General features: G+C 60.4%; 114 protein-coding genes, 1 tRNA gene and 2 pseudogenes (1 of these 117 only partly in view). 69 read left to right on the top strand and 48 right to left on the bottom strand.

Annotated elements, in window-relative coordinates; translation table 11 throughout:
* Positions 1–9: 9 nt before the first annotated feature.
* Positions 10–600 carry an NUDIX domain-containing protein gene (locus FHX06_RS26605; protein ID WP_112544690.1) on the bottom strand — a complete coding sequence of 197 codons (591 nt, stop codon included), beginning with the start codon at positions 598–600 and terminating at the stop codon, positions 10–12.
* Entirely contained in the window at positions 597–2,786 is a 2,190-nt protein-coding gene (locus tag FHX06_RS26600; RefSeq protein WP_183881404.1) for a molybdopterin oxidoreductase family protein, read from the bottom strand. The genes FHX06_RS26605 and FHX06_RS26600 overlap by 4 nt, the downstream gene beginning before the upstream one ends.
* A gap of 17 nt (positions 2,787–2,803) precedes the next feature.
* Between FHX06_RS26600 and FHX06_RS26595 the strand changes: the two genes are divergently transcribed.
* Complete coding sequence (locus FHX06_RS26595) at positions 2,804–3,673, top strand: 23S rRNA (adenine(2030)-N(6))-methyltransferase RlmJ (protein WP_112544692.1); 870 nt, start codon at positions 2,804–2,806, stop codon at positions 3,671–3,673.
* A 57-nt stretch (positions 3,674–3,730) separates the two neighbouring features.
* The gene (locus FHX06_RS26590) at positions 3,731–4,327 is read left to right on the top strand and encodes a glutathione S-transferase (RefSeq protein WP_112968009.1); all 597 of its coding nucleotides are present in this window, start codon (positions 3,731–3,733) and stop codon (positions 4,325–4,327) included.
* Between the two features lie 104 nt (positions 4,328–4,431).
* Here the strand turns inward: FHX06_RS26590 and FHX06_RS26585 are convergent, their stop codons facing one another.
* On the bottom strand, positions 4,432–5,064 hold the full coding sequence (locus FHX06_RS26585; protein ID WP_112968008.1) for an outer membrane protein: 633 nt from the start codon (positions 5,062–5,064) through the stop codon (positions 4,432–4,434).
* A 363-nt stretch (positions 5,065–5,427) separates the two neighbouring features.
* On the opposite strand from FHX06_RS26585, the gene FHX06_RS26580 reads away from it, so the two are divergent.
* The 5 genes from FHX06_RS26580 (at position 5,428) to FHX06_RS26560 (ending at position 9,681) form a co-directional block, all read left to right on the top strand.
* A complete protein-coding gene (locus FHX06_RS26580; protein WP_113146170.1) occupies positions 5,428–6,195 on the top strand; it encodes an SDR family oxidoreductase in 768 nt (255 codons plus the stop codon).
* Positions 6,192–8,234: an excinuclease ABC subunit UvrC gene (gene uvrC, locus FHX06_RS26575; protein ID WP_183881402.1), complete on the top strand. Its 2,043-nt coding sequence runs from the start codon at positions 6,192–6,194 to the stop codon at positions 8,232–8,234. The genes FHX06_RS26580 and uvrC overlap by 4 nt, the downstream gene beginning before the upstream one ends.
* Positions 8,235–8,344: 110 nt before the next feature.
* Positions 8,345–8,935: a CDP-diacylglycerol--glycerol-3-phosphate 3-phosphatidyltransferase gene (pgsA, locus tag FHX06_RS26570; RefSeq protein WP_112544696.1), complete on the top strand. Its 591-nt coding sequence runs from the start codon at positions 8,345–8,347 to the stop codon at positions 8,933–8,935.
* The gene (gene moaD / locus FHX06_RS26565; protein ID WP_113212457.1) at positions 8,932–9,186 is read left to right on the top strand and encodes a molybdopterin converting factor subunit 1; all 255 of its coding nucleotides are present in this window, start codon (positions 8,932–8,934) and stop codon (positions 9,184–9,186) included. The genes pgsA and moaD overlap by 4 nt, the downstream gene beginning before the upstream one ends.
* A 33-nt stretch (positions 9,187–9,219) precedes the next feature.
* Positions 9,220–9,681: a molybdenum cofactor biosynthesis protein MoaE gene (locus tag FHX06_RS26560; protein WP_112544698.1), complete on the top strand. Its 462-nt coding sequence runs from the start codon at positions 9,220–9,222 to the stop codon at positions 9,679–9,681.
* On the opposite strand, the gene FHX06_RS26555 is transcribed toward FHX06_RS26560, so the two are convergent.
* Positions 9,682–10,578, bottom strand: a complete 897-nt coding sequence (locus tag FHX06_RS26555) for a branched-chain amino acid ABC transporter permease (RefSeq protein WP_112544699.1) — start codon at positions 10,576–10,578, stop codon at positions 9,682–9,684. It abuts the gene before it with no gap.
* Between the two features lie 66 nt (positions 10,579–10,644).
* Between FHX06_RS26555 and FHX06_RS26550 the strand changes: the two genes are divergently transcribed.
* Together FHX06_RS26550 and FHX06_RS26545 are read left to right on the top strand one after the other, a co-directional pair.
* Entirely contained in the window at positions 10,645–11,193 is a 549-nt protein-coding gene (locus FHX06_RS26550; RefSeq protein WP_113013953.1) for a CGNR zinc finger domain-containing protein, read from the top strand.
* Positions 11,190–11,696 carry a hypothetical protein gene (locus tag FHX06_RS26545; RefSeq protein ID WP_183881400.1) on the top strand — a complete coding sequence of 169 codons (507 nt, stop codon included), beginning with the start codon at positions 11,190–11,192 and terminating at the stop codon, positions 11,694–11,696. Before FHX06_RS26550 ends, FHX06_RS26545 begins: the two co-directional genes overlap by 4 nt.
* Before the next feature lie 72 nt (positions 11,697–11,768).
* Here FHX06_RS26545 and ndk read toward each other — a convergent pair whose 3' ends face one another.
* Both ndk and FHX06_RS26535 read right to left on the bottom strand, forming a co-directional pair.
* A complete protein-coding gene (ndk, locus tag FHX06_RS26540; protein ID WP_018115524.1) occupies positions 11,769–12,191 on the bottom strand; it encodes a nucleoside-diphosphate kinase in 423 nt (140 codons plus the stop codon).
* 82 nt (positions 12,192–12,273) lie between these two features.
* Positions 12,274–12,963, bottom strand: coding sequence for a glutathione S-transferase family protein (locus FHX06_RS26535; protein ID WP_113013950.1), 690 nt, complete (start codon positions 12,961–12,963; stop codon positions 12,274–12,276).
* 264 nt (positions 12,964–13,227) lie between these two features.
* Here FHX06_RS26535 and FHX06_RS26530 point away from each other — a divergent pair, with 264 nt between their 5' ends.
* From FHX06_RS26530 to FHX06_RS26515, 4 genes are all read left to right on the top strand, one after another.
* Entirely contained in the window at positions 13,228–14,277 is a 1,050-nt protein-coding gene (locus FHX06_RS26530; protein ID WP_113212530.1) for a sensor domain-containing diguanylate cyclase, read from the top strand.
* Positions 14,278–14,370: 93 nt separating this feature from the next.
* Positions 14,371–16,257 (top strand): ABC-F family ATP-binding cassette domain-containing protein, encoded by a 1,887-nt coding sequence (locus tag FHX06_RS26525; protein ID WP_113212529.1) that lies wholly within the window; start codon positions 14,371–14,373, stop codon positions 16,255–16,257.
* Positions 16,258–16,579: 322 nt separating this feature from the next.
* Complete coding sequence (locus FHX06_RS26520) at positions 16,580–17,506, top strand: Gfo/Idh/MocA family protein (RefSeq protein WP_112544705.1); 927 nt, start codon at positions 16,580–16,582, stop codon at positions 17,504–17,506.
* 76 nt (positions 17,507–17,582) lie between these two features.
* On the top strand, positions 17,583–18,134 hold the full coding sequence (locus FHX06_RS26515; RefSeq protein ID WP_183881398.1) for a GrpB family protein: 552 nt from the start codon (positions 17,583–17,585) through the stop codon (positions 18,132–18,134).
* A gap of 9 nt (positions 18,135–18,143) precedes the next feature.
* Here the strand turns inward: FHX06_RS26515 and FHX06_RS26510 are convergent, their stop codons facing one another.
* Together FHX06_RS26510 and FHX06_RS26505 are read right to left on the bottom strand one after the other, a co-directional pair.
* Entirely contained in the window at positions 18,144–18,593 is a 450-nt protein-coding gene (locus FHX06_RS26510) for a DNA polymerase III subunit chi (RefSeq protein WP_113212453.1), read from the bottom strand.
* Complete coding sequence (locus tag FHX06_RS26505; protein ID WP_113212452.1) at positions 18,590–20,083, bottom strand: leucyl aminopeptidase; 1,494 nt, start codon at positions 20,081–20,083, stop codon at positions 18,590–18,592. Before FHX06_RS26505 ends, FHX06_RS26510 begins: the two co-directional genes overlap by 4 nt.
* A gap of 140 nt (positions 20,084–20,223) precedes the next feature.
* Here FHX06_RS26505 and FHX06_RS26500 point away from each other — a divergent pair, with 140 nt between their 5' ends.
* The 7 genes from FHX06_RS26500 (at position 20,224) to rsmA (ending at position 28,708) form a co-directional block, all read left to right on the top strand.
* Positions 20,224–20,997 (top strand): phosphatase PAP2 family protein, encoded by a 774-nt coding sequence (locus tag FHX06_RS26500; RefSeq protein ID WP_183851041.1) that lies wholly within the window; start codon positions 20,224–20,226, stop codon positions 20,995–20,997.
* A 99-nt stretch (positions 20,998–21,096) separates the two neighbouring features.
* Positions 21,097–22,278 carry an LptF/LptG family permease gene (locus FHX06_RS26495; protein WP_029616522.1) on the top strand — a complete coding sequence of 394 codons (1,182 nt, stop codon included), beginning with the start codon at positions 21,097–21,099 and terminating at the stop codon, positions 22,276–22,278.
* A complete protein-coding gene (gene lptG, locus FHX06_RS26490; RefSeq protein ID WP_029616523.1) occupies positions 22,275–23,363 on the top strand; it encodes an LPS export ABC transporter permease LptG in 1,089 nt (362 codons plus the stop codon). Before FHX06_RS26495 ends, lptG begins: the two co-directional genes overlap by 4 nt.
* Entirely contained in the window at positions 23,363–25,717 is a 2,355-nt protein-coding gene (locus tag FHX06_RS26485; RefSeq protein ID WP_113212451.1) for an LPS-assembly protein LptD, read from the top strand. Before lptG ends, FHX06_RS26485 begins: the two co-directional genes overlap by 1 nt.
* 187 nt (positions 25,718–25,904) lie before the next feature.
* Complete coding sequence (locus FHX06_RS26480; RefSeq protein WP_018115537.1) at positions 25,905–26,846, top strand: peptidylprolyl isomerase; 942 nt, start codon at positions 25,905–25,907, stop codon at positions 26,844–26,846.
* A 6-nt stretch (positions 26,847–26,852) separates the two neighbouring features.
* Entirely contained in the window at positions 26,853–27,881 is a 1,029-nt protein-coding gene (gene pdxA, locus FHX06_RS26475) for a 4-hydroxythreonine-4-phosphate dehydrogenase PdxA (protein WP_183881396.1), read from the top strand.
* The gene (gene rsmA, locus FHX06_RS26470; protein WP_183881394.1) at positions 27,881–28,708 is read left to right on the top strand and encodes a 16S rRNA (adenine(1518)-N(6)/adenine(1519)-N(6))-dimethyltransferase RsmA; all 828 of its coding nucleotides are present in this window, start codon (positions 27,881–27,883) and stop codon (positions 28,706–28,708) included. The genes pdxA and rsmA overlap by 1 nt, the downstream gene beginning before the upstream one ends.
* A 58-nt stretch (positions 28,709–28,766) precedes the next feature.
* Here rsmA and gmk read toward each other — a convergent pair whose 3' ends face one another.
* The 7 genes from gmk to fabD form a co-directional block, all read right to left on the bottom strand.
* On the bottom strand, positions 28,767–29,429 hold the full coding sequence (gene gmk, locus FHX06_RS26465) for a guanylate kinase (RefSeq protein WP_112544714.1): 663 nt from the start codon (positions 29,427–29,429) through the stop codon (positions 28,767–28,769).
* 3 nt (positions 29,430–29,432) lie between these two features.
* Entirely contained in the window at positions 29,433–30,320 is an 888-nt protein-coding gene (locus FHX06_RS26460; protein ID WP_113146163.1) for a YicC/YloC family endoribonuclease, read from the bottom strand.
* Positions 30,321–30,336: 16 nt separating this feature from the next.
* On the bottom strand, positions 30,337–31,557 hold the full coding sequence (gene mltG / locus FHX06_RS26455) for an endolytic transglycosylase MltG (RefSeq protein WP_018115542.1): 1,221 nt from the start codon (positions 31,555–31,557) through the stop codon (positions 30,337–30,339).
* Positions 31,558–31,673: 116 nt separating this feature from the next.
* Positions 31,674–32,936, bottom strand: a complete 1,263-nt coding sequence (gene fabF, locus FHX06_RS26450; RefSeq protein WP_112544716.1) for a beta-ketoacyl-ACP synthase II — start codon at positions 32,934–32,936, stop codon at positions 31,674–31,676.
* Between the two features lie 93 nt (positions 32,937–33,029).
* Positions 33,030–33,266, bottom strand: coding sequence for an acyl carrier protein (locus tag FHX06_RS26445; RefSeq protein ID WP_003547058.1), 237 nt, complete (start codon positions 33,264–33,266; stop codon positions 33,030–33,032).
* A 285-nt stretch (positions 33,267–33,551) separates the two neighbouring features.
* Positions 33,552–34,289: a 3-oxoacyl-[acyl-carrier-protein] reductase gene (gene fabG / locus FHX06_RS26440; RefSeq protein ID WP_018115544.1), complete on the bottom strand. Its 738-nt coding sequence runs from the start codon at positions 34,287–34,289 to the stop codon at positions 33,552–33,554.
* Positions 34,290–34,318: 29 nt separating this feature from the next.
* On the bottom strand, positions 34,319–35,263 hold the full coding sequence (gene fabD, locus FHX06_RS26435; protein ID WP_113013935.1) for an ACP S-malonyltransferase: 945 nt from the start codon (positions 35,261–35,263) through the stop codon (positions 34,319–34,321).
* A gap of 208 nt (positions 35,264–35,471) precedes the next feature.
* Here fabD and FHX06_RS26430 point away from each other — a divergent pair, with 208 nt between their 5' ends.
* From FHX06_RS26430 to FHX06_RS26405, 6 genes are all read left to right on the top strand, one after another.
* A complete protein-coding gene (locus FHX06_RS26430) occupies positions 35,472–36,515 on the top strand; it encodes an aldo/keto reductase (RefSeq protein ID WP_183881392.1) in 1,044 nt (347 codons plus the stop codon).
* Between the two features lie 351 nt (positions 36,516–36,866).
* Positions 36,867–37,325 carry a 30S ribosomal protein S6 gene (gene rpsF / locus FHX06_RS26425; protein WP_029616526.1) on the top strand — a complete coding sequence of 153 codons (459 nt, stop codon included), beginning with the start codon at positions 36,867–36,869 and terminating at the stop codon, positions 37,323–37,325.
* 12 nt (positions 37,326–37,337) lie between these two features.
* Positions 37,338–37,586: a 30S ribosomal protein S18 gene (gene rpsR / locus FHX06_RS26420; RefSeq protein WP_007531286.1), complete on the top strand. Its 249-nt coding sequence runs from the start codon at positions 37,338–37,340 to the stop codon at positions 37,584–37,586.
* A gap of 128 nt (positions 37,587–37,714) precedes the next feature.
* Positions 37,715–38,713, top strand: coding sequence for a DUF2232 domain-containing protein (locus FHX06_RS26415; RefSeq protein WP_210300642.1), 999 nt, complete (start codon positions 37,715–37,717; stop codon positions 38,711–38,713).
* A gap of 20 nt (positions 38,714–38,733) precedes the next feature.
* Positions 38,734–39,312, top strand: a complete 579-nt coding sequence (rplI, locus tag FHX06_RS26410; protein WP_018115549.1) for a 50S ribosomal protein L9 — start codon at positions 38,734–38,736, stop codon at positions 39,310–39,312.
* Between the two features lie 335 nt (positions 39,313–39,647).
* A complete protein-coding gene (locus FHX06_RS26405) occupies positions 39,648–41,144 on the top strand; it encodes a replicative DNA helicase (protein ID WP_007820234.1) in 1,497 nt (498 codons plus the stop codon).
* A 61-nt stretch (positions 41,145–41,205) separates the two neighbouring features.
* Here FHX06_RS26405 and FHX06_RS26400 read toward each other — a convergent pair whose 3' ends face one another.
* The 3 genes from FHX06_RS26400 to FHX06_RS26390 form a co-directional block, all read right to left on the bottom strand.
* The gene (locus FHX06_RS26400; RefSeq protein ID WP_183881390.1) at positions 41,206–41,508 is read right to left on the bottom strand and encodes an AzlD family protein; all 303 of its coding nucleotides are present in this window, start codon (positions 41,506–41,508) and stop codon (positions 41,206–41,208) included.
* Entirely contained in the window at positions 41,505–42,224 is a 720-nt protein-coding gene (locus FHX06_RS26395) for an AzlC family ABC transporter permease (RefSeq protein ID WP_112967987.1), read from the bottom strand. The genes FHX06_RS26400 and FHX06_RS26395 overlap by 4 nt, the downstream gene beginning before the upstream one ends.
* Positions 42,225–42,293: 69 nt before the next feature.
* Positions 42,294–43,115, bottom strand: coding sequence for an AraC family transcriptional regulator (locus FHX06_RS26390; RefSeq protein ID WP_183881387.1), 822 nt, complete (start codon positions 43,113–43,115; stop codon positions 42,294–42,296).
* 188 nt (positions 43,116–43,303) lie between these two features.
* Here FHX06_RS26390 and alr point away from each other — a divergent pair, with 188 nt between their 5' ends.
* Entirely contained in the window at positions 43,304–44,470 is a 1,167-nt protein-coding gene (alr, locus tag FHX06_RS26385; protein WP_113114938.1) for an alanine racemase, read from the top strand.
* 3 nt (positions 44,471–44,473) lie between these two features.
* Here alr and FHX06_RS26380 read toward each other — a convergent pair whose 3' ends face one another.
* Complete coding sequence (locus tag FHX06_RS26380; protein ID WP_183881385.1) at positions 44,474–45,109, bottom strand: LysE family translocator; 636 nt, start codon at positions 45,107–45,109, stop codon at positions 44,474–44,476.
* Between the two features lie 141 nt (positions 45,110–45,250).
* Between FHX06_RS26380 and radA the strand changes: the two genes are divergently transcribed.
* From radA to FHX06_RS26360, 4 genes are all read left to right on the top strand, one after another.
* A complete protein-coding gene (gene radA / locus FHX06_RS26375) occupies positions 45,251–46,651 on the top strand; it encodes a DNA repair protein RadA (RefSeq protein WP_018115556.1) in 1,401 nt (466 codons plus the stop codon).
* Positions 46,652–46,740: 89 nt separating this feature from the next.
* Positions 46,741–47,361, top strand: coding sequence for a CvpA family protein (locus tag FHX06_RS26370; protein ID WP_112544723.1), 621 nt, complete (start codon positions 46,741–46,743; stop codon positions 47,359–47,361).
* 230 nt (positions 47,362–47,591) lie between these two features.
* Entirely contained in the window at positions 47,592–49,082 is a 1,491-nt protein-coding gene (gene purF, locus FHX06_RS26365; protein ID WP_029616529.1) for an amidophosphoribosyltransferase, read from the top strand.
* 79 nt (positions 49,083–49,161) lie between these two features.
* Positions 49,162–49,902 (top strand): SDR family NAD(P)-dependent oxidoreductase, encoded by a 741-nt coding sequence (locus FHX06_RS26360; protein WP_018115560.1) that lies wholly within the window; start codon positions 49,162–49,164, stop codon positions 49,900–49,902.
* Between the two features lie 23 nt (positions 49,903–49,925).
* Here the strand turns inward: FHX06_RS26360 and FHX06_RS26355 are convergent, their stop codons facing one another.
* A complete protein-coding gene (locus FHX06_RS26355) occupies positions 49,926–50,507 on the bottom strand; it encodes a hypothetical protein (protein WP_183881383.1) in 582 nt (193 codons plus the stop codon).
* A gap of 306 nt (positions 50,508–50,813) precedes the next feature.
* On the opposite strand from FHX06_RS26355, the gene cysS reads away from it, so the two are divergent.
* The 6 genes from cysS to cimA are packed head-to-tail and all read left to right on the top strand — an operon-like array spanning position 50,814 to position 56,223.
* Positions 50,814–52,190, top strand: a complete 1,377-nt coding sequence (cysS, locus tag FHX06_RS26350; RefSeq protein ID WP_113114939.1) for a cysteine--tRNA ligase — start codon at positions 50,814–50,816, stop codon at positions 52,188–52,190.
* Entirely contained in the window at positions 52,187–52,663 is a 477-nt protein-coding gene (locus FHX06_RS26345; protein ID WP_183881381.1) for a GFA family protein, read from the top strand. Before cysS ends, FHX06_RS26345 begins: the two co-directional genes overlap by 4 nt.
* Positions 52,660–53,148 (top strand): GFA family protein, encoded by a 489-nt coding sequence (locus tag FHX06_RS26340; RefSeq protein WP_113114940.1) that lies wholly within the window; start codon positions 52,660–52,662, stop codon positions 53,146–53,148. Before FHX06_RS26345 ends, FHX06_RS26340 begins: the two co-directional genes overlap by 4 nt.
* The gene (locus FHX06_RS26335; protein WP_018115565.1) at positions 53,145–53,621 is read left to right on the top strand and encodes a GFA family protein; all 477 of its coding nucleotides are present in this window, start codon (positions 53,145–53,147) and stop codon (positions 53,619–53,621) included. The genes FHX06_RS26340 and FHX06_RS26335 overlap by 4 nt, the downstream gene beginning before the upstream one ends.
* Positions 53,618–54,577 carry a prolyl aminopeptidase gene (pip, locus tag FHX06_RS26330; protein WP_183881379.1) on the top strand — a complete coding sequence of 320 codons (960 nt, stop codon included), beginning with the start codon at positions 53,618–53,620 and terminating at the stop codon, positions 54,575–54,577. The genes FHX06_RS26335 and pip overlap by 4 nt, the downstream gene beginning before the upstream one ends.
* Before the next feature lie 29 nt (positions 54,578–54,606).
* Positions 54,607–56,223 carry a citramalate synthase gene (gene cimA, locus FHX06_RS26325; RefSeq protein WP_183881376.1) on the top strand — a complete coding sequence of 539 codons (1,617 nt, stop codon included), beginning with the start codon at positions 54,607–54,609 and terminating at the stop codon, positions 56,221–56,223.
* Between the two features lie 99 nt (positions 56,224–56,322).
* Here the strand turns inward: cimA and FHX06_RS26320 are convergent, their stop codons facing one another.
* Positions 56,323–57,183, bottom strand: a complete 861-nt coding sequence (locus FHX06_RS26320; protein WP_183881374.1) for a protein-L-isoaspartate O-methyltransferase family protein — start codon at positions 57,181–57,183, stop codon at positions 56,323–56,325.
* 114 nt (positions 57,184–57,297) lie between these two features.
* On the opposite strand from FHX06_RS26320, the gene rarD reads away from it, so the two are divergent.
* The gene (gene rarD / locus FHX06_RS26315) at positions 57,298–58,212 is read left to right on the top strand and encodes an EamA family transporter RarD (protein ID WP_112967978.1); all 915 of its coding nucleotides are present in this window, start codon (positions 57,298–57,300) and stop codon (positions 58,210–58,212) included.
* A 72-nt stretch (positions 58,213–58,284) separates the two neighbouring features.
* Here the strand turns inward: rarD and FHX06_RS26310 are convergent, their stop codons facing one another.
* Positions 58,285–58,908 (bottom strand): TIGR00730 family Rossman fold protein, encoded by a 624-nt coding sequence (locus FHX06_RS26310; RefSeq protein ID WP_029616531.1) that lies wholly within the window; start codon positions 58,906–58,908, stop codon positions 58,285–58,287.
* 156 nt (positions 58,909–59,064) lie between these two features.
* Between FHX06_RS26310 and FHX06_RS26305 the strand changes: the two genes are divergently transcribed.
* The 5 genes and pseudogenes from FHX06_RS26305 to FHX06_RS36085 all read left to right on the top strand — a co-directional run bounded on the left by FHX06_RS26305 (position 59,065) and on the right by FHX06_RS36085 (position 65,175).
* A complete protein-coding gene (locus FHX06_RS26305) occupies positions 59,065–61,137 on the top strand; it encodes a LysM peptidoglycan-binding domain-containing protein (protein WP_113212439.1) in 2,073 nt (690 codons plus the stop codon).
* A 162-nt stretch (positions 61,138–61,299) separates the two neighbouring features.
* Entirely contained in the window at positions 61,300–63,177 is a 1,878-nt protein-coding gene (locus tag FHX06_RS26300) for an ABCB family ABC transporter ATP-binding protein/permease (RefSeq protein WP_018115571.1), read from the top strand.
* 131 nt (positions 63,178–63,308) lie between these two features.
* Positions 63,309–64,010, top strand: a pseudogene (locus FHX06_RS26295) (phosphatidylserine decarboxylase); the annotation flags it as partial.
* Positions 64,011–64,028: 18 nt separating this feature from the next.
* Positions 64,029–64,874, top strand: a complete 846-nt coding sequence (pssA, locus tag FHX06_RS26290; RefSeq protein ID WP_018115573.1) for a CDP-diacylglycerol--serine O-phosphatidyltransferase — start codon at positions 64,029–64,031, stop codon at positions 64,872–64,874.
* Positions 64,875–65,040: 166 nt separating this feature from the next.
* Positions 65,041–65,175: a hypothetical protein gene (locus FHX06_RS36085; protein WP_018115574.1), complete on the top strand. Its 135-nt coding sequence runs from the start codon at positions 65,041–65,043 to the stop codon at positions 65,173–65,175.
* Positions 65,176–65,358: 183 nt separating this feature from the next.
* Here FHX06_RS36085 and FHX06_RS26285 read toward each other — a convergent pair whose 3' ends face one another.
* Positions 65,359–66,123, bottom strand: a complete 765-nt coding sequence (locus tag FHX06_RS26285) for an SOS response-associated peptidase (protein WP_112968104.1) — start codon at positions 66,121–66,123, stop codon at positions 65,359–65,361.
* A 95-nt stretch (positions 66,124–66,218) separates the two neighbouring features.
* Positions 66,219–66,539 carry a YnfA family protein gene (locus FHX06_RS26280; RefSeq protein ID WP_113208482.1) on the bottom strand — a complete coding sequence of 107 codons (321 nt, stop codon included), beginning with the start codon at positions 66,537–66,539 and terminating at the stop codon, positions 66,219–66,221.
* Between the two features lie 106 nt (positions 66,540–66,645).
* Here FHX06_RS26280 and FHX06_RS26275 point away from each other — a divergent pair, with 106 nt between their 5' ends.
* From FHX06_RS26275 to FHX06_RS26240, 8 genes are all read left to right on the top strand, one after another.
* Positions 66,646–67,062 (top strand): NUDIX hydrolase, encoded by a 417-nt coding sequence (locus FHX06_RS26275; protein WP_007820182.1) that lies wholly within the window; start codon positions 66,646–66,648, stop codon positions 67,060–67,062.
* Positions 67,063–67,139: 77 nt separating this feature from the next.
* Positions 67,140–67,598, top strand: a complete 459-nt coding sequence (locus FHX06_RS26270) for a TIGR02301 family protein (RefSeq protein ID WP_113212438.1) — start codon at positions 67,140–67,142, stop codon at positions 67,596–67,598.
* 103 nt (positions 67,599–67,701) lie between these two features.
* Positions 67,702–67,959 (top strand): hypothetical protein, encoded by a 258-nt coding sequence (locus FHX06_RS26265; protein WP_018115578.1) that lies wholly within the window; start codon positions 67,702–67,704, stop codon positions 67,957–67,959.
* A 19-nt stretch (positions 67,960–67,978) separates the two neighbouring features.
* Positions 67,979–68,731 carry a hypothetical protein gene (locus FHX06_RS26260; RefSeq protein WP_018115579.1) on the top strand — a complete coding sequence of 251 codons (753 nt, stop codon included), beginning with the start codon at positions 67,979–67,981 and terminating at the stop codon, positions 68,729–68,731.
* A gap of 161 nt (positions 68,732–68,892) precedes the next feature.
* Positions 68,893–69,732 carry a YgfZ/GcvT domain-containing protein gene (locus FHX06_RS26255; protein ID WP_049800926.1) on the top strand — a complete coding sequence of 280 codons (840 nt, stop codon included), beginning with the start codon at positions 68,893–68,895 and terminating at the stop codon, positions 69,730–69,732.
* On the top strand, positions 69,729–70,337 hold the full coding sequence (locus tag FHX06_RS26250; RefSeq protein WP_018115581.1) for a YfbR-like 5'-deoxynucleotidase: 609 nt from the start codon (positions 69,729–69,731) through the stop codon (positions 70,335–70,337). The genes FHX06_RS26255 and FHX06_RS26250 overlap by 4 nt, the downstream gene beginning before the upstream one ends.
* Complete coding sequence (locus FHX06_RS26245) at positions 70,334–70,864, top strand: tyrosine phosphatase family protein (protein WP_018115582.1); 531 nt, start codon at positions 70,334–70,336, stop codon at positions 70,862–70,864. The genes FHX06_RS26250 and FHX06_RS26245 overlap by 4 nt, the downstream gene beginning before the upstream one ends.
* A gap of 54 nt (positions 70,865–70,918) precedes the next feature.
* On the top strand, positions 70,919–71,839 hold the full coding sequence (locus FHX06_RS26240) for a mechanosensitive ion channel family protein (RefSeq protein WP_018115583.1): 921 nt from the start codon (positions 70,919–70,921) through the stop codon (positions 71,837–71,839).
* Position 71,840: 1 nt separating this feature from the next.
* On the opposite strand, the gene FHX06_RS26235 is transcribed toward FHX06_RS26240, so the two are convergent.
* The gene (locus FHX06_RS26235) at positions 71,841–72,356 is read right to left on the bottom strand and encodes a superoxide dismutase family protein (protein WP_018115584.1); all 516 of its coding nucleotides are present in this window, start codon (positions 72,354–72,356) and stop codon (positions 71,841–71,843) included.
* A 125-nt stretch (positions 72,357–72,481) separates the two neighbouring features.
* Entirely contained in the window at positions 72,482–72,811 is a 330-nt protein-coding gene (locus FHX06_RS26230) for a hypothetical protein (RefSeq protein WP_018115585.1), read from the bottom strand.
* Between the two features lie 469 nt (positions 72,812–73,280).
* Between FHX06_RS26230 and FHX06_RS26225 the strand changes: the two genes are divergently transcribed.
* The 3 genes from FHX06_RS26225 (at position 73,281) to FHX06_RS26215 (ending at position 76,770) form a co-directional block, all read left to right on the top strand.
* A complete protein-coding gene (locus FHX06_RS26225) occupies positions 73,281–75,185 on the top strand; it encodes a putative bifunctional diguanylate cyclase/phosphodiesterase (protein WP_183881372.1) in 1,905 nt (634 codons plus the stop codon).
* A gap of 73 nt (positions 75,186–75,258) precedes the next feature.
* The gene (locus FHX06_RS26220) at positions 75,259–75,903 is read left to right on the top strand and encodes an HD domain-containing protein (RefSeq protein WP_183881370.1); all 645 of its coding nucleotides are present in this window, start codon (positions 75,259–75,261) and stop codon (positions 75,901–75,903) included.
* A 9-nt stretch (positions 75,904–75,912) separates the two neighbouring features.
* A complete protein-coding gene (locus tag FHX06_RS26215; protein ID WP_183881473.1) occupies positions 75,913–76,770 on the top strand; it encodes an MOSC domain-containing protein in 858 nt (285 codons plus the stop codon).
* 108 nt (positions 76,771–76,878) lie between these two features.
* Here FHX06_RS26215 and FHX06_RS26210 read toward each other — a convergent pair whose 3' ends face one another.
* From FHX06_RS26210 to rpoZ, 12 genes and pseudogenes are all read right to left on the bottom strand, one after another.
* A complete protein-coding gene (locus FHX06_RS26210) occupies positions 76,879–77,874 on the bottom strand; it encodes an aldo/keto reductase (RefSeq protein WP_113208476.1) in 996 nt (331 codons plus the stop codon).
* 112 nt (positions 77,875–77,986) lie between these two features.
* Positions 77,987–78,757: a DNA repair protein RecO gene (recO, locus tag FHX06_RS26205; protein ID WP_183881368.1), complete on the bottom strand. Its 771-nt coding sequence runs from the start codon at positions 78,755–78,757 to the stop codon at positions 77,987–77,989.
* Positions 78,758–78,811: 54 nt separating this feature from the next.
* Positions 78,812–79,303, bottom strand: a pseudogene (locus FHX06_RS26200) (chemotaxis protein CheY).
* A gap of 221 nt (positions 79,304–79,524) precedes the next feature.
* A complete protein-coding gene (locus tag FHX06_RS26195; protein ID WP_018115593.1) occupies positions 79,525–80,277 on the bottom strand; it encodes a Crp/Fnr family transcriptional regulator in 753 nt (250 codons plus the stop codon).
* Between the two features lie 215 nt (positions 80,278–80,492).
* Positions 80,493–81,431: a GTPase Era gene (gene era / locus FHX06_RS26190; RefSeq protein ID WP_112544749.1), complete on the bottom strand. Its 939-nt coding sequence runs from the start codon at positions 81,429–81,431 to the stop codon at positions 80,493–80,495.
* A gap of 8 nt (positions 81,432–81,439) precedes the next feature.
* Positions 81,440–82,156, bottom strand: coding sequence for a ribonuclease III (rnc, locus tag FHX06_RS26185; RefSeq protein ID WP_018115595.1), 717 nt, complete (start codon positions 82,154–82,156; stop codon positions 81,440–81,442).
* Positions 82,153–82,896, bottom strand: a complete 744-nt coding sequence (gene lepB / locus FHX06_RS26180) for a signal peptidase I (protein ID WP_018115596.1) — start codon at positions 82,894–82,896, stop codon at positions 82,153–82,155. The genes rnc and lepB overlap by 4 nt, the downstream gene beginning before the upstream one ends.
* Before the next feature lie 114 nt (positions 82,897–83,010).
* Positions 83,011–83,415 carry a holo-ACP synthase gene (acpS, locus tag FHX06_RS26175; RefSeq protein ID WP_113013905.1) on the bottom strand — a complete coding sequence of 135 codons (405 nt, stop codon included), beginning with the start codon at positions 83,413–83,415 and terminating at the stop codon, positions 83,011–83,013.
* A 34-nt stretch (positions 83,416–83,449) separates the two neighbouring features.
* Positions 83,450–84,040: a DUF2062 domain-containing protein gene (locus FHX06_RS26170; protein ID WP_113146138.1), complete on the bottom strand. Its 591-nt coding sequence runs from the start codon at positions 84,038–84,040 to the stop codon at positions 83,450–83,452.
* 145 nt (positions 84,041–84,185) lie between these two features.
* Positions 84,186–84,335, bottom strand: coding sequence for a DUF3563 family protein (locus tag FHX06_RS26165; protein ID WP_018115599.1), 150 nt, complete (start codon positions 84,333–84,335; stop codon positions 84,186–84,188).
* Positions 84,336–84,530: 195 nt separating this feature from the next.
* Entirely contained in the window at positions 84,531–86,765 is a 2,235-nt protein-coding gene (locus FHX06_RS26160; RefSeq protein ID WP_113208474.1) for a RelA/SpoT family protein, read from the bottom strand.
* A gap of 159 nt (positions 86,766–86,924) precedes the next feature.
* On the bottom strand, positions 86,925–87,329 hold the full coding sequence (rpoZ, locus tag FHX06_RS26155; RefSeq protein ID WP_018115601.1) for a DNA-directed RNA polymerase subunit omega: 405 nt from the start codon (positions 87,327–87,329) through the stop codon (positions 86,925–86,927).
* A gap of 297 nt (positions 87,330–87,626) precedes the next feature.
* Here rpoZ and FHX06_RS26150 point away from each other — a divergent pair, with 297 nt between their 5' ends.
* Positions 87,627–88,208 (top strand): NYN domain-containing protein, encoded by a 582-nt coding sequence (locus tag FHX06_RS26150; protein WP_007820126.1) that lies wholly within the window; start codon positions 87,627–87,629, stop codon positions 88,206–88,208.
* Between the two features lie 139 nt (positions 88,209–88,347).
* Here the strand turns inward: FHX06_RS26150 and smpB are convergent, their stop codons facing one another.
* Positions 88,348–88,827 (bottom strand): SsrA-binding protein SmpB, encoded by a 480-nt coding sequence (gene smpB / locus FHX06_RS26145; RefSeq protein ID WP_018115602.1) that lies wholly within the window; start codon positions 88,825–88,827, stop codon positions 88,348–88,350.
* A gap of 101 nt (positions 88,828–88,928) precedes the next feature.
* Positions 88,929–89,813, bottom strand: a complete 885-nt coding sequence (gene dapA / locus FHX06_RS26140) for a 4-hydroxy-tetrahydrodipicolinate synthase (protein WP_183881366.1) — start codon at positions 89,811–89,813, stop codon at positions 88,929–88,931.
* Positions 89,814–90,029: 216 nt separating this feature from the next.
* On the opposite strand from dapA, the gene FHX06_RS26135 reads away from it, so the two are divergent.
* Both FHX06_RS26135 and FHX06_RS26130 read left to right on the top strand, forming a co-directional pair.
* On the top strand, positions 90,030–92,108 hold the full coding sequence (locus FHX06_RS26135) for a lytic transglycosylase domain-containing protein (protein ID WP_183881364.1): 2,079 nt from the start codon (positions 90,030–90,032) through the stop codon (positions 92,106–92,108).
* Positions 92,109–92,171: 63 nt separating this feature from the next.
* Positions 92,172–93,065 carry an alpha/beta fold hydrolase gene (locus FHX06_RS26130; RefSeq protein ID WP_183881362.1) on the top strand — a complete coding sequence of 298 codons (894 nt, stop codon included), beginning with the start codon at positions 92,172–92,174 and terminating at the stop codon, positions 93,063–93,065.
* 129 nt (positions 93,066–93,194) lie between these two features.
* Here the strand turns inward: FHX06_RS26130 and FHX06_RS26125 are convergent, their stop codons facing one another.
* The 4 genes from FHX06_RS26125 to FHX06_RS26110 all read right to left on the bottom strand — a co-directional run bounded on the left by FHX06_RS26125 (position 93,195) and on the right by FHX06_RS26110 (position 98,090).
* On the bottom strand, positions 93,195–94,238 hold the full coding sequence (locus FHX06_RS26125; protein WP_112967967.1) for a porin: 1,044 nt from the start codon (positions 94,236–94,238) through the stop codon (positions 93,195–93,197).
* Between the two features lie 1,202 nt (positions 94,239–95,440).
* Positions 95,441–95,530 (bottom strand) — tRNA-Ser (locus tag FHX06_RS26120).
* Positions 95,531–95,671: 141 nt separating this feature from the next.
* Positions 95,672–96,889: an NAD(P)/FAD-dependent oxidoreductase gene (locus tag FHX06_RS26115; RefSeq protein ID WP_112967942.1), complete on the bottom strand. Its 1,218-nt coding sequence runs from the start codon at positions 96,887–96,889 to the stop codon at positions 95,672–95,674.
* A gap of 85 nt (positions 96,890–96,974) precedes the next feature.
* On the bottom strand, positions 96,975–98,090 hold the full coding sequence (locus tag FHX06_RS26110; RefSeq protein ID WP_183881360.1) for a Gfo/Idh/MocA family protein: 1,116 nt from the start codon (positions 98,088–98,090) through the stop codon (positions 96,975–96,977).
* A gap of 208 nt (positions 98,091–98,298) precedes the next feature.
* On the opposite strand from FHX06_RS26110, the gene FHX06_RS26105 reads away from it, so the two are divergent.
* From FHX06_RS26105 to FHX06_RS26070, 8 genes are all read left to right on the top strand, one after another.
* Positions 98,299–99,171 carry a MurR/RpiR family transcriptional regulator gene (locus tag FHX06_RS26105; protein WP_112967940.1) on the top strand — a complete coding sequence of 291 codons (873 nt, stop codon included), beginning with the start codon at positions 98,299–98,301 and terminating at the stop codon, positions 99,169–99,171.
* A 93-nt stretch (positions 99,172–99,264) separates the two neighbouring features.
* Positions 99,265–101,199, top strand: a complete 1,935-nt coding sequence (gene iolC / locus FHX06_RS26100) for a bifunctional 5-dehydro-2-deoxygluconokinase/5-dehydro-2-deoxyphosphogluconate aldolase (RefSeq protein ID WP_183881358.1) — start codon at positions 99,265–99,267, stop codon at positions 101,197–101,199.
* Positions 101,200–101,224: 25 nt separating this feature from the next.
* Complete coding sequence (iolD, locus tag FHX06_RS26095; RefSeq protein WP_183881356.1) at positions 101,225–103,075, top strand: 3D-(3,5/4)-trihydroxycyclohexane-1,2-dione acylhydrolase (decyclizing); 1,851 nt, start codon at positions 101,225–101,227, stop codon at positions 103,073–103,075.
* Between the two features lie 66 nt (positions 103,076–103,141).
* A complete protein-coding gene (gene iolE, locus FHX06_RS26090) occupies positions 103,142–104,059 on the top strand; it encodes a myo-inosose-2 dehydratase (protein ID WP_183881353.1) in 918 nt (305 codons plus the stop codon).
* A gap of 170 nt (positions 104,060–104,229) precedes the next feature.
* The gene (gene iolB / locus FHX06_RS26085) at positions 104,230–105,027 is read left to right on the top strand and encodes a 5-deoxy-glucuronate isomerase (protein WP_112544761.1); all 798 of its coding nucleotides are present in this window, start codon (positions 104,230–104,232) and stop codon (positions 105,025–105,027) included.
* Positions 105,028–105,118: 91 nt separating this feature from the next.
* Positions 105,119–105,364 (top strand): DUF1127 domain-containing protein, encoded by a 246-nt coding sequence (locus FHX06_RS26080; RefSeq protein WP_183881351.1) that lies wholly within the window; start codon positions 105,119–105,121, stop codon positions 105,362–105,364.
* Positions 105,365–105,414: 50 nt separating this feature from the next.
* On the top strand, positions 105,415–106,248 hold the full coding sequence (locus tag FHX06_RS26075; protein ID WP_183881348.1) for a helix-turn-helix transcriptional regulator: 834 nt from the start codon (positions 105,415–105,417) through the stop codon (positions 106,246–106,248).
* Positions 106,249–106,333: 85 nt separating this feature from the next.
* Positions 106,334–106,498, top strand: coding sequence for a hypothetical protein (locus FHX06_RS26070; RefSeq protein WP_183881346.1), 165 nt, complete (start codon positions 106,334–106,336; stop codon positions 106,496–106,498).
* Between the two features lie 54 nt (positions 106,499–106,552).
* Here the strand turns inward: FHX06_RS26070 and FHX06_RS26065 are convergent, their stop codons facing one another.
* Positions 106,553–107,920: an MATE family efflux transporter gene (locus tag FHX06_RS26065; RefSeq protein WP_183881344.1), complete on the bottom strand. Its 1,368-nt coding sequence runs from the start codon at positions 107,918–107,920 to the stop codon at positions 106,553–106,555.
* Between the two features lie 37 nt (positions 107,921–107,957).
* Positions 107,958–108,398: a glyoxalase superfamily protein gene (locus FHX06_RS26060; RefSeq protein WP_112967931.1), complete on the bottom strand. Its 441-nt coding sequence runs from the start codon at positions 108,396–108,398 to the stop codon at positions 107,958–107,960.
* A 369-nt stretch (positions 108,399–108,767) separates the two neighbouring features.
* Here FHX06_RS26060 and FHX06_RS26055 point away from each other — a divergent pair, with 369 nt between their 5' ends.
* The gene (locus FHX06_RS26055) at positions 108,768–109,106 is read left to right on the top strand and encodes a hypothetical protein (protein ID WP_112544807.1); all 339 of its coding nucleotides are present in this window, start codon (positions 108,768–108,770) and stop codon (positions 109,104–109,106) included.
* Between the two features lie 70 nt (positions 109,107–109,176).
* On the opposite strand, the gene FHX06_RS26050 is transcribed toward FHX06_RS26055, so the two are convergent.
* Entirely contained in the window at positions 109,177–109,623 is a 447-nt protein-coding gene (locus tag FHX06_RS26050) for a host attachment protein (RefSeq protein ID WP_112544766.1), read from the bottom strand.
* Positions 109,624–109,778: 155 nt separating this feature from the next.
* Here FHX06_RS26050 and FHX06_RS26045 point away from each other — a divergent pair, with 155 nt between their 5' ends.
* The 3 genes from FHX06_RS26045 (at position 109,779) to FHX06_RS26035 (ending at position 111,968) form a co-directional block, all read left to right on the top strand.
* On the top strand, positions 109,779–110,180 hold the full coding sequence (locus tag FHX06_RS26045) for a DUF2177 family protein (protein WP_183881342.1): 402 nt from the start codon (positions 109,779–109,781) through the stop codon (positions 110,178–110,180).
* 182 nt (positions 110,181–110,362) lie between these two features.
* Entirely contained in the window at positions 110,363–110,761 is a 399-nt protein-coding gene (locus FHX06_RS26040) for a PilZ domain-containing protein (RefSeq protein ID WP_112544768.1), read from the top strand.
* 94 nt (positions 110,762–110,855) lie between these two features.
* Positions 110,856–111,968, top strand: a complete 1,113-nt coding sequence (locus FHX06_RS26035) for a pyridoxal phosphate-dependent aminotransferase (protein WP_183881340.1) — start codon at positions 110,856–110,858, stop codon at positions 111,966–111,968.
* Positions 111,969–112,148: 180 nt separating this feature from the next.
* Here the strand turns inward: FHX06_RS26035 and FHX06_RS26030 are convergent, their stop codons facing one another.
* Positions 112,149–112,315: the 3' portion of a sel1 repeat family protein gene (locus FHX06_RS26030; RefSeq protein ID WP_112544770.1), read on the bottom strand. It continues 103 nt past the right edge of the window; 167 of the gene's 270 nt are visible here — the last part of the coding sequence; the start codon falls outside the window, past its right edge; it ends in the stop codon at positions 112,149–112,151.

Below are 112,315 nucleotides of genomic sequence, written 5' to 3'. Positions count from 1 at the left end.
GCTTGCCCGCTACCGAACTTCGCCCTTGTTCAACAATACCCATTGCAGCAGCGTGATCGTCTTGAGATCGATGATCTCTCCCCTTTCGACCATCGCAAGAGCTTCCGGCAGCGGAATTTCCAGTACCTCGATGTCCTCGTGCTCTTCCTCGAGACCACCGCCGTCGGATGTGCGATCGTCGATATCGATCGTCGCGGCAAAGAAATGCACGACTTCGGTAATGGAGCCTGGCGCCGGATAGGACTTGAAGAGGAAGCGGACATCGCGGACCGTATATCCCGTTTCCTCCATCGCTTCGCGGCGGATCGCGGCCTCGGGTTCATCGCCGTCCAGCAGGCCGGCAGGCACTTCGATCATCCAGGCGGGATCGCCGTTTACATAGGCCGGCAGGCGGAACTGCTTCACCAGCACGACGACATCGCGCTTCGGGTCGTAAAGCAGGATACAGGCGGCAGGCGTGCGGTGATAGACCTCGCGCGGCAGGCGATGGGTCACGCCATTTCGATCGGTATAATCGATCCGATAACCGGTCAGCTTCGTCCAGCCGTCGGACAGGATTTCCTTGCCGACGATTTCCACTTTTGCCTTAGATTGCGTCATATGACGTCCTTGCGAAGCCAGACCTTGTTGTCATGGACGGCAGCGCCGCCATAGGGCGCCACGGGATCGGCGCCGGTGAGAACGTTGATGCCTTCGCCATCGACATGCGCCTTGTTGGGCCAGAGGCCCTCGGCGATCAAAACGCCCGGCTTGACCTCGGTCGTTACGCGGGCGTGAATGCGCAGGTCACCGCGCATATTGCCAATGCGGACGAGGTCACCATTGCCGACATCGTTCGCTTCGGCATCGACAGGGTTGATCATCACTTCCGGGCGGCCTTCCTTCTGGCGCGAGGTCTTGGTTTCCGAGAAGCTCGAATTCAGGAAATTGCGCGCCGGCGATGTCGCCAGGCGGAAGGGATGTTCGGCGTCAGCAAGCTCGATGACGTCGACCTGATCCGGGAACGGCGGCAGTTCGGCATAGGGGCCGAGCGTGCCGACGGAAGCGGGCGGCTTGTTCGGTGAGGCGCCGTTCACCCAGTCCGGGCGGAAGTGGAACTTGCCGTCGGCATGGGCGAAACCATTGAGATAGTGTGCGTCCTCGAAAGCCGGCTGGCGGTCGAACCATTTGTGCTCGAGGAAATGGTCGTAGTCCGGCAGGTTGCTGGCGGCCAGAACGCGATCGACCATTTCGCGGGCGGTGAAGCCGAAGCCGGGGCGATCGGCGACGCCAAGGCGTTTTGCCAGTTCCTCGATGACGAAGAGATTGGTGCGCACTGTCGGTGGCGGCTCGACGAGCTTGGGCCCAAGCAGAATGTGGTTCTGGCCGCCGGCGCGATAGATATCGTCGTGCTCGACGAACATGGTGGCAGGAATGACGATATCGGCCATTTCGGCCGTCTCGGTCATGAACTGCTCATGCACGGCAACGAAGAGATCGTCGCGCGCAAAGCCTTGTTTCACCAGCCGCTGTTCCGGGGCGATATTCACCGGATTGGTGTTCTGGATCAGCATGGCCGTAACAGGGCCGCGATCGCGCAACGCCACGGCATCGCCGGTCAGCGCCCGGCCGATCTGTGACTGGTCGATCATGCGGATGTCGGCATCCTTCATCGACTTGCCGGTCAGTTCCGTATTGTTCATGCGAAAGATATCGCTGTTGGAATGGAAGGCGCCGCCGCCCTCATATTGCCAGGAGCCGAGCACGGTGGCGATCGAGGCTGCCGCGTGCATGGCGACCGCACCATTACGCTGGCGCGTGAAGCCATAGCCGAGGCGGAAGAAGGTCTTCCTCGTGGTGCCGACGAGCTTGGCGAAGGCTTCGATCTCATCGACCGAAAGACCGGTTATTGCGGCCGCCCATCCCGGCGTCTTTGTCTTCAGATGCGCTTCGAGACCCGAGGGATCGTCGGCATATCCAGCCATGTAGTCGCGGTCGGCATAACCGTCGCGGAAGGCGATGTGCATGACGGCGCAGGCAAGGGCCGCATCGGTGCCCGGCTTGACGATGAGCGCCATATCAGCCTGCTTCATCGTCGGATTGTCGTAGATGTCGATGACGACGATCTTCGCGCCGCGCTCCTTGCGCGACTTGATCGCGTGGGTCATCACATTGACCTGGGTGGCAACGGCATTGGTGCCCCAGATGACGACGCAATCGGTGCGCGCCATCTCGCGCGGATCGGGGCCGCGCAGCATGCCGGTCGCCATGGTAAAGCCGGTCCAGGCGGGATTGGTGCAGATCGAGGAGAAGAAGCCGGAATAACGCTTGGCATGGCGCAGACGCTCGATCGAGTCGCGCTGCACCCAACCCATGGTGCCGGCGTAGAAATAAGGCCAGATGGCCTCACTGCCATCCTTGACCTCGGCCTTCACGAAGGCTTCGGCAATCTCGTCCAGCGCATCGTCCCAGGAAATCTGCTGCCACTGCCCTGCCCCCTTGGCGCCGGTGCGGCGCAGCGGGTGCATGAGACGGTCCGGATGATAGAGCCGCTCGGCATAACGGGCGACTTTGGCGCAGATGACGCCCGACGTGTAGGAATGATCGTTCGCGCCCCGGACACGACCGATACGGCCGTCTTCCGTCAGATCCACTTCCAGTGCGCAGGTGGAGGGACAGTCATGCGGACAGGCCGTATGGCCGATCCGGGATTTGGCATGGATGGGGGTCGCAATGTTCATGCGATTTCTATATGCCAAGGCTCGACCGCCCAAAAGGCACAAAAACTCCCAATGATCCGAATTCATAACAGGCATCAGCGAAAATGAACTATCGCCACATCTATCATGCAGGCAATTTCGCCGATGTCCTGAAGCATGCGGTGCTGGCTCGGCTCGTCCGCTACATGCAGAAGAAGGATGCGGGTTTCCGCGTACTCGACACGCATGCCGGCATCGGCCTCTACGATCTTTCCTCCGAGGAAGCGCAGAAGACCGGGGAATGGCAAGATGGTATCGGCAAACTGCTCGAGACCGATCTCGGACCACAGGTCTCCGAATTGCTGGAGCCCTATCTCACCGCCATCCGCGAGCTGAACCCGCAGGGCGGCCTGCGCTTCTATCCCGGCTCGCCCAAACTGGCCCGCATGCTCTTCCGCCCGCAGGACCGGCTTTCGGCAATGGAACTGCACCCTGAGGATTTTGTTCGCCTGCATCGCGTCTTCGAAGGCGACCATCATGCGCGCATCACCGAGCTCGACGGCTGGCTGGCGCTCGGCGCGCATCTGCCGCCCAAGGAAAAGCGCGGCATCGTGCTCGTCGATCCGCCCTTCGAGGAAGACGGCGAATATGAGCGCCTGGTGGATGGTCTTGCCAAGGCCTACCGGCGTTTTCCGGGTGGCACCTATTGCCTCTGGTATCCGCTGAAGAAGGGCGCACCGATCAAGGAATTTCACGAAGCGCTGCAGGCGACCGAAATCCCGAAAATGCTCTGCGCCGAGCTTGCAGTGCGCAGCGACCGCGAGACGACGGGGCTGACGGGCTCCGGCCTCGTCATCGTCAATCCGCCCTTCACGCTGAAGGACGAGCTGCACCAATTGCTACCGGCGCTGAAGGACCATCTGGCGCAGGACCGTTTCGCCTCGCAAAGAGCTTTCTGGCTCCGCGGCGAGACCAAGCTCGCCAAGGCCGATTGACCGACTCTCGTCGCTCGGGAATAGTCCGGCGCCATCAGCATATCCAAAAGGTGCCTCATGAAGCTTCTCTGCTCCCCGACCTCCCCTTTCTCCAGCAAGGTGCGCATGGCTTCGCGCCATCTCGGCCTGGAGACTACGGAAATCCGGGTCGATACGAATGCGGGACCGGCGATCCTCGTGGACAACAACCCGCTCGGCAAGATCCCGACGCTGCTGACGGATGACGGCGTTTCCATCTTCGACAGCATCGCCATCATGCATTATTTCGACCGGCTCAAGAAGGGGGCGCTCTATCCTTCCAAAAAGGGCAAGCGCACGGATGCCGAAGTGCTGGAAGCGCTCTGCGACGGCGTCTGTGACTGCCTGCTGGCGATCGTCTACGAACGCCGCTTCCGCGACGAAGAAAAGATGCATCAGCCCTGGATCGACCGGCAGTGGAAGAAGGTCGAGACCGCGCTGAACTATCTGGCCGCCAATACGCCGAAGCTCGGCAAGAAGATGCATGGCGGGCATTTCGCGCTCGCCGCTACGATCGGCTACCTCGACCTGCGCTTCAAGGGCCAGTGGGAAGAAGACCATGCCGAGCTGATCGGCTGGCTGCGGGAATTCGAAAAGAAATTCGACGGCTACGAGCAATTGAAGCCGCAGACCTGAGATTTGTAAGGCCTATGGGGTGAGGCACTAGAATCCGAGGTTGACGCAGACAACAAAAAAGCCGGGCACGAAGCCCGGCTTTTTCATATTCGATGCAATCGGGATCAGAACTTGACGCCGATACCGACCTTGACGCTGTTTTCGTCGAAGCCGCGCGAAACGCTGCCGGAGTCGAGATTGTAGTCCTTGTCCTGGTAGTCAGTGTAGCGGTATTCGAGACGCGTCGTGATGTTGTTGGTCACGAAGGCTTCGACACCGGCACCGACCGTATAGCCGTAGGCGGTCTTGCTGTCGGAAGACGTACCGTCTGAAACCTTGGTGTTGGCAAGCGCCAGACCTGCCGTACCATAAAGCAGGAAGGGGTTCAGGTCGTAACCGACGCGGCCGCGGACGGAGCCATTCCAGCCGGTCTTGTTCTTGATGCCGTCCTGAGTGACGTCCGCATCGCCGTAACCGAGATCGGCTTCAGCACCGTAAACGATCTGGCCCTGCTGGAAGTTGTAACCGGTGAAGAGCTGGCCGCCCCAATCGTAGGTGTCACGGTCGTGACCGAAGCTGCCCATGTTGTAGGTCGCTGCGCCACCGAGGTAGAAGCCCTGCCAATTGTTGACCGGAGCCGGGGTCTCCTCAGCAACCGGGGCCTGCGGAACCTGATCCACGGCATCAGCTGCGTGGGCTACCGAGAAACCGCCAACGGCGAGAGCGGAAGCCATGAGGCCAGCAAAGAGTATACGCATACTTGTCTCCTTTCAGTCCCGCGCGCCCGTCAACTCAAATTCGGCGAAGCATTCACGGGGGATTACTAAATGTCCCTTCCGGTTCGAGAGTGAAATTGGAGTGCAAATGCGGATTTGAAAGAGCCAAATTGTGATATCATTGTGGCCTCGCGGCGGCAGAAATTCGATGTTGCTTGGCTGCAACATACCGTTTATTAAGGATAATAATCGGTTAAACTTACAATACTCATTTTAATAAATCGATCCCGCAAATAATACATAGAATATCCGGCCGGCAGAGGCAATGCTTTCGGCCTATTTATATAACCTAGGCCTGCCCTTATATAGTCAGCAAACGGACTCGCAGGATCAGAAGGCAGCATCTTGACCCAGAAAAGACTTCGCGCGGCGCTTGTGACGGGTGCCGCCAAAAGAATAGGCCGGGCGATTGCCGAAGACCTTGTTGCTGATGGATTTTCGGTCGCAATCCATGCCAACGGCTCGCTCGCCGAAGCCGAGAACTTTGCGGCGGAATTGCGGCAGAAGGGCCATCAGGCGGTTGCGATCAAGGCAGATCTTGCCAATATTGACGAGACTGGGGAGCTTGTCGGAAAGGCGTGCGAGGCGCTCGGGCCGCTCGATCTTCTCGTTAATAATGCATCGATTTTCCTCGAGGATTCGCTCCGCAAATTCGACGCACGAGTATGGGACGAGCATTTTGCCGTCCATGTTCGCGCGCCTTCGATACTGGCCGCTAAATTCGCCGAACAGCTGCCGGAAACGGCCGAGGGGCTGATCGTCAACATTATCGACCAGCGCGTCTGGGCACTGCGGCCGAGCTTCTACTCCTATACTCTGTCGAAATCGGCACTGTGGACGGCGACCCAGACGATGGCGCAGGCGCTGGCGCCACGCATCCGCGTCAACGCAATCGGTCCCGGTCCATCGATGCCGAGCGAGCGGCAATTGCAGGAAGACTTCCAAGCACAGGTTTCAGCCCTTATCTTGAAGCGGGGACCTGAGCTCAAGGAATTCGGCCGAACGATTCGTTTTCTGTTCGAGACCCCTTCGATCACGGGTCAGATGATTGCACTCGACGGCGGCCAGCATCTCGCATGGCAAACGCCTGATGTGCTGGAGATCAAGGAATGAATGCCAAGAAGCTGCCGGATGGCGGTGTTCTTTACGACGAGACCGATGATAACGACGACGATATCATCGAGGTAGAAGGCGATGCCTCTGCCTCGCCGATTTCGGCGTCGGTCGACTGGAATGCCGGCAGCATCAACGAAACCGGCCTGCTCGGCGCCGATTTGATCGCCGAATTCGTCAAGCGCCTGCCAAACAGCCCCGGCGTCTACCGCATGTTCAACGAGGCGGGCGATGTGCTCTATGTGGGCAAGGCTCGCAGCCTGAAGAAGCGCGTCGGCAACTATGCGATGGGTCGCGTGCACTCCAACCGCATAGCCCAGATGGTGCGCCAGACCGCCAACATGGAATTCGTCACGACGCGGACGGAGACCGAGGCGCTGCTGCTCGAAGCGAATCTGATCAAACGCTTGCGGCCGCGCTTTAACGTGCTGCTGCGCGACGACAAGTCGTTTCCCTATATCCTGATAACAGGCGATCACCGCGCCCCCGCCATCTTCAAGCATCGCGGTGCGCGTGCCCGGAAGGGGGACTATTTCGGTCCCTTCGCCTCAGCCGGTGCCGTTGGCCGCACGATCAATTCGCTGCAACGCGCCTTCCTGATCCGCACCTGTACCGACAGCGTCTTCGAGACACGCACCCGGCCCTGCCTGCTCTACCAGATCAAGCGCTGTTCCGGGCCGTGTACGCATGAGGTCAGCGACGAGGGTTATGCGGAGCTGGTGCAGGAGGCCAAGGACTTCCTCTCTGGCAAGAGCCAGAGGGTGAAGGAGCACATGGCGGAGGCTATGAACGCCGCCGCCGAAGATCTGGATTTCGAGCGCGCTGCGATCTACCGCGACCGCCTCGCGGCGCTCTCGCATGTCCAGAGCCACCAGGGCATCAATCCGGCCGGCGTCGAAGAGGCTGATGTTTTCGCCATCCATCACGAAGGCGGGATTTCCTGCATCCAGGTGTTCTTCTTCCGCACGGGACAGAACTGGGGCAACCGCGCCTATTTCCCGAAGGCCGATCCGCAACTGTCAGGCGCCGAGGTGCTGAACGCCTTCCTCGCGCAGTTCTACGACGACAAGCCGGTGCCGCGGCAAATCATGCTGTCGGAGACGGTGGAAGAACTGGAACTGCTGGCGGCCGCACTCGGTGAAAAAGCCGGACATAAGGTTTCGATCCTTGTCCCGCAGCGCGGCGAGAAGCGCGATCTCGTCGAGCATGTTATCGCCAATGCCCGCGAGGCGCATGGGCGCAAGCTTGCTGAAACCGCCTCGCAATCCCGGCTGCTGGAAGGTTTCAAGGACACGTTCGGCCTGCCCTATGTGCCGCAGCGCGTCGAGATCTACGACAACTCGCATATCATGGGCACGAATGCAGTCGGCGGCATGGTGGTCGCCGGGCCGGAAGGTTTCGTGAAGAACCAGTATCGCAAATTCAACATCAAATCGACCGAGATCACCCCCGGCGACGACTTCGGCATGATGCGCGAGGTGATGACGCGGCGCTTCTCGCGCCTGCTGAAGGAAGAGGGCATTCCGGACAGGAGCGCGCAGGTCTCAGCCGCAGATGCGGCCGACATGCCCTTCCCCGCCTGGCCGGACGTGATCCTCATCGACGGCGGCCAGGGACAGATGACCGCAGTACGTGCCATCCTGGAAGAACTCGGCATAACCGACAGCGTGATTGCCATCGGCGTCGCCAAGGGCGTGGACCGCGAGGCCGGCCGTGAGCGTTTCTTTGCACCCGGCAAGGGAAGTTTCACGCTGCCGCCGCGCGATCCTGTTCTCTATTTCATCCAGCGCATGCGCGACGAGGCGCACCGTTTCGCGATCGGCTCGCATCGGGCCCGGCGCAAGAAGGAGATGGTCAAGAATCCGCTCGACGAGATCGGCGGCATCGGGCCTTCGCGCAAGCGGGCCCTGTTGCAGCACTTCGGCACGGCGAAAGCCGTGTCGCGAGCCGCGCTCTCCGATCTCATGGCGGTGGAAGGGATTTCGGAGGCCGTCGCAAAGCAGGTCTATAATCATTTTCACGACGACGCCGCGAAATAAGCGGCGCCGGTCGCAAATTCCACGCAAAGGCAGCGAAAAAACAGAAAGAATGTTGACGGTCGAAGGGCAAAGCCGTCATCTACCGCCGCAATATCAAAGAGAACCGCTTCATGGCATCGCGTGCGTATAATATCCCCAATCTCCTGACCTACGGCCGCATCCTGGCGGTGCCGCTGATCGTCGTCTGCTTCTTCATCGAGGGACGGCTCAGCAGCAGCGATACCGCGCGCTGGGTGGCGCTCTGGATTTTCGTCATCGCCTCGATCACCGATTTCCTCGACGGCTATCTCGCGCGAATCTGGAACCAGACCTCGAATATCGGCCGCATGCTGGACCCGATTGCCGACAAACTGCTGGTTTCCGCCATCCTGCTTCTGGTTGCCGCCGACGGCACGATCGCCGGCTGGTCGCTTTGGGCCGCGATCATCATTCTCTGCCGCGAGATCCTGGTTTCGGGCCTGCGCGAATATCTGGCCGCGCTGAAGGTCAGCGTCCCTGTGACGCGCATTGCCAAGTGGAAGACGACGCTGCAGCTCGTCGCCATCGCCTTCCTGCTCGCGGGCCCGGCGGGCGATACCATTTTCCCCTACACGACCTGGACGGGGATCGCACTCCTCTGGATCGCAGCACTTCTGACGATCTATACCGGCTATGATTATTTCCGCGCCGGCCTGAAACATGTGGTGGATGACGAAGAATGACACGGCTTGTCTATTTCGCCTGGGTACGCGAACGCATCGGCAAGGGTGAGGAGGAGATCGACCTCCCCTCCTCCGTCGTCAGCGTTGCCGATCTTCTGAATCATTTGAAGGGCCTGGGCGAGGAATATGAGATGGCCCTTCAATATCCCGACGTCATCCGGGTCGCGATCGACCAGGAACATGTGGAGCATGACGAGCCGATCGGCGGAGCGCGGGAGATCGGTATTTTCCCGCCGATGACAGGCGGCTGAGGAACGACGGTTCTTCGGGCTGAGGAGTCTCCTGTGAGCATCACCCCTACCATTCGCGTCCAGCGCGAGGATTTTGATCTGCAGGCGGAAGTCGACCGGCTTTCCAAAGGCAAGCCCGGCATCGGCGCGGTCGTAACCTTCTCCGGTCTTTGCCGCGATGAAGGCGGCACGCTCTCGGCGCTGGAACTCGAACATTATCCCGGCATGGCCGAAGCGGAGATGAGCCGTATCGGCGAGCTCGCCATCGAGCGTTTCGGGCTCAACGGCCTGACCGCCATCCATCGCTTCGGAAAGATTGCGGCCGGCGAGAATATCGTGCTGGTCGTCGCAGCGGCGCCGCACCGGCAGGCCGCCTTCGACGGCGCGAACTTCGTCATGGATTTCCTGAAGACCTCCGCCCCTTTCTGGAAGAAAGAACACGGCAAGGACGGCGACACCGGCGACTGGATCGCGGCGAAAGATGCCGACAACACCGCGCGCGATCGCTGGAAATAGTCAAAGCACGACGCGCTCGCGGCGGCTCAATACCAGCAGGAATACCAAGAGCGAGAATATGGCGAGATCGCGCCAGATGAAGGAGCCGTAGGCGCCCCAGAGTGTCTCGACGAGTGCGAGGCCGGCCGCGCCGCCCGCCGAGCGCAGCGGATCGGAATAGCCACCGACAGCAGCGATCAGCAACACCTTGAGGCCGAACATCAGCCCAGCGCCGAAATCCATCGATCCGTAATAGAAGGTCGCAAGGATGCCGCAGCAGGTGGCGACGAGCGCTGCGGCCCCATAGGACACAAGGAAGACACGGCTGGCGCTGGTACCGCAGAGTTCGGCGGCAAGCGGATCATCTATGACGGCGCGCCACAGGCGGCCCCAGGCGGTGCGCTTCAGGATTGCCGCCCCGATCGCAATGATTGCGCACATCAAGGCCGTATCCAGAAGCTGGATATAGGTGAGCGTCACCTTGAAGGTGCCGTCGCTCCAGAAGGTCACGTTGTCGTTCAGGAGCGGCGGAAGCCAGATGGCGCGGGTATTGGCGGCAAGGCGCGCCGTCTCCATCAGCACGATCATCATTCCGAGCGCTGCGACGATGACCGTGTTCGGCGATTTGCTGACGAGCGGCTGCATGACGAAACGGCCGATCCACACCCCAGCCCCCACTGAATAGACCAGCGAGGCACAGACGCCGACCGCGATCGCCGCCGGCAGCACCAGCCAGAGGCGATTATAGGCCATGTCCGTGAAGAGCAGCAGCATCTGACCGGCAAAGGCGATAATAGCCCCATAGGTGATGTCGGCGCGTTTGGTGACCCCAAAGGCGATCGAATAGCCGAATGCAAGCGTGGCGTAGAGCGCTGCGAGCGGCACCGCATTTGCCAGTTGCTGCAGAAGATAGGCCATTCAGACACTCCAGATCGCCTTAAAATAATAACTGGCAAAATGTGTTTTACCAGTTATATTTTTCTCATGACCTTCTCCTGGACCCCTCACCGTTTTTCCGGCGGCGCATTGGCGCTTGATGTCGCCAACAGCGTCATCCTTCGTCACGATACGGCGCGCAGCATCGACCGCTTCGAGGCCGAAGGGCAGATGGAGCGCTTCCCAGCGGCAGCGCGAGCGTTCTGTGCCGAACGGGTACTTTTCGGCGACATAGCGCCCGTTCGAGCGCAGAATAGAGCGAACTTCATCGAGCTGCGCGAAGCGACGGACCGATACTTCCGACAGCGCGTGCTCGAGGGGAACGACGACCGGCTGCTCGCCGAATTGCTGGAGACTTTGGCGCGCACCCTGCGCGGGGCATCGGAAAAGGGGCTCGATACGGCAATGGCCCATTCAGTCTTGCGGCTGATCGCCATGCCAGATCCGGAGCGGATGAAGATCTGCGGCAATTGCGGCTGGCTGTTCATCGACCGCAGCAAGAATAAAAGCCGGGCCTGGTGCGACATGGCCGTCTGCGGCAACCGCGCCAAGGCGATCAGGCATTACCGGAGGAAAAAGAAGGAGGAGACGCCATGAAGCGGCGTTTAGTCATTACGACACTTGCAGCAGCGGGGATCATGCTTGCCGCCTGCCAGCGCCAGGCCGAAACCATGCTGGAAGTGACGGGTCATCTGTTCGTGTTCAACTATCGAAACGCCAGCGCCACCTATCTGCTGACAATGAAGAAGACGGCGCCCATTCCCGACGGCTCGACCATCGTTGCCGAATTCGAGAACCCTCAAGGGGGCACGCCGCTTGTGTTGAACCAGAAGGTCTTCCCAATGGACGACAAGATTTCGGTCCAGAGCGAAAACCTGCACTGCGTGGTCAAGGACCGGCCCTATTCGGTGACCGTCAAGCTGGTCGACAAGGATGGCAAGCTTCTGCAGGAGGTGAAGGCGCAGTTCAAATCCGATCTCGACCAGACGGTGCTGCCGAGCAAGCTGCTGGTGGTCGGGGCCGGCTACGAGAAGAACCCGGAGGTCTTCAAACCGGACGGAACGACGGATTTTTCGAATACGGACAAGTGTCCGGCTTAACAAAAAAGCCGGGACGAACCCGGCTTTTCTCAGTCAATTCAATGCATTCCCGAGGAATGCTCCGTAGCTCAATCAGCCGACGATCTCGGTGTCGGAAAACCAGTACTTGATTTCCTGGGCTGCGGTTTCCGGAGCGTCCGAACCGTGGACCGAGTTTTCGCCGATCGAGAGAGCGTGAACCTTGCGGATCGTGCCTTCGGCAGCGTTTGCCGGGTTGGTTGCGCCCATGATTTCGCGGTTCTTCAGGATGGCGCCTTCGCCTTCCAGAACCTGAACGATGGTCGGGCCGGAGGTCATGCCGTCGACGAGTTCGCCGAAGAACGGACGTTCCTTGTGAACAGCGTAGAAGCCTTCAGCTTCGCGCTTGCTCATCCAGACGCGCTTGGAGGCGACGACGCGCAGGCCGGCATCTTCGAGCATCTTGGTGATAGCGCCCGTCAGGTTGCGCTTCGTTGCGTCCGGCTTGATCATCGAGAAGGTGCGTTCAATCGCCATTATCAGGTCCTCATACTCGTAAGGGAAAAGTGGGCGGTCTTTACCCGCCTCACCGCCTGAAAACAAGGGGTCTATGGCAATTTCACGCCGCTGTCACAGTCCGGCCCCGGCTTTCGTGAAGATCGAGGCAGCGCTCGAACCATGCCATAACGGGGTCATCCGGAGCCAGCATGGCAAGGCCGGCGGCGATGCGCAGCCATTGCAGCGCGCCGAAGACGATATAGTCGGCAAAGAGCGGACTCTCGCCGCCGATGAACGGCTGGAAGCGCAGCATATGTCGCATCGGCTCCAGCTTGGCGGCAAAGGCCTCCCTCTCCGCCTCGCGTCCGGCGGCGAAATCCTCCAGCGGCTTGCCGAGACGGCTTTCGCGGCTGGCGCGGAAATAGGCCTTGTCGCCCTCATCGAGAATGGAATGAATATCGAGGAGCGCGATCCGCATGATCGCCGGATGGATGATCATCTGCGAATAACCCTCGACCAAACGCGACAGGGCCTTGCCGCCCTCGCCACCAAATAGCGACGGACGGTCCGGATAGGCCTCTTCCAGGTAAAGGGCGATATCGAAACTGTCCGATATCAGCCGGCCGTTATCGTCCAGAACCGGCACGGTCTTGGAAAAGCCGCCGCCGATCCCAGCAATGCGGCTGTAGGTCGTCGGCACCTCCTCGAAGCCGAGCCCCTTATGGGCAAGCGCCATCACCGCCTTCCAGCAATGCGGCGAGAAGAAATGACGTTCGTCGGCGCCGCACAGGGAATAGAGAGCTCTGGTCATATCAGTCCTTTCGATATCGCAGCGGGTTCATTCCACGCCAGAAAGCCGGCGCGATCAAATCAGGAATTTTCATGGCGCCATCACGGCCGCTGCTGATACGGACAGGGCCATTCCCGATCGGGACGCAGCAAGGGTGCATTAACCGGTTTTTCTGCTTCCCTCCCGACGAACCTTGAAAATTCAATGTCTCTTAAAAGCTTGCCCTCATAGCGGAAGCAGATGAGCCGGTGGCCCAAGCGAACCGATGGCAATGAGGGGATCGTCATGCCGACTGCCGCAAATGCATTGAATGCGCGCGAGGCTGCCCGGCCGACGCCGGCCGCCGATATACAGAAGGTCGCTCAGCACATGATGCGGCTCAACGTGGCGGGGCTGCCGCGCAATTACGAATTGTTCCACGAAGCGCTTGTCGGCCTGAATGCCGGGCTGGCGCAGGATATCGCAGCCCTCGGTTCACACCCGCAGCAGGAAGCACTGGACGAACTCGGCCTGCGCTACCGGCTCGTCGGCCATTACGGGCTGGCGGGCGACCGCTCGCGCAACGAGGCGAGCCGCATGCTGAAGGAAACGGCCGAGCGGCTGGCCGAGGGGCGCCTGCATCACCAGGCCTTCGCACGCGCCTGCGAGACCATCCTCAAATCCGTCTCGGGCCAGCAGGAGCACCAGAGCCTTGCCGACTTCATGGCCGAGGTCGAGTATCTCGCCGCCTCGCTTTCAGCCGTGCTTGCCGCGGAGCGCGCGATCGGCACGAAGCTGGAAGAGGACATTGAACGGCTGACGGCGTTGGAGCGCGGCATTTCGGCCGTGCAGGCGGCAACTGTCACCGACAAGATCACCGGCCTGCCGAACCGTATCGGCCTCAATCGCGCACTCGACGACCTCTATGGTCAGGAAGAGGGTGCGGCCGGCAGCGCGCTGATCATGATCGACATCGACGACTTCAAGGAGCTTACCGCCCGTTACGGCATGCAGACCGGCAACAAGCTTTTGAAAAAGCTCGCCGGTCTCTTCCGCAAGACGGTGAAGAAGAACGATTTCATTGCGCGCCTGGAGGCTGACGAATTCGCCTTCCTCTTTGCCAATGTCGGCATGCAGGATGCGCTGGCTATCGCCGAACGGCTGCGCAGTTCGGTCGAAGACAATCTTGTCTTCGCGGCGTCGGACACTTCAGATGCGAGCGGTTTGACGATTTCGGTCGGCGTGGCGCTCAGCGGCGATGCCGCAACGCCCGGCCAGCTTCAAGCCAACGCCCGCGTGGCGCTGCTCGCCGCCCAGTCCAATCCGCGTCAGCCGGTGCAGGCCTTCGGCCGGTAAGGCGTTCGACCAGACGCCATTCATGGCAGACAGTGGCGAACACGCCGCTGATCCATCTTGCCTTGGCGCCGGCTTTCGGCCAAAACCGCGCGCATGATCACGATTTCAGACATTTCCGCCCGCATCGCCGGCCGTTTGCTCCTCGACCATGCCAGCGTCTCGCTGCCATCAGGCACGAAGGCCGGGCTCGTGGGGCGTAACGGCGCCGGCAAATCCACCCTCTTCCGCGTCATAACCGGTGATCTGGGAGCCGAGAGCGGGACAATATCGATCCCCAAGAATGCGCGCATGGGTCAGGTGAAGCAGGAAGCGCCGGGCACCGAGGATTCGCTGATCACGATCGTGCTTTCTGCCGACAAGGAGCGCGCTGCGCTGCTGGCGGAGGCGGAAACCGCAGCCGATCCGCATCGCATCGCCGAAATCCAGATGCGCCTCGTCGATATCGACGCCCATTCGGCAGAAGCGCGCGCCGCCAGCATCCTCTCCGGCCTCGGCTTCGATCAGGAAGCGCAGGCCCGGCCCGCATCCTCCTTCTCGGGCGGCTGGCGCATGCGCGTGGCGCTCGCCTCCGTGCTTTTTACCGAGCCGGACCTGCTGCTGCTCGACGAGCCGACCAACTACCTCGACCTCGAAGGTACGATGTGGCTGGAGGATTATATCCGCCGCTATCCGCACACGGTCATCATTATCAGCCACGATCGCGATCTGCTCAACAACGCGGTCAATTCGATCGTTCATCTCGATCAGAAGAAGCTCACCTTCTATCGCGGCAATTACGACCAGTTCGAGCGGCAGAAAGCGGAAGCCGACGAACTGCAGATGAAGGCCAAGGCGAAGAACGATGCGGCGCGCAAGCATCTGCAGAGCTTCATCGACCGCTTCAAGGCCAAGGCCTCCAAAGCCAAGCAGGCCCAATCGCGCGTCAAGGCGCTGGAGCGCATGGGCACGGTCGCATCGGTGATCGAGGATCACGTTCAGCCGATCACCTTCCCGGAGCCGGAAAAACAGCCGGCCTCGCCAATCGTCGCAATCAGCGGCGGCGCCGTCGGCTACGAGCCAGGCAAGCCGATCCTCAAGGGGCTCAATCTGCGCATCGACAATGACGATCGTATCGCGCTGCTCGGCTCGAACGGCAACGGCAAATCGACTTTCGCGAAATTCATTTCGGGGCGGCTGGAGCCGGAAAGCGGCGATCTGCGCCTGGCGCCCAGCCTGAAGATCGGCTTCTTCGCACAGCATCAGCTCGACGACCTCGTGCCGAATGAGACGCCCGTCGAGCATGTGCGCCGGCTGATGCCGACCGAGCCGGAAGCCAAGGTGCGTTCCCGCGTGGCACAGATGGGGCTCGCGACCGAAAAGATGGCGACCGCCGCCAAAGACCTCTCGGGTGGCGAAAAGGCACGCCTGCTGATGGGGCTTGCCGCCTTTCATGCACCGAACCTCTTGATCCTTGACGAGCCGACCAACCATCTCGACATCGACAGCCGCCGCGCGCTGATCGAGGCGCTGAACGATTATGACGGTGCCGTCATCCTGATTTCGCACGACCGGCATCTGATCGAAGCGACGGTCGATCGCCTGTGGCTGGTCAACAATGGTACGGTGACGAGCTTCGAAGGCGATATGGACGAATATCGCGACCTGATCGTTGCTTCCGGCAAAAAAAAAGACGACGAAAAGCAGAAGCAGTCTGAAGACCAGGCATCGAAGGCCGATCAGCGCAAGCTGAACGCCGACAAGCGCGCCTCACTCGCCCCTCTCAAGAAAAAGATCAACGAAATCGAATCCTTGACGGGCAAGCTGGAGAAACTGATTCAGGCACTTGATGCGGAACTTGCGGATCCAGCGCTCTATGAAAAGGCGCCCGCCAAGGCCGCCGACAAGGCCAAGCAGCGGGGCGAAGCAGCCGCCAAGCTTGCTGCTGCCGAAGAGCAATGGCTGGAGCTCTCCGCTGAATATGAAGGAGCCATGGCGAGCTGAAGCGCTGCCGGAGATTCACTGGCTGTCAGCACTCATTCCTGGCGGCCTTCCAGAGTAGGCCCAGCTGCGAAGTCTGCGTCACGGCCGTTCCTTTAAGGGAAGGACCAGGTGCGCTCGGATGAGGTTTTGAACCCCGAAAGTCCATAAATGCCTTAGATACCCGGCTGCGACACAAGAACCGTCGCGCCCGTCAAGGGCTGGACAATTCCCCAAAAATCGCGTCGTCTGTTGTTAAAGACTAGGCTTGCCCGCGAACCGCTTTCTGATAAAACGGCGCGCAATAAGTCATACTTTTAGCGAAACACCGAACGCGAGCTTTACAATGTCAGCCATCAACCTCGCCATCGTCGGCGTCGGCAAGATCGTCCGCGACCAGCACCTCCCCTCCATCGCCGCCAATGCCGACTTCAAGCTGGTGGCGACGGCGAGCCGCCATGGCACGGTCGACGGCGTCACCGCCTATACCTCGATCGACGACATGCTGGCGGCCGAACCGTCGATCGATGCCGTTTCGCTCTGCATGCCGCCGCAGTATCGCTATGAAGCGGCCTACAAGGCGCTCGCTGCCGGCAAACACGTTTTTCTGGAAAAGCCGCCGGGCGCGACACTGAGCGAAGTGGAAGACCTGGAAGACCTCGCGAACAAGCAGGGTGCAACACTGTTTGCGAGCTGGCATTCTCGCTATGCAGCCGCCGTCGAAGCCGCCAAATCGTTCCTCGCCTCGACCGAGATGAAGAGCATGCACGTCATCTGGAAGGAAGACGTGCGCCATTGGCACCCGAACCAGGAATGGATCTGGCAGGCCGGCGGCCTCGGCGTTTTCGATCCCGGCATCAATGCACTGTCGATCGTCACGCATATCCTGCCGAAGGCGATGTTCCTCAGCGGAGGCACGCTGGAATTCCCTGAGAATCGCGACTCGCCGATCGCGGCCGATCTGCATTTCCGCAATGTCGACTACGTTCCGGTCCACGCCGAATTCGACTGGCGCCAGACCGGCAAGCAGAGCTGGGACATCATCGCCGAAACGGCTGCAGGCCAGATGGTTCTTTCGGAAGGCGGCTCGAAGCTCTCAGTCGGCGGCGAGCTGAAGTTCTCGGCCCCGGAGGCCGAATATCCGTCGCTCTATCGCCGCTTTGCCGAACTCATCAAGGCCGGCAAGTCGGATGTCGATCTGGCGCCCCTGCGCCATGTCGCCGACGCCTTCATGCTCGGCAAGCGCAAATTCGTCGAGGCGTTCCACGACTGATCGTCCCTCTACGGGCAGATGCTATTGCGCCGGCAGAATGGTACAATAGCGGCAGCGAGGCGTGAGGGGCCGTTCCATGCACCAGGAGCAGGATGAATCGTTTGGTTTGGGCGTCCGGCATCTGACGGTCAGGCTTGCCGACGCCAATGCGAGGTGGCGGGAAGCCTATCTGCTGGAAGAACTCAAAATCCGCGAGGCGCTGGGTCCCCTGGCACTCGACATCCAGCATTTCGGCAGCACCGCGATCCCCGGCATCAAGGCAAAGCCGATCATCGACATCCTGATCGGCGTCCGCCATCTCGACGATGGACTTGACTGCATCAAGCCGATGGAAGCGATCGGCTATGACTATGCCGGTGCAGACATCGTGGCCGACGACCATCTCTTCGGCCGCGGCATTACGGGCGAGACGCGCACGCATCTCGCCCATGTCGTCGAATATCAGGGCTTCAACTGGCGGCGGGACATCTTCTTCCGCGACAGGCTGCGAAACGATCCCGCTCTCGCGCTTGCCTATGAAGAACTGAAGATCGGCTTGGCGCAGAAATTTGCCGAAAGCCGCGCTGCCTACACCGGTGCAAAGAAGGACTTCATCGACAAGATCCTTGCGGAAGCGGGACTCGCCTGACGACCGGCGTCAGGCCTTCTTCTCCCACCGTCCCTCTGGCGTCTGCTGCCAATAGGTCAGGTTGTGCCCCTCGCCTTTCAGCTTCTTCCATTGGGCGCGCGCGCCCTCGAGCTGCTCCTGATCGTAACCGTCGAACATGAAGACGATCCGCTCATAATCCGCAGCGGGCGGCGGTTCCGCACCGTCGACGATGAAGCGGACGGTGGCGGCATTCGGATTGTCAGCCGAGACGGTGAGGAGAACAGGCTGATCCACGGCGAAATCTCCTCCGTCGGTGCCATGCGGCAGGAAACTATCCTCCCGATAGGTCCACAGATGCTGATCCAGCGTATCACGCCGCGCAGTCTCCTTCATCTGAACGGCGACCCGCCAGCCGCGCTCGACACTCTTGTCGAGCAGCGGCGGAAGCGCGTCTTCCAGCTTCGATTCGGTGAGGTGATAGAAGAGTATTTCCGTCATCGTGTTTCGTAGTTCGAGCGGACCAGTTCATCAAGCAGGCGTACGCCGAAACCCGAACCCCAGGACTGGTTGATCTCGTCCTGTACCGATCCCATCGCCGTGCCGGCGATATCAAGATGCGCCCAGGGCGTATCCTGTACGAAGCGCTTGAGGAAATGCGCGGCGGTGATGGAGCCGGCAAGGCGGCCGCCGGTATTCTTCATGTCGGCGAACTTGCTGTCGATCATCTTGTCATATTCCTTGCCGAGCGGCATGCGCCACAGCTTCTCGTTCGTCACGAGGCCGGCTGTCGTCAGTTGCGCCGACAGGGGATCGTCGTTCGAGAAGAGACCGGCATGGCTATTGCCGAGCGCGACCATGATCGCGCCTGTCAGCGTTGCAAGATTGATCATGAACTGCGGCTTGAAACGGTCGTTGCAGTACCAGAGCGCATCGCAGAGCACGAGACGGCCTTCCGCATCGGTGTTGATGATCTCGATCGTCTGGCCGGACATGGAAGTCACGATATCGCCCGGACGCTGGGCGTTGCCATCGGGCATGTTTTCCACAAGACCGATAATGCCGACGGCATTGACCGGCGCCTTGCGGGCGGCGAGCGTGTACATGAGGCCGGTGACAGCGGCCGCACCACCCATATCGCCCTTCATATCTTCCATGTTGGCCGCCGGCTTGATCGAGATGCCACCGGTATCGAAGACGACGCCCTTGCCGATGAAGGCGATCGGCCGATCCTTGCCCTTACTGCCCTTCCACTGCATGACCGCGAGGCGCGGCGGACGGACGGAACCCTGGGCAACGCCCAGCAGCGCCCCCATGCCGAGACGACGCATTTCGCGCTCGGTGAGAATTTCCACCTCAACGCCCAGCTTCTCAAGCTCCTTGGCCTTGGCGGCAAACTCCACCGGACCGAGCACATTCGGCGGTTCGTTGACCAGGTCGCGGGCGAGGTTCACGCCATCCGCGACCGATTCGGCATCGGCGAAGGCTTTCTTGGCGGCAGCCGCATCGGCCGTGACGATCGTCACCTTGACCGACTTCGCCTGCTTCTCTTCGTCGTCATTCTTCTTCGTCTTGTAGATATCGAAACTGTAGGCGCGCAGCAGCATGCCGAGAGCGAAATCGGCCGCGGCCTTGGCGCTGACGTCCGCACCCGGCGCATCGATGAAGATCGTCACCTTCTCGGTATTCTTGATCCGAGATGCAGCACTGCCACCGGCTTTCAGCCAGTCGTGGACGGTGAGGTCTGCAGGCTTGCCGAGGCCCAGTACGACGATACGGTCGACCGGCGCGCCTTCCGGCGCCACAAGATCGAGGGCAGCCAGCGACTTTGCCGAGAAGCGTGCAATCTTCGACGCCTTGGCGATCACTCCCGCCGGATCGGCAATGTCGGCCCCAGCCGCCGTGTCTGCCTCTGATGTCTTCAGAAGAATCGCGAGGCCGCCGCCGAGTTTTGCCGATTTTGAGAATGAAATTTCGAATTTTGCAGACATGTCTTCTCCGATGGGATTCATGAAATCCGTGCCAGGGGATAATTTCGCGTTTGACGGGTCTGTCAATGGCCGGCGACAGTTGTTATGTTCCGCGCGGCCGCCAGGCCAAAAGGTTTTCGTCATTTTCGTAGATGTTTGCGTTGACAGTTTTTTCGAAAAATCGATGGCGGGGTCCGGCAATCCGCCTGCCGAAAACGGCATTCGGGGTCTTTATCCTGCTTTTCTGGGTCTGGTGGCTGCTATTGGCCCTGTTCCGCGCCTTTCCCGGGATCGATATTTATTTTTCCCAGCTTTTTTTCGTGCAGGTGGCGTGTAGCGCGTCAGCCCCGGCCACCGAGATCTGCGGCTCCTTCCCCTATCGGAGCGAAGCGATCCTCGGCCTGCTGCGCACGCTGTTCTTCTATGTTCCCTATGTCGTGACCGCGGTGATGCTGTGGAAACTGGCGGAGTGTTATCAACAGCATGGCGCGACGTTCAATGCGCCGCGCGCCCGCGATCTGAAGGTGGCGCTTGGTACGCTGCTGATCGGTCCCGTTCTTCTCGTCAATGTGATCCTTAAAGAACATTGGGGTCGGCCGCGGCCGGTGCAGACGGATTTTTTCGGTGGCACGCTGCATTTCGCCGAAGCCGGTTCATTGGCCGGCAAATGCGTTTCGAACTGCTCGTTCATATCCGGAGAGGCCGCGAGCGCGGGCTGGCTGTTCTGCCTGCTCATCTTCGTTCCGAAGTCGGTGCGTTATGCGCTTGTGGCCCCTGTTGCTGCCGTTTCCATCCTGACCCCCGCGATGCGGCTCTCCTTCGGCGCACATTATCTATCCGACGTCGTGCTGGGATGGCTGTCTTCGGTCGTCATATTCGCGGCGCTGATGGCAATTGCTGAGTCGCCACGGCAACAAAAAAATTCTGAAATTTGAATGAATTTTTGACACTGACTTGTCGCAAAACCGAGACAAACAGCGTAGAGGGAATCTCCTGCTGATCATATCGACCTGCAGGCGCGTTCAAGGGCGAGCATGAAACTACTCGAGACATATATATTACGGCGTGTCGGCCAGATGTTTCTCGTGGCTCTTCTCCCGGTGCTCGCGATCATCTGGACCACCCAGGTCCTGCAGCGCATAAACCTGGTAACCGACAGCGGCCAGTCGATCGGCTCCTTCGCCACGCTTGCGACGCTGATCCTGCCGTCCATCATTCCCGTCGTGCTGCCCTTCGCGCTCGTCATCGGCATTACCCAGACGCTGACGACGATGAACAACGATTCCGAACTGACCGTGATCGATGCCGCCGGCGCCCGGCGCAGCATCCTGGCGCGGCCGATCCTGCTGCTCGCGCTCCTCATCAGCGTTTTCTCGTTCTTCGTCGACAATGTCGTCGAGCCGCGTGCGAAGACGGTCGTGCGGCAGATGATCGCCGCCACCTATGCCGATCTTCTGTCGTCCGTGATTGAGGAGAAGACCTTCCGCAAGATCGACGAAGGCCTTTACGTGCAGATCTCGCAGCGGCTTGCCGGCCGTACGCTCAAGGGCCTCTTCGTCGCAGACGAGCGCGACCCGAATTATGAGCTCATCTACTATGCACGCGAAGGCGCCGTGGATGATGTCGGCACGTCGCTGATCATGCATGATGGCGAAGTCCATCGCAAGACGGCCGATGGAAACGTCTCCGTCATCAAGTTCGATTCCTATTCCTTCGATCTTTCGGACATGACGGAAAATAACGGACAGGCGACGCTTCGCGCGAGCGACCGCGACCTCGGCTTCCTGCTCAATCCCGATCCGAAGGACCCCGATTACATCGCCAAGCCCGGCAGCTATGCCGCCGAACTGCATCGGCGCCTGACCGACTGGATGCTTCCCTTCGTTTTCGCGCTTTTCTCGCTTGTCATAGCCGGGGATGCACGATCACATCGCGAAGCGCGGATGCATCCGATGATCGGCGCACTGGGACTCGCATTTGCATTGCGCTGGGCTGCATTTTACGTTGCCAACCAGATCGACAAGAGCGCGATCTATATCCCGATCCTCTATGCGATCCCGATCGTGACGAGCCTGGTTTCGATTATTTTCCTGAACATGCACAAGCGGCTCGCGATGCCGCTTGCCGTCAGAAATCGTACCTCGACACTCTGGAAGCGCGCGCAGAAGCAGATGCTTACCGCGACAAGCCGGACCGGCGGAGGCGCTTCGCAATGATATTCGGGACATTGTCGCGGTATTTCTTCCGCCGGTACGTGGTAACCACGATGTGGTTCCTGATCGGCATGAGCGCCATCACCTTTCTGCTCGACTTCAGCGAGACGGCGAGCCGCATCTCCAATTTCCCCGGCTACACGCTGGGCGGCGCTGTGCTGCTCACCGCCGTCCGCCTGCCATTGATCCTGCAACAGACCATTCCCTTCGTGGCGCTGTTCGTCGGCATCACCGTGCTGATCGGCCTAAACCGGAAATATGAACTCGTCGTCACACGTGCGGCCGGTATTTCGGTCTGGCAGTTCATGCTGCCTTTTATCGCCGGATCCCTGATTCTCGGCGTGCTGACGGTGGTGGCGCTCAATCCGCTCGCCGCCTGGGGCCAGAGGCAGGCGACACAATTCGAAACGGCATGGCGCGGTCAGGACAATGCCATGATCAGGGCGCTCCAAGTTCCCTGGCTGCGCCAGATCAGCGGCCGGGACGATGTCATCATCGGCGCCAAGACCGTGCTGGAGAACGGCACGCTGCTTATGGACGCCGTGCTTGTCCACTTCGATTCCACCGGTCAGGTCATTCTGAGGCAGGACGCCGCATCCGCCAAATTGGAAGATGGTTACTGGCAGCTTAACAACGTTGTCGAACGCAAGCCTGGGGAAATCCCGGTGCGTAAGGCTTCGGAACAGCTTCGTACCAATCTGAAGCAAGACTTCATCAAGGAGCGGCTGACTGCGCCGGAAACAATTGGTTTTTTTGACCTTTCCAACCGTATCGCTGCTGCAAAATCCTTCGGAATCTCTACGAAGGCGCTCGAGACTCAATTCAACTCGTTGCTGTCGCAGCCACTGCTCTTGGTGGCCATGACTCTCATTGCTGCAACAGTGTCCCTGAAATTTAGCCGGTTCAACCAGTCACGCTCTGTGATTCTGGGTGGAATCCTTTCAGGCTTCATGCTTTATGTCGTCACCGTGCTTGTAAAGGCATTTGGAAGCAGCGGTGTCGTGCCGCCGTTTGTGGCGACTTGGATACCAGTGATCGTAGCGCTCGCTTTAGGCGCAACGATCCTGCTTCATCAGGAGGATGGCTAGTGGCGGTAGGCGACCGCAAGAATTTTGGTAAACAGTTGGTTGCCCTGCTCTTAGGTGCGACTCTGTGTTCCTATTTCGAAAATGCTCCACTGGCCTACGGCCAGGAGAACAATACCGGCATGCCTGCGATCGGCCAGAATATCTCGCCGGACGCGAAGCTGATGCTGTCTGCGAACGAGCTGGTCTATAATAAGGACCAGGAACTCGTCTCTGTAATCGGCGGCGTGCAGATCAATTACGGCGGCTACAAGCTGGTCGCCCAGAAGGTCGACTATAACCAGAAGACCGGCCGCATGATGGCCACCGGCAACATCGAGATGGTGACGCCGGACGGCAACCGAATCTATGCCGACCACCTCGATGTGACCGACAATTTCGCAGACGGCTTCATGAATGCGCTGCGAATCGAGACAAGCGACAATACCCGCCTCGTTGCCGAAACCGGCCAGCGCGTCGGCGGCACGCAGATGATTCTCAACAAAGGCGTCTATACGGCGTGCTTGCCCTGCGCCGAAAAGCCCGAGCGTGCCCCTTTCTGGCAGGTCAAGGCCGAACGCGTTATCCAGAACAGTGAGAAGCACACGATCCGGCTTGAGCACGCGCGCTTCCAGCTGCTTGGTCGTTCGCTCGCCTATCTGCCGTGGATCGAAGTCCCCGATAATACGGTGAAGCGCAAATCGGGTTTCCTGTTCCCGTCGATGAGCGTTTCGCAGAATCTCGGCTACGGTCTTTCTGTTCCCTATTACTACGTCATCTCGCCGAGTTCGGATTTCACCGTCACGGGCACCGGGTACACCTCCCAGGGCTTGATGCTCGAGGGCGAATATCGCCGCCGCTTTGAAAATGGCACGGTGACGATGCACGTTGCCGGCATCGATCAGATGAACCCAAGCAATTTCAGCGAAGGTACAAGCGATGCCGAAGCCAAACAGCGCGGCATGGTCGCATCGGCGGGACGTTTCAGGATCAATCCCCGCTGGAGCTTCGGCTGGGATGTTATGGTGCAGAGCGACAACAATTTCTCGCGCACCTACAAGATTGACGGCTATGATGACACTCCGCATGCCAACACCGTCTTTCTGACGGGTCTCGGCAAGCGGAATTACTTCGACCTGCGCGCCTTCTATTTCGACGTCCAGGACGCCGATCGCAACAACACCGCGGAAAAGCAGCAGGCGATCGTCTATCCGACGCTCGATTATCACTATGTGGCACCACAGCCGCTTGCAGGCGGTGAGCTTTCCGCCGATGTCAATCTGACCAATATTTCGCGCACTCACGACGACTTTTACAATGTCGCAGGTTTCGACCGCTTCCGCGGCCTCGAGGGTCAGACGACCCGCCTGAGCACGGAACTGCAGTGGAAGCGCACCTTCGTGACCTCGACAGGCCTGGTGATCACACCGCTGCTTGCAGCGCGTGGCGATGCTTTTGCGCTCAACATGGAAAGCCCCGTCGACGCCAACGGCATTCCGTATGCTGGCAATTATCTCAACGATAGTGCAGCGACGCGCGGAATGATCACCGCCGGGCTGGAAATGCGCTATCCGATCCTGTTCACGACCAGCAACAGCACGCATGTTCTTGAGCCGATCGCCCAGATCTATGCGCGACCCGATGAGCCGCTCGCGGGCCGGCTGCCGAACGAAGACGCGCAGAGCTTCGTCTTCGACGCAACGAACCTTTTTGATCGCGACAGGTTCTCCGGCTATGACCGGATCGAGGGCGGAACCCGAGCAAATCTGGGTTTCCAGTACACCGGTACCTTCGACAGCGGCTACAAGCTGCGTGGCATCTTCGGCCAATCCTACCAGCTCGCCGGTCAGAACTCGTTTGCGACCGATGACCTCGTGAATGTCGGCGCCGATTCTGGCCTTGAGACCGATCGTTCCGACTATGTGGGACTTGGCGGCATTGAAATGCCTTTCGGCCTGTCGATGGCAGCATCCTACCGTTTGGACGAAAAGGATTTCTCCTTCAATCGCGGCGATCTGATCACGGCCTATCAGAACGATACCTTCTCAGGCCAGGTCACCTATACGCACGTGAGCGCCCAGCCAGCATACGGCTTTGCTGACGACCAAGACGAGATTCAGGCGAGCAGCAGGATCAAGTTCAAGGATTACTGGTCGATCTTCGGCGGCATCGCCTGGGATCTGAATAACGACGTCGTTACGAGACGTACGCTCGGCATCTCCTATGAGGACGAGTGCACGATCTTCACCATCGCCTATACGGATGCCCGCGATACCGCGGATCAGACAGCAAGCGACTGGACGATCGCCGCACGCCTGACGTTCCGCACGCTCGGCGATATCCGCCTGGGCACGGGTGACGCTGCGAATAACCTCTGACGACACGTGGACGGCCGGAAATATCCGGCCGGGCCATTCTTTCGCCGTAAGCCTGTGCAGGACATTGCGACCAATCGTTATGTGAGGCATAGGGTGTCGCGGAGCAAGAGAAGCGATTTCCGGTCGTCTCAGTGTATGGTAAGAACGCCGCGCGCTGGATCGTGCGGCGCTATCGGGAGGTCAACAGATGATTGACGCGAAGAAAACCGTAACCACGCTTATTGCAGGCGCAGCCTTCATGCTTGCTGCCTTCAGCGGCCCTGTCTTCGCCGCCAGCGAAGTCAAGGCGGTGGTAAACGGTACCGCCATTACCAGCGGCGATGTCGCAAAGCGACAGGCCTTCATGCGCCTGCAGCGCTTGAAACCCGATGCCAAGGCTGCGGAAGAGCAACTTGTCGACGAGGCGCTGAAGCGTCAGGAAATCTCTCGCGTGCGCATGTCCGTCTCGCAGGACGACGTCAACGCCTCCTTCGCTCGTTTCGCTGCCAGCAACAAGCTTTCCGTCGAGCAGATGGGGCAGATCCTCGACCGTGCCGGCGTCGGGGTCGATCACTTCAAGAATTTCATTGCCGTACAGATGAGCTGGCCGCGTATCGTCAATGCCCGCTACGGCTCCAGCGCACGTATTTCGAATTACGATCTCGTCAACCGCCTGATGCAGAACAACAAGCAGAAGCCGGTGACGACCGAATACATGCTGCAGCAGGTCATCTTCGTGGTCCCGCCAGCCAAGCGAAATGCGATTACGGCCAAGCGCAAGGGCGAGGCTGAGGCATCGCGTTCCAAATATCCGGGCTGCGATCAGGCCAAGACATTCGCTGCGACCATGCGGGACGTTTCGGTCCGCGATCTCGGCCGCATGCTGGCTCCGGAAATTCCCGCGGAGTGGAAGGACCTCGTCGCACAGACCAAGGGCAACACGACGGCAACGCGCGTGACCGAAAAGGGCGTGGAATATCTGGCAATCTGCAGCCAGCGCCAGGTTTCGGACGACCAGGCCGCAGAAATGGTGTTCCGTCAGGAAGACCTCGACAAGGCCAAGTCGGACAAGTCCGCAGCGCCGGAAAACGAAAACAGCACCAAATATCTGGATGAACTGCGCAAGCACGCGCAGATCATCTATCGCTGATTTTCCATGGCGACACCATTTTCGCGACCGCTTGCGTTGACGCAGGGCGACCCCGCGGGCGTAGGGCCTGATGTCACCCTCATGGCCTGGCTTCGCAGACGCGAGCTCGGGTTGCCGCCGTTCTTTCTGATCGGTGATTCCGACGTGCTTGCCGTGCGGGCACGACAACTCGGCCTTGATATTCCCCTGCGCAGCATCGGCGACGCCGCCGAGAGTCTTGCTCTGTTTGCGGAAGCGCTACCGGTCCTGCCTATGCCGGCGGGCGTCGATGTTGCGGCAGGAGAGCCGCATGTCGCGACGGCGAAAGGGACGATCGCCTCGATCGAGACGGCGGTGGCACTCGTCATGCAGGGCGAGGCGCTTGCGGTCGTCACCAATCCGATCGCCAAGTCGGTGCTCTACAAAGCAGGATTCAAATTTCCGGGCCATACGGAATTCCTTGCCGACCTTGCCATGCGTGCAACCGGTCAGTCGATCACGCCTGTCATGATGCTTGCGGGGCCGAAACTGCGCGCCATTCCTGTTACCATCCACATTCCGCTCAAGGATGTGCCGCAGGCGTTGACCCTCGGCCTGATCGTCGAAACCTGCCGGATCGCAGATAAGGATCTGAAGCAGCGGTTCGGGATCACCTCTCCGCGCCTCGCCATTGCTGGGCTCAATCCGCATGCGGGCGAAGGCGGCGCCATCGGCAAGGAGGATGAGACCATCATTCATCCGGCAGTGCAGATCCTGCGCGATGAGGGCATCGATGCTATCGGCCCCCTCCCCGCTGATACGATGTTCCATGACGAAGCGCGCGCACGTTATGACGTTGCCGTCTGCATGTACCACGATCAGGCGCTGATTCCCGCCAAGGCGCTCGGCTTCGACGATTCCGTCAATGTGACGCTCGGCCTTCCTTTCGTACGCACCTCCCCCGACCACGGCACCGCCTTCGGGATTGCCGGCAAGGGGCTGGCGCGCGAGGCGAGCCTTGTTGCCGCGCTCAAGCTCGGCGCGCAGCTCGGCCGTACCGCGGAAAGCCATCGTTAATGGCTGCACTCGACGGTCTGCCGCCGCTTCGCGAGGTTATCCAGCGCCACGGCCTCGACGCGCGCAAGGCGCTCGGGCAGAACTTCCTGCTCGATCTCAACCTGACGCAGAAGGTCGCCCGAACGGCCGGCGCGCTTGAAGATGCGACCATTTTCGAAGTCGGGCCTGGGCCTGGCGGGTTGACGCGGGCGATCCTCGCGCTTGGCGCGAAGAAGGTCATCGCGGTCGAGCGCGATGCGCGCTGCCTGCCGGCGCTGGCCGAGATCGCCGACCATTATCCCGGGCGGCTGGAGGTCATAGAAGGCGATGCGCTGAAGACGGATTTCGAGGCACTGGCGCCGGAAGGTCCCGTCAAGATCATCGCCAACCTGCCCTATAATGTCGGCACCCAGCTTCTGGTGAACTGGCTGCTGCCGAAGGCATGGCCGCCCTTCTGGCAATCGCTGACACTGATGTTCCAGAAAGAAGTCGGCGAGCGGATCGTCGCCTCCGAGGACGACGATCACTATGGCCGCCTCGGCGTGCTCGCGGGATGGCGCACACATTCCCGCATGGCATTCGATATTCCGCCGCAGGCTTTCACGCCGCCGCCGAAGGTCACCTCGACAGTGGTGCACCTGACACCCAACGAGAACCCGATCCCCTGCTCCGTTACCAATCTGGAAAAGGTAACGCAGGCAGCCTTCGGCCAGCGCCGCAAGATGCTGCGCCAGAGCCTGAAGCCCATCGGCGGCGAAAGCCTGCTTGTCAAAGCCGGTATCGATCCGGCTAGGCGGGCGGAGACACTATCAGTGGAAGAATTCTGCCGGCTGGCGAACAGCCTTTAGAGCTTGTTTTCACGCAATTCCCGACGCAAAACCGCTGCGCAGTTTTACTGGAATGGCCTTAGAGAACCGGCGTTTCCTCTAGCAACTCGCGGACGAAGTCGAACATGCCATGACGGCGGTCGCGGCGCAGGCGCTCGGCCTTGACGATTGACTGCACGGCATCGAATGCAGCGTTCAGGTCATCATTGATGATGACGTAATCGTATTCACGCCAGTGGGCGATCTCGGCACGGGAATTTGCCAGGCGCGTCTGGATGACCTCCTCGGAATCCTCGGCGCGGCGATGCAGGCGCGACTGCAGCTCAGTCATGGTCGGCGGCAGCACGAAGATCGAGACCACGTCGGCCTGCATCTTCTGCTGCAGCTGCTGAGCGCCCTGCCAGTCGATATCGAACAGCATGTCGCGGCCTTCGGACATGGCCTGTTCCACCGGCTCGCGAGGCGTGCCGTAGAAATTGCCGTGAACCTCGGCCCATTCGAGCAGAGAATCGGAATCGCGCAGCCGCTCGAATTCCCGCACGGTCTTGAAATGATAGTGGATGCCTTCCACTTCGCTGGGCCGGCGCTGACGTGTCGTGACGCTGACGGAAAGGCCGATCTGCTTGTCCGTTTCCAAAAGCGTCCGCGCGATGGTGGATTTACCGGCACCCGAGGGCGACGAGATAACCAGCATCAGACCGCGACGGGCGATCTGGATGGACGAGATTTTCGCCGGGCTCATGTCCTACTCCAAATTCTGGACCTGCTCGCGGAACTGATCGATCACCACCTTCAGCTCGATCCCGGCTGCGGTGACGGCCGATGCGTTCGACTTCGAGCATATCGTATTCGATTCTCGGTTAAATTCCTGTGCAAGGAAATCGAGCTTTCGGCCAACCGGGCCGCCTTTTGTCACGAGATCGCGGGCGGCGGCGACATGGGCCTTCAGTCGGTCGATCTCTTCGCGCAGATCCGCCTTCGTCGCGAGCAGTGCCGCTTCGGCATGCAGGCGGTCACGGTCGAGAGCGCCGGTTCCTTCCATGAGGAGCGCCACCTGCGCGGAGAGCCTTGCCGCAATCTCCTGCGGCGAACGCGAAGGATCGGCCTCGATCGTGCTTGTCAGCGCCTCGACCGTCGCGACGTGGCCAAGAAGCACGCGCGCCAGTGCCGCTCCCTCCTGCTCACGCATGCTCCTGAGATCGGAAAGCGCAGCCTTCAGTCCCGACATGATATCGGCATCGCGGACAGCGACCGTCTCTTCGCTGTCTTGCGTCTCGCGGAAATCGACGAGGCCTCGGATGGAAAGCAGCGTATCAAGCCTTAAAGGCGCCGGATCGATAAGACCTTCGAGCTTGTCGCGCATGGCGAGAACGGCGGCGAAGGCATCCTGATTGAGCACGGCCTCAAGCTGGCTCTCGCCCGAGGTCAGCGCCAGCGTAGCCTGCAGATTGCCGCGGCTGAAATTCTCGCCGGCAATGCGGCGAACATCGGTTTCAAGGCGCTCCAGACCTGGCGGAAGCCGCAGTCTGACGTCGAGGCCCTTGCCGTTGACCGAGCGCAATTCCCATGCCCAGCGCCAGCGGCCAGTCGTTCCCTCGCGCCGCGCGAAACCGGTCATGGACTGCAATGCCATCAAAGGCCTCCCGATATCAGTTGATCTTCTTTTTCTTCGGCGGAACTGCGGATGTATTGTCCGCCGGCTGGTCTTCCGGTTGTCCGTCGACAGCAATTTCAGGATCGGCGCCCTTGTCTGCTTCGAGCTTGCGCCAGCGCTTGACGTTGGCATTGTGCTCTTCGAGCGTTGCCGCGAAGACGTGGCCGCCGGAGCCATCGGCGACGAAATAGAGGTCCTGCGTCTTCCAGGGATTGGCGACAGCTTCCAGCGCATCCTTGCCGGGATTGGCAATCGGGGTCGGCGGCAGGCCCTTGATGACGTAGGTGTTGAAGGGGGTCTCTTTCTTGAGGTCCGACTGATAGATCGGCCGGTCGGAGGGTTTGCCCCCGCCACCGAAGAGACCATAGATGATGGTCGGATCGGACTGCAGCCGCATCCCCTTGCCAAGACGGTTGAGGAAGACGGAGGCCACATGCGCACGCTCATCCGGCACCCCCGTCTCCTTCTCGACGATGGAGGCGAGCGTGACGAACTCTTCCTTGCTCTTCAGGAGCAACGAAGGATCGCGCCGTTCCCAGATCTGATCGACAAGCTTCTGCTGGGCTGCAGCCATCTGGTCGATGATTTCGGAGCGCTTGGTGCCGCGCGAGAACTTGTAAGTGTCGGGCCGCAGGCTGCCTTCCGCCGGCAGGGCAGCCGGCAGGTCGCCTTCGAGGACCGCATCATCAAGCATGCGGTCGAACATCTGTCGCACCGTCAGGCCTTCCGGGAAGGAGACGGAATAGAGGATGGACTTACCGGATTTCAGGAGCTCCATGATCTCGTTCATGGACGCATGCGCCTTGATCTCGTATTCACCGGCCTTGAGGCTCTCGCCATCCGTAAGATGCGTGGCCGTCAGATAGCGGAAGACGCGGGCATCCGAGATGATCAGGTTGCGCTCGAGGTTTGTGGCGATTTCCGCGAGGCCTGCCCCATTGCGGACGATGAAGTTGGTGTTCGTCTGTAGCGGGCCGGGGTTCTGATACGCGGTGATGGCGTAGTAGAAGCCAATGAGACCGGCAATGCAGACGACCACGGCCATGGTCATTACGAAATTCAGGAAGAGGATGACCTGACTGCGAGCATTCCTGGAGCGCTTCGGCGGCTCCGGGACACGTTCCGGGCGCAGGGCTTCGCTCGGCGACTTCGGGATGATCGGTCCCTTCTGCGCCGGCTGGCCGTTGTCGCTGCTCTGGTTGGTCGTATCGCTCACCGGCAATCCTCTAAAACTTGGCCCCGCTTCGCTATTTCGCGAAGTAATGCGGCAAAAACAGGTTCTGCCGCGCTTCCTGACGCCGTTTGACGTTCGCCCGTGTCGTGAACCGTCTGCTACGCGACGTAGCGGCGCAGCACGAGCGATGCATTCGTGCCGCCGAATCCGAACGAGTTGGATAGCGCCACGTTAATTTCTCGCTCACGAGCCTTGTGCGGAACGAGGTCGATTGCGGTTTCCCGCTCAGGATTGTCGAGGTTGAGCGTCGGAGGGGCGACATTATCCCGAATTGCGAGGGTCGTGAAGATCGCCTCGATGGCGCCGGCAGCACCGAGCAGGTGGCCGGTCGCAGATTTGGTCGACGACATCGAGATCTTCGAGGCCGCATTGCCGACGAGGCGCTCGACGGCGCCGAGCTCGATCGTATCGGCCATGGTCGAAGTGCCATGGGCGTTGATGTAGTCGACGTCGGCAGGCGTCAGGCCCGCGCGCTTCAGCGCCATGGTCATGCAGCGGAACGCGCCATCGCCATCTTCAGACGGAGCGGTGATGTGGAACGCATCGCCGGAAAGGCCGTAACCGACCACTTCTGCATAGATCTTGGCGCCGCGTGCCAACGCATGGTCCAGCTCTTCGAGAACGACAATGCCGGCGCCCTCGCCCATGACGAAACCGTCACGATCCCTGTCATAGGGGCGCGACGCTTTCTGCGGGTCGTCATTGTGCTGCGTCGACAGCGCCTTGCAGGCAGCAAAGCCGGCAAGCGAAATGCGGCTGACCGGGGATTCCGTGCCACCGGCAACCATGACATCGGCATCGCCGAGCGCAATGAGGCGGGCCGCATCGCCAATGGCGTGCGCGCCGGTGGAGCAGGCAGTAACAACCGAATGGTTCGGGCCGCGCAGCTTATGGCGAATGGAGACCTGGCCCGAAACAAGGTTGATCAGCCGGCCGGGAATGAAGAAAGGAGAGATACGGCGCGGGCCCTTGTCGCGCAGCGTATAGCCGGCTTCGACAATACCCTCGATGCCGCCGATGCCGGAGCCGATCAGCACGCCGGTGGCGATCTGGTCCTCATCGGTTTCCGGATGCCAGTCGGCGTCCTTGAGTGCCATATCGGCAGCAGCCATGCCGTAGATGATGAAAGGGTCTACCTTGCGCTGTTCCTTCGGCTCCATCCAATCGTCGGCATTGAACGTACCGTCAGAACCATCGCCGACGGGAATGCGGCAAGCAATCTTGGCAGGGAGATCCTCGACTTCGAATTCGGACACGAGACGGGCGCCGTTTGCCCCCGCAAGCAGGCGGGACCAGGTAACTTCCGTTCCGCATCCCAAGGGCGATACCATGCCGGTACCAGTAATGACGACCCTTCTCATCGACTGCTTTCCCCCGTCTGTTATGTTTTATGGAGAAACATGCTCAAAAGAAAAGGGCGGACTCTTGGCCCGCCCTTTCTCGAATGCACAGTATCAGGCCTGAGCCTTTTCAATAAACTTCACGGCATCGCCAACGGTCAGGATTGAGTCAGCGGCATCATCGGGGATTTCAACGCCGAATTCTTCTTCGAAAGCCATGACCAGTTCGACCGTGTCGAGCGAGTCGGCGCCCAGATCGTCGATAAAGCTGGCGCTCTCGACGACCTTGTCGGCATCGACGCCAAGATGATCAATAACAATTTTCTTTACGCGTTCTGCGATATCGCTCATGTCGGTTTCCTCGACCTTATGTCCTGATCGGAATGTCCTTCTGACACCCCTACCCTGTTTCAGCCTGCGATGCGTTCAGACATCCTCGGCAAACTCGTTTACCCGGCTTTAGAGAAGTCCCAGGCTTGCGAAAAGCCCGCCGGTCCGTCTGCTTTTTCGGGACGACTGTTGACAGTCATGGCCCGCTTAACATGCTTTAAGTCTGCCGCAAAGCCAGAAAATCAACCGTTCGTGATTGCTCAACACGCTATTGGCTTAAATCGGCGACTGCGGCAGCTAATCGTTTCAGATCATGGCCATGCCGCCGTTCACATGCAGCGTCTGACCCGTCATATAGGCGGCCTCAGCAGACGCGAGATAGGCGACAGCCGATGCCACTTCGGCGCCGGTTCCCATGCGCTTCATGGGGATTGCACCCATGATCGCCTCCTTCTGCTTGTCGTTCAGCTTGCCGGTCATGGCGCTTTCGATGAAGCCCGGGGCGACACAGTTGACCGTCACGTTGCGCGTGGCGATTTCCTGCGCCAGCGATTTCGTGAAGCCGATCATACCGGCCTTGGAGGCGCAGTAGTTCGCCTGTCCCGGATTGCCGGTGACGCCGACGACGGAGGTGATGTTGATGATGCGGCCATAACGGCGGCGCATCATCGGATGGGTGAGTTCGCGCGTTAGGCGGAAGGTCGCCGTCAGGTTCACTTCGAGAACAGCATCCCAGTCCTCATCGCTCATGCGAACGAAGAGACCGTCCTTGGTGATGCCGGCATTGTTGACGAGGATATCGACGCCTTCGAGATCGGCTTCCGCCTTCTGGCCGAGAGCCTTGACTTCGTCGCGATCCGAAAGGTTCGCCGGGAAGATCTTCACGCGATCGCCGAGTTCGTTTGCGAGAGCCTCGAGCTTTTCGACGCGAGTTCCGTGCAGGCCGACAATGGCGCCCTGCTTGTGAAGAAGGCGGGCGATTTCTTCGCCAATGCCGCCCGATGCGCCGGTGACGAGAGCCTTGCGGCCGGAAAGATCGAACATGGGAACGTTCCTTTTATAAGGTGGGGCAATCAGGCCGTGAGGGCGGCAACAGCAGCGTCGATATCGGCTGGGCCGTTGACCGAGACGCCATTGATAGTCTTGTCGATGCGGCGCGCAAGACCAGTCAGGACTTTGCCGGCACCGAGTTCATAGAGCGTGGTGACGCCATTTGCGGCAAACCATTCCACCGTTTCGCGCCAGCGAACCTGTCCGGTGACTTGCTCGACGAGAAGGGCTGCGATCTCCTCGGCATCCGTGACAGGTGCTGCGCGAACATTTGCGATAAGGGGCACGACCGGATTGGCCTTCTTCACGCCGGCGAGCGCCTCGCGCATGGCATCTGCGGCAGGTGCCATCAGTTTCGAATGGAAGGGAGCGGAGACCGGCAGCAGAATGGCCCGCTTGGCGCCCTTGTCGGTTGCAAGGCCAGCGGCCTTTTCGACGGCCGACTTCTCGCCCGATATGACGAGCTGGCCGCCGCCGTTGTCGTTGGCAATCTGACAGGAGCCGATTGCTGCAGCCTCCTCGCAGACGGCCTGCACGTCGGCATGTTCGAGGCCGATGATGGCGGCCATGGCGCCGACGCCGACAGGCACGGCAGCCTGCATGGCATTGCCGCGGATGCGCAGAAGGCGGGCTGTGTCGGCTATCGAGAAGGTGCCGGCGGCACAGAGGGCGGAATATTCGCCAAGAGAATGGCCGGCGACATAGGCGACCTTGGCCTTCAGATCGAGACCCCTGGCTTCAAGAACGCGGATAACGGCCAGGGAGACGGCCATCAGCGCCGGCTGGGCGTTTGCCGTCAGCGTCAGCTTGTCCTCGGGACCGTTGAACATGGTGTCGGAAAGCTTTTCACCGAGCGCTTCATCGACCTCTTCGAAAACGGCTCGGGCTTCTGCAAAATTCTCGGCGAGATCCTTGCCCATGCCAACGGCCTGGCTGCCCTGGCCGGGAAAAGTGAAAGCAATGGTCATTTTTCAATCCCTCGATAGTGCCCGTCGGGCCATTTCGCCTCCAATTGACATTCTTTCTTTGAGAGTCAAGTGGCGGCAGATTCTCTCCAAAGCCTTTCGCCCCAGCGGAAACGCTCGGTTTTTTCTCTTGCGCTTCGGCAAATCCGTCCTAGATTTGCGCGGCTCTTCCCACGCCTTTCCCTTTTTCAGACCACGCCCAGGGTTTCCGATGAAATATAATAAATTAGGCCGCACCGATATTTCCGTTTCCGAGATTTGCCTTGGCACCATGACCTGGGGCACGCAGAACAGCGAGGCAGAAGCCCACGAGCAGATGGACTACGCTGTCCAGGAAGGCATCAATTTCTTCGATACCGCCGAGCTTTATCCGACCACGCCTGTTTCGGCCGAAACACAGGGCCGCACGGAGGAGTATATCGGCAGCTGGTTCGAACGGACCAGCAAGCGCAAGGATATCGTTCTTGCCACCAAGGTTGCCGGTACCGGCCGCTCCTACCTGCGCAACGGCGAAGGCGCCGACGGCAAGAATATCCGCCTCGCGCTCGAGGCGAGCCTGAAGCGGCTGAAGACGGACTATGTCGACCTCTATCAGATCCACTGGCCGAACCGCGGCCATTTCCATTTCCGCCAGAGCTGGCACTACGATCCGTTCGGGCAGGATCGCGCCAAGGCCGTCGCCAACATGACCGATATTTTGCAGACGGTGGGCGAACTGGTGAAGGAGGGCAAGATCCGCGCCTTCGGCCTGTCCAACGAGACGACCTGGGGCATCCAGAAATATGTGAGCCTCTCCGAGCAGATGAACCTGCCGCGCGTCGCCAGCACCCAGAACGAATACAATCTTCTCTACCGGCATTTCGATCTCGACCTCGCGGAACTCTCCCATCACGAAGATGTCGGCCTCCTCGCCTATTCGCCGCTTGCCGCCGGCATTCTGAGTGGGAAATACATCAATGGCGAGAAGCCTGCGGGCACGCGCGCCGCGATCAACGGTGATCTCGGCGGCCGCCTGCAGCCGCTGCAGGAAGCGCCGACGAAGGCCTATCTCGATATCGCGGCTCGGCATGGGCTCGATCCGTCGCAGATGGCACTCGCCTTCTGCCTGACCCGTCGCTTCATGACCTCGGTCATCGTCGGCGCAACCACGATGGCACAGCTGAAGACGGATATCGGATCCGTCGGCGTGAAGCTCAGCGGCGAAGTGTTGGCGGAGATCGAGAAGGTTCACCGGCAGTATCCGATGCCGCTCTGAGGGGGTTGGTATCCCCGACGTTTTGAGGGCGCGAGCAATCGCGCTCTTTTCTCATTCCGGCAGGCGGTGGCCGCTTTTCGTAGTTTATTGCCCGCTTCCCTTGCCTTTCGCGCAAAAATCCGTATAAGCGCCCCTGTTCGTTAACCCGGTCTTCTGGCTGGTGGCTGAACGGAGGGCCGGTTTGCTTCTTGCGAGCCGTTCGGAACGGAAGCGTTCCAGCCTCCCGTGTCTCCGCTCTCGACCGTCTCGGAAACGCTTTTCTTGCTTGGCGCTATCGCCTCTCAGGAGCAGTCGTTGAGGCTTAGCCGCCGAATGCCGGGTTCTGATCAACGCAAGAAAGGCAAAGCTGTCATGGCTCTTTATGAACATGTATTCCTTGCCCGACAGGATATTTCCACGCAGCAGGTCGATGCCCTCGTAGAACAGTACAAGGGTGTTATCGAAGCTAACGGTGGTAAGGTCGGGCGTATCGAAAACTGGGGCCTCAAGTCCCTCACCTACCGCATCAAGAAGAACCGCAAGGCTCACTACGCCCTGATGGACATTGATGCACCGGCAGCCGCGATCCAGGAAATGGAACGCCAGATGCGCATCAGCGAAGACGTTCTTCGCTACATGACCATCGCTGTTGAAAAGCACGAAGATGGCCCGTCTGCCATGATGCAGAAGCGCGACCGCGACGACCGTGGCCCGCGTGAAGGCGGCGACCGTGGCCCGCGCCGCGAATTCGGCGATCGTCCGCCGCGCCGTGACGGCGACTTCCAGCGTGGCCCGCGTCCTGATCGCGCTCCCCGCGAAGACCGTGCATAAGGAGAAATAAGAATGTCTGAATCTTCCTCCGCTCCGGTCCGTCGTCCGTTCCATCGTCGTCGCAAGACCTGCCCGTTCTCCGGTGCAAACGCTCCGCGCATCGACTACAAGGACGTCCGTCTCCTGCAGCGCTACATTTCCGAGCGCGGCAAGATCGTTCCGTCCCGCATCACGGCCGTTTCCCAGAAGAAGCAGCGCGAACTCGCCCAGGCGATCAAGCGTGCACGCTTCCTCGGCCTGCTGCCGTACGTCGTCGCCTAATTGACTATCGAAGCCCCGGATCTTCGGATCCGGGGCTTCCTCCCTTCCGCGATGGGCGCGGATCGGAACCTTAAAACCCATGTTGAGGCATCTCCCGGATCGATTCAGGGAAATCCTCTAACTGCTTGATGAAGCAGGACAGCGAAGTGACGAAACTGAACCCGAAAACGCTTGCGATCGGCGCACTCGCCGGATTGACCGCCGCCTTGCTGGTGCTTGGCGCGAGCATGCAGCCGTCGTTCAGTGCCGTGCTCTATGCCGCTTCCGCACTTCCCATCCTGCTCGTCGGTCTCGGCTGGGGCAACCTCGCGGCAATATCCGCCGTCGTCACCGCTGCCGTGCTGGGTGCGATCGCCATTTCGCCGTCCTTCGCGCTCGTCATGACGATGGTGACGCTGCTGCCGGCCGGCTGGCTGAGCCATCTTGCCAATCTTGCGCGCCCGGCATCCGAACTCGGCGGCCCCGACCATCTGCTTGCCTGGTATCCGCTGTCCGACATCCTTCTGCATCTCTGTGGCCTGGTCACGATCGCCGTCATCGTTACCGGCATCATGATCGGTTACGGGCCTGAGATTACCGACCAGATGGTCGACATGCTGATGGCCTCGCTGCAGGAGCAGCAGCCGACTTTCGTTCCGGACCCGGTCGCGACCGCCCAGACCAAGTCGCTCGTCGTGCTCATGCTGCCCGCGCTGCAGGGCGCCATCTGGGTGGTGATGCTGTTTGCCGCCTATTACATCGCGACGCGTATCGTCACCGCCTCCGGCAAGGGCCTGCGCCCGCGCGAGGATATCCCCTCGTCGCTGCGCATGAACCGGAATTCGATCTTCATCTTCCTCGTCGGACTTGCCGCCACCTTCATGGGCGGAATTCCGGCGATGATCGGCGCCACGGTCGTCGGAGCCTTCGGCGCCGGCTTCCTGATGTCCGGCTTCGCCGCGCTGCACTTCCGCACGCGCGGCAAGGACTGGCGCTTGCCGGCCCTCATTCTCTGCTACCTGGCATCCACCATGATGCTGCCAGCTCTTTTCATCCTCGTGCTCGGTCTTGCCGATACCCGCAAGGCGATCGCCCTGACCCCGACCAAGGATGCCGATGCCCCCAAACAAACCGATACCGAAATCTGAGAACAAGAAAGGAAAACACCATGGACGTCATTCTTCTCGAACGCATCTCCAAGCTCGGCCAGATGGGCGAAACCGTAAAGGTTCGCGACGGCTTCGCACGCAACTACCTCCTGCCGCTCGGCAAGGCACTGCGCGCCAACGCTGCCAACAAGGCCCGTTTCGAATCCGAGCGCGCAACGCTCGAAGCTCGTAACCTCGAGCGCAAGTCCGAAGCTCAGAAGGTCGCCGACGTTCTCGACGGCAAGTCCTTCATCGTCGTACGCTCTGCCGGCGAAACCGGCCAGCTCTACGGCTCCGTCGCTGCCCGCGACGTCGTCGACATTCTGGCTGCCGAAGGCTTCAACATCGCCCGCAACCAGGTTCACCTCAACACGCCGATCAAGGCGATCGGCCTGCACAAGGTCGAGCTGCAGCTCCATGCTGAAGTTGAGATCAACGTCGAGCTGAACGTTGCCCGTTCTGCTGAAGAAGCCGAACGCCAGTCCAAGGGTGAAGAACTCACCTCTGTCGACGCCATCTACGGCGTTGACGAAGACGCACTGCGTCCGGAAGACTTCTTCGATCCGGAAGCCGACGGCCTCGACGAAGACGAAGCATAATTTCTGTCTTCAGGCAGAACGAAAAGCCCGGCTCGCGCCGGGCTTTTTTGTTGTTGGAGCTTTTCCAGCCGGCAGGCTTTTTTGCTGCGTCCTCCAATCGAGGGCGCTAAAATAACAGAATGCTGGAATGACGAAGTGAGTCGCTGCAGGCACCGTGTCCCGCAAGTGACAGTCAGGATATTTCTCCTCAAGCGATCCGCCGACTGTGGAGAAATCGAACAACGTGCACAGCGCCGCCGATTTGACGGCGAGCTGAAAGTAGTTGCCGCGCGGCACTTGATTTTATTCAGTCCGCCCTGCAAATCCGGGTTTTGGAAAAGACAGTACGGATGACGATGAACGAAGCTGCACGAAAGATTGCCGCCGTTGCTCCCGCAGAGCAGCACTATCGCGAAGCGCCGAACAACATCGAGGCCGAACAGGCGCTGCTCGGTGCCATCCTGATGAACAACGACGCCTATTACCGGGTGTCGGACTTCCTGAAGCCCACGCACCTCTATGAGCCGCTGCACCGGAAGATCTTCGAGGTCGCCGGCGACATCATCCGCATGGGCAAGATCGCCAATCCGGTGACGGTCAAGACCTTCCTGCCGGCCGACGAGAAGGTCGGCGACATCACCGTCTCGCAATATCTCGCCAGCCTCGTCACGGGTGCTGTGACGATCATCAATGCCGAGGACTACGGAAGAGCAATCTACGATCTGGCGATCCGCCGTGCGCTGATCACCATCGGCGAGGACGTCGTCAACATAGCCTATGACGCGCCGCTCGACATGCCGCCGCAGGCGCAAATCGAAGATACCGAACGCCGCCTGTTCGAGCTTGCCGAAAATGGTCGTTATGACGGCGGCTTCCAGGCCTTCAACGATGCTGTGGCGCTCGCGATCGACATGGCGGCTGTCGCCAAGGAACGTGACGGCGGCCTTTCCGGCATTTCCACCGGCATCCACTCGCTCGATTCCAAGATGGGCGGGTTGCAGCGCTCGGACTTGATCGTGCTCGCCGGTCGTCCGGGTATGGGCAAGACCTCGCTTGCGACCAACATCGCCTATAATATCGCGGCCGCCTACGAAGGCGAAGTGCAGTCCGACGGCAGCATGAAGGCGAAAAATGGCGGCGTCGTCGGCTTCTACTCGCTCGAAATGTCGTCCGAACAGCTCGCGACCCGTATCATCTCCGAGCAGACGGAAGTCTCCTCCTCGAAGATCCGCCGCGGCGACATCAACGATGCCGATTTCGAAAAACTCGTCGCCTGCTCGATGATGATGCAGAAAGTGCCGCTGTTCATCGACCAGACCGGTGGTATCTCGATCGCCCAGCTTTCGGCACGTGCCCGCCGTCTCAAGCGCCAGCGCGGACTCGACGTGCTTGTCGTCGACTACGTGCAGCTGATGACCGGCTCCGGTAAGTCGAACGAGAACCGCGTGCAGGAAATCACCCAGATCACCACCGGTCTCAAGGCGCTCGGCAAGGAACTCAACGTTCCGATCATCGCGCTGTCGCAGCTCTCGCGTGCCGTCGAAAGCCGCGAAGACAAGCGCCCGCAACTTTCCGACCTTCGTGAATCCGGCTCGATCGAGCAGGACGCCGACGTCGTGCTCTTCGTGTTCCGCGAAGAATATTACGTCAAGAACATGGAACCGCGCGATATCCACGACCCGAAATATCCGGAATGGGAAGCGCTGTTCGACAAGGTGAAGGGCACGGCCGATGTCATCATCGCCAAGCAGCGTCACGGACCGACCGGCACGGTGAAGCTCGCCTTCCAGTCGGAATTCACGCGCTTCGCCGATCTCGCCGATCCGTCCTTTACCCAGTACGAGGAACATTGACGCGGGTTTCCCCGTCAATTCCTCAGGGCGCAAAACCGCCGCGCAATTTTGCTGAATTGCTTCAGAGCCCCGCAGCGCGAAGAAGCGCTGCCGTTGCCACACCGACAACGACACTTGCCAGCATCGGCAGGCGGCTGGCAGCGATTGCGGTCGCCACACAGGCCAGCGTCTCCGCCCAACCGGTCGCAAATGCGGTTGGGGCAATGACGGCCATCAGCACTGCCGGCGGGATGGCTTCGATTGCCGTTCTCCTGTTCTCGTTGATCTCGACGTAGCGGATCAATACGAGACCGCTGATGCGGGTGAAGATCGTGGCGGCAGCCATGGCAAGGATGGCAAGCAGAGTGTTGGGATCGAGCGTCATGCCGCCTGCTCCCGCGCCCTGCCTCTCCAGAGAGCCATGGCCAGCCCCGCCAGCGCGCCGGCTGCGATGTACCAGACGCCTGGCACGAAATGATGGACGGCGACGGCCGCAATCCCGCTTGCCGCGAGAACGGCACCGGTTTCCCGCCCCTTCCAGAAGCCCATGACCAGCACGATGAAGACAGCCGGAAAGGCGAAGTCGAGACCGATGACGGCGGGATCGCCGAGAAAGGCGCCGAGCAGCGCACCTGCAAGCGACGAGCCGACCCAGGTCAGGTAGAAGGGCGTAACGATGCCTGCATACCAGGCGGGTGTGAGCCGTGTCGTCCCGGCGCGGAATTCCGCCATGGCCCAGAGCTCATCGGCAAGGAACAGCATGGCGATATAGCGTTTGATACCGGAGAAGCACTGCATCTTCGTGCCGATCGAGGCGCCCATCAGCACGTGGCGGATATTGACGAGCAGGGCCGCGAAGCCGACGCCGATCCAACTCGCCGGATGCGTCCAGATATCCATCGCCACGAACTGCGAGCCGCCGGCAAAGACAAGCGCGCTCATCAGCGTCGTTTCCAGGGCCGAAAGCCCCTTGGTAGCCGAGACCGCGCCGAAGACGAGGCCGATCGGCAGTACAGCGACGATCAACGGAAAAATGGCACGCATTCCGCCCAGGAATTCGCGGACAGGATTTTTGCCGGCTGGCCCGGTCTGTTGCAACATTGGCAACCTCCACATCAAGATGGCGGAGAGGTAGCCGAGACAGTCGCGTGCTGTATTGAACGAAAGTGATCAACCGACTCGAAACTGGCCGGGGGTCACCCCGGTGCGGGATTTGAAATGGCGCGTGAAATGCGCCTGATCGGCAAAGCCGCATTGGACAGCGACATCGGCCGGCATGCGGCCTTCCCTCAGCAGGCGCCGGGCGACGAGGACACGCCGGTCGGTCAGGAAGGCGTGCGGGGTGATGTGATATTCCCTTCGGAAGGCGCGGATTAGATGGGCGCGGCTGAGGCCCGCCACCGTCGCCAGCTCCTCGAGGCCGACATCGCTGTCGAAATTCTCGATCAGGTAATCGCGAGCGCGGGCGACAGCGCTCCGCTCCTTGGTGTCGACCGGCAAGACGATCGTGCTGCCATAACGCGCGAAGATCGCCGCCAGCACCGAGAACATGCTTTCATCGGATTCGAGCGCACCGGCGCCGCTTTCAAGCGTGCGGTGCGCGGTGTGGAAAGCTCTGGCAAACTGCGGATCGCGCGGCAGTGCCCTGACAAAGGACGGCGTCGCGTTGAACGCCTTGCCGGAGACATCCTCCAGAATATCGATGAACAGTTTCGTATCCGGGTAGATCATACGGTAGCGATATCCCTCACCGCCCGGAGCGCCGTCGTGCACGACACCGGGATCGATCAGATAGAGGTCTCCTGGTCCGGTTTCTTCCCGCCTTCCGCTCAGTGTCGCGATCTGGCTGCCGCTTTCAATCGCGCCGATGCTGAATGTATCGTGGGCGTGCGGCGCGTATTCATGCGTGAGAAAACTGGCGCTCAGGCACTCCATGTCGCGAAAACGGCTATCCCGCCAGAAGCGGGCCGATTCCACCTTGGCAAGCGGCATGGCATCTGCCGCCTCTTTTTGCGATACGTTCTGCATCCAGCCAGATTAGCGCGCGCCGGGCCGTCCGTCTTGAACAAAAGTGATCGCATGTGGGAAAGGCTGCTATGTGACTGCGCGTGCTTTCTCTTTGCCACAATGGTCTCTAGAGTATTGGCAGCATTTTCCTTTCCCTTTCAGTGCGGCGATTCATGACAGATTTTTCCATCCCCTTCGAAGACGAGGACCTTTTCGCCTCCGCCGGACTGCGGCTGACCGTCGACCTGACGGCGCTGACCGACAATTGGCGAGACATGGCGCGACGCTCCGGGAAGGCCCGCACGGCCGCCGTCGTCAAGGCGGATGCCTATGGGATGGGGATCGAGGATGCCGGCGAAGCGCTCTATCTTGCCGGCGCACGGGATTTCTTCGTGGCGACCGTCGATGAAGGTGTGACGCTGCGCATGTTTGCGCCTGAGGCACGCATCTTCGTGCTGGCAGGCATATGGCCCGGCACCGAGCGGCGCTTCTTCGAAAACGATCTGGTGCCGATCATCTCCTCGGAAGAGCAGCTTGCATTCTGGATGGCGGTGCTTGCAGATTACGGCGACTATCCTTGCGCCCTGCATGTCGATACCGGGTTCAACCGTCTCGGACTGACGCTGGATGAAGCGCTCGCTCTTGCGGACGATGTATCGCGGCCGGCGAGTTTTGCGCCCGTTCTCGTCATGAGCCATCTTGCCTGCGGCGACGATCATTCCTCGGCAATGAACAGGCAGCAGCTTGAATCATTCCGCAAGGTTAGCGCCGCCTATGAAGGTATCGATTCAAGTCTTGCGGCGTCCGGCGGCATCCTGCTCGGCAGCGACTATCACTTCGATCTCACGCGGCCGGGCATTGCGCTCTATGGCGGGCAGGCCGTCAACGGCATGGCGAACGCGATGCGTCCGGTGGCGACCGCCGAGGCGCGCATCATCCAGGTCCGTACCGTCAAGGCCGGTGAATCCGTCAGCTACGGGCAGACGCTGCAGCTGACGCGCGACAGCCGGCTCGCCGTTGCTGCGGCGGGTTATGCCGACGGCTACATGCGCAGCCAGTCGAGCGGCGGCGTGCCGTTGCGCCAGGCAGTGCCGCAGGGCGGACAGGGCTTCATTGCCGGTCACAAGGTACCTGTCGCCGGCCGCATCACCATGGATCAGACGATCTTCGACGTGACCGACCTCCCGGAAAATGCGGTTCGCGCCGGCGACTATATCGAGCTCTTCGGCAAGAACATGCTCGTGGACGACGCGGCCAAGGCTGCCGGTACGATCGGTTACGAGATGCTGACCAGCATCGGCCTGCGCCACGAGCGCAAGTACGAGATGGACGAGGAATAGTCTCTAGCGAGTGGTGAGCGCGAGGCGCACGCCGAGCGCCACGAACAGCGCACCAAGGCCGCGATCCAGCCACAGGCCTATCCTGGCATTGCGCTTGAAGAGATCAGCAAGCCGCCCTCCCGCAAGGATCAGCGGCGGCTCGATGAAAAAGGCGACCACAATGATCAGGCCGCCGTGAACGGCAAGCTGCAGCCATGCCGGGCCTGCGCCCTCCACGACGAATTGGGGCAGGAAAGCGAGGAAGAAGATCGCCACTTTCGGATTGAGCAGCGAGACCAGTACGCTCTGGCGATAGATGCGCCGCCAGCCGAGCGTCTCGCCCGCTGCACGCACGAAGCCGCCCTCACCTTTCGAGCGCAGCGCCTGGATACCGAGCCAGACGAGATAGACCGCGCCCACCCATTTGACGGTGGAGAAGGCGATTGCCGAGGCGGCAAGGATCGCCGACAGGCCGAAAGCGGCAAGAAGCACGTGGATGCAGGCGCCTGTCCAGATGCCGAAGACGGCAGAGAAGCCGGCGCGCGTGCCGCTCTTCATCGTATGGCCGAGGATGAAGGCCATGTCCGGGCCGGGCGAGATGTTTAGAAGGACCGCCGCAGTCAAAAAACCGATCCAGTGAGCGAGCGAATAATCGAGCATGGCCTATCCCTTGAGAGCCTGCCCATGCTGCCAGCCCGGCCACTGATAGGAAAATCATTAGTTTTGATCGGTGCAGGAAGCCATTATCTAGGGCGAAACCGATTCGGCCGCCCAGGCGGCTCTACGTGAAAGCAGTCATTGATGGCCAAGGCCAGAACACAATTCATATGCCAGAGCTGCGGTGCGGTGCATAATCGCTGGGCCGGCAAATGCGACAATTGCGGCGAGTGGAACACCATCGTCGAGGAAGACCCAATGGGCGGCATCGGCGGCGGACCGGCCAAGACGCCGAAGAAGGGCCGGCCCGTGGCACTGACCGCCCTGTCCGGCGAGATCGAGGAAGCGCCGCGCATCCATACCGGCATCTCCGAGCTCGACCGCGTCACGGGCGGCGGCTTCGTGCGCGGCTCGGCCGTGCTCGTCGGCGGCGATCCCGGCATCGGCAAATCGACACTGCTCATGCAGGGGGCGGCCGCCCTTTCCCGGCGCGGGCACAAGATCATCTACGTTTCGGGCGAAGAGGCGGTGGCGCAGGTGCGACTGCGCGCCCAGCGACTGAATGCGGCCGACACGGATGTGATGCTGGCGGCAGAGACTAATGTCGAAGATATTCTGGCAACACTGGCCGAGGGCAAACGCGCCGATCTCGTCATCATCGACTCCATCCAGACGCTCTGGAGCGAGCTCGCCGAATCCGCGCCGGGCACGGTCACGCAGGTGCGCACCGGTGTGCAGTCGATGATCCGTTTTGCCAAGCAGACGGGCGCGGCCATGGTGCTCGTCGGCCATGTGACCAAGGACGGCCAGATCGCCGGCCCGCGCGTGGTCGAGCACATGGTCGACGCCGTGCTTTATTTCGAGGGTGACCGCGGCCATCACTATCGCATCCTGCGCACGGTCAAGAACCGCTTCGGGCCGACCGATGAAATCGGCGTCTTCGAAATGTCGGACAAGGGACTGCGCGAAGTCGCCAACCCTTCCGAACTCTTCCTCGGCGAGCGCAACGAGAAATCGCCGGGTGCCGCCGTCTTTGCCGGCATGGAAGGCACGCGGCCTGTTCTCGTCGAAGTGCAGGCGCTGGTGGCGCCGACATCGCTCGGCACGCCGCGGCGCGCAGTCGTCGGCTGGGACTCGGCTCGCCTGTCGATGATCCTTGCGGTTCTGGAGGCCCATTGCGGCGTTCGCCTCGGCCAGCATGACGTCTACCTCAACATCGCCGGCGGATTCCGCATCTCCGAGCCTGCCGCCGATCTTGCCGTCGCATCGGCCCTTGTTTCCTCGCTGGCCGGTATTGCCCTTCCGGCCGATTGCGTCTATTTCGGCGAAGTCAGTCTGTCGGGCGCCGTCCGGCCGGTTGCGCAAACAGCCCAGCGCCTTAAAGAAGCCGAAAAGCTGGGGTTTTCGGCTGCTCTGCTGCCATCCGGCTCCGCCGAACTGCCCAAGAGCGGCGGCCGCTGGAGCGAGATCGAGAGCCTGCCGGATCTGGTCGCGCGCATAGCCGGCTCGAAAGGGGCGTTGCAGCGTGTGGAAGAAGACGTTTGATCCTTCATCACTGATAGCGGGGATGCTATAGGATCAGCCAAACAAGGCGCGACGCGGCCCGCAAGGCGGCAGTCTGGAGTGGAATTTACATGCCCATTACGATTTTCGACGGTATTGTCATCGGCGTCGTGCTTTTCTCCGCCGTGTTGGCAATGGTCCGCGGCTTCTCGCGTGAGATCCTCTCGATCGCGAGCTGGGGCGGCTCTGCAGCCGCCGCCTACTATCTCTATCCGCATCTCGTGCCCTATGCGAAGAAATATACCGACGATGACCGTATCGCCATTGTCGGTTCGGCCGCCGTCGTCTTCCTGATCGCGCTGATCATCATCTCCTTCATCACCATGAAGATCGCCGATTTCATCATCGACAGCCGCATCGGCGCGCTCGACCGCACTTTGGGCTTCCTCTTCGGTGCTGCGCGCGGCATACTTCTGCTCGTCGTCGCCGTCGCCTTCTGGAACTGGCTGGTTGACGCCGATCACCGCCCGGCCTGGGTCAACAATGCCAAATCGAAGCCATTCCTGGATTCTCTCGTCGTTCGCCTGCAGGCGGTCCTGCCGGATGAATTCGCCCAGATGATCCAGAAGAGCATCACCGAGAAGCTTGGTGGCGCGCGCACGACGGAAGAAAATGCGCCGGCCAACGATCAGGCTCCGGCGGAAGACGCAGCACCCGCCCCTAACAATGGCGCACAGCAGCCATCTAATTGACGCAGTGTTCACTCGCTTGACCCGCGGCCTGGCAATTGCCATTTGAGCGGGACGTAAGACCAAAGGTCCGGCCGGGCATTTCGCTCCGCCGGGCCTCAACCGTTTCAGAGCCGGCGAGCGGGCTTTGAGGAAGTGTCGTTCAGCATGAATTTATCGGAAAGCTGCAAGATTTCCGGTATCATGCTACTGGACAAGCCGATCCATTCTTGTGAGAGCAGAGGCCCGCAGAAATGAACCAGTCCCATTCCTTCCCGATTGACGATCCGCTCGACGGAGACACGCTGCATGAGGAATGCGGCGTTTTCGGAATTCTGGGACATCCCGATGCGGCGGCGCTGACCGCGCTCGGCCTGCATGCGCTTCAGCATCGCGGGCAGGAGGCGGCCGGTATCGTCTCCTTCGACGGCAAGCGCTTCCATCAGGAACGCCATATGGGCCTCGTCGGCGACCATTATACCAATCCGATGACACTCGCCCGCCTGCCCGGCAGCATGTCGATCGGCCATACGCGCTACTCCACGACAGGCGAAGTGGCGATGCGCAATGTGCAGCCGCTCTTTGCCGAACTGGAAGAAGGCGGTATCGCCATTGCCCATAACGGCAATTTCACCAACGGCCTGACGCTGCGCCGGCAGATCATCGCCACCGGCGCCATCTGTCAGTCGACATCGGATACCGAGGTCGTTCTCCACCTCATCGCCCGCTCCCGCCACACGTCCACGGCCGATCGCTTCATTGACGCCATCCGTCAGATGGAAGGCGGCTATTCGATGCTCGCAATGACGCGCACGAAGCTGATCGCCGCGCGCGACCCTACCGGCATCCGCCCACTCGTCATGGGCGAACTCGACGGCAAGCCGATCTTCTGCTCGGAGACCTGCGCACTTGACATTATCGGTGCCAAGTTCATCCGCGACGTGGAGAATGGCGAAGTTGTCATCTGCGAAATCCAGCCCGACGGCTCGATAAGCATCGATGCCCGCAAGCCGAGCAAGCAGCAGCCGGAACGCCTCTGCCTGTTCGAATATGTCTATTTCGCACGTCCGGATTCGGTCGTCGGCGGGCGCAACGTCTATACGACGCGCAAGAACATGGGCATGAACCTTGCCAAGGAAGCCCATGTCGATGCCGACGTCATCGTGCCGGTTCCCGATGGCGGCACACCCGCGGCTCTCGGCTACGCGCAGGCCAGCGGCATTCCCTTCGAATACGGAATCATCCGCAACCACTATGTGGGCCGCACCTTCATCGAGCCGACACAGCAGATCCGCGCCTTCGGCGTGAAGCTGAAGCACTCCGCCAACCGGGCGATGATCGAAGGCAAGCGCGTGGTGCTGGTCGACGATTCCATCGTGCGCGGCACGACCTCGCTGAAGATCGTGCAGATGATCCGCGAGGCGGGCGCCAAGGAAGTGCATATCCGCGTCGCCAGCCCGATGATCTTCTTCCCGGATTTTTACGGCATCGACACGCCCGACGCCGACAAGCTGCTCGCAAACCAGTATGCCGATGTCGAAGCCATGGCGAAATATATCGGTGCGGATTCGCTCGCCTTCCTGTCGATCAACGGCCTCTATCGCGCCGTCGGCGGCGAGGATCGCAACCCGGCCCGCCCGCAGTTCACCGACCATTATTTCACCGGTGACTATCCGACCCGGCTGCTCGACAAGAATGGCGAGTCCATGGGCAACAAGATTTCCGTGCTTGCCAGCAACGGCTGAGCCGCTTCCGCTTTGACTTTCCTATCAGGGGCGCTTATTGCGCCCCTTATCTTTTCAAGCACATCCGGGACCGGGGCAGATGAACATCAATCTCGAAGGCAAGATCGCGCTGGTCACAGGCGCATCGCGCGGCATCGGCTATTTCACCGCCCTCGAACTCGCCAAGGCCGGCGCGCATGTGATTGCCTGCGCCCGCACCGTCGGCGGCCTTGAAGAGCTTGATGATGCCATCAAGGCGGTGGGCGGCTCAGCGACGCTCGTTCCCTTCGATCTCGCCGATATGGAAGCAATCGATCGTCTCGGCGGCTCGATCTTCGAGCGCTGGGGCAAGCTCGACATTCTCGTTGCCAATGCCGGCGTGCTCGGCGTCATCTCGCCGATCGGCCATATCGAGGCGAAGGTCTTCGAGAGGGTCATGAACATCAATGTGAATGCCACCTGGCGGCTGATCCGCTCGGTCGATCCGCTGCTGACGCGCTCGGATGCCGGCCGCGCGGTCATCATGTCGTCGGGCGCGGCCCACAAGTGCCGCCCTTTCTGGAGCGCCTATTCCGCCTCCAAGGCAGCCGTCGAGGCGCTTGCCCGCACCTGGGCCGGCGAGACGCAATCGACGCCGCTGCGCATCACCAGCGTCGATCCGGGCGCCACGCGCACCGCCATGCGCGCGCAGGCAGTACCGGGCGAAGACCCGATGAGCCTGCCGCACCCGTCCGAAGTGGCCAAGGCGATCCTGCCGCTGCTCGGTCCCGGCGTGACCGAGACGGGCAAGCTGTTCATCGTGCGCGAGAACAAGCTGGTCGATTACCAGCTGCCGGGATGACCTTGCCGCAAGGACCGATCGTTTCAGGCGATCCTCTCGATCCGGCAGCGTTCTAGCAGTGGGTAGCTTTCGATAAAGGGCTTAAGGTGCGATAACATCGTCTCGAAATCCCTGCCGTAAATGTAGAGCGCTGTATCCCGTGGTCCCTGCCAATTGCTGGCAACGACTCCGGCGCCGTCCAGAAGCCGTGAGAACTCGGCCACCACGTGATTGATATCGCATTCTTCATAGACAGAAGCCGGCAATTCCGCGCCGTTCACGTAAACCGCGAGGCCATGTTGCCGTCCAAAATTGATGCTCCGTCGCTGATCTGGAATCTGTAGGATCGATCCAGCCGGAGCCAACATCGATTCCAAAACTTCGGTCAAAAGCGTCAGTCTGGCATCCGTGGGATTATCGACCTCGATCTCGATGTCGCATTTCGCAATCTCACCACTTGCCGCCTGGAGCGTGCCACCTCCAACAACCCGCATACCGTGCTTTTTCTCTGACATAAAAGCATCAAAAGCATCCTCCAGCTCGCCCCTATCCATTGGTTGAAGGCGGGCATTGAGCGTGGCGACAACAATCGTGCTCTTGGAACGCTTCCTAAATAAGCCGAACATCCATAGCCTCTGAACAAGATCTTCGGTCCGAGGCACAACTGCCTGGACGTGCCTTATGCACTCCCTCTTCTCTCAGAATTTTCGGGTCCCTGGCAATGGCATCTCAGGAAGTTCTGACCCTTGACCTTTTTCATCGCCCAAGCCATAACCTTCCGCATGAAAACGGTTACCTGCATTATTTGCCGGAAGATTATTCGCTAGCCCAAAGCTGGCCTGGCCGTTTTCGTCTCCCAAATGTCCAAGATGCGAAACGCCCCGGTCTGCCGGTGGTGGTGTTTTTCTGCATATGCATTTTAGGAGAGTGGAATGGGCGGCACGCCGGAACTGAAGCTGTACAATACGCTGACGCGGGAAAAATCGGTCTTTGCCCCGATCGATGCCGAAAACGTCCGCATGTATGTGTGCGGCCCGACGGTCTATGATTTCGCCCATATCGGCAATGCCCGACCGGTCATCGTCTTCGACGTGCTGTTCCGCCTGCTGCGCCATGTCTATGGCGAAAGCCATGTCACCTATGCGCGCAACATCACCGATGTCGATGACAAGATCAACGCGAGGGCGCTGCGCGATTATCCGGGCCTGCCGCTCAATGCGGCGATCCGGGCGGTGACGGAGAAGACCGAGAAGCAGTTTCTCGACGATGCCTTGGCACTCGGCTCGCTCGAGCCGACTGTACAGCCGCGCGCGACCGACAATATCACCCAGATGATCGAGATCATCGAGCGGCTGATTGGGCGGGGTCATGCCTACCAGGCCTCAGGCGAAGTGCTGTTCGATACGAAGTCGATGGCCGATTACGGCCAGCTTTCGAAGCGCAATCTCGATGAGCAGCAGGCGGGCGCCCGCGTCGCCGTTGACGCGCACAAGAAGAGCCCCGGCGACTTCGTGCTCTGGAAACTGTCTGACGAAAACGAGCCCGGCTGGGAGAGCCCCTGGGGCCGCGGCCGACCGGGCTGGCACATCGAGTGCTCGGCCATGAGCGGACGCTATCTCGGCGATGTCTTCGATATCCATGGCGGCGGGCTCGACCTGATCTTCCCGCACCATGAGAACGAGATCGCCCAGTCGCGTTGCGCCCATGGCACTAACGTGATGGCGAATGTCTGGATGCATAACGGCTTCCTGCAGGTCGAAGGCCGCAAGATGTCGAAATCCGAAGGCAATTTCGTCACCATCTACGAACTTCTGCACACAGAGACATTCGCCGGCCGGCAATGGCCGGGCGAAGTGCTGCGCCTTGCGATGCTGATGACGCATTACCGCGAACCGATCGATTTCTCCGTCAAGCGACTGGAGGAAGCCGAGCGGCTGCTCGCCAAATGGCCGGCCGCAGAACCCGGCAATGCCAAGCCGGACGAAACGGTGCTGAATGCGCTCGCCGACGACCTCAACACGGTCGCCGCCGTCCAGGCGCTGCATGCGCTTGCCCAATCCGGCGATCCCGCCGTCTTTGCAGCCAGTGCCGCCCTGCTCGGCGTGCTGCCGAAGAAGACGGAGATCGACGAGGCCGTGGCGGCGGAAATCGATACGCGCGTCAAGGCGCGGCTCGAGCTCTTGAAGGCGAAGAATTTTGCCGAGGCCGACAAGATCCGCGACACGCTTGCTGCCGAAGGCATCCAGCTCAAGGATGGCAAGGATCCGGAAACGGGTGAGCGGGTAACGACGTGGGAGGTGAAGAAATGAACACCTATACCGGCGGATGCCAATGTGGCGCGATCCGTTTCCGGGCGCGGGGCACGCCGCCGGATTCGTCGATCTGTCACTGCCGCATGTGCCAGAAGGCGTTCGGCGCCTACTACGCGCCGCTGGTCTCCGTACGCGGAATGGAATTCGAATGGACCAGAGGCCAGCGCAAGACCTTCCGGTCCTCGAATTTCGTCAACCGCGGCTTCTGCGGCGATTGCGGCACGCCGCTGACCTATGAGGCACCCGACGGCATGGCCGTTGCGGCCGGCGCGTTCGATGATCCGTCTTTGCTGCCGCCGACCATCCAGTGGGGGGTGGAAGGCAAGATCGCTTTCGTCGATCACCTGAACGAACTGCCGGGAGAACGAACCGAGGCAGATCTCGCTGCCGGTTCCTTCCTCCATCAGATCGTGTCCTATCAGCACCCCGACCATGATACGCCGGTCTGGCCGCCGGAGGATCACGCGTGACGGCAAAGGCTGAACAGAGCGGTGGATGCCAATGCGGCGCGGTTCGTTACAGGGCAAATGGCGAGCTCGGCTATCCGCATGTGTGCCATTGCCGCATGTGCCAGAAGGCCGCCGGCAATTATTTCCTGCCGCTTGCAGGGGTGATGCGGGTCGATTTCGAGCTCACGCGTGGCGAGCCGAAATGGTTCCACTCCTCCGGCCTCGTGCGACGCGGCTTCTGCGGCGATTGCGGTACGCCGCTTTTCTACGACATTCCCGATGCCGACTCCATCAACATCACGCTCGGCTCGCTCGATGATCCGCAAGCTGTAAAGCCGGTCATGCAATCCAATCTCGACAGCAAAATGGTCTGGTTTCATGCGCTCGACGGCTTGCCCGTCGAACCGGAACCGGAAACAACCGATCGCGAGGACGGGATTGCGGCTAGCAATCATCAGCATCCCGACCACGATACATCCCAATGGCCTTCAGGAGCTCATCCATGACCGAGACGACGAGAACAGGCGGCTGCCAGTGCGGCGCCGTACGCTTCCGCATAACAGGCAAGCTCGGACGTCCGTCCATCTGCCATTGCCGCATGTGCCAGAAGCAGTTCGGCGGCTTCTTTTCCGCTCTGGTGACAGCGCCGGAAGAGGGCATGGAGTGGTCGCGCGGCGAACCGACCTATTTCCAGTCCTCGGTCAATATCGAGCGCGGCTTCTGCAGCGATTGCGGCACGCCGATGACCTATCGTCATCCGGGCGGGCTGGAGCTTGCGATCGGCACATTCGACGACCGCAGCGATCTCGCCCCGCAGATCCAGGTCAATTACGATGCCCGCCTGCCCTGGGTCGAGACGATCTTCGACGCGCCCGTGCACAAGGATCCGGATTTTTACGCCCGGCAGGAGGCGATCATCTCCTTCCAGCATCCCGACCACGATACCGCTGTCTGGCCCGCAAAAGGCGTGAAGATATGACTGGAGCGACGCGCACACTCTATCCGGAAATCGAACCCTATGCTTCCGGCCATCTCGATGTCGGCGACGGCCATGTGATCTATTGGGAGCGCTGCGGCAAGCCGGGCGCCAAGCCGGCGGTCTTCCTGCATGGCGGTCCGGGCGGAGGCATTTCACCCGCCCATCGCCGTCTGTTCGATCCTGATCTTTATGACGTGCTGTTGTTCGACCAGCGCGGCTGCGGCAAGTCGACCCCACATGCAAGCCTCGAGGCCAACACGACCTGGCATCTCGTTGCCGATATCGAGCGGCTGCGCGAGATGGCGGGCATCGACAAATGGCAGGTCTTCGGCGGCTCCTGGGGCTCGACACTGGCGCTCGCCTATGCCGAGAAACATCCGGATCGCGTTTCCGAACTCGTCGTGCGCGGCATCTACACGCTGACGCGGGCCGAACTCGACTGGTACTATCAGTTCGGCGTCTCCGAGATGTTCCCGGACAAATGGGAGCGCTTTGTCGCTCCTATCCCGCCTGAAGAACGCCATGAGATGATGCTCGCCTATAACCGGCGCCTCACCGGTGCGGACCGGGCCGTGGCTCTGAAGGCGGCCCAGGCCTGGAGCATCTGGGAGGGCGAGACGATCACGCTGCTGCCGGAGAAATCGACCAGCGGCAAGTTCGAGGAAGCCGAGTTCGCCTATGCCTTTGCGCGCATCGAAAACCATTTCTTCGTCCATGCCGGGTGGATGGATGAGGGCCAGCTGCTGCGCGATGCCGATAGGCTGAAGGATATCCCCGGCGTCATCGTCCACGGGCGTTACGACATGCCCTGCCCGGCCAAATATGCCTGGCTGCTGCACAAGGCATGGCCAAAGGCCGAGTTCCACCTGATCGAAGGGGCCGGGCATGCCTTTTCGGAACCCGGCATTCTCGACCAGCTGATCCGGGCAACGGACCGGTTCGCAGGTAAACAATAAGGCCGCAAGCGGCGACAGGAAACACCACTATGGCACGCGAAAGAATCTACCTCTTCGACACGACGCTTCGGGACGGGCAGCAGACGCCCGGCATCGACTTTTCGGTCGAGGACAAGATTGCGATTGCAAGCATGCTGGACGATTTCGGGCTCGACTATGTCGAGGGCGGTTATCCCGGAGCAAACCCGACCGATACCGCCTTCTTCGCCGAAAAGCGTACGAGCGAGGCCTCCTTCGTCGCCTTCGGAATGACAAAGCGGCCAGGTGTTTCCGTCTCCAACGATCCGGGGATAGCCGGGCTCCTGCAGGCGCGCAGCGACGCGGTCTGTTTTGTCGCCAAGAGCTGGGATTATCACGTGCAGGTGGCGCTTGGCTGCACCAACGAGGAGAATCTCGAATCCATTGCCGAAAGCGTCAAGGCCGTCGTTGCCGCCGGCAAGGAGGCGATGGTCGACTGCGAGCATTTCTTCGACGGCTACAAGGCCAATCCGGAATATGCGCTCGCCTGTGCGAAGACCGCCTATGAGAACGGCGCGCGTTGGGTGGTGCTCTGCGACACCAATGGGGGCACGCAGCCGCCGGAAGTGCGCGCAATCGTCGAGGCGGTGATCGCCTTCGGCGTGCCGGGGCACTGTCTCGGTATCCATGCGCATAACGATACCGGCCAGGCCGTTGCCAATTCGCTTGCTGCCGTCGAGGCCGGTGTACGCCAGATCCAGGGCACGCTGAACGGCATCGGCGAACGCTGCGGCAATGCCAACCTGGTAACGCTAATCCCGACGCTGGCGCTGAAGAGCGCTTACAATACGCGTTTCGAAACCGCGATCGACGCCGAGCGGCTGACCAACCTCACCCGCCTGTCGCATGCCTTCGACGAGCTGCTCAACCGCTCGCCGGATCATCAGATGCCCTATGTCGGCGCGTCCGCCTTCGCGACGAAGGCCGGCATCCATGCCTCGGCGCTGCTGAAGGACCCGCGCACATACGAACACGTGCCGCCGGAAAGTGTCGGCAATTTCCGCAAGGTCATGGTCTCTGATCAGGGCGGCAAGGCAAACTTCATCAATGCGCTGAGGCGGCGCGGCATCGACGTCGCAAAGGACGATCCGAAGCTCGATCTCCTGATTTCGATCGTCAAGGAGCGCGAGGCTTCCGGCTATGCCTACGAGGGCGCCGATGCGAGCTTCGAGCTTCTGGCGCGGCGCACCATGGGAACAATCCCGGATTTTTTCACGATCGAAGGCTTCCGGGTGATGATCGAACGGCGCTTCGATTCCCACGGGCGCATAAAGATCGTCTCCGAAGCCGTCGTGAAAATCGCCATCGATGGCCAGACGCTGATGTCGGTGGCGGAAGCAGAAGGCCCGGTCAACGCACTCGACCTCGCGCTGCGCAAGGATTTCGGCAAATATCAGCATGAGATCGACGATCTGGTGCTCGCCGATTTCAAGGTGCGTATCCTCAATGGCGGCACCGAGGCCATTACCCGCGTTCTGATTGAATCGACCGATTCCAGCGGTGTGCGCTGGTGGACGGTCGGCGTTTCCGAAAACATCATCGACGCCTCGTTCCAGGCATTGATGGACTCGGTCATCTACAAGCTGATGAAGAACCGGCAACTTGCCGGCAAGATCGCTGCCGAGTGAGCTGGAGCATTCCAGCAAACTGGGCAGAGGTTGCGTCCGGAATAAAATAAAAACAAGGAGATAGAGCATTTCCGTCATTCGAACGAAAACGGCGATGCTCTACAGGAGGCCCCAGTCCACCTCCGAATACCATTCGTCCTCCTGCTTCGGCATCTTCCAGCGCAGCCGTGTGACCTTCTCCATACCGCCATGCCGGAAGGTGGATTCCAGCGCCTTATAGGTCTCGATCGTCCCTGATGCGGCATGGCCCCAGACGAAGACGGTAGGACTGAGGTAGCGGGCGCTGTATTCCGTGGCCGTGCGCCTGATCAGGAAGAAGCCGCCGCGGGCACTGCGCGGCCGCAGATTGTCGTTGCCGTCGCGGGAGGGAGCAGAGAGCGGAAAGATCAGCCGGCCGCCGACTGAGAGATTGCCGATCCAGGGATCGGCAGGCCGGTGGGTCGCGAAATTGACGTAGATCGCATCGGCAGACGATTTCGGCCATTCCAGGCCGTTGCCGCAGACAAGCTCGACATTGCCATAGGGGGCCAGATTGGCGCTCGCGCGAGCGGCAAGCTCCCGGTCGTACTCGATCGCCGTGACATGGCCGCCGCTGCCGACCAGATGCGACAGCATGGCGGTATAATAGCCGCCGCCGGCACCGATATGGCAGGCCGTTTCCCCCGGCTGCGGCGCAAGCCAGTGGAGACCGAGCGCATGTAGCGAGGGGCTGCCATTGTTGACCTGCCGTTCTTCCTGCAGCGCAATGAGGACATCCTGATAGAGGATGACGGGATCGGTTGACGGCATGTCCTGATAGCCAATTCCATTCGCCATGCGCCAGGGCGGCGGGTCCAGGAAATCTTCTCTCGGCACTGTGGCAAAGATCTGCCTCAGCCGCTCGTCGTCAGCAACCCCCATCTTTGCCAGCATCTGGGCGGCATAGGCTTGCCGACAGACCGCCAGGTCAGTTTCTTCCATGCTTGCCTCTCTTCGCGTCCACGCAGGTGCTGTTCCATTCAATGAAATGAATTGGCCTATTCACGCCGCTTAAGCTAATGCGGATCAGAAACAGAACAAAGATGGAAACACCCGATGTCTGCCGATGCAAGCGCCCCCTTGATCAAGAACGAAGACAGTCCACGCGGCTTTGCCTTCGCGCTGACGGCCTATCTTCTTTGGGGCTTTCTGCCGATCTACATGAAGGCGGTCGCGCATATTTCGCCTGCCGAAGTCATTGCCCATCGTATCGTGTGGTCGCTGCCGCTTGCCGGCATCGTGCTTCTGGTGCTCGGACGCACGCAGGATATCAAGGTCGCGCTGCGCTCTCCGCGCATGCTCGCCATGGCAATGATGACCGCGGCACTGATCACGGTGAACTGGGGCACCTATGTCTGGGCGATCGGCGCCGGCCATTCGCTCGATGCGGCCATGGGCTATTTCATCAATCCGCTCTTCAGCATCTTCCTCGGCGCCGTGCTCCTGAAAGAAAAACTGCAGCCGTTGCAGATTGCTGCGATCTGCCTTGCCGGCCTTGCGGTCGTCGTGCTCGCCTTCGACAGCGGCGGCATTCCCTGGGTGGCGCTGACGCTGGCGTTCAGCTGGGGCTTCTATGCCCTGTTTCGCAAGACGCTGCCGCTCGGGCCGAACCAGGGCTTCTTCCTGGAAGTGCTGATCCTCAGCCTGCCCGCCCTGCTCTACATCCTCTACCTGGAATTCGTCAGCGGCGAAGGGCACTTCTACCGCACCGGCTTTAGCGATACCGCCTTGCTGCTCGGCTGCGGACTGATCACCGCCGTACCGCTGATGATCTACGCCAATGGCGCCAAGCTGCTCCGGCTCTCGACCATCGGCATCATGCAGTATATCGCGCCGACGATGATCTTCCTCATCGCCGTCTTCGTCTTCCACGAAGAGATGGATACGGCGCGGATGATTGCCTTCCCGCTGATCTGGGCCGGCCTGTTCTTGTACAGCTGGTCGATGTTGACGACGACGCGCGGACGTTAGAGCCGCGCCCGTTTTCACGCAATTCCGGCCACCTAAGCGTTGCGCAACGTGCGGCTGGAATTGCTTGAGAGACTACATTTTCGAAATCACGTCGTCCTCGCCGTCACGGTCGGCGGCAAGCTCTGCCGCCTGCGCCATGATGGCCGGGATGATGCCCGAGATCTCGTCGATGACCAGCGGCTGCACGCGATGGGCGGTGTGCAGGAAGCCCTCGCCCGTCATGTGGCGCAGAAGCTCCATCATCGGATCCCAGAAGCCGTTGATATTGGCAAAGACCATCGGCTTTTCGTGACGGCCGAGCTGCGCCCAGGTCATGATCTCGACGATCTCTTCCAGAGTGCCGATACCTCCTGGCAGCGCCACGAAAGCATCGGAGCGCTCGAACATCGTGTGTTTGCGCGCATGCATGTCAGGGGTTACAATAAGCTCGTTGAGCTGGCCCAGGGAATGGCGAGTCGCCTCCATGTCGATCAGGAACTCGGGAATGATGCCCGTCACCTGACCACCGTTGGATAGGGTCCCGCTGGCCACAGCACCCATGATGCCCTTTGTGCCGCCGCCGTAGATCAGGCGAAGGCCATATTCCGCGATCTCTTTTCCGAGCGCGCGGCCGGCAGCCATATGGGAAGGATCGCGTCCCGGCCGAGAGCCGCAGTAAACGCAAATGGATCGAATCGATACAGATTGTTCGGTCATAAGGGAAAAACAACTATTCCATTTCAATGCAGTCAAGAAAATTGACTGAAAAGCGACGTCCGGAGCTTGCGTATTTGCTTTGAATGCTTGTGCAAAGCAACGGGAATCGCTAGCAATTTCTGAATACTACGGCAATTTGCCGCCTTTGGAGACGCAATGATGAAAAACCGTGCCGGCTTGCTGGCCCTCGCAGTGCTCGTAATCGCAATCATACTGATGGTGTTTTTCGTCATGCCCCGGCTCGGCTCTGATGTGGCGAAGGTCGGCGACGCGATCAACCAGGCCGGCACCGAGGTCAACAACACGGTTAACGAAGCGTCTAAGACTTCCCGCTCCACCGCCGCTGACGCCGCAGAGGCCGCCCAGAAGATCGGCAGTCTCACCGCCGATGCCGTGCGGTCTCTTTCCGGCCTGAAGGCGCTGTTTGCCGATGGCAAGGTGCCCGCCGCCGATGCGCTTGCAGGCGCCAAGACCGCGACCGTGAGCGCGCTGACCGCGATCGCAGATTTTGCGGCACCGGATGGCCTCGACACCACCACTGCGGGCCTCGTTTCCAGGGCGAAGGACGGTGCCGGCAAGGCGCGCGACATCATCAGGAATCTGCCCGAAAACGCCGCAGATGTGCTGGCTGCCCTTGCCCGGGCCGAAGCGGCGCTCACCGGTGCACCGGAGCCAGCCGGCCAGCCGGCTGCAGCCAATAGCCAGAGTGCTCCGGCAGCGGATGCTGCTTCCAATACCGGCCCGAAAATCCCGGCTTTTGACGTGCTGCGGGTGGAGCCGGACGGTTCGACCGTCATTGCAGGCTCCGCCGAGCCGAATGGCAAGCTGGAGGTGCTCGATGGCGACAAGGTGGTCGTGACGACCGATGTCGACGGCACCGGCGATTTTGCCGCCGTTCTCGACAACCCGCTTCCGGCAGGCGACCACCAGCTCGTGCTGAAGGTAACCGGCAAGGACGGCAAGATCACGCTGTCCGAAGAGGTTGCGACCGTTTCCGTGCCGAAGGACGGCAGCGGCAGCGAGCTTCTCGCCATGGTTTCCAAGCCCGGCACGGCAAGCCGCATCATCACCGCGCCGAAGGCTGAGGTCGCCAGCGCGGCGCCGCCGGCTGTCAGCGACGCATCTGCGGGCAATCCGCCGACGGCCGACAACGCGCAGCCTGCGCCTAATGGCGCTCCGAGCAACCAGGTTGCGATGCAGACGCCGAATATGCCCGCAACATCCGGTGATGCAGGCAATACGGCACTTCCTGTTCCCGGTACTCAGCAGGGTACCGCTGCTGCCGATGTGATGATCACTGCCGTCGAGATCGAAGGCAACAAGATCTTCGTGGCCGGCACGGCGCGCGCCAATGCCAAGGTTATCGGTTACGCCGATGACGCGCTGATCGGGCAGGATACGGCGGAGCCGGATGGTCACTTCGTTATCAGCGGCGCGATGGACCTCCCGGTCGGCGATCACAAGATCCGTGTCGATGTCGTCGATGGCGCGGGCAAGGTCCTCATCCGCGCGACCGTCAATTTCAACCGTCCGGAGGGCGATCAGGTCACCGTTGCCGCGCAGTCCGGCAACAATGCCAATGTCAATCAGGCGACGGTGCCGCTCGACGAGGGCCAGCTCGGCAAGCTCAAGGGCGATGCGACCAAAGCCTTCGGCCTGCTGAAGGGCCTGTTCGCAGATGGCAAGGTGCCGGGAGTCGAGCAGCTTGCGGCAGCCCGCTCGGCCACCGAGTTCGCACTGCGCTCTGTCGTCGACTTCCATCCGGGCATCGATGCGACCGACGCCATCAAGCAGGCATCTTCCTCCGCCTCACATGTTGCGGCGAATGCGCTGACAATGCTGCAGAGCTTGCCGAAGGATGCCAAGTCGGTCGGCGCGGCACTCGACAAGCTCGGCGCGATCATCGCCGAACTGACGGCTCCCGGTGCCAATGTCGCGCCGATGCCCTCAAACGAGGTATCGGACGCCAGCCAACCGAAGACGATCGAGCAGGCACCGCTGACGGCAAACAACAACGCGGTCATCATCCGCCGTGGCGATACGCTCTGGCAGATCTCCCGGCGTACCTACGGCCTTGGCGTGCGCTATACGACGATCTACATCGCCAATGAGGACAAGATCCTCAATCCGGACCGCATCCGTCCTGGCCAGGTCTTCGGCCTCCCGAAGGATGCGCTTCCGAATGCCGAGGAGCTGCATCGCAAGCGGCTCTCGGGCGGACATCTCTAAATCAAAAAACGGCGGCCCATCGGCCGCCGTTTCCGTTAGGGCCGACGCGCAACACCTCGCCTATAAAATCCCTATCAATGTTGTAATCCGCCATCCGGTGGCATATCTCGCGGGGGCGGCGACAGGCCGCGGCGACAGCGGCCCGCCGGGCTGGAGACACGCATGGCAAACGGCAAGACAGTTTCAGACTCCAACCTGTTGGGAACGCTCTACAATCTTTGGCCCTACATGTGGCCGAAGGACAGGCCGGATCTGAGGATGCGGGTCGTCTGGGCTTCGGTCTATCTGCTCATCTCGAAATTCGTACTGCTGCTGGTGCCCTATTTCTTCAAGTGGTCGACCGACGCGCTGAACGGCAGGATGGACCTTCAGGGCACGTTGCCGCCGCTGCTGATCGGCGCGACAGCCCTCGTCATCGCCTATAACCTGACGCGTCTCATCCAGCTCGGCCTCAACCAGCTCAGGGATTCGCTCTTTGCCAGCGTCGGTCAATATGCGGTGCGCCAGCTTGCCTACCGCACCTTCGTGCACATGCACGAGCTTTCCCTGCGCTTCCATCTGGAGCGCAAGACGGGCGGGCTTTCGCGCATCATCGAGCGCGGCACCAAGGGCATCGAAACGATCGTGCGTTTCACGATCCTGAATTCGATCCCGACAGTCATCGAATTCGTGCTGACGGCGGCAATATTCTGGTGGGGCTACGGCTTCTCCTATCTCGCCGTTACCGCCTTTACCGTCTGGGCGTATATCTGGTTCACGATCCGCGCCTCCGACTGGCGTATCTCCATCCGCCGGACGATGAACGAGAGCGATACGGACGCCAATACCAAGGCGATCGACTCCCTCCTCAACTTCGAAACGGTCAAATATTTCGGCAACGAGGAGATGGAGGCCAAGCGCTTCGACAAGTCGATGGAGCGCTACGAGAAGGCTGCGACCGATGTGTGGACCTCGCTCGGCTGGCTGAACTTCGGCCAGGGCGTGATCTTCGGCATCGGCACGACGATCATGCTCGTCCTCTCGGCCTGGTCGGTCCAGCGTGGCGAGCACACGGTCGGCGATTTCGTCTTCATCAATTCCATGCTGCTGCAGCTTTCGGTGCCGCTGAACTTCATCGGCTTCGTCTACCGTGAAATCCGCCAGGGCTTGATCGATATCGAGCAGATGTTCGATCTTCTGGAAGTGAAGGCCGAGGTTCTGGACGCGCCCGGTGCGAAGGCGCTGGCCATCGGCCAGGGCGCCATCTCCTTCAAGGATGTGCATTTCTCCTATGATCCGGCCCGGCCGATCCTGAAAGGCATTTCCTTCGACGTGCCTGCCGGCAAGACGGTTGCCGTCGTCGGCCCTTCGGGCGCCGGTAAATCGACGCTGTCGCGCCTGCTCTATCGTTTCTACGATATCCAGAGCGGTTCCATCACCGTCGACGGGCAGGACATCCGCACCATCACGCAGAAGAGCCTGCGCTCGGTGATCGGCATGGTGCCGCAGGATACGGTTCTGTTCAACGACACCGTTGCCTATAACATCCGCTATGGCCGCCCTTCGGCTGATGAAGCCGAGGTGAAGCAGGCGGCCGAAATCGCACAGATCGGTCATTTCATCGAGATGCTGCCCGAAGGGTTCGAAACCAAGGTCGGTGAGCGCGGACTGAAACTTTCCGGTGGCGAGAAACAGCGCGTGGCAATTGCCCGCACCATCCTGAAGGCTCCGCCGATCCTCATCCTCGACGAGGCGACCTCGGCGCTCGACACGACGACGGAGCGGGAAATCCAGACGGCACTCGATGTCGTTTCCAAGAACCGCACGACGCTGGTCATCGCCCACCGCCTCTCCACCGTGATCGGCGCGGACGAGATCATCGTGTTGAAGAGCGGCGAGATCGCCGAGCGCGGCACGCATGCCGCCCTTCTCGAACAGAACGGCCTCTACGCGTCGATGTGGAACCGCCAGCGCGAGGCGACACAGGCCGAGGAGCATCTCAAGCAGGTTCGCGAGAGCGACGAGCTCGGCATCGTCAACCGGCTGGCGCCGGCAAGCTAGCTGCAGACAGGCGGAACTGTCTGTTTTATTGTTTAGAACCGATGCATCGAAGGCGGCCTGAGATCCGCGCCATTGCTCATCAGGTCGTTTTTCTGTAACCAGCGGATACGAAAAACGACAGGAGACCGGCATTCATGAGCTTGTTCGATACGGTTCGCAACACGATCGTACCGGTGCACAAGGAAGGGTATCCCTTCGTTGCCGCCTTTTTCGTCGCGTCGCTCGTATTGGGCTGGATCTTCAAGCCGCTCTTCTGGATCGGTCTGATCCTGACGCTCTGGTGCGCCTATTTCTTCCGTGACCCGGAGCGCGTCACGCCACAGGACGATGATCTCGTCATTTCGCCTGCCGACGGCAAGGTCTCTTCGATCCAGATGGTCACACCGCCCGCCGAGCTCAATCTCGGCAGTGAGCCGATGCTGCGGATCTCTGTCTTCATGAATGTTTTCAACTGCCATGTGAACCGCGCACCGATGCGCGGCCGCATCGTCAGCATCAATTATCGCCCCGGCACCTTCGTGAATGCCGAACTCGACAAGGCGAGCGAGGAGAACGAACGCAACGGCCTCGTCGTCGAGACCCGCCACGGCCAGATCGGTGTGGTGCAGATCGCCGGTCTCGTTGCGCGGCGCATCCTCTGCTTCTCGCATGTCAACGAACCGGTCGATGCCGGCGAACGTATCGGCCTCATTCGCTTCGGCTCGCGTCTCGACGTATTCCTGCCGGCGGGCGCCGCGCCGCGAGTCTCGCTTGGCCAAACGGCGGTTGCCGGTGAGACGGTCATTGCCGAATTCGCCTCGGCAAAGGGTCCGGTCATCAGCCGCCGCAGCTAATTTTCAGGAGAGCGCGATATGGAGCCACCCTTTCCGCCCTTCGAACCGAATGGCCCGAACGATGATTCGGCCCGCGGGCCGCGTCTGCGTGAGATTCCGATCCGGCTTGTCGTTCCGAACCTCATCACCATCCTTGCCATCTGCGCCGGCCTGACGGGCATCCGGCTTGCCTTTGAAGCTCGTTATGAGCTCGCTGTCGCCATGGTGCTCCTCGCAGCCTTCCTCGACGGCATAGACGGTCGTGTGGCGCGGCTGATGAAGGCCACGTCGAAATTCGGCGCGCAGATGGATTCGCTTGCCGACATCGTCAATTTCGGCGTCGCCCCTGCCCTCGTGGTCTATGTCTATGCGCTCGACCAGGCGCGCTCGCTCGGCTGGATCGCCGCGCTCATCTACACGATCGCCGCCGGCCTCAGGCTGGCGCGCTTCAACGTGATGTCGGAACGCGAGAATCGCGCGGCCTGGCAATCGGAATATTTCGTCGGCGTGCCGGCCCCTGCCGGCGCGATGCTGGTGCTTCTGCCGGTCTATCTCGGTTTTCTCGGCCTCACCGCCGACCGGACCTTCGCGTTCCTCTCCTCGGGCTACACGGTCCTCATCGCCTTCCTGCTCATCAGCCGCCTGCCGGTCTGGTCCGGCAAATCCGAGAGCCGGATGCGGCGCGATCTCGTGCTGCCAGCCATGCTCGGTGTCGTGATCTACGTCGCGATGCTGATGAGCTTCACCTGGGAAGTCATGGTCGTCACCGTCTGTGCCTACCTTGTTTCGCTGCCCTTCGGCGCGCGAAAATGGAAGCGCAAATATGGCACGCTGACCATCGAAGAGCCCGGTATCGGCGAGGACGACATCGGTCGTCATATCTGAGCATTCACTTTATTAAGTAAGCATTAACGAACGTAGGTTTCAGTTAAGCCTCGCGAATTATGGTCCGTGGTTACATTTCCTGATAAGCCGCGCCTCTCTTTTGTCGCTATTTCGGACAAAAGAGCATGATACATAAAATTCTAGGGAAACACGTAAGGAGAGTATCGTGACCTCGAAGAAGTCGGAACAGCAGCAGGCAGCCAAGCCGGATCTCGCCACCAACTACCGCCCGCTCGGCCTCAAGGCCGTGGCCGCGGCCTCGATGATGGCAAAGCCGGCACCGGTCAAGAAGCTCGCCTAAGCGGGCGCGAAGAAACGCACGGGCAGGCGGATACCAGCCGGCCCATAGCGATGCGGAGATGACGTCCGGAGCCCGCCATGCGGCGGGTTTGGCAATAGTGGGTAGCAAGCGACGCGCCACTCGCCGGAACCGGACCAACAGAGATCACCGGATTTTCCACTCAGCGGATAGCGGGTTCAGGTTTCAGAAGAAACTGAGCTGGCCGCTGTCGGGTGCCTTCTTCTGCGGAGGCTTCGGCGCCTTTTCGAGCGGTACCGGATCTTGAAGATCCGGCCCCATATTGGCGACCTTGTTGACCCTGTCGGAAACCGGGATCGCCTCGAAGAAATCCTCCTGAACCGGCCGCATCAGGTCAACGACCGCGCGCGGTTCCTGCGTCTTGCAATCCAGCCAGCGGGCAAAATCCTCCGGTTGGATGACGACCGGCATGCGGTCATGGATCGAGGAGATTGCGCCGTTGGCCCTGGTCGTCAAAATGGCGCCGGTATCGACCTCCGAACCGTCGGCCGAGGACCAGGTTTCCATGAGACCGGCAAAGGCGATGACACCACCTCTGCGTGGCCGGATCCAATAGGCCTGCGCCTTCTCGCCACTCTCCTTCGAAGGGCGATGCCATTCGTAGAAGCCGGAAGTGGGGATCAGGATGCGGCGATGGCGCATGGCGGCACGGAAGGAGGCTTTTCCGATTGCCGTTTCCGAGCGCGCGTTGATCAGCAGCGGAAATTCCTTGGGATTCTTGACCCAGCCCGGCGTGAAGCCCCAGCGCACCAGAAGCGCACGGCGGTCCGGCAGGTTGCTGCCCGGTTCCTGCCCCTCACCTGAGATGACGACGAGGATCGGCTGCGTCGGCGCGATATTGTAGCGCGCCGGAAAGCCTTCCAGCTCGGCAAGGCTGAAAGCTTCGGCGATATCCTTGACCACTTCTGTCAGGGCAAAACGTCCACACATACGGGTTTCTTTCATCGTGCCCGACATCGGTCAAGGCGGTTTGCCCTCAAGCAATTGCGAATGGGACGGCGCTGCACATCTTTCGTGGAAAAGCTTCAGCTGCGCGGTGCAAAAAGGATGATCGCCGTGCCGGCAAGGCAGACCAGCGCGCCGCCGATGTCCCAGCGGTCGGGAATGCGGCCTTCGACCAGCCAGAGCCACAGAAGCGAGGCGACGATATAAATGCCGCCGTAGGCAGCAAAAGTGCGCCCGGCCGCCTCGCTCGGCACGAGCGTCAGCAGCCAGGCGAACAAGGCCAGCGACACCATGCCCGGTGCCAGCCACCAGACAGGCCTTGCCAGGCGCAACCAGGCCCAGAAAGCGAAGCAGCCGGCAATTTCGAAGAGGGCGGCAAGGGCATAGATGAGGTAGGTCAACGGCGTCTCGCAGGAATCGTGACGCCATATTCCACGCAATGTCGACGGTTGCGCAAGGTGCGCCGGCCGTGGGATAAGGCGACATCACAGCAAAGCGTACAAAGCAATGACCTCCCAGGCCAAACCCGCCTCCTCCGCCATCCTAGAACGTGATGGCCGGTTCCTTCTTGTGCTCAGGCGAAATCCGCCTTCGGCCGATATGTATGCCTTTCCCGGTGGACGAGGCGAACCTGGCGAGACGCCCGAGGAGACGGCATTGCGCGAATTTCTCGAAGAGACGGGAATTCAGGCACGAAATCCGCGCCTGTTTTCGACCTATGACCTGAAGACGCATGCGCCCGATGGCAGCATCAACAGCCATTTCTTCCTTTCCGTCTTCCGCGTCGAGGCGGACCGCCACCTGGTGGCCGAAGCCGCTGACGATGCGGCAGCGATCGGCTGGTACAGCGTAGAGGAGATCCGGCGCATGCCGGTACCGCAGAGCGTGCTCGAATGCGCCGAGCGGCTGGCGGCCGGTGAATGAGGCGCACTCGCTAGAATAGAAGTGGAAACTGCCGTATCTGCCTTGTTCCTGTCACGCTCCCTGTATCAACTATGAGCATGATTCCCGTTCGACGCGTTGTCTTGTCATCCCTTGTCTTCGGTGGCCTCGTCTGGGCCGGTACCACAATGGCGCAAGGCGGGGCACAAGGAGGGGCGCAGGGCGGCAAAAACGCGGCTCCGCCGCCAGAGGAGGTCGTGCCGCAGGTTGCGGTCGTACCCTATGACGACAAGCTGGCGCGGCTGGCCGAGGTCCTGGGTTCGGTGCATTATCTGCGCACGCTCTGCAAGGCGCCGGGTGCGGACGAGTGGCGGGCCAACATGCAGCAACTGCTTGATTCTGAAACGAATGGAGAGCCGCAGCGCAAGGAAAAACTGACCGCAGCCTTCAATCGCGGATACCGAGCATTCGCCTCTGTTTACACGGATTGCACGCAAGCGGCCATCGTGGCAGAGGAACGCTACCGTAACGAAGGTGCAACACTCGCCACAGAAATTACTTCGCGCTTTGGAAATTAACGTTTAATTAACCTGTTTTCGCATGCGCACGTGTCGTTTTGGGAAAAGGCTGTTAGTGTTGTTAACGTAGCGGTAAGACATGAGAAGTTCTGAGGAAAAGACAATGGAACCAAGCCTCAACGACATCGACGACATGATCGTCCACGAAAAGATGCAGGCGGCTCTGGAATACCAGAACGAGGCTTGGGCCGACGGCATGGCCGACGGCATCGAGCCTGAAATCATTGCCGATGCTGCAATTGCACATGCACTGCGCGAGACGATCAGATTGCATGGAGAAGGTAGCGCCGAGGCCTTGCTGGACTCGCTGCGTGACCGCATGCTGGCAGGTGAGTTTTCCACCAACAGGACCCTGCAATAAGGGCAATACAGAGAGTTTCATGCGTACCGGTAAAGATATTTCCTCGCGAATTCCGCTCGCGCCGGTCCTGCTCGCCGTCGGCATTGCCGCAGGCAGCATGCTGTCCGCCTCTTCCGCCTACGCACTTTCCGAACTTCAGAAGATCCCGGGCCAACCCGATGCGCCCGCTACGGCGCAGCAGAGCCCACAGCAGCCGGCTGCACCACAGACCGGTTCGCCCGGCATTCCCCAGCCCGATCCGCTCGTCAACAAAGACAGCGGCCAGAGCGTCGACAAGACGCCGGGCGCGTCCGACGCTTCCAAGCCCGTCGAAGTGATCTACGACATCAGCAAGGCACCGGAACCGGTGCGCAAGATGCGCGAACAGATCGTCGAGGCAGCCGCATCAGGCGATCTGGAACGCCTGCGTCCGCTGATGGGGACCGGTGCCGACCAGACACAGGTAACGGTCGGCGAACCCACTGACGATCCGATCGGCACACTGAAGGATCTCTCCGGCGACCCCGATGGCGACGAAATTCTGGCCATCATGCTCGACGTCATCTCGACCGGCTTCGTACATGTCGGCCAGGGCACGCCCGAGGAGATGTACGTCTGGCCCTATTTTGCCGAGAAAGACCTGAAAACGCTGACGCCGCCGGAACGCGTGGAATTGCTGCGCATCGTCACCGCAGGCGATCTCTCTGACATGCAGGAATTCGGCGGCTATAACTTCTATCGCGTCGGCATCGCGCCGGACGGTAAATGGAAGTTCTTCACGGCCGGCGACTGAGGCCAGAGATCCGGGCGTCGATTCCGACGCACTAAGCCCATGAATCTACGCATCAGGCCTCTCGAAAATCAGTTCCGATTTTCAGGCCGATGTGTTGAGCGCTTGCACCCTCCGCTTCAAAGACTTACCTCTGGTCGATCACCAACGCGACAGGTTCCGCCATGCCAGCCGTATTCCTGAAAGACCGCTCGCTCATCGCCATCGGCGGTGCGGAAGCAGAGTCCTTCCTGCAGAATCTGATCACCACCGACATCGTTTCGCTCGGCGCGGACGAGGCGCGGCCCGGCGCATTGCTGACGCCGCAGGGCAAGATCCTGTTCGACTTCATGATCTGGCGCGACGGCGACGGCTTCATCATCGAAACGGATGCGACCCAGCGGGAAGCCCTGCTGAAGCGGCTGACCATGTATCGTCTTCGTGCGCCGGTGACACTGACGCCAGTTGCCGAAGACGGCGTGACCGTTTCCTGGGGCGAGGATGCCAACGATGGCGTTGGGGATAGCCGCTTTGCCAAGGCCAACGTCATCGTTCTGCGTCGTGCCGGTCATCATGGCAGCGATGACGCGGCGCTCTACGACGCGCTGCGAATAGAGCGCGGCATCGTCACGTCAGGTCCGGATTACGCTCTGCAGGACGCCTTCCCGCATGACGTACTGATGGATTTCAACGGCGGCCTCTCCTTCAAGAAGGGCTGCTATGTCGGGCAGGAAGTGGTGTCGCGCATGCACCATCGCGGTACGGCGCGGCGCCGTGTCGTGACTGTTTCGGCAGGTGCCGCACTGCCTGCCAGCGGCACCGAAATCACCGCGAATGGCAAGCCGGTCGGCACACTCGGTTCCGTCGAGGGAACGAGCGGACTGGCGATCGTGCGAATCGACCGCGCCGGCGAAGCCATGGCATCTGGCACGCCGCTGCTTGCCGGCGATATCTCCGTGACACTCAGCCTGCCTTCCTGGTCCGGGCTCAGCTTTCCGACCTCCTCCGACGAGGCCAGCGCGTGACGACTGCGAAGGCTCCGCGTGCCTGGCAACGCATGCTCTCCGGCCGGCGGCTCGATCTGCTCGATCCCTCGCCGCTCGATGTCGAATTGAGCGATATCGCCCATGGACTTGCCCGTGTCGCCCGCTGGAACGGCCAGACGTCGGGCGACCATGCTTTTTCTGTTGCCCAGCACTGCCTGGTCGTCGAGTTCATATTCCGGCATTTCAACGAGGCAACACCCGGCGATTGCCTGATGGCGCTGCTGCATGATGCACCCGAATATGTGATCGGCGATATGATCTCTCCCTTCAAGGCTGTCGTCGGCGGCGGATACAAGACCGTCGAGAAGCGGCTCGAGGCGGCTGTACACTTGCGCTTCGGTCTGCCGCCGCACGCCTCCCGTGAGCTCAAGGACAAGATCAAGAAGGCCGATACGATTGCCGCCTATTTCGAGGCGACTGTCCTTGCCGGCTTCACGCCGGCCGAAGCGCAGAAATTCTTCGGCCAGCCGCGCGGCATCACGCGAGACATGCTCTTGATCGATCCCGTCCCGGCGCTCGAAGCGCAGCGGCTCTTCTGCGAGCGTTTCGCCGAGATCGAGGCGAAGCGGAGTGTCGGCGCGTGACGATGATCGTGGTTTCTCCGCTGGCGCGTATCGGCGAAATGGCCGTGTGGCACAAGGCACGCGAGATGATCAGCCTGATGGCGAAGGAACAGGCCTTTCACCGGCCGGGCGTCATCCAGGCCGACCGGCATCTGCTGCTCAATATGAACGATATTGCCTTCAAGGGCACGGGTGATCTCGTCGCGCCCGACGAAAAGCACGTGCGGGCGATCATCGATTTTGCTGCCGGCTGGCAGCAGGAAGCACCGTTGCTTGTTCATTGCTGGATGGGCGTATCGCGCTCGCCAGCCGCGGCGCTGATAGCGGCTCTCTCGCTCGCGCCGGAGCAGGAGGATATGGCGCTTGCGCGGCGGCTGCGAACCGTCTCGCCCCAAGCGACGCCGAATGCTCGAATCGTCGAAATCGGCGATGCGCTGCTTGACCGGCGCGGCCGGCTCGTCGATGCCGTGAAGGCCATTGGCCGTGGTGCCGAGGCCGACGGCAACGCACCCTTCGTATTGCCCGTCAGGGACAATTCGAACGGTTGACGCACATCGCCCCTGCTCCATCTAGCCCTCGACGAGGCATTCGAGGAGCACCTGATGGAACAACAGGCCACCGACCTTATCATCGCAACCCGCTCGGCACTCGATCAGGCGAGCGCGCTTGCCGTACAATATTCCTTCTCCATCCTCGGGGCGATCATCCTGCTCATCGTCGGGTGGGTGGCGGCGAGCCTGATCAGCCGCTGGGCCTACGAGGGCATCTCGCGCGTGCGCGGCATCGACGAGACGCTCGCCCGTTTCTTCACCAATGTCGTGCGCTACGCGTTGCTGGTGCTGGTCTTTGTCACCGTCCTCGCGCAGTTCGGCGTGCAGACGGCATCGATTATCGCCACTCTCGGCGCCGCCGGCCTTGCCGTCGGCCTGGCGCTGCAGGGCACGCTGCAGAATATCGCGGCTGGGATCATGCTGCTGGTGCTTCGTCCGCTGCGCGTCGGGGAATATATTGAGACAAGCAGTGTCTCGGGAACGGTTCTCGAGATCGGCCTGTTTGCCACGGAACTGAGAACCGGAGACGGTCTCTACCGGCTGGCGCCGAATTCCACGCTCTGGAATACACCGATCACCAATTATAGCCGCCAGCCGACGCGGCAGAACGAAGTGAAGATCAACGTTACCCATCAGGAGGATCTCGATCTCGTCATGGAGACGCTGATGAAACTTGCAACCGCAGACAAGCGCGTCCTCAAGACGCCGGCGCCGAGCGTCTTCATCGATAGTCTCAGCGACAGTGCGGTCAGCGTCACGTTGCGCTACTGGGCATCGACCGGGGACTGGTGGGACCTCAGTCGCGACATGATCAAGCGCGTCAAGCTTGCGTTTGACAAGAAGGGCGAGGCTAGCGACGCTCCGGTAGAGGCTTCGAGCGCTCCCCTTCCCGAACCGGCACCAGAGGAAACGCAGGTCAGGGTTTCGGCCCGCAAGAGGACGCCGAAGGCATCCCCCCAGACGCAGCCATAACTTATTTGATCACCCCGCAGGCGATCCTGTCGCCGGCGCCGCCCGTAGGCTGGGTTCGATAATCGTCGGAATCGGCATGCACCATCAGCGCGCGGCCACGCACGCCGTCTTCCTTGCCGTCGAGCGTGATCATGGTATCGAAGACCTGTGCGCGCAATATGCCGTCCTGGCCGACATACTGGTTCGGCATATCTCCGGCATGCGGTCCCTTGGCGGCCAGGAAACCGTGCTCTGCCTTGGTCGGATTGAAATGGCCCCCGGCCGATTGATGATGCGTTGCGGCATCGCAGCGGCCTGTCTCATGGATGTGGAAACCGACCCACTTGTTGGCCGGCAAGCCGGAGATTTCCGCCTCGATGAAAACGCCGCCATTGGCCGCAGCAGTCAGCGTGGCGCGGCCGGACTCCTTGCCATCAGGGCCGATAAAATTTGCCGTCGCCGTCTGTTTGTCCTGGGCAAAGCCCTGGGACGCCGCTGCAAGTAGACCGAGGCCAGCGATGATGCCTATGATTTTCATCGGGTTTCCTTCCGTTTTGGGCACTATGCCCCAACGCTCACAAAGGGAAGGTGTTCCTGCCCGCCTAAAAGGCAAGAAAAAGCCGGCGCGCGGCCGGCTCAACTGCGACCGCCATTGATCAAGGCTCAGGCGGCGACACCGAAATCGAACTCGCCATAGGTATTGCGATAGATCTGCGTCGCCTGGTCGTCGGCATTGGGGGCAACCTGCTGCAGCGCATAGGGAACGCCCGAGCCGTTGTCGCCGTAGTCCATCATGAGCGCGACGAGGCTGCTCGGATATTTCGGCTGCGAATTGCCGGAATCATCCTCTTCGAGGAATTCCCTGATGATGCCAGGCTTCTGATCTGCCGCGCGTTCAGTGCGGCTCAAGACGCCGTCGCCATTGGCATCAAGCCGCGAGAGCGTTGCCAAATATGCATAAGAGATGTCTGATACTGATGAAAGAGTAGTCATACAAACCTCCGTTCACCGCTTCTTCCGGTGAGAGTCTGTACGCAGTACACGGGTGGAAAATATCAAAGGCTGATCTGGTGACTAAACTGATTTGCGGCTTCGGTCAATAAGCTGTTAACTCCCGATTAACCATAGTTGACAAAGTGTAACCACCCATTCCCACGGCACTTTCCAATTACCCTTGGAAACCAGGTTTCCTCAGTATTTCAGTAGTTTGCGAGATACAAACAAATTGCCGGCTAGCGATAAAGCGTCGCCTGGTTGCAACCGATTATTAATCGGAGCGGTAGAAGATGCCGCGTGCGAGTTGCTGGAAGCGGTTACTTGCTACTTAAAAAAAGTGATTCTTGCATTCATTTTAGGAAGGTCTTTTTTATGCTCGGCGCGATCTGGCACCTATTGCCAATCGAAGACGCCTTCGCCTTTTGCCATGCTTCCATCGCAACCGTCCCGCATGGGGTTTATGCGCATGAAAGCTGAGACGCTTTTCTGGCAACAGTGCACGCAGGCCGTCGATGAGGACGGATCGATCGATGCAGAGCATCTGATGGATCTCGTGATCGCGACCTATCGTGGCCATGAGAGCGACTATAGCGAAATCGAGCGCAGCGCCGAGACGCTGCTCGCAGAAAACCGCGAATTGCGGAGCACGGTCGGTTTCACCAGGCAGGCACTTGCAGATCAGCGCGAGCTCTTCGAAATCGTCCTGAACAACCTGCCGCTCGGCCTCAGTGTGTTCGGTGCGGACCAGCGGCTGACCCTTTCCAACCTGCGTTTTCGCCAGCTCTTCGGCTTTACCGATGACGATGTCATGCCCGGTACGGCGATTGCCGACCTGATGCGCAAGACACGCGGTACGGAGCAGGCCCACGCCAGGACCCGCGGCAGGAGGGAAGGTCAGGAGGCCTCTTCGAAGGCGGGGCGTATCCGCAGGCGCGAATGGCGGATGGACGACGGCCGCATCATCCAGAGCGTCGTCACCATACTTGCCGATGGCAGTAATATCGCCATTCATGCCGACATTACTGAAGACCGCAAGGCAGCAGAACGCATCACCTACCTCGCCCATCACGATCCGCTGACCGGCCTGCCGAACCGCATTCGCTTCCGCGAGCAGATCGATGCAGCCCTTTCAGATCGCAGGCCGGACGAGCAGATCGCGCTCGTGCATCTCAATCTCGACCGGTTCAAGTCGATCAACAACACGCTTGGTGTTTCAGCCGGCGACAAGATCCTGCAACAGGTGGCAGAGCGCATCCGCGCCTCGGCAGGCTCGGAGAATATCCTTGCCCGTCTCGGCTCGGACGAATTCGCGATCCTGCAGACTGGCCGCCAACAGCCGTGGAACGTCACCGCGCTTGCCGACCAGATCCGTCGCGAGCTCAGCGAACCCTTCTTCCGCGGCGAGAAGCAGGTGGAACTCAGCGTTTCCATGGGCATTTCGATAGCCCCTGACGATGCTGTCGAGACCGACAAGCTGCTGCGCAACGCGGCGGTCGCTCTTTCCCACGCCAAGGCCGACGGGCGCCGGCACGAACGTTTCTTCACCGGCGAGATGGACGAGAAGATACAGGCCCGCCATGCGCTGGAGGCCGATTTGCGTGCCGCCGTGCAGAACGAGCAATTCGAGCTTCACTACCAGCCTCTCTACGACCTGGCGCAGCATCGGATTAGCGGCTTCGAGGCGCTGATCCGCTGGAATCATCCGGTGCGCGGCCGCGTCTCGCCGATGGAGTTCATTCCGCTTGCCGAAGAGGTCGGTCTCGTCGTCGATATCGGCCGCTGGGTTTTGCGCCAGGCCTGCAACGATGCAGCGCAATGGCCCGAGGATATCAAGATTGCCGTCAATGTCTCGGCCATCCAGTTCAGCAGCAGCGATCTGCCGAAAGATGTCGGCGAGGCGCTGGCGGCGGCGGGACTTTCGCCTTCGCGCCTCGAACTGGAGATCACCGAGAGCGTGCTGATGGAAAATCGCGATGAGGTGTTGCCGGTCCTGCATGCGCTCAAGGAGCGCGGCATCCGCATATCCATGGACGATTTTGGAACCGGCTATTCGTCGCTGAGCTACCTCTCAAGCTTCCCCTTCGACAAGATCAAGATCGACAAGTCCTTCGTGAACGACATTGTGGATCATAGGGAAGCGCATGCGATCATGCGTGCGATCATCCTGCTCGGCGATGCGCTCGGCATGCGCGTCACCGTAGAGGGCGTGGAAACGGCAGAGCAGATGGCGCTGCTCGAACGTGAGGCATGCGACGAGATCCAGGGCTATTACATAAGCCCCCCAAAACCCTTCAGCGACGTCGCCTTCATGCTTTGCATGCCGCCGAAAAAGACGGACAGCGTTACGCCGCTCGTCAAACTCCGGCGTTGATTTCGGCACGTTGCGACTCGCCGGCCAAGCCGTTATCGATGGGATACAAATCCTTTGAAAACCGGTGACGACGATGTTCAAGGCTGAAGCCTTTTCTTCCCATGAGTCCCTGGCTGCGGAGCTCATTCCACATGCGACCGAGGGTGACGACGGGTCCCACGACCTCGCTCATATCCTGCGCGTCTTCCGCAATGCCATGCGCATCCATGCCGCGGAAGGCGGCAAGGGTCACGTGCTGGCCGCTGCCGTGCTGCTGCATGATTGCGTCGCCGTCGAGAAGAACTCACCTCTGCGCGCCCAGGCATCAGCGCTCGCTGCAGAAAAAGCGTCGCGTATCTTGAGAGAGCTTGGCTGGAGCGACGACGATATCGCCGATGTTGCTCATGCGGTCACTGCGCACAGTTTCTCGGCCAACGTGCCGCCGGAAACTCTGGAGGCAAAAATCCTGCAGGACGCGGACAGGCTCGATGCGATCGGCATGGTGGGCGCGGCGCGCTGCTTCTATATAGCTGGGCGGCTTGGATCTGGCCTCTACGATCCCTCCGACCCTGCCGCCGGCGACCGCCCGCTTGATGACAAGCGTTATGCGATTGACCATTTCCAGACGAAGCTGTTCAAACTGGCGGATGGTTTCCAGACCCGGACCGGCCGCGAACTGGCGGCCGCCCGCGATAGGAGCCTGCGCGACTTTCTCGCGGCATTTATGGATGAAATCTAGGAGCCTATGATGCGCGTCAGCGATCTCTTCATCTACCCGCTCAAGAGCGCCCGGGGCATTGCCCTGCCCTCCACGGAGATCGATGCTTGCGGCCTGCCCGGCGATCGGCGCGCCATGGTGACGGACGCGGTTGGGCAATTCATCACGCAGCGCGAGCTTCCGGCCCTTGCCCGGATCGACGTACGACCGGAGACCGGCGCCTTTCGCCTGCTGATGCAGGGCAAAGCCGATATCGCAGTACCGCCGCCGCATCCGGAGCGGCGGCTCGATGTCACGGTCTGGAAATCGGCTGTCAGCGCTGCCGTTGCCGACGACGACAGCAACGGCAGGCTTTCGGAATGGCTCGGTCGTGAGGTGAAGCTCGTCTTCTTCGACAGTGCCGCCAGACGAACGGCAAATGCCGAGTGGGCGGGCGAAGGCACGCCGGTGACCTTTTCGGACGGCTACCAGATCCTGGTGACGACAACGGGATCGCTGAAGGCGCTCAACGCGGATCTCGCGGCCCACGCCGAAGGCGACGTCGGCATGGAGCGTTTCCGGCCGAATATCGTCATCGACACGGATGAGGCCTGGGCGGAGGACCGCTGGGCGGCGATAGAGATCGCCGGCATCCGCTTCGACCTCGTCAAGCCCTGCGCCCGCTGCATCATGACCACGCAGGACCAGTTGACAGGTTCGCGCGAGGTGGCGAACCCCATGCCTGCCATGGGCCGGATCCGCATGTCGGGTGACCGGCGGGTCCCCGGCCCGCTTTTCGGCTGGAACGTGACGCCACGCGGCACCGGCAGGGTTGCGATCGGCGATGAGGTGAAGATCATCGAGGCACGGCCGGAAGGCTGGACCTTCAAGGTGCGCGCCCGAGCCTAAAGCGCGCCGCGATCCCCGGGATTCGCGTGTCACGCTTCAGGTCTCTGTTTTTACGCATGTCGTCCTCGCAAAACCGCTCCACACTTTTGCGCGACATGCTTTGCAGCCTCAGACGCGGGCCAGCGCCGCGTCGATCTCCGCCATCACATCGGCCGGCAGCGGGCCCTTTTCCAGTGCGCCGGCATTTTCCTCGACCTGAGCTACGGTCCGGAAACCGGGAATGGGCAAGGTGCGCGGCGAGCGCGCCCAGAGCCAGGCGAGTGCGCCCTGCGTCAGCGTGCGTCCATCGGATGTGAGCAGGCTGCGTACGGCATCGAGCCTTGCTGCAAATTCCGGCGCGATGCGGCCATCCTTGAAATAGACCATCCATTCGAGTGCTGCACCGCGCACGTCCTTGGCGCCGACGGCCTTGTCCGGCGTGAATTTGCCTGTCAGCAGGCCCATGGCAAGCGGCCCGCGATTGATGGAGATGAGACCGTTCTTTTCGATCACATCGATCATCCGAGGCACCGGCTCGAAGACGTTCATCGTATGCTGGATCGAAACGAAGCCGGGACGGTGAACATGACGGGCGGCGCGATCGGGAAAATCCGTGCTCCAGCCGAAGGCATCGATCTTGCCCTCTTCCCGCAGAGCCTGCAGCGTATCGAAGACCGCGTCGGACTGGTCCAGTGCAAAGTCGTTGAGATGGAACTGCAGGAGATCGAGACGCTCCCGCTTCAGCCGGCGAAGCGACGTCTCGACGGACTGACGAATGAAGGCAGGATCGGCAAAGGCGCCGGTCGCCTGTTTCGTTTCCGGATTGGTGGCAAAACCGAACTTGGTGGCGATGACGATATCGGCGCGATTGCCGATCGCCTGTCCCAGAACCTCTTCCGAATGGCCGGCGCCGTAATTCGAGGCTGTATCGAAGAAGCGAATGCCAAGGTCGATCGCGCGGTTGATCGCAGCGATGGATTCATTGTCATCCACCTCGCCCCAGCCGAGCGGCGTATCGCCCGCGAAGAACGGACCGCCGATCGCCCAGCAGCCCATGCCGAGGCGAGGAATCTCCTGCCCGTTCCAGAGCGTGATGGTGGTCGATGTATCGGGCTTGGTCAGCATGGCTTCCTCCTTGAGCGCTTAGAAGCTTTCCCTACCAAACGAGAGATAGGGGTGCGGCATACGGGGGTAAACCGCCAAAACTGAAGACTGTTTTGCAGGTATGAAAAACCGTTCAGGCAGAAAGATCATTCGGCCGCGAAAGCGTCCGGGAAGCCGGATTCAGCGCCTTGAGTGCCGCCTGAACGAAGCCTTCACGGGCTGCCGAAGCCTCCAGACCACGCGGTTCATAGACGTGGCGATGCAGAAAGAATCCGGTCAGACGGAATGCCGCTACAAGGCTGTCGAAATCGGCCGCGTGGTTTTCCTGCACACTCAGGAAAGCCGGTAAAAGCAGCATCTTGTCGGCCCATGGCTGGCCGGCATCGCGGCTGACGGCACGGCCGGATTTCGGCGAGACATAGGTAAGATCGGTGCGATTGCCAGTTGCGGCGCATTCCGTCAGGTCGAGCCCGAAGCCGAGATCGTTCAGCACTGCAAGCTCGAAGCGAACGAAAAGCTCCCCCGCATCGGCGGGATTGTGGAGATGGTCGAGGATGACTTCGAGCGCCTCGAAGAGATGCGGATGCGGGTCGCGCTCGGGGAGCAGGCGCAGCAAAGCGCCCATGGCCTGCACGCCATAGACGGCGGTCGCCGTCTCCATCAGCCGCGCCGCGCGCAGCTTCACCGGCTCGAGGCGGAATTCACCGAGATGTTCATCCAGCCTCGCACGCCAGGTAACTTCCACCTCATTACCGGGCTGCAGCACCGGCTGCATGGTGCGCGAACGTCCGGAGCGGACGAGACCGAGATGGCGGCCGCGCTCGCGCGTCATCACTTCGGCGATGACGCTCGTCTCGCCGTGGCGCTTGACGCCAAGAATGATCGCCTGGTCCTGCCATTGCATCGGAAAACTGTCCTTCAGCCTGCCGATTCATTTTAGAGCAAGGCTAGGGCTGTGTCATTCGGCCGGTGTCGGGAAAAGCTTCTGGAGGAAATCGCGCATCGCGTTCTCGTCGAAAGGCTTGACGAGAAGGGGCACGTCCTGAAGATCAGTCGGGAAATCCTGCGTATCGGAATAGCCGCTGACAAAACCGAACGGAATATTGGCGAGCGACAGATCACGAGCGAAATCGAAGCTCATCGCCTCTCCGAGATTCACGTCGAGAAGTGCGAAATCGTAATCTGCGACCTGGATCGCGTCCCTGGCCTGATCGAGGCTATTGGCAATATCGATCGTATCCGCACCAACGAGACGCAGGATATCCTCCGCCTCCATGGCGATGATCAGACTGTCTTCCAGGACCAGAACGCGGGTTCTTTCGCTCATGATCTCCATGCCTCTCGTGAAGCACAAACATCGCAGCGCTTCTGCCTTTTTGCAAACATCATTCCGTCGGTTTCTCGCCTGGACCGTTGACGATGGTTGCCCACCTCAACTGAATAGCCACATTTTTGCCTCCGGTCGATAAAAACGAAAATCGGAGGAAAGATGACACAACTCTATTTTTCCCGGCACGAATTTGCATTTAAAAAAGACATTAAGGCTGACCAATCCGGCCCGGAAAGATTCCAGCACGCGTCTTAATCTTTCAGATCCGGTTGCGACGCTTCAATTCCTTGCTGACGCGTATCATCATCGCAAAACGGCCGGACAGTTTTGCGCGACATGCCTCAGATAAAGGGACGCTTTCCTTCACGCAGACCCTCCCATCCGGCAACCCGCATCAATCCCTCTCCGTCCAGCACGTCGCAGCCGCGCTCCTGCCAGCGGATCAGGTTGCGCCCTGCAAGTTTCTTCAGCGTCTTGTTGGTGTGAACGATCGAAAGACCAAGTGTATCGGCAATATGCTGCTGCGTGATCGGGATGACGTTGCGGCCATTGAAAAGGCTGAGCTTCCTTGCGCGCTCAAACAGGAAGGCGATGAGATAGGCAGCTCTTTCAAGCGCGGTACGACGACCGATGCTGAGCAGATGCTCATCGAGAATGCGCTCCTCCTGCGCCGCGATCCAGGTAATATCGAAGGCAAGCGAAGCGTGCTTGTTATAAAGCGTCATCAGCTTGTCGCGCTCGAAGACACAGAGCGTTACAGGCGACAGGGCCTCCACGGAATGCTGCATCTCGCCCATGATTGTCCCCTGCAGGCCGATCAGGTCGCCCGGCACGATGTAGTTCAGGATCTGCCGGCGGCCGTCCTCCAGCATCTTGTAGCGGAAACCCCAGCCCGAGAGCACCGTAAAGAGATGGGCGCTATGGGCACCTTCAACGAGAATGGTCGCACCGGCATCGACGGCCAGTTCGCCCCTTTTGAATCTCGACACGAAGTCGAGCTCGTCCCGGCTGAATTCCCGGAAATGCGGCAGTGGCCGCAGCGGACACTGCTCGCAGGGCGTCTTGAAGGAATGGGTAGGTTTTGCCGTCGCCATCGTGCCCCTGCTGTCGAGAAAACCGGCGCTGCAGGGTGCAGCGCCGTTCGCACATCAATGCGCAGACAGGCCGATTTGTTCCCGGGAACAGGCAGAGATTTTCATGCGGAAACAAGAGGCTGGAACCCAGCAGCCAGTTTTCTTGTCACCCTTCGGCTTTTGGTTTTTCAAATTCCTTTGTCGCAAAACCGCGACACACTTTTGCGCGACATGCGTTAGCGCGGGAATTCGAGACCCATCTCGCGGAAGCGTTCGGGATCGTCACCCCAGTTTTCGCGCACCTTGACGAACAGGAAGAGATGGACAGGCTGCTCAAGGATTTCAGATAGCTCGCGGCGCGAGGCTGATGAGATCGCCTTGATTGTCTCGCCGCCCTTGCCGAGCGCGATCTTCTTCTGGCTGTCACGCTCGACATAGATGACCTGCTCGATGCGCACGGAGCCATCCTTGCGCTCCTCCCATTTCTCCGTCTCGACATGCGAGGAATAGGGAAGCTCCTGGTGCAGGCGCAGGAACAGCTTCTCACGGGTGATTTCGGCGGCCAGCTGGCGCATGGGCAGATCGGAAATCTGATCTTCCGGATAGTACCACGGACCTTCCGGCAGGGTTTTCGCCAGATAATCCATCACGTCGTCGCAACCGGAACCGTTCTCTGCCGAGATCATGAAGGTCTGTTCGAATTCGACCGTCTGGTTTGCGGTGGCGGCAAGTGCGAGAAGCAACTCGCGATTGACGCGGTCGATCTTGTTGAGGACAAGGATCTTCTTCTGCGGAACATCCTTCAGGCCTTCGAGGATGGCTTCCGCATCGCCGCGCAGACCGCGTTCGCTGTCGATCAGCAGCATGATGAGATCCGCATCCTTGGCGCCGCCCCAGGCGGATGTCACCATCGCGCGATCGAGGCGACGGCGCGGCTTGAAGATGCCGGGCGTGTCCATGAAGACGATCTGTGCATTGTCATGAATGGCAATGCCGCGCACGATGGCACGCGTCGTCTGCACCTTGTGGCTGACGATCGACACCTTGGCACCGACGAGGCGGTTGACCAGCGTCGACTTGCCGGCATTGGTCGGGCCGATCAAGGCGACGAAGCCGGAATGCGTCGGATTGCTTTCAGCAGCGACTTCGGCTGCCATTTCGTTTTCTTCTGTCATTGATCCCGTCAATTTCCGGCAGAGGTCGACTGCCAAATGCCTTCACGCTCGAGCATTTTCGTAGCGGCGACCTGTTCTGCGGCGCGCTTGGAGCGCTCTACCCCGGTCTCCGGTGCAACACCAGTGACTTCAACAGTCACCTTGAAACGCGGATCATGATCCGGTCCGCTGCGTTCTTCAACCCGGTAGACGGGTGTAACGCCATATTTGGCGTGCGACCATTCCTGTAATTCGGTCTTCGCATCGCGGCGGGCGCCATCGGCGCGCACCGCCCTGCCCTCCCAATAACGCAGGATGAAGCGTCGGGCGACCTCCAGGCCACCATCCAGATAGAGGGCTGCGATCAGGCTTTCGACGACATCGGCGCGCACGTTCATCATGCGCTTGCCGGTGAGTTTCTTCACGTCGGCGCCGGTGCGGATATAGAGGTGGAGATTGAGCTCGTCGGCAACGGCAGCACAGGTTTCGGCACTGACAAGCTGGTTCAGGCGAACCGAAAGCTCGCCTTCGGCCGCAGTCCCGAAGGTCCGGAACAGCAACTCGGCGATACAGAGCCCGAGAACCCTGTCGCCGAGAAATTCAAGCCGCTCGTAATTGCCCTTGTCGGTGCGCGCGCTGGCATGGGTCAGCGCGCGGTCCAGACGTTCCTTCTCGACAAATTCATGTCCGATCAGGGTTTCAAGCTTTGCGCGGTCCGCCGCTGAGAGCGTCTGCGCCTTGCTCATTCAACAACCTTGAAGAGGCGGTCCCAGCGCATGTTGGTCGGCCATTTCCAGATTTCGCGGAAGGACGTGTCGTTGCCAAGCGAGAAGAAGATGACGCTGGCACGACCGACAAGGTTTTCCGCCGGCACGTAACCGACATCGAAGCGGCTGTCGAGCGAGTTGTCACGGTTGTCGCCCATCATGAAATAATGGCCTTCCGGAACAATGAACTCGCGGGTGTTGTCGGCGCGCGAAACCGGCGACTGGTCGAGCGTGTCGTAGGTCTTGCCATCGTCAAGCGTCTCGCGGAACACCGGCACGTCCTGGCCCGGATCAAGCTTGTAGTCGGAATTGAAGGTCCCGTCGGGCACCTTCGGAACCGGCTTGCCGTTGATGTAGAGAACACCGTCGGTGACCTGGATATGATCGCCCGGCAGGCCGACGACACGCTTGATGTAATCGACGTCAGGATTCGGCGGGAAACGGAAAACGACGATATCGCCGCGCTTGGGATCGGAACCGAAGATACGGCCGCTGAAAATGTCAGGCGAGAAAGGCAGCGAATATTTCGAATAGCCGTAAGCAAACTTGTTGACGAAGATATAGTCGCCGACCAGCAAGGTCGGCATCATCGAGCCAGAGGGAATGGTGAAGGGCTGAAACAGGACAGTCCTGATAACCATCGCCAGGACGAGAGCCTGGATGATGACCTTGATATTTTCCCAGAGGGCGTTCGGCTTGGCTTCGACTTTTTCGGACACGCAGTCTTATTCCTTCAAGACGCCGGCAAGGCGCATTTCTTTCTGATGTTCTCTCTAGCGGCTTCGGCCGGTGGCGGCAATAACGACGGCACTAAAAGCGACGAGAGGTCGCTATCATACGGCATCCGGCAGCGCTTCGATGATCACAAAAGCCTGAGCCAAGGGATAATCATCGGTTATTGTCAAATGAATGGCGGCCTTGTGGCCTGCCGGCATCATGGCCTTGAGAACGTCGGCGGCGCCGCCCGTCAACTGCATCGTCGGCTTTCCGCTTGGTAGGTTGACGACACCCATGTCCTTCCAGAAGACGCCCTGCGAGAGGCCGGTGCCAAGCGCCTTGGAGCAGGCTTCCTTGGCGGCGAAGCGCTTCGCATAGGATTCTGCGCGGTTGGCGCGGCGATCCGAGCGGGCGCGCTCGATCTCGGTGAAACAGCGATGCGTGAAGCGATCACCGAAGCGTTCGATCGATTTCTCCACGCGTCTGATATCGATGAGGTCGCTGCCAATTCCGATGATCATGCGAATAGGCCTTTCAGGATGACACTGCTTCGGCTCAGACGGTCGGCATCTCGACAGCGGGATTGGCGAGCCTGAAACGCGCACGCTCCATCAGCCGGGCGCGGCGACGCGCCTGAAAGCCTCTCACGGTGTAGAATGTCAGGACATAAAGAGCAACCGAGGTGATCGCAGCCGGCGGGATCGCACCGATCAGCATCGGCTCCAGCACCGGCTTCCACAGTTCCGTGAAATGCAGCTTGTGGAAGAGCTCGGCCAGATTGATCGTCTGCCCGGCCAGCTGATCCTGCCGGCTGAGCAGCAGATGGCCAACTTCCCAGGTGATGCCCCAGATGAAGGGGTAGGTCAGCGGATTGCCGAAGGCCGCGCAGCCAAGCGCTGCCGCCACCATATTGCCTGACAGCAGATAGGTGATGACGAAGGCCATGACGAAATGCACGCCGATGAAGGGTGTCCACGACACGAAGACACCCGCAGCGACGCCCACTGCAACCGCATGCGGCGAGGCAGTCAGGCGCAGGACGCGCATAATGAGATATTTCGGCGGGCGCAGAAAACCCTTGCGAGGCCATACGAGCTCTCGCAGCTTTTCCTTAAATCCCGCGGGTTTGCGACGGCGAAACAACATGGCGCGTATTTAGTGCAGCGCACAGGGCCATGACAAGAGCGGCAAATGGAACCGCTTGAGAAACAGGCCGTCTATTCTTCTTTTCTTCCAAGGGGCGTGGGTCATGCATAACGCCCCCTTCCTTACTTCAAGTATATTTCAGGGATTAACGATTGCGGAAGATACCGCGATCGACCTGACGCTGACGATATTCAAGATCAATACGGTCATGCGAGCCATTGAGATATGCCATTTCACGTTCCTGAGCGGTCGGAGCGCGAAGGGCGCGGGCGAACTTCCTGATCGGTTCAAACATTGCTTTGCCTCATCTTCGTTTCATTTTCTGATGACCTGAAGATAGTCGCGGCAACGGTTAATTACCACCGCTGTAACCTGAGCACAGCCATGCGCCAATTGCATGTCTTGCCTTTTCAATATGCCAATTCGACCATTAAATGATCACAAAATATGCAAAGCGCAATTTCGCGATCGGCAAGACTTTAAGAAAATCCTACTCGTAGAGACGCCTGACCGTCGCGATGCATTCCAGGTCCTTGAGCTGAGCGAGAAGCTGGTTGAGCTGACGCAGATCCCAGACCTCCACTTCCAACACCATTTCGGTGAAGTCGGCGGCCACACGCACCGTGTTCAGCATTCGAATATTGACATCCAGGCTTGCCACCGTCTGCGCCACCTTGGCGAGCGTGCCGGGCTCATTCAGCGCGTTGACCATGATGCGGGCCATGAAGCGGGATTTATTGGCCTCGTCGAGATCCCAGCGCACGTCGATCCAGCGGTCCGGCTGATCATCGAAACGCTGCAGCGATGGCGACTGGATGGGATAGATGGTGATGCCCTTGTTCTTTTCCATGATGCCGACAATGCGATCGCCGGGCACGGCACCCGTCGGCGAGAACTTGACGTCGACATTGCCGGAGAGACCGCGGATCGGCACGATATCGGGATCGCTCTCGGTGGAAGCGCGCTCGCCGTCGAGATCCGCCTTGCTCTTGCCGGGGATCTTGAAAATCATGCCCGAGGCGCTTCTGACGTTGAACCAGCCTTCGTCACCGGCGGGCTTGACCGTGACGCGCTCGTCCTGGTGATCGGGGTAGACGGCGCGCAGGACGTCGAGCGAGGACATTTCGCCGCGACCGACAGCTGCTATCGCATCCTCCACATCCTTCTGGCCGAGGCGGTGCAGCGCAGGCTTCATGGCTTCGCGCGAGAAGATCTTGCCGGCACGATCGAAGGTACGCTCCAGGATGCGGTGACCGAGACCGGCATATTGCTTGCGGATCGCCATGCGTGTCGCGCGGCGGATGGCGGCCCGCGCCTTGCCGGTGACGACGATCTCTTCCCAGGCGGCCGGCGGCACCTGCACGCCGGAACGGATGATCTCCACTTCGTCGCCATTGTTGAGGCGGGTTACAAGCGGCATGATACGTCCGTTGATCTTGGCACCGACGGTCGTATCGCCGATATTGGTATGGACGGCATATGCGAAATCGATCGGCGTCGCGCCGCGCGGCAGGGCAATCAGCTTGCCCTTCGGCGTGAAACAGAAGACCTGATCCTGAAACAGCTCGAGCTTGGTGTGCTCGAGGAACTCCTCCGGGCTGTCGCCTTCGGCCAGCGCCTCGATCGTGTGCCGCAACCAGGAGTAGGCATTGCTTTCGCGCGACAGGATGTCGCCATCCGCATTCGTGGCGCCGTCCTTATAGAGCGTATGGGCGGCAATGCCGAATTCGGCGATCTCATGCATGCGCTTGGTGCGGATCTGCAGCTCGATGCGCTGCATCGACGGGCCGACGATGGTGGTGTGCAGCGAGCGGTAGTCGTTCTGCTTCGGTGTCGAGATATAATCCTTGAAGCGGCCGGGCACGACGCGCCAGCGCGTATGCACGATGCCGAGCGCGCGATAGCAGGACGGGATATCCTCGACGATGATGCGGAAACCATAGACATCGGAAAGCTGCTCGAAGGAAAGCGACTTCGACTGCATCTTGCGGAAGACGGAGTAAGGCTTCTTCTGCCGGCCCTTGACATAGGCACTCGTCAAGCCGCTCGCGATCAGCAGATCGCGCAGTTCGGCCTCGATCTTCTTGACCAGGCCCTCGTTGCGCTTCGACAGTTCTTCGAGGCGCTTGGTGACGGTCTCGTAGGCTTCCGGGTTCATGTGCCGGAAGGAGAGTTCCTCCAGCTCCTCGCGCATGTCCTGCATGCCCATCCGGCCGGCAAGCGGCGCATAGATTTCCATCGTCTCTTCGGAAATGCGCGCGCGCTTTTCCTGCGACATGTGGTCGAGGGTGCGCATATTGTGGAGACGATCGGCGAGCTTGACCAGCAGCACGCGCACGTCATCGGAAATGGCAAGCAGCAGCTTACGCAGATTTTCCGCCTGCTTGGCCTTCTTGGTGACGAGGTCGAGCTTCTTGATCTTCGTCAGACCCTCGACCAGGCGGCCGATATCCTCGCCGAAGAGTTCGTCGATCTCGGCGCGGGTGGCCGTGGTATCCTCGATCGTGTCATGCAGGAGGGCGACTGCAATCGTCGATTCGTCGAGATGCATATCGGTCAGGATAGCGGCCACTTCGAGCGGGTGCGAGATGTAAGGGTCGCCGCTCGCCCGCTTCTGCTGCCCATGCTTCTGCATGGCGTAGACATAGGCTTTGTTCAGCAGAGCTTCGTTGGCATCGGGCTTGTATTTCTGAACCCGCTCCACGAGCTCGTACTGCCGCATCATTCCAAAGCCACTCCAATAAAATAAAAGGGCGCCAATCGCAGACTGGCGCACACAAGGGCAATATTATGCCTAAGCCTTACAGGCGCAAGATTGATGATTGGTAATCGTCGATCTTTTGCCGCGCGGGAAGCCCCGGCCCTTCAAAAGCCGGAGATGCGCTTAGTAGTCGTCGCTCTTTTCCGGCGGGACGAGACCTTCGATACCGGCCAGAAGCTCTTCTTCCGACATCTGGTCGAAGGTGATCGTTTCCGGCAGATCGTCCTGCTCTTCGCTGTCTGCAGTGGCAGTAGCGCCGGCTGCAATCAGGCTTGCCGGATCGGGCTCGGGCTCGTCCACTTCCACATGCTTCTGCAGGGAGTGGATCAGGTCTTCCTTCAGATCGTCCGGCGACAGGGTCTCATCAGCGATTTCGCGCAGAGCCACAACCGGGTTCTTGTCGTTGTCACGATCGATGGTGATCGACGCACCCTGGGAAATCAGCCGGGCGCGGTGGCTGGCGAGCAGAACCAGCTCGAAGCGGTTCTCCACCTTGTCAATGCAATCTTCTACTGTGACACGGGCCATTGCCTGTCCTTTGCGGTCGTCTTTTCAGGATTAAAACGCCCGATACAATTAAAACCGGACAAATTCAAGTTTTTCGTTAGGGTCCCCTCGCCTTTATCCGCGGCGGGTCTAAATTTCCATGCACAATGTGACATTTCCACCGAGGGTTGCTTGGAATATCGCGAATCGTGCCCTAAATCTTTCATATATGAATAATTCATAAAGTACGGAACAGCTCGACGCCACATCCACAAGCCACTGTTTTTATTGGGCTAAGTGGCTTATGGATTTCGATTACTCTCTTTGGATCGGTAAGCGATGTTTGACCCACGCGAAAAAATTGCACTATTCATTGACGGCGCCAACCTCTACGCTGCATCCAAGAGTCTCGGCTTTGACATCGACTACCGCAAGCTCTTGAAAGCATTTCAGAAACGCGGATATCTGCTGCGCGCTTACTACTATACCGCGCTTATCGAAGACCAGGAATATTCCTCGATCCGTCCACTCATCGACTGGCTTGATTATAATGGCTACAAGGTCGTAACGAAGCCCGCCAAGGAGTTTACCGACTCCATGGGGCGTCGCAAGATCAAGGGCAATATGGATATCGAGCTCGCAATCGATGCCATGGAACAGTCCGAAACGGTCGACCATCTCGTCATCTTCTCCGGCGACGGCGATTTCACCAATCTGGTCGAAGCGCTGCAACGCAAGGGACGCAAGGTTTCGGTCATTTCGACCATGTCCACCCAACCGCCGATGATCGCCGACGACCTGCGCCGCCAGGCCGATCACTTCATCGATCTCCTGTCGCTGAAAGCAGAGATCGGCCGGGATCCTTCCGAACGTCCTCCGCGTCCTGCCGAAGTGGCGCCAGCCAGCGATTTCGAAGACTAGGGCGCGTCGCGACTCCAGGATTCACTTGCCACGCTTTAGTCGTGCGTTCTTGCATGTCGCTAGTTCGAAATCGCTGCACGCTTTGCGCGACATGCTTCAAGCCTTCATTCGCGAATAGCCTGACGCTGCAGGCAAATGGTCAGCCGTTGCCTTTCAACAGACGGCTCTTCTGCCTGTTCCAATCGCGCTCCTTCTCGGATTCGCGCTTGTCATGCAGCTTCTTGCCCTTCGCGAGCGCCAGCTCGAGCTTGGCGCGGCCCTGATCGTTGAAATAGATCTTCATCGGGATCAGCGTCATGCCTTCGCGGTTGATGCCAGCGCGCAAACGGTTGATCTCACGCCCGGACAAGAGCAGCTTGCGGCGGCGACGCGGCTCGTGGTTGAAGCGGTTCGCCTGCAGATATTCCGGCAGATAGGAATTGATCAGCCAGATCTCGCCATCCTCATCCGAAGCGTAGGATTCGGCGATATTGGCCTTGCCTTCGCGCAATGACTTGACCTCGGTGCCCATCAGCACCAAGCCCGCCTCATAGGTATCGATGATTTCGTAGTTGAAGCGGGCCTTGCGGTTTTCCGCGACGACCTTCTTCACGATACGCTGGCTGCCTTTGGGGGCCATGACGATAATTCCATCCGAGGGGCGCGAATGCCGCGCCCTCATTTCCTGTCATCTATGTAAGGGGACGGCCCGGCTTTGTGAAGACGCAGGGCCGTGCAGCCTCAGTTGAGCAAGCCAGCATGACGCATCGCGGCGTCGATTGCCGCTTCCGTCGAAGGCTCCAGCGAGGACATCAGCGGCGAGCGGACCGCGCGGCTCATACGACCGAGCTTCGACAGGCCGTATTTCGCGCCACAGACGCCAGGCTCCATGAAGACCGCCCTGTGCAGCGGCATCAGCCGGTCCTGCAGTTCCAGGGCCTTGGCGTAATTGCCTTCAGCCGTGGCAGCCTGGAATTCCGCGCAGAGGCGCGGCGCAATGTTGGCCGTGACCGAGATGCAGCCGACGCCGCCATGGGCGTTGAAGCCGAGCGCCGTCGCATCTTCACCCGAAAGCTGCTGGAACTCCTTGCCGCAGGTGATGCGCTGTTCGGAGACCCGCTCGATCTTGCCGGTCGCATCCTTGACGCCGACGATATTCTTGTGGGCTTTCGCAAGCGCGCCCATCGTCTCCGGCGTCATGTCGATGACCGAACGGCCGGGGATGTTGTAGATATAGATCGGCAGATCGACGGCTTCGGCGATGGCGGAATAATGGGCGATCAGGCCCTTCTGTGTCGGCTTGTTGTAATAGGGCGTGACGACCAGAACGGCGTCGGCGCCGACCTTTTGCGCATGCTGCGCAAGCTCGATCGCTTCCCTTGTATTGTTCGAGCCAGCGCCGGCCATGACAGGCACGCGCTTGGCCGCAACTTCGATGCAGAGCTCCACCACCCGTTTGTGCTCGGCATGCGACAGCGTCGGCGACTCGCCGGTCGTACCGACCGGAACGAGACCTTTGCTGCCTTCCCCGATCTGCCAGGCAACATGAGCGGCGAAGCTGTCTTCGTCGATCAGGCCGGCATCGGTGAAGGGGGTTACGAGCGCGGGGATGGACCCATTGAACATGCAAAGCTCCTCACGGCCGATATCCTTGCTTCAGCCGCATTCCATGAATAAGAGTTGCGCACCATAGAGCGGCAAAAAGGCCGCGACAAGCGCGCATAGGTCGGTTTAGGGCAAATTCCGATAGCAAATGTGAATGAATTTTACCCGATGCGGTAAGGTTTCGTTAAGATGCCTCCAGCCAAATTGAGGGGCATGTTTTCGTTGCGAGTCATCCGGATGAAGAGAGCCGTTCTGATCCTGTCCGCCTTCGGCCTGGTGGCTGCGGCCTGGGGCAGCGCTGCATCGCAGCTCCCCGGCGAAAGCGCCCCCGTGCCTGCCGTCAAGCCGCTTGGATTCGTGCCGGAGACGGCGTCTTTCCCCGAGGCAATCACCACCGGCTCCATTCCGCGCACTGCAGCCATCGCGCCAGTCAACAGCGATCTTAAGGCAGGTCTGGATGCGCTCTCCAACAAGGATCCGCAACAGGCACTCGCCATCCGCAACACCATGGCGGCAGGAACGCTCGATCGCCACATCCTGACCTGGGCAATCGCGACATCCGGCCTGAAGGGCGTCCCCTCCTATGAGATCGCCAGCGCTTCCGACGAGCTGAAGGGCTGGCCAGGCCTCGAGCGTCTGCGCGGCAATTCCGAGCGCGCGCTTTATGACGAAAACCCGGCTCCTGCAGCCGTGCTGAACGCCTTCGGCGATACCACGCCGGAGACGCCGCAGGGCGCGATGATCATGTCGCGTGCACTGGTGGCGACCGGCAAATCTGCGCAGGCGACGAAATATATCGGCAAGATCTGGCGCAGTCAGGTGCTCGACAAGGCAACCGAAGACACGATCCTCGCGGAATTTGCCGGCCTGCTGACCGCCGCTGATCACAAGACGCGCATGGACTACCTTATGTATCGCGGCCGTGTGGCACAGGCCAAGCGCTTCGGCGACATGGGCCAGGCGCAGTCGCTCTACAAGGCCTGGGCTGCCGTCGACGCCAGTGCGGGTAACGCCGGCGCGCTGCTGAACGCGGTCGATGCCAAGTGGCGCAGCGATCCGGGCTATCTCTTCGCGCGCATCGAATATCTGCGCAAGCAGGACAAGTATCTCGACGCTGCCAAGCTCCTGCAGCAGATACCGCGCGACCGCAGCGAACTGATGAACTCCGGTGAATGGTGGAACGAGCAGCGGATCATCAGCCGTGGCCTCGTCGACCAGGGACAGTTCAAGGCCGCCTACCAGATCGTTTCCGCCTCCGTCGCGACGGTGCCGACGGATATCGTCGAAGCTCAATTCCATGCCGGCTGGTATGCGCTACGCGGACTGCAAGACCCGACGACGGCCGAGACGCATTTCCGCCAGATCCTGCAGGTTTCGAACGGCCCGCTTTCCGTTTCCCGCGCCTGGTATTGGCTCGGACGCTCCGCGGAAGCCGGCGGGCCGGGCAAGGCCAGCGAATTTTTCGCCAAAGCCGCGAATTTTCCGGGCACTTTCTACGGACAGCTGGCGGCCGAGCGGCTCGGGCGCAAAACCCTCAACGTCACCTATCCCTCGCCGACAACGGCAGACCGGCAGAACCTGCAGCAGCGCGAGGCGGTGCAGGCGATCGGGCGGCTTGAATCGGCCGGTCACGGCTGGCGTGCGGCAGCCCTCTACCTGGCACTTGCCGACCAGATTCAAAGCCCTGGTGAACTGGCAATCCTGACAGCCAAGGCCGAGCAAGCAGGCGACCATCATCTCTCGCTGCAGATCGGCAAGATCGCCTACGGGCGCGGCATCGATGTCGCAGCGCTTGCCTTCCCCGTCGGCGTCATTCCGGCGAACGCCAATATATCCGGTTCGGGAAAGGCGCTTGCCTATGCGATCGCCCGCCAGGAAAGCGCCTTCAATCCAGCCGCCGTCTCCGCCGCCAATGCGCGCGGCCTGCTGCAGCTGCTGCCGGGCACGGCCCAGGCGGTCGCCAAGCGGCACAATATCACCTATTCCAAGGACAAGCTGACGGCTGATGCCGGCTATAATGCAACGCTTGGCGCGCATTACCTCGGCGAGCAGATCGATGCCTTCGGCGGCTCCTACATCCTGACATTCATCGCCTATAATGCCGGACCCAAGCGCGTGCCGGAATGGATCGGCCGCTATGGCGATCCCCGCGGCAAGCCGGTCGACGAGATCGTCGACTGGATCGAGCGCATTCCCTTCCCCGAGACGCGCAACTACGTACAGCGGGTGATGGAGAATTATGAAGTCTACAAAGCGCGCCTTGGGCAGACGCCTGACATCGAGCGCGATCTCATCGGGGGCCGCAGCGCCACTTGAGGCTCATTGGCAGACCTGCCGAAAGCAAGCTACATCTCGTTCAGACAGATGGATGGAGATGTCATGAGCGACGCCGTCACAAGCGGGTTTGAGGAAAAATTCTATAGATCGACCGATGGGCTGAGGCTTTATGCTCGCAGCTACCAAGTGGCGGACAAAGAGCCTGACCGTCTGCCGATCGTCTGCCTGCCAGGTCTTACCCGCAACAGCCGCGATTTCCATGAACTCGCACTGATCCTGTCGCGGGATACGGTCTCCCCGCGACGTGTCGTTGCCCTGGACTATCGCGGACGCGGCCTGTCCGATCGGGACGGCAACAAGGCGAACTACAATCTCGCTGTCGAATGTGGCGATGTGATTGCCGGCTGCGCTGCGCTCGGCGTCGACCGCGCCATCTTCATCGGCACGTCGCGCGGCGGACTGATCCTGCATCTGCTGGCAGCAATAAAGCCGGAACTGCTCACAGGCGTCATCTTGAACGATATCGGCCCGGTCATCGAGCCGGCCGGGCTGGTGGCGATCCGGGATTATCTCAACCGTGATCGCAAAGCTCAAAGCTGGAGTGAGGCGGCAGATGTCCTCAGGGAGGATCACTCAAGCGCTTTTCCGGCACTCGGTCTCACCGACTGGGAGGGCATGGCGCATGCCATCTATCGGCAGCAGAATGGCGTACCCGTCGCCGACTACGACCCGGCCATTGCCGAGCAGTTGAAAACAATGGATTTCAACAATCCCCTGCCCGATCTCTGGCCGCAATTCGAGAACCTGGGCGCCATACCGCTGCTGCTCATCAGGGGAGAGAATTCGAGCCTGCTATCGCGGGGGACGGTGGATGAAATGGCGAAGCGGCATCCTGATATGCTGCAGATCACCGCAAAGGGCCAAGGTCATGCGCCGCTTCTGCATCTTGGCGATATTCCGCACACGATCAGGATGTTTGTCAGCAAATTCGGCTGATCCGGCTTACCTCGTTTCCCTCGGGGTTCATCTATTTCCAGGCTGCACCACAGATCGGTCTTCCGGCATGAAATGCAAAAAGCCCGGCTCAAGAGCCGGGCTTCCCTGAATGACCGAAGTCAGATCAGATTAGAATGCACGCTGCAGGCGGAAGTAGCCCGAGGTTACGTCGTCAGCACCATCCGGATCGAGGTACTGAACCGAAACCTTAGCGGAGAAGTTGTCTACGATCTGGTAGTCAACCGTCAGACCAACCTTCCAGGCATCGTTGTCGTCGTTGAATTCGTCACCGACGATGCCGTAGTGGCCGTAGTACTGTACGCCCGGGGTCAGCTTCAGCTTGTCGGTAGCCTTGAGGGCGTACTCGGCAGCAACTGCCCATTCGGACTTGTTGTAGTAGGCGTTCGGGTTGGTCGAGTAGACTGCTGCGAGGCCGAGCGTGCCCGGGCCGATTGCAACGGTACCCATAGCGCGAACAGCGCCTTCTTCGTTGTCGGTGTCGTAACCAGCCGTGACCTGGTAGGTGAAGGCACCAGCCTTGCCACCGAGGCCAACTGCTACACCCCAGTTGTTCGGGGTTTCACCGTCGTAGAACGGGCTGTCTTCCAGTTCGTCAACGCTGATACCAGCGTAGAAGTCGCCGGTTTCATACTGATAACGGATGGAGTTGTGCAGGGTGACCGGGGAGCCGATGTCGTCCGTTTCGCCGGAGAGACCATCGTCCCACCAGGAGTAGAACAGACCAGCGCGGAAGCCGGCGATGTCGAGGTAAGCAGAGTCAAGCTGCGTCTTCTGAGCCGAAGCGTTGTCAGCATTGGCCTGGATAACGATTACGCCGGTGAGCGGGCCGTATTCGGTATCGCTCTTAGCCGTGAACTGAACCTGACCACGCGTACGAGCATCCCAATCCGAGTCGTTCGGAACAGAACCGCCGCCGCCAGCGCCGATCGAGCTTGCGTTCGGAGCGACGTCAACCTGGAAACGGATGTAACCGTTGATCTTCAGGCAGGTTTCCGTGCCCGGGATGTAGAAGTAGCCGGTGCCGTAAGCGTCGCAGACGCGAACGTATTCAACCGGTTCCGGCTCGGCTGCAACGATAGCGTCAGCAGCCTGAGCGCCGGAAACTACTGCCATAGCGGCAGCAGAGCCAAGAAGAAGGCTCTTGATGTTCATAATGACCTCCAATTCAAGTTTCGTTCGGAGGTAAGATCACGCCTTACAGCGTTTCCCTGCCCTACCCCCGGGTGTTTGAAGAAGTCGGGCGGTCAGGCCCTTGCTTCCGAGGGTGAAAATACAAGACGGCGGCTGTCACGCAATCACCAACTTGTGTTCAAGAGGGGTTTACGAAAGCCTTACCGGAACCCTGTTGCTGAAAGGCCACAAGTTGGGCAACGGGCCAGTCGTTTGTTTAGGCTTTATTAAGAAACCGCTTATTTTCCCGGTGTTTATTGGGGTTTCATAAGGTACGGCGGAGACCAATCGTGCCAAATTGACACCATTTTCCCGCCAGATTCAGCTTTTTGCGATGATTGACTGACGACCGGCGCAAAGCTCGCGGATGCGAGAAACGAAACCGATTTCAGTTTTAGCCGACGAGAGGCGATTGATTCTCATGCGCGATTCGGCCGGCCGACCGTCGCGATTCTGGAACGAGGCAGACGACAGGGAGAATTCAGAACAGAGAAAATTGACACAGACACGGGGAGACGCTCGCCGAAGACCGCGACATTAGCAACAGAGGAAACGGCGGAAGGGACGAAGGTGGACTGGATCGCCACTCGATACAACACGGGGCTGAATGGGCGGTGAAACCGGGCCATTCGATCGATGAAGCTGTTCATCGGAGGTTCACGCCTGGAGGCTCAAGCTGAAAACTTGGAAGGATACGTCGATGAGGAAGCTATCATCAGCACTCGCAGCCGTCGTCCTGGCTGCATCTTTCGCCCCACCGCTAAACGCGGCTCCGATGTTCATGCCGAGAGCAGAGCAAGTGCAGATCGGCAATGTCGAGCAGGTCAGATATCGAGGCCATCGGCACTGGCGCGCGGATCGCTACTGGAACCACCGGTACGCCTACCGTTCCTGCGGATATTATGACAGATGCTACAGATATCCCCGCTACGGCTACAGGTACCCGCGGTACTACGATCGGGGTTATTACGGCGGCTACCGCGACTATTATGGCTACCGTCCGCGGTCAGGAGTGAGTTTGTATTTTCATTTCTAGCCGGCGACACCTGTCGGCCATATCGCCGGGCGCGGCCTTCAACGGCCGTTGCCCTGCCGATGAGCCAACAACAATCATGTCTTGGTGAATGTTATGGCTGATTTGATACCAGCTGCCATCCATCTGACTTCATCGATAAGAAGATAGATGGCGGAGAAGATGGGATTCGAACCCACGATACCATTCCTGGTATACTCCCTTAGCAGGGGAGCGCCTTCGACCACTCGGCCACCTCTCCGGTGGGAGCCCTGATATGGGTATTCCCCGGTACGATCAAGCTTTTTTTGAAGTTTTTCACACGCCCTTTGCGCAGATCGCAAACGCGACGACGACAGTTCAAAACTGAATCGGCCGCAGAGGCGATCAAACCCCTATCCGTTCATGCCAGGAGTTGCTTCAGGTCGGCCGCAGGATCGGCCAGGATTGCGCGGTCAGGATTGATGCCGGATTCAAGCATCTTCTTGCCCGTCACATAGGCCTTGGCATCATTGATGGCATCAACGGCGATCAGCTTGCCCTCGCGGAAATACCAGACGGAGCTTGCTCCTTCACGGGAACCTGGACGCAGCAGCGTGTCGTCGTAGCCCATATTGAAGCCGGCGATCTGCAGCTTCACGTCATACTGGTCCGACCAGAACCAGGGCTTGGGGTCGTAGGGTTCGTTGCCGCCAGCGATGACGGCGGCCGCGGCATCGGCCTGGTCGACGGCGTTCTGCACGGATTCAAGCCGAATACGGCCGCCCTGCCAGGGCAGGCTGGCGCAATCGCCCGCCGCATAGATCGACGGGTCGGATGTGCGGGCAAATTCGTCGACAATGATTCCATTGCCGACTTCGAGCCCGGCCTCCTTCGCCAGAAGGTCGTTCGGCACGACGCCGATGCCGACGATCACGAAGTCCACTTCGATGATGGCGCCGTCTGAAAGCTCGGCGCCCGTCACGCGGCCGTCCCGGCCGATCAGGTGCTTCAAGCCGGTCTTTTCGCGAATCGTCACATCATGGCTCTTATGGATCGCACGCATGATATCGGCGGTTTCACTGGCAGCGACACGCTGCAGGATCCGGTCGGCCATTTCGATGACGGTCACTTCCAGGCCGAGATGGCGGGCGACGGCCGCCGCCTCGAGACCGATATAGCCGCCGCCAATGATGAGCACACGGCGGCCGGGCCGCATTTCGCCGGCAAGCAGGTCGGCGTCGCGCTTGTCGCGAGCGACGTAGACCCCTTCCAGATCGCCGCCGATCGCGGCAGGCAGGCGGCGGGGTGTGGAGCCGGTCACAAGCGCGAGGGTGCCATAATCGAGAATGGAGCCGTCCTGCAGAAGGACTTGTTTGGTCTCGCGCTTGATCTGCTCGGCCCAGGTTGAAAGGCGGATCTCGACATTATTATCGGGATACCAATGCTCGGGACGGAACAGCAGACGGTCGAAGGCCATCTCGCCGAGCAGATACTTCTTCGACAAAGGAGGGCGCTGGTAAGGAAGCACGTCTTCGGCGCCAATCAGCGTAATCGGACGCTCGTCCTTCAGCGCACGCAGCTTGGCTGCCAATGCGAAGCCTGCCTGCCCCGCGCCGATGATCACCAGTCTGTCCGTCACGATACCACTCCCGAATATCAGCCATTCAACAGGGACAAGGCCTATCCCCTGCCCCAAACGCCGTCAACGGAAGCGAAGGCTTGCTTCAGCCGATCTCGATCCAGCGGCGCTCATGGAAGGACTGTGCCATGGCATGAACCGACTTCTCTATCCTGAGACCGTCTTCGAATGTCACGATAGACGCCGGCTCCCCGGAAATCGCCCGGATCAGTTCCCGGCATTCGATAATCTTCAGATCGTTGAAGCCGAGACCGTGACCGGGCGCCGGGATGAAGCGATCATACGGCTGATGGGCGGGTGCCGCCAGTATCTTGCGGAAGCCCTGCTCCGAGCCTCGTCCTTTGGCCTGATAGAGCTCGAATTCGTTCATGCGCTCTTGATCATAGAGAATGGAACCCTTCGAGCCATAGATCTGCAGCGCTATACGGCCCTTGCGGCCCCAGGCGGCACGATTTGCCATCAGCACGGCCGAGATGCCGCCGCCGAGGCGCATCAGCACATTGGCCGCATCATGATTCTCGACCGCGCGGCGACCGCCGCCCGATACCGGGCGATCGGCATAGGGTTTGACCATATCCGAGGTGACAGCTTCGACATGGCCGAAGAGATACCAGAGCAGCGACAACGGATGGACGGCGAAATCGTCGAGTGCGCCGTAACCGGCAGAAAGCTCGCTCTTCCAATAGAACAGGACATCAGGATCGGCCATGAAATCCTCGTCCATTTCGACGCGGATGTGATTGACGGAGCCGATCGCGCCCTCACCTATCAGCGCCTTGATATGCCGCATGATCGGGTTCTGGATATAATTGTAGCCGAGCACTGCGACCTTGCCGGATTGTCTGGACACCTGAAACATGCGCTCGGCATCGGCATAGGCGGGCGCCATCGGCTTTTCACACCAGACGTGCTTGCCGGCCTCGAGGGCGGCGATCGCCATTTCGGCATGGAACTGATTGGGTGTGGTGACGGAGACGACGTCCACATCAGGATCCGCAATCAGCGCCCGCCAGTCGGCCGTCGCCTTCTCGAAGCCGAACTCCCCGGCGCGGGTGCTTGCCAGCTCGGCATTGGCTTCGGCAAGATGCACGAGACGCGGGCGCTCGACATCGCCGAAGACCGTTTTCACCGCATTCCATGCGAGTGCGTGGCACTTGCCCATATAACCGGTGCCGATCAAACCTATGCCGAGTGGCTTCATGTCAGGGTCTCCTCCTCAACTCCGTGGGAATTTTTGGAATATTTGGATCATTTTGACAAGCAGGTGCTGATCCATCTTTTCATGCCGATCTTCTCAAAATTGTCTAAAACCTTTGATTTTCAGACTATTAAAAACAATTAGGCGCCTTCGTCGAAATCGTTTATGCTCCGAAATATGGAATATTTGTTTCATCTTCTGAGCCGTCAGCATGGATAGTGACCCCCAAAGAGCGCGCGTGCCGCGCGATTTCGAAAGCCTGCGCAGTACGATCATCGAGCGGAAGGCGAACATGCCGAAGCGGCTGGCGCAGGTGGCCGCCTTTGCGCTCGGTAATCCTGATGAAATCGCCTTCGGCACGACTGCCAGTATTGCCGCAGCATCGGAAGTCCAGCCCTCCACGCTGGTACGCCTCGCCCATCACCTCGGCTATGAGGGCTTTTCCGATCTCCAGAGCATTTTTCGCGAGCGGCTGCGTGACCGGACGCTGAGCTATGAGGAACGCCTCGTCACGCTGGAACAGTCCGGCGGGGATGACGAGGATGCGACGCTGCTGACCGGCTTCATTTCGGCTGCCAGCCAGTCTGTGAACCGGCTTGCGGCGACCGTGCAGACGGACACGTTTGCGAAGGCCGTCGATATCCTGGCGGCGGCGGAGACCATCTACCTGATTGCCAAGCGGCGCTCCTATCCGCTGACGGCACACATGACCTACGCCTTTTCCAAACTGAACATCCGCCATCAGATCGTCGCCTCGCCAAACGGCGTCGATCCGGAGATGGTGCAATTCGCCACGCCGCGCGATGCGGCGATTGCGGCGAGCTTTTCGCCCTATGCCGCCGACAGCCTCATCCAGAGCCAGGAGCTTGCCGATCGCGGCGTGCCGGTGATTGCGATCACCGATTCGGCCTTCTCGCCGCTGGCTGCCTGCGCGACGCACTGGTTCGAAATAGCCGAGGCCGATTTCGCCGGCTTCCGTTCATTGTCGGCCTCCATGGCGCTCACCATGGCGCTGCCGGTTGCCATTGCAGAGCGGCGGCGCAAATTACAGCACGCAAAACCCGTGAAGACCAAAATGGAATAAACATTCCGAATTGACAAACAGACGGAACCAATGTTTCATTATTCAAAATTCGCGGACGGTCCAGGCCGCGTAAAAATCTAGCGGGAGGACATCATGGCACAATCGAATCCGGGCTCACAGCCGGAGCCGACACTCGACGTGATCACCATCGGCCGCTCGTCCGTCGACCTTTACGGTCAGCAAATCGGTTCGCGGCTGGAAGATATCGGTTCCTTTGCGAAATCCGTCGGCGGCTGCCCGGCCAATATCGCGATCGGCACGGCGCGGCTCGGGCTGAAATCGGCATTGATCACCCGCGTCGGCGACGAGCAGATGGGGCGCTTCATCATCGAGCAGTCGGCGCGCGAGGGCGTCGAGACGAAAGGCATCAAGACCGACAAGGATCGGCTGACGGCACTTGTGCTGCTAGCGGTAGAGGCCGAGGGCGTCTCGCCGATGATCTTCTATCGTTCCGATTGCGCCGATATGGCACTCGACGAAGGCGATATTGACGAGGATTTCATCAAGTCCTCGCGCGCAGTGCTCGTCTCGGGCACGCATTTCTCCCGGCCGAATACGGAGGCCGCGCAACGCAAGGCGATCCGGCTTGCCAAGGCGAATGGCAGAAAGGTGATTTTCGATATCGATTACCGGCCGAACCTCTGGGGCCTTGCCGGCCATGCCGAGGGCTTCGAGCGTTATGTGAAGTCGGACCGCGTCTCCTCGAAGATGAAGGAGACGCTGCCGGATTGCGACTTGATCGTCGGAACGGAAGAAGAGATCCTGATTGCATCGGGTGCGGATGACGTTCTCGGTGCATTGAAGGAAATTCGCCGCCTTTCGCCTGCGACCATCGTCCTGAAGCGCGGGGCCATGGGCTGCATCGTCTATGACGGCCCGATCAGCGACAATCTGGAAGACGGCATTGTCGGCGATGGCTTCCCGATCGAGGTGTTCAACGTGCTTGGCGCGGGCGATGCGTTCATGTCCGGCCTGCTGCGCGGCTGGCTGAAGGATGAACCGCTGAAGACCTGCGCCACCTGGGCGAATGCCTGCGGCGCCTTTGCCGTTTCCCGCCTGCTCTGCTCGCCGGAATATCCGACCTGGGCGGAGCTCGACTTCTTCCTGAAGAACGGCAGCAAACACCGCGCGCTGCGCAAGGACGAAGCGATCAACCACATCCATTGGGCCTCGACCCGCAAGGGCGACATCCCGCTTCTGATGGCGCTCGCCATCGACCATCGTTCGCAGCTAACGGCTGTCTGCGACGAGCTTAGCATCGATTATAAGCAGATCGTCGCCTTCAAGCGGCTGGCGGTAGAAGCTGCTTCCCGCGTTGCTGACGGCCGGACCGGCTACGGCATGCTGATCGACGAGCGCTTCGGCCGCGACGCCTTCTTCGACGCGGCCAAGAAGGATTTCACCTGGATCGGCCGGCCGGTCGAGCTTCCGGGCTCCAAGCCGCTGCGTTTCGAATTCAGCCAGGATATCGGATCGCAGCTGGTAGAATGGCCGCTCGACCATTGCATCAAGTGCCTGTGTTTCTACCATCCCGACGATCCGACGGAGTTGAAGAAGGAACAGCAGGAAAAACTGCGCACGCTCTTTGAAGCCGCACGCAAGGTCGGCCGCGAGCTGCTGGTGGAGATCATCTCCAGCAAGAACGGGCCGCTGACCGACGATACGGTGTCGACGGCGCTGGAAGAGCTCTACGCGCTCGGCATCAAGCCGGACTGGTGGAAGCTTGAGCCACAGGCCTCAACCGGCGCCTGGAAAAAGATCGATGCCGTCATTGCCAAAAATGATCCATGGTGCCGCGGTATCGTGCTTTTGGGGCTAGAAGCTCCCGCCGACGAACTGGTGAAGGGTTTCGAGGCGACGCTGGCTGCACCCTCGGTCAAGGGCTTTGCGGTTGGCCGCACGATCTTTGCCGATGCGGCGCGCGGCTGGCTTTCGGGCAAGCTCAGCGACGAGGAAGCGATTGCCGATATGGCCGGTCGCTTCAAGCAATTGACAGAGGCCTGGCTGAAAACACGCGGCCTCAATTAAGTAGAGTGAATTTGGGAGGCGCCCGATGGGCAAGACGGTAAGATTGACGATGGCGCAGGCCGTCGCACATTTCCTTAAAGTACAGATGACCATCATCGACGGCAAGAAAGTGCCGATCTTTGGTGGCGTCTGGGCGATCTTCGGTCACGGCAATGTCGCCGGCATGGGCGAAGCGCTCTACCAGGTGCGCCAGGAACTGCCTACCTATCGTGCGCATAACGAACAGGGCATGGCCCACGCGGCTATCGCCTATGCCAAGGCGAGCTTCCGCCAGCGTTTTATGGCCTGCACGACCTCGATCGGCCCCGGTGCTCTGAACATGGTGACGGCTGCAGGCGTGGCGCATGTCAACCGCATCCCGGTGCTCTTCCTGCCCGGCGATATCTTCGCCAATCGCGCGCCCGATCCGGTGCTGCAGCAGATCGAGGATTTCGGCGACGGCACGGTCTCGGCCAATGATGCATTCCGCCCGGTCTCGCGCTATTTCGACCGTATCACCCGTCCGGAACAGATCATCACGGCGCTGAAGCGCGCCATGCAGGTTCTCACCGATCCGCTCGATTGCGGCCCCGTGACGCTGTCGCTCTGCCAGGACGTTCAGGCGGAAGCCTTCGACTATCCGGAAAGCCTGTTCGAAGAGAAAGTCTGGACGGTGCGCCGTCCGCAGCCGGATGCCGATGAGCTTGCCAATGCCATTGCGCTGATCAAGGCCTCGCAGAAGCCCGTCATCGTTGCCGGCGGCGGCGTTCTCTATTCTCAGGCAACCAGGGAGCTTGCGGCTTTCGCGGAAGCGCATGGCGTCCCCGTCGTCGTCACCCAGGCAGGCAAATCGGCGATCGATGAGCGTCATCCGCTCGCGCTCGGTTCCGTCGGCGTGACCGGCACGTCGGCTGCCAATGCGATTGCCGAGGAAACCGACCTGGTGATTGCCGTCGGCACGCGCTGCCAGGATTTCACGACCGGTTCCTGGGCGCTCTTCAAGAACGAAGGCCTGAAGCTGCTCAACCTTAATATCGCTGCCTATGACGCGCTGAAGCATGACAGCCATCCGCTTGTCGCCGACGCGCGCGAGGGACTGAAGGCACTTTCGTCAGGCCTTTCCGGCTGGAAAGCGCCAGCAGCGCTTGCCGAGAAGGCAACGAAGGAAAAGTACGTCTGGATGGAGGCTGCCGCCAAGGCCATGGGCACCACCAATGCCGCCCTGCCCTCCGACGCGCAGGTCATCGGTGCCGTGGTTCGTTCCATCGGCGGCGAGAAGACGACACTGCTATGTGCGGCGGGCGGCCTGCCGGGCGAGTTGCACAAGCTGTGGCCGGCCACTGTTCCCGGCAGCTACCACATGGAATACGGCTTCTCCTGCATGGGCTATGAGATCGCCGGCGGCCTCGGCGCCAAGATGGCGCACCCGGAAAAGGACGTCGTCGTCATGGTCGGCGACGGCTCCTACATGATGCTGAACTCCGAACTCGCCACTTCGGTCATGCTCGGCCTCAAGCTGAATATCGTGCTGCTCGACAATAGAGGCTATGGCTGCATCAACCGCCTGCAGATGGCAACCGGTGGCGCCAACTTCAACAACCTGTTGAAGGACTCCTATCATGAGGTGATGCCCGAGATCGATTTCCGCGCGCATGCGGAAGCGATGGGCGCGATTGCAGTGAAGGTTTCCTCCATCGCCGAACTGGAACAGGCGATCGCCGATTCGAAGAAGAACGATCGCACTTCGGTCTTCGTCATCGATACCGACCCGTTGATCACGACGGATGCCGGTGGTCACTGGTGGGATGTCGCGGTACCGGAAGTCAGCCCGCGCGGCGAGGTCAACAAGGCGCATGAGGCCTATGTCAAGGCACGCGCCGCCCAGCGCGTCGGCTGATCCAATTGCTATCATTTTCCGGAGGAGCGGCAGCGCTCCTCCGCACTCTATTTAAGGAGACTATCGATGAAGGCCAAACTCGGCATGTCGCCCATCGCATGGTGGAACGACGACCTTCCTGAACTCAGCGACGACGTGTCCCTTGAAGAATGCCTGCGCCAGTCCCGCACTGCCGGCTTTACCGGCATGGAGCAGGGCCGCCGCTTCCCGAGCAATCCTCAGGAGATGCTGCCCATTCTGCGTGCTGCCGACGTGACGCTCTGCGGCGGTTGGTTCTCCGGCACGCTTGTCAACGAGGAGCTTGCGGCCAACAAGGATCGCATCGCGCCGATGATCGAACTTTTCAAGGCGGTCAATGCGCCCTGCATCGTCTATGGCGAAGTCGGCCGCTCGATCCAGGGCGACCGCTCCAAGCCACTCGCCACCAAGCCGCGGCTTGGCGATGACGAGATGAAGGCCTATGCGCGCCGCGTCACCGAATTCGGCGAATGGTGCGCAGATCAGGGAATGCCGCTTTCCTATCATCATCACATGGCGGCTGTCGTCGAGACCGAGCCGGAACTCGATGCCTTCATGAAGAATTCGGGCGCCGGCATTCCGCTACTGCTCGATGCCGGGCATCTGGCCTTTGCCGGCGGCGACGTGCTGCGCGCGATCGACAATCACCATGCCCGCATCAGCCATGTGCATGTGAAGGATATCCGCAAGGCCGTTGTCGATGGGCTGGATCGCAGCAAGCAGTCCTTCCTTGACGCAGTAGCGCTCGGCGCTTTCACCGTGCCGGGCGACGGCTCGCTCGATTTTGGCGCCATCGTCAAGCGGTTTGCGGGCTACGGTTATGAAGGCTGGTTCGTGGTCGAGGCCGAACAGGACCCGCGTAAGGCACCGCCCCAGAAGATGGCGGAGATCGGTCATGCCGAATTGATGCGTGTCATGACGGCGGCTGGTTATACGGTGGAGACCGAAGGTTTCCCGAAAGGGTAACTACAAAACTGCTGGAGCCCGGAACCCCCTCATCCGCCCTTCGGGCACCTTCTCCCCTGGGGGAGAAGGGAAAAGAGGCGGGCGCGGCATATGCCTTCTCCCCAGCGGGGAGAAGGTGGCGGCAGCCGGATGAGGGGGCCGCACCCACCAATTCAGGAGGAGAAACACCAATGCCAAACCTCAAGGTAAAACCGTCAGGCAAGACCGGCCGCGTCACGCATGTGACGCCCGAAAGCGCCGGCTGGACCTATGTCGGCTTCGACATGTATCGCTTGAAGCCGGGCGAGACGGCATCGGGAGAGACAGGAGAACGCGAAGTTTGCCTCGTCTGGGTGAGCGGCAAGGGCAAGGCTTCGGCCGGCACCAGGGATTTCGGTACGCTCGGCGAGCGCATGAGCCCTTTCGACGGCGCGCCGCATGCTCTCTATATTCCAATGGAATCGACATGGTCGGTGACGGCCGAGACGGATCTGGAGCTTGCCGTCTGCTCCGCCCCCGGCGGCGGCACCTATGAGGCCAAAGCCATTCCGCCCGGCACGCACCCGCCGCTGACCCGCGGCAAGGGCACGAATGTGCGATACGTCAACAATATCATGCCCGAAGACGATAGCTCGGCGCACTCGCTGCTCGTCGTCGAGGTCATCACGCCCGGCGGGCACACCTCGTCCTATCCGCCGCACAAGCATGACCAGGACAATCTTCCGCATGAAAGCATGCTGGAAGAGACCTATTACCACCGCCTCAATCCGCCGCAGGGTTTCGGCTTCCAGCGCGTCTATACGGACGACCGCTCGCTCGATGAGGCGATGGCCATCGAAGACGGCGACGTGACGCTGGTGCCGAAGGGCTATCACCCGTGCGCGGCGACGCATGGCTACGACCTCTATTATCTCAATGTCATGGCGGGGCCGAAGCGTGTCTGGAAGTTCTACAATGCGCCGGAACACGAATGGCTGCTGAAAGCCTGATCCGGCCGCAGATCGCTAAATAATCTGACAGCGGGCGAGCCGCGCAGATGGTTCAATCCTCCCATTCAAACGCAATGGATGGAGGAACACCATGCGCGGCTCTAGCCTTACAATTTATGCCGAGACTACCCGCCGGACGGAAACCAGACAGTCCCGGCTTCTTGCAAGTCTCGTTACGGGCTTTCGGTTGATAGGACGCAAGCTCGCCGAACGGCGCAGTCGCAGCGCCGTCATGGAGCTGTCCGACGATCAGCTCAAGGATATCGGTCTTTCTCGCGGCCAGATCGAAAGCGACGTGCATATCTCAAGCCACTACTGGAACAACAAGGGATTGTGATAGGCTGACGCGGCGGGCAGCACTCGCCGCGCAAAAATCCGGAAAGACCGATGTCGCAATTTTCGACCGCATTGCTCTTGAAGACGAAGACTGTCGCGATCCGCGACATTGTCTGCAATGGCGAATGCCGTCACAAGAGCGATGAGGAATGCGCCCACAAGACGAGCCTCGTCTATCCCTATCGCGGCGTCTTCATGCGTCATGTCGGGCGCACCGACACGGTGGCGGAAGCCAACCAGATGCTGTTCTTCAACGCCGGCCAAGGCTATCGCATCAGCCATCCCGTCGAGGGCGGCGATGCCTGCATCGATCTTTCAATCGACGAATCCCTTTTGGCCGAACTCGCGCCCAGGGATCAGGTGCAGGCCGGCGAGCTGTTCGGTTTCAAGCGCCAGCGCCGGCGCATCGATCCGCGCGCGCAGGCGCTTGTCGCGCTTCTTCGCCATGGGCTGCGCCTGGGTGTTGCCGAGACGCTGGAAGCGGAAACGCTGGCGCTCACTCTCGTGCGCCGTTCGCTCGGCGAGCGCACCTCACATGCAGCGGGTGCGAGTGCCGGAAGGCAGAAGCTTGTCGACCGGGCAAAGCTCGTGCTCTCCTCCGATCTCGCGCGGCGCTGGACACTTGCCGAGATCGGAACGGAAGTGGGCGTTTCGCCTGTCTATCTGACCCAGGTCTTCCAGCAGGTGGAGGCAACCCCGCTCTATCGCTACCAGCTTCGGCTTCGCCTTGCCCGCGCACTCGATCTTCTCGGCGAGTATGAGGACCTGACAGCGCTCGGCCTCGATCTCGGCTTTTCCAGCCACAGCCATTTCACCGCATCCTTCCGCCAGGCCTATGGCCAGACGCCGGCAGAGTTCCAGCGTGCCACCCGACTGCGGGCCTGAAATCGCTAAAGAATTTGACAGCGATGAAGGGCCACCAGTGGTCTTATGATCCCGCCCCTGACGGGAACCCAACGGAGGATGACAGATGAAGAAGACCACTTGCGCTGCCTGCGACTGCGAACTCGGAGCTGATGCCATCAGCGTCAAGCTTGGCGGAAAGACCGTCGAGGTCTGCTGCGAGGAATGCGCCCAGGCGCTCGGGGAAGCGGAGGCTGCCACCGCATCCGCACCTGCAACCGCGAAGGATTGAAACAAGGCCGCGCCCAAAAAGGCGCGGCCTTCTTCGTTATTCCATGCTCTGCCCTCAAGCAGGCAGCAAACCGTACCGCCAGCCGAGCCGCCTTGCATTGCGCGAAAGGACGGCAAAGGCCAGCAGGAACATGCAGGCTTCGGCAAAGACCGGCACCATCCAGATACCCATCTCCCCAAAGGCATGCGGCAGCAGGAAAGTCAGCGGCAGAGTGAAGAGATAGGCGCGCGACAGGCCGAAGATCGCCGCGCGCTTGGCATCGCCTATCGCCTGGAAATAGCCTGACAGGACGATCATCTGGCCGAACAGGAAATAGGCGCCGACCGTCCAGGGCAGGATGCGTGAGACCTCGGCGATGACGACTGGGTCGGCCACGAAGACATGGCCAAGGCGGCTTGCCAATAGTTCGACCGTTATCTCGACGCCGGCGCAGTAGACGAGAGCTGCGACCAGCGCGATCTGCAGGCTGCGGCCGACGCGCTCGGACAGGCCTGCCCCATAATTATTGCCGCAAATCGTCTGGAAGGCGATGTTGAGGCCGAGTAGCGGCAGGTAAGCCACCGTCATGACACGGGTGATGATGCCGTAGGCGCCAACAGTCGCGACATAATCGCCCTCGCCCCAGATCGACAGGTTGAAGATGACGGCTGCGGAGCAGAGCGAGATGCCGATGAAGCCGAGGCTCATCGGCGCGCCAAGTGCCAGGATCGGCCGCCAGTCCGCAAGCGGAAAGCGGGATGCCGGACGAAGCGCGCGCGCATCGCGCCAACGATAGATCAGCACGGCAACAAGGCAGATCGCCTGCGCCAGCACCGAGCCCAGTGCCGAGCCGGCCACCCCCCATTGCAGGATCGCCATGAAGAACCAGTTGGCGACGATGTTGAGTGCCGTGGCGGCAAGCATCACCATGGTCATGAAGCCGATCCGGCCTTCGCTGCGCAGGGCATCGATATTCAGCGACAGGAAGAAGGCGACGGGTGCCGCACCGACCATGATGCCGATGAAGGCGCGGGCATTATCGCCAACGGCGAGATCGCCTGCGGCGGCATTGTCGACGATGCGCCAGCCGACGGTCCAGTAGATCGCGTTGATGACAAGCACGACGGCGATTGCCAGCACATGGGCGACCGCAAAGGTGCGGCGGGCGGCATCGCGATTGCCGGCGCCGAGTTCACGGGCAAGGATGCTCGCCATCCCGTTCGAGACGAGCGACTGCAGGGCCACCAGCATCATTAGGCCGGGAAAGATAAGGGTGACGGCGGAAAGCGCACCGGCCCCGACATAGGCGCCAAGGAAATAGGCGTCCACCACGGCAAAGAGGCCGTTGATGGTGGTGATCAGGATGATTGGCAGCGCCGTGCGGGCAAAGACCGAAGGCAGCGAGCCGGTCAGGAATGCATTCGTTTGCGAATTTGAAGTCATGGACGGAATCCGGGTGTTGCGGGCAACGATCAGGCTGTCAGATATCGAGGACGAGATGCGGCAGACCGTTCGAGGTCTTGCGCGGCGAGACGCCATTCTCGTCTATCTGGGCATGGACGCGCTGGCGGAAGGCCGAGAAGCTCTCGAAGGTCACGACGTCGACAGGCTCATCGAAATGGATGGTGATCCTGTAGAAGTCGCTGCCCGGGACAGCCGACAATGCGAGAACCTTGCCGGTGAAAGGCTGGTTCAGGTAACGCCCGCGAATATGCGCGCCGACGAAGATCGGCGACGCAGGCTTGTCATTGGGCTTGGCAGCAAGGGCGGAGAGCGTGTTCCAGTCGCGGACGCCATATTGGCGGGCGATCAACTCGAGAGCGGCGGCGTGGGTGATCTCGCTGCCGCGTTCGGTCATGGCCTGACGCAGGCGCTTTGCCTGGGCCTTCAGTTCATCAACCGGCGGATAGGCCATAGTCATGGTGGTACGAGTCATGGAGTCAGCCTTTCAAAGGCATGCCATTCGACTGTCAGGGGGGCTCGCATTGCCGTCAGTCAGCATGCACAGTGGCTGTGACCATGATCGCGAGGGCTTCACCATGGATCTTCATCCGCGAGCGGCCGGTGCCTCGAACCGGCTTCTCTATGCGCGACGACGGATGCCAAGTCAAGATCGGCACAGGCTTGGCGAAAAAATGGGCAGATTCTGAACAATATTGCCGACGATAAAAGCGTTATGCCGTTAGATTTTGCACAAGCTTTCAATTTTAAAGATATTGTTCAGCAGATGTGAGCAATCCTGCGTTAAAGTCAGATCGTACAACAAGCGGAGGCTGACATGGCCTTTCAGATGCACCTCGACACAGAACATCCCAAGCCCGAACAGGCTTACAGAGAATTCAACCTCGATCGGCCCGGCAATATCATCTTCGTCGGCCATCACCTCAGCACCGGCACGCAAGTGCGCTGCCTGATCCGCACCATCACGCTAGCCGGCGCGCTGCTGGAAGTCAGCCCCAGCCTGGAAATGCCGCAGAATTTCTTCCTTGAAATCCTCGGCATCCACGACGAGATCGGAGCGACCGTGGTCAAGCGCGAAGACGAATTCGTGACCATCAGCTTCAACATGCTGCTGAACCCCGAATTCCTGCATCACGTGCTGCGGTTGAGCTTCGAAACCAGCCTCTGATTCCCTGATCTGGCCGCATAAAAACGCGGGCCGTGTGACCCGCGTTTCAAAGAGCGATGGCTTGTGGCGATCAGGCGGCGAGATGCCGCTCGATCTGGTCGACGGGGAGATTGGTGTAATCCTTCGCCACTTCGGCCGAGATTGCGGCCTGTGCATCGGCACTGAGATTGGGACGCAACGTGCCGAGCGCACGCGGAGGCGCTACCAGAACGATGCGGCTTGCCTCCTTTTCGTGTACGAGCTCGTCGAGCTTCACGGCAACTTCCTTCAGAAAGTCGGCCTCGGCCTGGTCCTGCCAGTTGGTCTCTTCCATGGCGCTGCCGCTGAGCCCATCCGGGGCGTAGGCGCGACCCGGCTTGTCGGTACCGAGCTCGCGCGTCGGCTGATTGGGCTGCGTAAGAGTTTCACGGACCTGGAGGTTCATCAGTTCGGCATCGCCGGCATTCTGCATTATCAGGGCTTTTGCCCCATCGCACACGACGACCCAGGATTCCCAGGGAACTTTGACATCAGTCATTTCAGTTTCCTCACTTCATTATTGAAAGCAGCACATCGCAAAGAGAAAACGCCCGGCAAATGAAAGAGTTCGGGAAAAATCCGCGCAAAGAGAATCAACGGCGATCCGCAAGGCGGGCCATGGCGTAGAACGGGCAAAGCGGGAGATGAAAGACGATGAAAACTGCGTTTATTGCCTATGCCGGCTGCCTTCTCACGCTTGCCGTTGTTGACGCCATATGGCTCGGCATCGTCGCCCGCACCTTCTATCGCGACCAATTGGGCGAGCTGATGCTTCCCGTGCCGAACCTTGGCATCGCGGCGCTTTTCTATCTGTTCTTCACGGCCGCGATCGTCGTGCTTGCGGTTTTGCCGGGGCTTTCCGGCGGCTCGATCGGCACAACGCTTCTCTATGGTGCCATTTTGGGACTGGCGGCTTACGGCACCTATGACATCACGAATTTGTCGACACTAAAGAACTGGCCGCTCGCGATGAGCCTTGTGGACATGGCCTGGGGAACCTTTCTGACGGCACTTAGCGCTGCTGGGGGCTATTGCGCGGCAAGATTGCTGGCCTGAGCGACGACAAGTTTATTCCCAAGAGGGCACAATAGATGTGCCGCTAACGCACAAATTTGAAACTCGTTAAAATTGTAGTTTCATATTTGACGAATGTGAAAAACATTCGTGTGAGCCTCTCTGTCGAAGAGCCTGAAATTCGAACTGCCCCACATTTTGAACTGCCTGACGGAGAATGCGAAATGGAAATGCTCCGCGCAACGCACCTCGCCACGGTGAAGTCGGCTGTCTACGATATTCGCTGGGAGGAGTTCAACGTCAAACGACCGGCCCGTATCGTGGCCGTTCGCCCCTGCCTTACCGGGATTTCGATGCGCAGCGCCGAAATTCTCGACATTTCCCAGGGTGGCGCGACCTTTGTCGTGTCGACCACGGCCGGTCTGCCCAAACATTATTATCTGAATATTCTTGGGCTCGCCTATCGCATCGGCTGTGCCGAGGTCTACCGCCATCACGAGCGCATCGGCGTTCGCTTCATCAACCTCATGGAGCCGGAGGTTCTACGCAAGGTAGTGCGCGCAGACTTCATGATCGGCAACATGGAAGCGATCAACGCACGCCGCAACAGCCCCCGCGTCTAGGCCGCAGCGGGCGTGAAATAATCTTGCTTGCCATGGCAAAGCGAGAGCCTATTCTTGCGCGGCTTTTTCAATAATCCCGGGAAATTGCCCTCGCATGTCTGCCTTCTCGCGCTTCACGCCGCTCGCCACCGCCCTGCCCTCCACCGTCCCTTTCGTCGGCCCAGAGGCCATCGAGCGTCAGCGCGGTCTGAAGGTCGAAGCGCGCATCGGCGCCAATGAAAACGGCTTCGGCCCGGCTCCCTCGGTTATTGCCGCCATGCGCGAGCAGGCCGGCGACATCTGGAAGTACAACGATCCGGAAAATTACGCGCTGCGCGAGGCGCTTGCCAGAGATCTAGGCGTGACACCGGCCAATATCGCAATCGGCGGCGGCATCGATGAACTGCTCGGGCAGATCGTGCGGCTGGTGATCGAGCCCGGCGGCACCGTCGTGACCTCCTTCGGAGCCTATCCGACCTTCAATTTCCATGTGAACGGCTTCGGCGGCCGGCTGGTCACCGTTCCTTATGCCGGCGACCGGGAAGATCTCGACGCGTTGCTCGATGCCGTCAAGCGCGAGAACGCACCGCTTGTCTATTTCGCCAACCCTGACAATCCGATGGGAAGCTGGTGGGATGCCCAAGAGATCGTCGCCTTTGCGCGCGCGCTGCCGGAAACCTGTCTGATGATCCTCGACGAAGCCTATAGCGAGACCGGCCCGGCTTCTGCCCTGCCGTCGATCGGGTCGCTCATCGATCTGCCGAACATCGTGCGCACCCGCACCTTCTCCAAGGCCTACGGTCTTGCCGGCGCCCGCGTCGGCTACGCGATCTCGACGCCCGGCACGGCGCTGGCCTTCGACAAGATCCGCAATCATTTCGGCATGAACCGGCTTGCGACGGTCGCTGCGCTCGCAGCCCTCAAGGATCAGGCCTACCTTTCGGAGGTGATCGGGAAGATCCATGCCGCGCGCGACAGGATCGCCGGTATTGCCAGGGCAAACGGCCTGCAGCCGCTGGCGTCGGCAACGAATTTCGTGGCAATCGATGCCGGCCGCGATGGCACTCATGCGCGGGCGATCGTCGACGGGCTGATGGAACATGGCGTCTTCATCCGCATGCCGGGTGTAGCACCGCTGAACCGCTGCATCCGCGTGAGTGTCGGGCCGGAAGCCGAAATGGCGCGGTTCGAAGAGGCTCTGCCGCAGGTCCTGAAGAAACTCGCCTGAGAACGGGAAACCAAAAACGGGTAAACCGCGGCCGGCGGGAGGGCGCCGGTCGCAGTTTCCTTCTCCCGGCGTTGGCCCCGTCCAAAGCGCCCCGCCAGCTCCCCTCTTTTGAGGTTGTTATTTCGAATTGTCTTGTTGGAGACGGTCCTTGGAGCGCGTCGCGCCAAGCGACGACAGTCTTTAGTGGATCGTCATCCATTCGCGTGCGGCGCGGAGCGCTTCGGCAAGCTGCATCTTGCTCATCGCAGCGGCCACATCGGCACGCAGCTCGGCGGCGCGGTCGTTGCCCTTGATTGCGGCGATGTTCAGCCACTTGTGAGCGGAGACGAGATCGATCTCGCAGCCAC

It is taken from the genome of Rhizobium sp. BK512, assembly GCF_014194915.1.
In the GTDB taxonomy this organism is placed as follows: Bacteria; Pseudomonadota; Alphaproteobacteria; order Rhizobiales; family Rhizobiaceae; genus Rhizobium.
Note: the sequence above shows the minus strand (reverse complement) of the source record. Positions and strands in the feature narration are given on the sequence as shown.

Coding starts and splice junctions, on each gene's coding strand:
- FHX06_RS26605 (WP_112544690.1), bottom strand. CDS start 600: ATGACGCAATCTAAGGCAAAAGTGGAAATCGTCGGCAAGGAAATCCTG.
- FHX06_RS26600 (WP_183881404.1), bottom strand. CDS start 2,786: ATGAATTCGGATCATTGGGAGTTTTTGTGCCTTTTGGGCGGTCGAGCC.
- FHX06_RS26595 (WP_112544692.1), top strand. CDS start 2,804: ATGAACTATCGCCACATCTATCATGCAGGCAATTTCGCCGATGTCCTG.
- FHX06_RS26590 (WP_112968009.1), top strand. CDS start 3,731: ATGAAGCTTCTCTGCTCCCCGACCTCCCCTTTCTCCAGCAAGGTGCGC.
- FHX06_RS26585 (WP_112968008.1), bottom strand. CDS start 5,064: ATGCGTATACTCTTTGCTGGCCTCATGGCTTCCGCTCTCGCCGTTGGC.
- uvrC (WP_183881402.1), top strand. CDS start 6,192: ATGAATGCCAAGAAGCTGCCGGATGGCGGTGTTCTTTACGACGAGACC.
- pgsA (WP_112544696.1), top strand. CDS start 8,345: ATGGCATCGCGTGCGTATAATATCCCCAATCTCCTGACCTACGGCCGC.
- moaD (WP_113212457.1), top strand. CDS start 8,932: ATGACACGGCTTGTCTATTTCGCCTGGGTACGCGAACGCATCGGCAAG.
- FHX06_RS26555 (WP_112544699.1), bottom strand. CDS start 10,578: ATGGCCTATCTTCTGCAGCAACTGGCAAATGCGGTGCCGCTCGCAGCG.
- FHX06_RS26550 (WP_113013953.1), top strand. CDS start 10,645: ATGACCTTCTCCTGGACCCCTCACCGTTTTTCCGGCGGCGCATTGGCG.
- FHX06_RS26545 (WP_183881400.1), top strand. CDS start 11,190: ATGAAGCGGCGTTTAGTCATTACGACACTTGCAGCAGCGGGGATCATG.
- ndk (WP_018115524.1), bottom strand. CDS start 12,191: ATGGCGATTGAACGCACCTTCTCGATGATCAAGCCGGACGCAACGAAG.
- FHX06_RS26535 (WP_113013950.1), bottom strand. CDS start 12,963: ATGACCAGAGCTCTCTATTCCCTGTGCGGCGCCGACGAACGTCATTTC.
- FHX06_RS26530 (WP_113212530.1), top strand. CDS start 13,228: ATGCCGACTGCCGCAAATGCATTGAATGCGCGCGAGGCTGCCCGGCCG.
- FHX06_RS26525 (WP_113212529.1), top strand. CDS start 14,371: ATGATCACGATTTCAGACATTTCCGCCCGCATCGCCGGCCGTTTGCTC.
- FHX06_RS26520 (WP_112544705.1), top strand. CDS start 16,580: ATGTCAGCCATCAACCTCGCCATCGTCGGCGTCGGCAAGATCGTCCGC.
- FHX06_RS26515 (WP_183881398.1), top strand. CDS start 17,583: ATGCACCAGGAGCAGGATGAATCGTTTGGTTTGGGCGTCCGGCATCTG.
- FHX06_RS26510 (WP_113212453.1), bottom strand. CDS start 18,593: ATGACGGAAATACTCTTCTATCACCTCACCGAATCGAAGCTGGAAGAC.
- FHX06_RS26505 (WP_113212452.1), bottom strand. CDS start 20,083: ATGTCTGCAAAATTCGAAATTTCATTCTCAAAATCGGCAAAACTCGGC.
- FHX06_RS26495 (WP_029616522.1), top strand. CDS start 21,097: ATGAAACTACTCGAGACATATATATTACGGCGTGTCGGCCAGATGTTT.
- lptG (WP_029616523.1), top strand. CDS start 22,275: ATGATATTCGGGACATTGTCGCGGTATTTCTTCCGCCGGTACGTGGTA.
- FHX06_RS26480 (WP_018115537.1), top strand. CDS start 25,905: ATGATTGACGCGAAGAAAACCGTAACCACGCTTATTGCAGGCGCAGCC.
- pdxA (WP_183881396.1), top strand. CDS start 26,853: ATGGCGACACCATTTTCGCGACCGCTTGCGTTGACGCAGGGCGACCCC.
- rsmA (WP_183881394.1), top strand. CDS start 27,881: ATGGCTGCACTCGACGGTCTGCCGCCGCTTCGCGAGGTTATCCAGCGC.
- gmk (WP_112544714.1), bottom strand. CDS start 29,429: ATGAGCCCGGCGAAAATCTCGTCCATCCAGATCGCCCGTCGCGGTCTG.
- FHX06_RS26460 (WP_113146163.1), bottom strand. CDS start 30,320: ATGGCATTGCAGTCCATGACCGGTTTCGCGCGGCGCGAGGGAACGACT.
- fabF (WP_112544716.1), bottom strand. CDS start 32,936: ATGAGAAGGGTCGTCATTACTGGTACCGGCATGGTATCGCCCTTGGGA.
- FHX06_RS26445 (WP_003547058.1), bottom strand. CDS start 33,266: ATGAGCGATATCGCAGAACGCGTAAAGAAAATTGTTATTGATCATCTT.
- fabG (WP_018115544.1), bottom strand. CDS start 34,289: ATGTTCGATCTTTCCGGCCGCAAGGCTCTCGTCACCGGCGCATCGGGC.
- fabD (WP_113013935.1), bottom strand. CDS start 35,263: ATGACCATTGCTTTCACTTTTCCCGGCCAGGGCAGCCAGGCCGTTGGC.
- FHX06_RS26430 (WP_183881392.1), top strand. CDS start 35,472: ATGAAATATAATAAATTAGGCCGCACCGATATTTCCGTTTCCGAGATT.
- rpsF (WP_029616526.1), top strand. CDS start 36,867: ATGGCTCTTTATGAACATGTATTCCTTGCCCGACAGGATATTTCCACG.
- rpsR (WP_007531286.1), top strand. CDS start 37,338: ATGTCTGAATCTTCCTCCGCTCCGGTCCGTCGTCCGTTCCATCGTCGT.
- FHX06_RS26415 (WP_210300642.1), top strand. CDS start 37,715: ATGAAGCAGGACAGCGAAGTGACGAAACTGAACCCGAAAACGCTTGCG.
- rplI (WP_018115549.1), top strand. CDS start 38,734: ATGGACGTCATTCTTCTCGAACGCATCTCCAAGCTCGGCCAGATGGGC.
- FHX06_RS26405 (WP_007820234.1), top strand. CDS start 39,648: ATGAACGAAGCTGCACGAAAGATTGCCGCCGTTGCTCCCGCAGAGCAG.
- FHX06_RS26400 (WP_183881390.1), bottom strand. CDS start 41,508: ATGACGCTCGATCCCAACACTCTGCTTGCCATCCTTGCCATGGCTGCC.
- FHX06_RS26395 (WP_112967987.1), bottom strand. CDS start 42,224: ATGTTGCAACAGACCGGGCCAGCCGGCAAAAATCCTGTCCGCGAATTC.
- FHX06_RS26390 (WP_183881387.1), bottom strand. CDS start 43,115: ATGCCGCTTGCCAAGGTGGAATCGGCCCGCTTCTGGCGGGATAGCCGT.
- alr (WP_113114938.1), top strand. CDS start 43,304: ATGACAGATTTTTCCATCCCCTTCGAAGACGAGGACCTTTTCGCCTCC.
- FHX06_RS26380 (WP_183881385.1), bottom strand. CDS start 45,109: ATGCTCGATTATTCGCTCGCTCACTGGATCGGTTTTTTGACTGCGGCG.
- radA (WP_018115556.1), top strand. CDS start 45,251: ATGGCCAAGGCCAGAACACAATTCATATGCCAGAGCTGCGGTGCGGTG.
- FHX06_RS26370 (WP_112544723.1), top strand. CDS start 46,741: ATGCCCATTACGATTTTCGACGGTATTGTCATCGGCGTCGTGCTTTTC.
- purF (WP_029616529.1), top strand. CDS start 47,592: ATGAACCAGTCCCATTCCTTCCCGATTGACGATCCGCTCGACGGAGAC.
- FHX06_RS26360 (WP_018115560.1), top strand. CDS start 49,162: ATGAACATCAATCTCGAAGGCAAGATCGCGCTGGTCACAGGCGCATCG.
- FHX06_RS26355 (WP_183881383.1), bottom strand. CDS start 50,507: ATGTTCGGCTTATTTAGGAAGCGTTCCAAGAGCACGATTGTTGTCGCC.
- cysS (WP_113114939.1), top strand. CDS start 50,814: ATGGGCGGCACGCCGGAACTGAAGCTGTACAATACGCTGACGCGGGAA.
- FHX06_RS26345 (WP_183881381.1), top strand. CDS start 52,187: ATGAACACCTATACCGGCGGATGCCAATGTGGCGCGATCCGTTTCCGG.
- FHX06_RS26335 (WP_018115565.1), top strand. CDS start 53,145: ATGACCGAGACGACGAGAACAGGCGGCTGCCAGTGCGGCGCCGTACGC.
- pip (WP_183881379.1), top strand. CDS start 53,618: ATGACTGGAGCGACGCGCACACTCTATCCGGAAATCGAACCCTATGCT.
- cimA (WP_183881376.1), top strand. CDS start 54,607: ATGGCACGCGAAAGAATCTACCTCTTCGACACGACGCTTCGGGACGGG.
- FHX06_RS26320 (WP_183881374.1), bottom strand. CDS start 57,183: ATGGAAGAAACTGACCTGGCGGTCTGTCGGCAAGCCTATGCCGCCCAG.
- rarD (WP_112967978.1), top strand. CDS start 57,298: ATGTCTGCCGATGCAAGCGCCCCCTTGATCAAGAACGAAGACAGTCCA.
- FHX06_RS26310 (WP_029616531.1), bottom strand. CDS start 58,908: ATGACCGAACAATCTGTATCGATTCGATCCATTTGCGTTTACTGCGGC.
- FHX06_RS26305 (WP_113212439.1), top strand. CDS start 59,065: ATGATGAAAAACCGTGCCGGCTTGCTGGCCCTCGCAGTGCTCGTAATC.
- FHX06_RS26300 (WP_018115571.1), top strand. CDS start 61,300: ATGGCAAACGGCAAGACAGTTTCAGACTCCAACCTGTTGGGAACGCTC.
- pssA (WP_018115573.1), top strand. CDS start 64,029: ATGGAGCCACCCTTTCCGCCCTTCGAACCGAATGGCCCGAACGATGAT.
- FHX06_RS26285 (WP_112968104.1), bottom strand. CDS start 66,123: ATGTGTGGACGTTTTGCCCTGACAGAAGTGGTCAAGGATATCGCCGAA.
- FHX06_RS26275 (WP_007820182.1), top strand. CDS start 66,646: ATGACCTCCCAGGCCAAACCCGCCTCCTCCGCCATCCTAGAACGTGAT.
- FHX06_RS26270 (WP_113212438.1), top strand. CDS start 67,140: ATGATTCCCGTTCGACGCGTTGTCTTGTCATCCCTTGTCTTCGGTGGC.
- FHX06_RS26265 (WP_018115578.1), top strand. CDS start 67,702: ATGGAACCAAGCCTCAACGACATCGACGACATGATCGTCCACGAAAAG.
- FHX06_RS26260 (WP_018115579.1), top strand. CDS start 67,979: ATGCGTACCGGTAAAGATATTTCCTCGCGAATTCCGCTCGCGCCGGTC.
- FHX06_RS26255 (WP_049800926.1), top strand. CDS start 68,893: ATGCCAGCCGTATTCCTGAAAGACCGCTCGCTCATCGCCATCGGCGGT.
- FHX06_RS26240 (WP_018115583.1), top strand. CDS start 70,919: ATGGAACAACAGGCCACCGACCTTATCATCGCAACCCGCTCGGCACTC.
- FHX06_RS26235 (WP_018115584.1), bottom strand. CDS start 72,356: ATGAAAATCATAGGCATCATCGCTGGCCTCGGTCTACTTGCAGCGGCG.
- FHX06_RS26230 (WP_018115585.1), bottom strand. CDS start 72,811: ATGACTACTCTTTCATCAGTATCAGACATCTCTTATGCATATTTGGCA.
- FHX06_RS26225 (WP_183881372.1), top strand. CDS start 73,281: ATGAAAGCTGAGACGCTTTTCTGGCAACAGTGCACGCAGGCCGTCGAT.
- FHX06_RS26220 (WP_183881370.1), top strand. CDS start 75,259: ATGTTCAAGGCTGAAGCCTTTTCTTCCCATGAGTCCCTGGCTGCGGAG.
- FHX06_RS26215 (WP_183881473.1), top strand. CDS start 75,913: ATGCGCGTCAGCGATCTCTTCATCTACCCGCTCAAGAGCGCCCGGGGC.
- FHX06_RS26210 (WP_113208476.1), bottom strand. CDS start 77,874: ATGCTGACCAAGCCCGATACATCGACCACCATCACGCTCTGGAACGGG.
- recO (WP_183881368.1), bottom strand. CDS start 78,757: ATGCAATGGCAGGACCAGGCGATCATTCTTGGCGTCAAGCGCCACGGC.
- FHX06_RS26195 (WP_018115593.1), bottom strand. CDS start 80,277: ATGGCGACGGCAAAACCTACCCATTCCTTCAAGACGCCCTGCGAGCAG.
- era (WP_112544749.1), bottom strand. CDS start 81,431: ATGACAGAAGAAAACGAAATGGCAGCCGAAGTCGCTGCTGAAAGCAAT.
- rnc (WP_018115595.1), bottom strand. CDS start 82,156: ATGAGCAAGGCGCAGACGCTCTCAGCGGCGGACCGCGCAAAGCTTGAA.
- acpS (WP_113013905.1), bottom strand. CDS start 83,415: ATGATCATCGGAATTGGCAGCGACCTCATCGATATCAGACGCGTGGAG.
- FHX06_RS26170 (WP_113146138.1), bottom strand. CDS start 84,040: ATGTTGTTTCGCCGTCGCAAACCCGCGGGATTTAAGGAAAAGCTGCGA.
- FHX06_RS26165 (WP_018115599.1), bottom strand. CDS start 84,335: ATGTTTGAACCGATCAGGAAGTTCGCCCGCGCCCTTCGCGCTCCGACC.
- FHX06_RS26160 (WP_113208474.1), bottom strand. CDS start 86,765: ATGATGCGGCAGTACGAGCTCGTGGAGCGGGTTCAGAAATACAAGCCC.
- rpoZ (WP_018115601.1), bottom strand. CDS start 87,329: ATGGCCCGTGTCACAGTAGAAGATTGCATTGACAAGGTGGAGAACCGC.
- FHX06_RS26150 (WP_007820126.1), top strand. CDS start 87,627: ATGTTTGACCCACGCGAAAAAATTGCACTATTCATTGACGGCGCCAAC.
- smpB (WP_018115602.1), bottom strand. CDS start 88,827: ATGGCCCCCAAAGGCAGCCAGCGTATCGTGAAGAAGGTCGTCGCGGAA.
- dapA (WP_183881366.1), bottom strand. CDS start 89,813: ATGTTCAATGGGTCCATCCCCGCGCTCGTAACCCCCTTCACCGATGCC.
- FHX06_RS26135 (WP_183881364.1), top strand. CDS start 90,030: ATGAAGAGAGCCGTTCTGATCCTGTCCGCCTTCGGCCTGGTGGCTGCG.
- FHX06_RS26130 (WP_183881362.1), top strand. CDS start 92,172: ATGAGCGACGCCGTCACAAGCGGGTTTGAGGAAAAATTCTATAGATCG.
- FHX06_RS26125 (WP_112967967.1), bottom strand. CDS start 94,238: ATGAACATCAAGAGCCTTCTTCTTGGCTCTGCTGCCGCTATGGCAGTA.
- FHX06_RS26110 (WP_183881360.1), bottom strand. CDS start 98,090: ATGAAGCCACTCGGCATAGGTTTGATCGGCACCGGTTATATGGGCAAG.
- FHX06_RS26105 (WP_112967940.1), top strand. CDS start 98,299: ATGGATAGTGACCCCCAAAGAGCGCGCGTGCCGCGCGATTTCGAAAGC.
- iolC (WP_183881358.1), top strand. CDS start 99,265: ATGGCACAATCGAATCCGGGCTCACAGCCGGAGCCGACACTCGACGTG.
- iolD (WP_183881356.1), top strand. CDS start 101,225: ATGGGCAAGACGGTAAGATTGACGATGGCGCAGGCCGTCGCACATTTC.
- iolE (WP_183881353.1), top strand. CDS start 103,142: ATGAAGGCCAAACTCGGCATGTCGCCCATCGCATGGTGGAACGACGAC.
- iolB (WP_112544761.1), top strand. CDS start 104,230: ATGCCAAACCTCAAGGTAAAACCGTCAGGCAAGACCGGCCGCGTCACG.
- FHX06_RS26080 (WP_183881351.1), top strand. CDS start 105,119: ATGCGCGGCTCTAGCCTTACAATTTATGCCGAGACTACCCGCCGGACG.
- FHX06_RS26075 (WP_183881348.1), top strand. CDS start 105,415: ATGTCGCAATTTTCGACCGCATTGCTCTTGAAGACGAAGACTGTCGCG.
- FHX06_RS26070 (WP_183881346.1), top strand. CDS start 106,334: ATGAAGAAGACCACTTGCGCTGCCTGCGACTGCGAACTCGGAGCTGAT.
- FHX06_RS26065 (WP_183881344.1), bottom strand. CDS start 107,920: ATGACTTCAAATTCGCAAACGAATGCATTCCTGACCGGCTCGCTGCCT.
- FHX06_RS26060 (WP_112967931.1), bottom strand. CDS start 108,398: ATGACTATGGCCTATCCGCCGGTTGATGAACTGAAGGCCCAGGCAAAG.
- FHX06_RS26055 (WP_112544807.1), top strand. CDS start 108,768: ATGCACCTCGACACAGAACATCCCAAGCCCGAACAGGCTTACAGAGAA.
- FHX06_RS26050 (WP_112544766.1), bottom strand. CDS start 109,623: ATGACTGATGTCAAAGTTCCCTGGGAATCCTGGGTCGTCGTGTGCGAT.
- FHX06_RS26045 (WP_183881342.1), top strand. CDS start 109,779: ATGAAAACTGCGTTTATTGCCTATGCCGGCTGCCTTCTCACGCTTGCC.
- FHX06_RS26040 (WP_112544768.1), top strand. CDS start 110,363: ATGGAAATGCTCCGCGCAACGCACCTCGCCACGGTGAAGTCGGCTGTC.
- FHX06_RS26035 (WP_183881340.1), top strand. CDS start 110,856: ATGTCTGCCTTCTCGCGCTTCACGCCGCTCGCCACCGCCCTGCCCTCC.